Raw genomic sequence first — 112,013 nt, forward strand, 5'->3', positions numbered from 1 at the left:
ATCGCGGCGGCAAGCGCCGGCAGTTTGTCAATGAGCGGACCCGGTTCCTTGGCCGGCAGCGTCAGGCCGAGCAATTCGCTGATCTGGCTGGCAAAGATGATGACGGCGATCCCGGCGGTGAAGCCCACGGTCACGGGATAGGGTATGAACTTGACATAGTTGCCGAGCCTGAGGGTGCCTGCCAGAATGAGAAACGCCCCCGACATCATCGTCGCCAGCATCAGGCCATCGATTCCATGCGTTGCGACCGTTGTGGCCACAAGCACGATGAAGGCCCCGGCCGGTCCGCCGATCTGGTGCCGGCTGCCGCCCAGCAGCGACACCAGAAAGCCCCCGACGATGGCCGTGTAAAGCCCGCGGTCCGGCGTGACGCCGGAGGCGATGGCGATGGCCATCGACAGCGGCAGGGCGACGATCGCCACGGTCAAACCGGCAAGGGAGTCTGCCCGAAGTCTCTCCAGGCCGTAGCCTTCACGGAAAACGGCGATGGACTTCGGTATGAAAGCGTCGGTCATGCAATCCCCCCGATGGCACAGGTCCGCCAGTGCAATCATCTAAGCAGACTTGGCTGGCCCATCGCTAGAGGCCCTGACGGACAGACGCGCATTTTCAAGGCAACGACTAGCCGGCAGTTTCCATTTCTCGCATCTCGGCGTCATCCTTTTCCTGGGCGCGGCGGAAGGCGGGTCGGTCGGTCACGCGGGCGAGGTAAGCCTCGAAGGCCGGTCGTTTCTCGATCGAGCCGAATTGCAGGCCCCAGCTGACATGGGAGCCGACATAGACGTCGGCGGCGGTAAAGGCGTGGCCGGCGACGAAGGGATTGGTCGAAACGGCGATCTCGAGCGTGTCCATGACATCCTCGAAACTGCCATAGCCGATCATGCGTCGTCGTTCGTCGGGAACTTCGAAGCCGAGGCTGCGATTGCTGACGGCCGCCTCCAGCGGGCCGGCGGCGAAAAACAGCCAGCGGTAATAGTTGCCGCGCTGGGTGTTGGGTGGCGCAAGCTTTGCCTCTGGGAAGGTGTCGGCCAGATAGGCGCAGATTGCCGCGCATTCGGTGACGACGATCTCGCGGTGGCGCACCGCCGGCACCTTGCCCATGGGGTTTACTGCCCGGTAGTCAGGCGACTTCATCGCCGGGCCGAAGGGAACGATCACCGTTTCATAGGGCTGACCGGTCTCCTCCACCATCCAGCGCGCGATTCGCCCGCGCGACATGGGATTTGTGTAAAGCGTCAGATCGGCCAAGGTTTCCCCCCTCGTGCGTTCCTGTTATGTTCTATTTATTAACAGTCTTCGAACGGCTTCACAAGATGGCGCAAAACAAAAAAAGAAAACCCGGCGCGAGGCCGGGTTTCCATCATTCTCAAAGGTGTGCTGCCGGATGGCTCAGGCGGCCATGGCCTTCTGCAGGTTCTCGTCGACCTTGTCGAGGAAGGCGGTGGTCGACAGCCAGGGCTGGTCGGGACCGATCAGCAGCGCCAGGTCCTTGGTCATGAAGCCACTCTCGACGGTGTCGATGCAGACCTTTTCCAGCGTCGTGGCGAAGCGGGCGAGCTCGGCATTGTCGTCGAGCTTGGCGCGGTGGGCGAGGCCACGGGTCCAGGCGAAGATCGAGGCGATCGAGTTCGTCGAGGTTTCCTGGCCCTTCTGGTGCTGGCGGTAGTGGCGGGTCACCGTGCCGTGGGCCGCTTCGGCTTCGACAGTCTTGCCGTCCGGGGTGAGCAGGACCGAGGTCATCAGGCCGAGCGAGCCGAAGCCTTGAGCGACGGTATCCGACTGAACGTCACCGTCGTAGTTCTTGCAGGCCCAGACATAGCCGCCGGACCACTTCAGCGCCGATGCGACCATGTCGTCGATCAGGCGGTGTTCGTAGATGATGCCGGCTTCGTCGAACTGAGCCTTGAACTCGTTCTGGTAGACTTCCTCGAAGATGTCCTTGAAGCGGCCGTCATAGGCCTTGAGAATGGTGTTCTTGGTCGACAGGTAGACCGGCCACTTGCGCATCAGGCCGTACATCATCGAGGCGCGGGCGAAATCGCGGATCGACTCGTCGAGGTTGTACATGGCCATGGCCACGCCGGCGCCCGGGGCCTTGTAGACTTCCTTCTCGATCACTTCGCCGTCTTCGCCGACGAACTTGATGGTCAGCGTGCCCTTGCCGGGGAACTTGAAGTCGGTGGCCTTGTACTGGTCGCCGAAGGCGTGGCGGCCGACGACGATCGGCTTGGTCCAGCCGGGAACCAGGCGCGGCACGTTCTTGCAGATGATCGGCTCGCGGAAGATGACACCGCCGAGGATGTTGCGGATCGTGCCGTTCGGGCTCTTCCACATTTCCTTGAGGTTGAATTCCTTGACGCGGGCTTCGTCCGGCGTGATCGTCGCGCACTTGATGCCGACGCCGTGCTTCTTGATGGCGTTGGCAGAGTCGATCGTCACCTGGTCGTTGGTGGCGTCGCGGTTCTCTACCGAGAGGTCGTAATATTCGATCTGCAGATCAAGATAGGGCAGGATCAGCTTTTCCTTGATGAACTGCCAGATGATGCGGGTCATCTCGTCGCCGTCGATATCGACGACGGGGTTGGCAACCTTGATCTTTTCCATGAATATCCTCGCAGCTTGGGGGAGGGACGAGGGTCCCTGTTTTCTGTCTGGCAGCGCCTATAGCATTCCGGATCGGGAACGCAAAGCGCAGAGCCGACGCCGTAGCGCCTTTTCGTTCACAAAATCATACCAACTTTGGCCGTATTTCGGGCCTTTGGCCGCTCTTGTGGTTCGCCCTGCGTCGGATAGATTGCCGCGGAGCATTCCGCTCCTTTCAGGACATCGCCATGAAATCTCTCGCCGCCGCAACCGCCTTGCTGTTCCTTGCCGCCGGCGCCTGTCACGCGGCCGATCCGACCGCGCCGGTCAAGGAGGTCATCGACGTGGCAGCAGGCAATTGGACCGCGGTGGATCCGGCCAGCGAGGACGTGTTCGGCGAGAGCCGTCTCGACCGCCTGTTCAGCGCCGATTTCGCCTCGGCCTACCGCGAGGCCTCCAAGCATCCGGCCTATGATTTGCCGGAAGGGGAAACCACGGGCTCGCCCTTCGACTATGATCCGATTGCCGGTGGCCAGGATGGCTGCCCGTTCGAGAACATCCGTATCGAGGACGATGGAGACGGACAGGTGACGGCGCTGTTCAACAACCGCAAATGCTTCGGTGATGGACCTGAATACCAGGAGGACACCGTGCTGATCTTCCACGTCGAAGAGGAGGGCGGGCGCCCGGTGATCGATGACATCTATCCGGTGGTGAACGGCAATTCCGGGGCGTCGATCAAGGACGAACTGAAAACCATCGCAGCCGATAGATAAGCGGTCGTTCCACCCTTGAGCCCGACGCATCGCAGCGTCGAGCACCTCAAGGGACCGGTGGATAATGGCAAGGATCTTCGCCTGGGGCCCGGTGTCCGGGCGAGAAAAAGGGACGGATGGGCTCGCAAGTCGGAGCGGGGTTTTGATTTTTGCGGCGCTTTGTGCGAGTTAGGCCGCGAAATTCCACGCGAGGCGGTCATGTCAGGCACCAATAGCGAACGCGAACTTCTGGCCGAGGGGCCGGCGATCATTCTTGTCGAGCCGCAACTCGGAGAGAATATCGGCATGGTGGCGCGCGCCATGGCCAATTTCGGCCTGTCGGAACTGCGGCTCGTCAATCCGCGCGACGGTTGGCCGAGCGACAAGGCCCGGGCCGCCGCCTCCAAGGCCGACCATGTGATCGACGCAACCCGCGTCTTCGATACGCTGGAGGAGGCTCTGGCCGATCTCAACTTCGTCTATGCCACGACCGCGCGCGAGCGCTACGGCTTCAAGCCCGTGCGCTCGCCGGTGGTGGCGGCTGCGACACTGCGGGCGAAGTTCAAGGCGGGCGAGGCGACCGGCATTATGTTCGGGCGCGAGCGGTGGGGGCTCACCAACGAGGAGGTGGCGCTCGCCGACGAGATCGTCACCTTCCCGGTCAATCCGGCCTTTGCCTCGCTCAACATCGCCCAGGCCGTGCTGCTGATGTCCTATGAATGGATGAAGGGCGGCCTTGAGGATCTGGCCGAAACCTCCTTCCAGCCGCTCGAGCAGAAGCCGGCCACCAAGGAACAATTGTTCGGCATGATCGAATCCGTCGAGGAGGCGCTTGATGCGCGGGGCTATTTCAGGCCGGCCGCGAAGAAGCCGAAGATGATCGACAATCTTCGCGCGGTCTTGACCCGTCGCGCCTATTCGGAGCAGGAGATCAGCATCATGCGCGGCGTTTTCGCCACATTCGACCGATACAGCCGCAAGAGCCCGCGCGGCAAGGCGGGACCTTGGCAGGACCTGGACGGGGTGGACGATGACACAGACGGGGCATGAGCCGAAGCCGGTGCTGGTGTTCGACAGCGGCATCGGCGGGCTGACCGTGCTGCGCGAGGCGCGCGTGCTGATGCCGGAGCGCGGTTTCATCTATGTCGCCGACGATGCCGGCTTTCCCTATGGCGGATGGGAGGAGGCCCCACTTCGCAAACGCATCCTCGATCTGTTCGCCGAACTGCTCGCGACCTATGAGCCGGAAGCGGTGATCGTTGCCTGCAATACCGCCTTTACCCTGGCCGGCACCGATCTGCGCCATGCCTTTCCGGACATGCGTTTTATCGGCACGGTGCCGGCGATCAAGCCGGCGGCCGAGCGCACGCGGTCTGGGCTCGTCTCAGTGCTCGCCACACCCGGAACGGTGAAGCGCGCCTATACCCGCGACCTCATCCAGTCCTTTGCCGCCAAGTGCCATGTTCGGCTGGTGGGGTCGGAAAACCTGGCAAGGATGGCGGAGGCCTATATCCGCGGCGAGCCGGTGTCGGACGAGGCGGTGCTGGCGGAGATTGCCCCCTGTTTCGTGGAGAAGGACGGCGCGCGCACCGACATCGTCGTGCTGGCCTGCACCCATTATCCCTTCCTCGCGAATGTGTTTCGGCGTCTTGCACCCTGGCCGGTCGACTGGCTCGACCCGGCCGAGGCGATCGCCCGCCAGGCCCGCCGCTTGGTGCCGTTGATCGAGGGGGCGGAACACCCGCAAGGCTTCGACTTTGCCGTCTTCACCTCCGGTAAACCCGATTTCTCCACCCGTCGCCTGATGCAGGGTTTTGGCCTCGACATCGCAGACACCTCGGTCAAAGCCGTGTAGTGCCTCGAAAGCGCCGTGCGGATATTGGAGAACCAGCGGCAAACATGGTAGTGGTCTCATTGCGGCCGGGCAGGCCGTCTTTCAAAGGAGCCTCGAGCTTATTTTGTATACGGAAATTTTGATCGTTGCCTTGCTGACCCTTCTCAATGGCGTTCTGGCCATGTCCGAGATGGCGGTCGTTTCCTCGCGCACGGCGCGCCTCAAGGTGCTCTCGGAGCAGGGCAATCGTGGCGCAACGATCGCCCTGCGACTTGCCGAAGAGCCGGGCCGGTTCCTGTCGACGGTGCAGATCGGCATCACTCTGGTCGGCGTCCTGTCGGGTGCCTTTTCCGGGGCGACGCTCGGCGCACGTCTGGCCGGATGGCTGCTACAGCAGGGGCTGTCCGAAAGTCTGGCCAGCGCTCTCGGCGTTGGCTCGGTGGTCGTGATCATCACCTATCTGTCGCTGATCGTCGGTGAACTCGTACCCAAGCAGATCGCGCTTCGCAATCCGGAGGCGGTCGCGGCCAAGGTTGGCGGGCCGATGCTGCTCCTATCGAAGGTTGCGGCACCCCTCGTCTGGCTGCTCGACAATTCGGGACGCACGCTGCTTGCGCTTCTTGGTCAGGGCGGCGCTTCCGCGGGGACGATGACGGATGAGGAAATCAAGTCCGTGCTGGCGGAAGCACAGAGCGCCGGCGTCATCGAGAACGAAGAATCGGCGATGATTTCCGGTGTCATGCGTCTGGCCGACCGCACGGCGCGGGGCCTGATGACACCGCGCCGTGACGTCGAGGTTCTCGATGTCGACGATACGCTCGAGGAAATCCGCGACAAGCTGCGCAGTGCCGCGCATTCGCGCCTGCCGGTGCGGTCGGGCGATTCGGACGAGATCATCGGCGTGCTGTTCTCCAAGCGCATTTATGACGCGATCGCGCTCGGTACCGACTTCGACATTCGCGAGCATCTGAGCGAGGTGCCGATCGTCTCGGACCTGGCCAGCGCCGTCGACATCATCCAGGCGATCCGCAGGACGCCGTTGCACATGGTGCTTGTCTATGACGAGTACGGCCATTTCGAAGGCATCATCACCTCCGGCGACATCCTGGAGGCCATCACCGGCGTGTTCCAGGAAGATGAGAATGACGAGCCCTCCGTCGTGCGCCGCGAGGACGGTTCCTACCTGGTCGCCGGCTGGACGCCGATCGACGAGTTCGTCGATCGCATCCGCATCCCGGTGGAATCCGATCCGGACTATACGACGGTCGCTGGCTATGTGATCGCCGAGCTGAAGCGCATTCCCGATCTCGGCGAGAGCTTCGAGGCAAACGGCTGGCGCTTCGAGGTGATCGACCTTGACGGCCGGCGTATCGACAAGTTGCTGGTCTCGCCGGTCGGGGAACCGTCGATCTGAGTGGCTCACACCCTGGCGAATACCCAATCCCCTGTGGGTTAACGATTTCGGGGCGCGAAAAACCGCCGCGCCTTTGCTAGGAAAGCCTTTGGTCCGCTACGGCGGTCTTTTTCATTCTCCACGCGAGAGAGGTTCGCAATTGCAGGTCGGAATCGATATGGGAACGGTGTCGGGCGGGGAGCCGGCCAAGCTCGATATCGAGGAGCTTCTGGCCACGCGTCTGCTCGTGCAGGGCAATTCCGGCTCCGGCAAATCGCATCTTCTTCGGCGCCTGCTCGAGCAGTCGGCGCAATGGGTTCAGCAGGTCATCATCGACCCTGAGGGCGACTTCGTCACGCTTTCGGACCGGTTCGGCCATCTGGTGGTCGACGGCGAGCGCACGGAAGCCGAACTGGCCGGGATCGCCAACCGTATCCGCCAGCATCGTGTCTCCTGCGTGCTGACGCTGGAAGGGCTCGACATCGAGCAACAGATGCGCGCCGCCGCCGCCTTCCTCAACGGCATGTTCGATGCCGAGCGGGAATACTGGTTCCCTGTACTGGTGGTGGTCGACGAGGCACAGATGTTCGCGCCCTCGGTCGGTGGCGACGTCTCGGAAGACGCCCGCAAGATGTCGCTCGGCGCGATGACCAACCTGATGTGCCGCGGCCGAAAGCGCGGGCTTGCCGGCGTCATCGCCACGCAGCGCCTTGCCAAGCTCGCCAAGAACGTCGCGGCCGAAGCCTCGAACTTCCTGATGGGCCGCACCTTCCTCGACATCGACATGGCCCGCGCCGCCGACCTGCTCGGCATGGACCGGCGCCAGGCGGAAATGTTCCGTGACCTGAAGCGCGGCAATTTCGTCGCCCTCGGGCCGGCCCTGTCGCGCCGACCGCTGCCGATCGTCATCGGAACGGTCGAAACCTCGGCGCGCTCGTCGAGCCCGAAGCTGATGCCGCTGCCGGATGCGCCACAGGACGTGGAAGACCTGATCTTCACGCCCGACCCGGAAGAGTTTACCCGGCCGATCGTGCGGCGCGCGCCGCCGGCACCGCGTCCGACGACGGACATCCTCGCCGAACTGTCGAAGGCAGCCCCGGCCGCAAGTGGCGTCGGAGGATCGGGTGAGGGGCGTCCATCGACGCCGGAAATGTCTGGAGAGGAGCGCGAGGAGCGGCTCGCCCAGGTGCTGGCGGAAATCCTTGCCGATCCGCAGGCCGCCTATCGCACCGATTCCGTGCTTTACCAGGAGTTTCTGGTGCGTGCCCGCATGCGGCGCGTCTCAGGCCCGCCGATGGCCATGGGCGAATTTCGCCGCCGCGTGGCGATCGCCCGATCCGGCGTCGACGAGGAGACGGCTGCGAGCGAAGGCTGGGTCATGGCGCTTGATCTCTCGCAGCGGGTCTCGGATGACCTGCAGGGTGTCTTCCTGCTGATGGCGCGGGCGGCCATCCGGGGCGAGGCCTGCCCGTCCGACCAGCGAATCGCCAAGGCCTACGGCACCCATTCGGCCCGCCGTGCCCGGCGTCTGCTCGGCTATTTCGAAGAGCACAACCTGATCGTCGTCCACACCGACTTTGCCGGCAAGCGCATCGTCGCCTTCCCGGACCTGCAGGCGGAGACCGCACCCGGCGATCCGAACGCCACCGACGACTGCGAGGTCCCCTCGGCGGCGGAATAGCGGCAGGGCTATTCGATCAGCGCCAGCGTCTGCGGGTCCGGCTTTCCGTCGTAGTATTTTGCCAGCAGGGTATCGAACACGCTGTCGCCGAGCCTTGAGGCTCGGGCAAAGAGCGTCAGGGACGAGCGCAGCTTGAGCACATCCGGGTAGCAGAAGATCTCCTCGGCGGTCCTGCCGTCGAGGCCGAGCAGGATCTCGCAACACTCTCTCAGCCGCGTGCCAAGAACCGGATGGTCGAGATAGGCGCGGGCCTCGGCGAGTGACGCAATGGCGTAGCGGATCGCCATCGGACTGCCGCCAAGGCCGGTGATCTGCGGAAAGACGAACCACATCCAGTGGCTGGACTTGCGCCCGCGGTGCAACTCGGCAAGCACGTCTGCGTAGACGGGAGCCTGGGCTTCAACGAAGCGTTCGAGCGCATACGGATCGCCCCTGCGGGCGTCATGGGCGTCAGTCTCGGTCATGGCGATCCGACCCTCAGTGTGTGTGGTGATCGACACCATATCCGCCCAGACGGCGACTGTGAATGCCGTGTCGCGGGATCGCCGGGACTGGTCGTTGATAACGAAGAGGGCACGGGGCGGCCGAAGGCCGCCCCGTGCTCCTTAGTCCTGCGCGACTTGCTTGGTGACGTTCTTCTCCGCCTTGCGGGTCGCCCAGAGAGAGCCGACAATCCCACTCGCCAGAATGGCGAGGGTGACGCCGAGCGATACGGCCGGCGGGATCTTGGCGAGCCCCAGCATATCGGCGACGAAGATCTTCGAACCGATGAAGATCAGCACCAGCGCCAGCGCATATTTGAGGTATGCGAAGCGATGGATCAGCGCCGACAGGGCGAAGTAGAGGGCACGAAGGCCGAGGATGGCAAAAATATTCGACGTGTAGACGATGAACGGATCGGTGGTGATGGCGAAGATCGCCGGGATCGAATCGACGGCGAAGATCACGTCCGCCAGTTCCACCATGACCAGCGCCAGGAACAGCGGGGTGACGAAGGTGCGAAGCTTGCCGCTCTTGTCGGCCTCGCGGACGAAGAAATGCTCCTCGCGCAAGGTCTCGGTCACGGGCAAGTGCCGGCGCAGATATTTCAGCACCGGATTGGCGGCGACGTCGTAGTCGTGATCGGCGGTCAAAAGCATCTTCACGCCTGTGAAGACCAGGAAGGCGGCGAAGAAATAGAGCACCCAGTGATAGTTCTCGACGATCGAGGCACCTGCGGCGATCATCACGCCGCGCAGCACGATCACGCCGAGAATACCCCACAGCAGGACACGATGCTGGTATTGGCGGGGAATGGAGAAATAGCCGAAGATCATGGCGATGACGAAAATGTTGTCCATCGCCAGGCTTTTCTCGACGACGAAGCCGGTCAGGTATTCCAGACCTGCCTGCTGGCCGCTCTGGAACCAGATCCAGCCGCCGAAGGCGAGGCCGAGGGACATGTAGAAGGCCGAGAGCATGAAACTCTCGCGAATGCCGATCTCGCGGCTTTCCTTGTGTAGGAGACCGAGATCGAGAGCGAGCAGGGTAATGACAATTGCGATAAAGGTGAGCCACATCCAGGCGGGGGTGCCCAGAAAATCAAACCAAAGAAAATCCATCGCGGGTTTCCTTTGCCGGAACGGTTGGGGATCGCAGCTCCGACATCACGGGAATCCGGCACTCGCGTCAGAGGGGCCCGGTGCTGCGTTTCCCCCAAATGGTCTCTGGATGAATAAGTTCAAGCGCAAGCCGTTGACTTTCGCGTGATCCACCGCTAATGACCCCCCAACGCCGGGCCAGAAAGCCCGGTGTTTCTTTGACATGTCCCGTGGTGTTCTCCATACGCTTTTTGTGAGAAACCTGTCAGAGCTTCCAAAACGAAGTTCAGAGGAGGGCGTGTTTCCTTCATCCGGTTTGGAAACAAACCGGTGTAACCTATTGTAAAGGAAATGCGATGAGCAAGCGCGCTGCATCCAAGTACAAAATCGATCGCCGCATGGGCGAAAATATCTGGGGCCGTCCGAAGTCCCCGGTCAACCGTCGCGAATACGGCCCCGGCCAGCACGGCCAGCGCCGCAAGGGTAAGCTTTCGGACTTCGGCGTGCAGCTGCGCGCCAAGCAGAAGCTGAAGGGCTACTACGGCGATCTGCGCGAGAAGCAGTTCCGCGCCACCTACGACGAAGCCAACCGCCGCAAGGGTGACACCTCGGAGAACCTGATCGGTCTGCTCGAATCGCGTCTTGACGCGATCGTCTACCGCGCCAAGTTCGTCCCGACGGTCTTTGCTGCCCGTCAGTTCGTCAACCACGGCCACGTCACCGTCAACGGCGTCAAGGTCAACATCGGCTCGTACCGCTGCAAGGCCGGCGACGTGATCGAAGTTCGCCAGAAGTCGAAGCAGCTGGTCACCGTTCTCGAATCGGTCCAGCTCGCAGAGCGTGACGTTCCGGACTACATCGAAGTCGACCACAACAAGATGGTTGCCACCTTCGTTCGCGTTCCGGGCCTGTCCGACGTTCCCTACGCTGTCGTCATGGAACCGCAGCTGGTCGTCGAATTCTACTCGCGCTGATCGTTGCGCGACCGGATTGTTGAAAGCCGCCTCTCGGGGCGGCTTTTTCTATTTGCCCTGCAATATTTTGCGGCGAGTATGCATGAGCGGCGCAGGGCTGTGAAAGGATGCAGATGGACCTTCAGGCGATCATCGACGACATCGCATTGTCGCTCGCCGAGCGGCGCGGCGAGGGCAAGGTTGCCGATTACATTCCCGAACTTGCCAAGGTCGATCCCAACCAGTTCGGCATCGCCTTGACCACGGTCGACGGACAGGTCTTCACCGCCGGCGATGCGGCAACGCCTTTTTCCATCCAGAGCGTCTCCAAGGTCTTCATGCTGACGCTGGCGCTCGGCAAGGCCGGCGAGGGTATCTGGAAACGCGTCGGCCGCGAGCCCTCCGGCTCCGCCTTCAATTCCATCGTGCAGCTCGAGCAGGAGCACGGCATTCCGCGCAACCCCTTCATCAATGCCGGCGCCATCGTCGTGTGCGACATGGTGCTGGCGGGCCACAAGCCGAAGGAGGCGATCGGCGAAGTGCTGCGCTTCGTGCGCTATCTTGCCGACGACGAGACGATCAGCATCGACAGAGCGGTGGCAAAGTCGGAAACGCAAACAGGCTTCCGCAATCATGCGCTTGCCAATTTCATGCGCTCCTTCGGCAATCTGCACCATGAGGTCGACCATGTGCTCGGCGTCTATTTCCACCAGTGCGCCATCGCCATGACCTGCCGGCAGCTGTCGCGCGCCGGGTTGTTTCTCGCCGCCCACGGCCATGATCCGATCAGCGGCTATTCGGTCGTCTCGCCGAAGCGGGCGCGGCGCATCAATGCGCTGATGCTGACCTGCGGTCACTACGACGGATCGGGCGACTTCGCCTTTCATGTCGGCCTGCCGGGCAAGAGCGGCGTCGGCGGCGGCATTCTCGCCATCGCGCCGGGCAAGGCCTCGATCGCCGTCTGGTCGCCGGGTCTCAACAAGGTCGGCAATTCGGCGCTCGGGTCCGTCGCGCTCGAAATGCTGGCGGCGCGCACCGGCTGGTCGGTATTCGGGACTTGATCTTGCCGCATCAACCGGGCATTGGCAGGGCGCGCGCTCGAAGCGCCCGTGGAGCCTGAAGCCATGACCATCCCAGCCGCCGAACTGACCGTCGATCTGCCTGCCGAGGACGAGGATTTCGCCGCCGACGCGGCCGGCGTTCATCCGGTCTTCGCCCGCGCGACGCGCTCGGTCGGCTTCAACAAGCTGCGCAAGCGGCTGATCCGCCAGGTGCGCCAGGCGATCACTGATTTCGACATGATGAAGGGCCAGAAACGCTGGCTGGTCGGCCTGTCGGGAGGCAAGGACTCCTACGGCCTGCTCGCCATCCTGCTCGACCTGCAATGGCGCGGCCTGCTGCCGGTGGAACTCGTCGCCTGCAATCTCGACCAGGGCCAGCCGAATTTTCCCAAGCACGTGCTGCCGGACTATCTGGCCTCGATCGGCGTGAAACACCGCATCGAATATCGCGACACCTATTCGGTGGTGAAGGAAAAGATGCCGACGGGGGCGACCTACTGTTCGCTCTGCTCGCGCCTGCGCCGTGGCAATCTCTACCGGGTGGCGCGGGAGGAGGGCTGTGACGCCCTGGTCCTCGGCCACCACCGCGAGGATATTCTGGAAACCTTCTTCATGAACTTCTTCCATGGCGGCCGGCTCTCGGCCATGCCGGCCAAGTTGATGAACGACGACGGCGACCTGATGCTGCTGCGCCCGCTCGCCTATGCGGCCGAGGACGATCTGGCCCGCTTTGCCGCCGCCATGGAGTTTCCCATCATCCCCTGCGATCTTTGCGGCTCCCAGGATGGCCTGCAGCGCAATGCGATGAAGGAGATGCTGGCCGGGATCGAGGCGAAGATGCCGGGCCGCAAGGATGCCATGCTGCGGGCGCTCGGCCATGTCGACGCCTCGCACCTGCTCGATCCAAAACTCTTCGACTTTTCCTCCCTTATGACAAAGGACGTCTGACCATGGCCGAACTCGACATTGCGGCGCTCGCCAATGCGCTCCAGGAGGCGGCGGCGACGGAGATCCTGCCGCGCTTTCGCAAGCTCGGCGACGGTGACGTGCGGATGAAGAGCGAGGCGATCGACCTCGTCACCGAGGCCGACGAGGCCGCGGAGGAACTGATCCGCCAGCGGGTCGCCGAAGCCATGCCCGACGCCGTGTTCATCGGCGAGGAGGCGGTCGCCGCCGATCCGGCACTGCTCGACAAGATCGCCGACGCCGATCTCGCCGTCATCGTCGATCCGATCGACGGCACGTTCAACTATGCCGCCGGCCTGCCGCTGTTCGGCGTGATGCTGAGCGTGGTTTCCAGGGGCGAGACGGTCGCCGGCATCATCTACGATCCTATGGGCAATGACTGGCTGATTGCCGAGAAAGGCTCGGGCGCCTGGATGTGCGGCGCAGACGGTTCCCAGGCGCAGGTCGCGGTCGCACCGCCCGTGCCGCTCGACCAGATGGTCGGCATCGCGGCGCTGACCTATATGGAGACTGCGGCCAAGCGGCAGATCCTTGCCAATCTCGCCGAAGTCAGGCTGTTCACCAGCTATCGCTGCTCGGCGCATGAATACCGTACCTTCGCCGCCGGCCACCTGCACTTCCTGATGTACAAGAAGCTGATGCCCTGGGATCACCTGGCCGGCACGCTGATTTCGCAGGAAGCCGGCGCCCATGTCGCCCGCCTCGACGGCTCGCCCTACCTGCCACACAATTTCGAAGGCGGCCTCCTGCTCGCGCCGGATCGCGAAAGCTGGCAGGAATTGCGCGCCAAGGTCTTCACGCTCTAGCAGTGAAATCTCGACGTTAAAAAACCCGCACAGCCTGAGCCGTGCGGGTTTTTTCTTTTCCGAACGCGATTGTCAGGCCGCTCTTGAAGCGATCCGGCCGGAGCCGGACGGGCAGTCGAGCCGGAAGCGGGACAAAGCGTCGTTCAGCGTCTCGGTTTCGCCGAAGACCGAATGGACGGCCGCCGTCGTTTCCTCGACCATTGCGGCGTTCTGCTGGGTCACCTGGTCCATCTGGTTGACGGCGGTGTTGATCTCCTGCAAGCCGACCGACTGTTCCTGCGACGACGTGACCATGGCACGCACATTCTCATTGATCGTCAGGACATGATCACCGATCTGCTTCAGAGCTTCGCCGGTGCGGGTGACGAGTGTCACGCCGGACTGGACATGCGCTTCCGAGCGTTCCAGCAGGGTCTTGATTTCCTTCGCCGCGGCGGCCGAGCGCTGGGCGAGTTCGCGCACTTCCTGAGCAACGACCGCAAATCCCTTGCCGGCTTCGCCGGCGCGGGCGGCTTCGACGCCGGCGTTGAGCGCCAGCAGGTTGGTCTGGAAGGCGATGTCGTTGATCACGCCGATGATCTGGCCCACCTGGTTGGACGAGGATTCGATCTCGCCCATGGCGGAGACGGTGTCTTCGACGATCACTGCCGACCGGCCCGCGACAGCGGTCGCCTCGCCGACCATGCGGCTGATTTCTTCGGCGCGCCGGTGGGCTGCCTTGACCGTCGTGGTGATCTGATCGAGGGCGGCGGCGGTTTCCTCGAGCGAGGCCGCCTGTTGCTCGGTGCGGCGCGACAGGTCGTCGGTCGAGCTGCGGATTTCCGACGTGCCCTGCCGGATGTTGTCGGAGCTTTCGGCAATCGTACCCAGTGCTCCCGCGAGCGTTTCCATCGATCGGTTGAAATCCTGCCGCAGCGTTTCGAGCGCGCCGGAGAACGGCACCTCGATGCGGAAGGAGAGGTCACCCTTCGCCAGGCTTTCCAGCCCGCGGGCCAGGGCGTCCACGGCGATCTGCAGCCGGTGGGCCTGTTCGGCCTTTTCCGCTTCGGTGCGCTCGCGTTCCTGCTCGCTGGCCGACCGGTTGTCGGCGGCTTCGTGCTCGAGTTCGATATTGCGCAGGGCCGACTTGCGGAAAACGTCCACGGCATCCGCCATGGAGCCCAGTTCGTCGGCACGACCGGAATAGGGCACTTCGGTCTTGAGGTCGCCGCGGGCCAGAAGACCCATATAGTCGGTCATCCGCGCCAGCGGGCGATAGACCATCGGCTTGCTGATCAGGGCGATGGCACCGGCAATCAACAGCATGAGAGCAAAGACGCCCGCCGCCGCCCAGAGCCCGGTGGAGGCAATTTCATTGTAACGGGCCCGATTGACCGCGACCACGGCGAGGCCGATCGTGTTGTTGGAGAAGTCGCGGACCGGGAAGACGACGCCGGCAAGCGCGCCTTCGGTTTCCGGCATGGTCTCGAAGGTCGTGCGCTTGCCGAGCAGATCGTCGAGTTTGAAGACCTTCGCCGCATCCATGCCGTTCGGCAGGGTGGAGCCGATCTGCTCCAGCCCCTTCGTGCCGACCGCGAAGATGGCGGCGGGGTGACCGGTGCTCTGGGTGAATTTTTCGACGAAACCGCTGTGCAGGCTGAGGCCAAACTCGACGGAACCGAGATGGTTGCCGTCAAGGGCGATCGGTGCCAGACCGCGAATGCCGATGCCGGCCTCGCCGCCTTCCAGGCCGCTGAGCAGCTTCTTCTCGGAATTGACCTGAACGACAGTAGCGCGGAAGCTCGACAGGTCGTCGCCGAACTGCTCCGGCTTGTGGACGCGCAGGAAGGCGATGGCCGGGGGCAGATGAAACTGGAACTGGCGAACGTCGTAGGTGCCCTTCAGGGCCTTGAAGGCGCCGGCGAATTCACTGGCGAGGGCGTCGCGGTCGCCGGCTGCCATGGCCTGCTTGACGCCCTTCTGCTCGGCGGTGAGCAGGGCCAGCATGGTCGCCGCGCGCTGCGATGCGGTTAGTTCGGACTGAAACTGCATTTCGACGCTAGCGAGCTTGTCCTCCATCGCCTGAGAGACGAAGCGGGTGCTGAGCGTCGCAACCGTCCCGGCGACGGCGATCGCTGAAATGAGCGCGCCGCCAAACAGGAGCGAGTTGAACTTGGTGCTAATCTTGAGTTTCAGCATGGTTTCTCCGGCAGTTCATGGATGGGCCATCCGCGGAGGAGCGAATGTCGGATTACTGGGCCTCGCTGCCGTTCGATACGCGTGCATCACAAGCCGGCGCGATCTTTGATCGTGTCGGGGGTAACTGGAGACTATCAAGGGATGCTTGGGCATCATGCCCTGCGCGCTGCATGTTTCTGTAGGAAATGGGAACATGGCAACTCGTGCAGCGCTTATGCCACGAGTCTCCTTGCATATTAGTAAATGTCGGTAAGCAGTTGCGTATCAACGCATGAGCGTAGGAGATTGCGACCGAAGGCGTGGCGGGAGACATGGCGCCGATGGTGCTGGAGCGTGAACGCTCGAAGCTCATGCCGGCCGCCGCCCGGGGCGCAATCCGGGCGGGGCGAAGCGCCTTTTGTCAGACCCGCGGATTCTGCTGGCGGAACAGCACACCACGCTCGCCGATCAGGACGAAGACGAGGCCGATCACCGAAACGGTGAAATATCCGGCGACCATCGGAAGGGCCGTGCCGTCATAGGCCTGGCCTATCGCAGCCCCGATCAGCGAGCCGCCGACGGTTCCCATGAAGCCCAGAACGGACGAGGCCGTGCCGGCGACATGGCCGAGCGGCTCCATGGCGAGCGAGTTGAAGTTCGAGCCGATCCAGCCGAACTGGAACATGGCGAGCGAGAAGAACACCATGAACAGCGGGAAGGGCATGGGCTGCGGTCCGAGCACCTGCGCCACCAGCCAGACGAAGTTGATGGCGATGAAGCCGATTAGCGAGGCATGCGACAGGCGCCGCATGCCGATCCGGCCGACCAGCCTGGCATTGACGAAGGACGACAGCGCCATGAACAGCGCCACGCCGGCAAAGGCCGCGGCAAACCATGCGCCGAGATCGTAGATCCCGACATAGACCTGCTGGGCGGAGTTGATGAAGCCGAATAGCGCACCGAAGATGAAGGTGCTGGCGATCGTGTAGCAGAGCGCGATCCGGTTGGTGAGCACGATGCGAAAACCCTGGTAGATCGACGAGACCGTGAACGGCCGGACGTCCTTGGCCGTCAGCGTTTCCGGCAGGCGGACATACATCCACAAGCCGACGACCATGGCCGCCACCGCCATGAAGACGAAGATCCAGTGCCAGTGGCCCATGAACATGATGACCTGACCGGTTCCCGGCGCGATCACCGGGATGACCATGAAGACCATCATGATGAGCGACATGACCTCTGCCATCTGCCGCCCGCCATAGACGTCGCGGACGATCGAGATGGTGATGACGCGGGTGGCGGCCGAGCCGATGCCCTGGATGAAGCGCAACAGGAGCAGGGCGCCGAAGGACGGGACGAGGACCACGGCGAGTGATGAAACGATGTAGATGGCAAGACCGAACAGCATGGGACGACGCCGGCCGAAGCGGTCTGCGATCGGGCCATAGAAGAGCTGCGCGACGCCGAATCCGATCAGGTAGGCGGAGACGACATATTGGCGGTGGTTTTCGTTGACCACATTGAGTGCACTGCCTATCTGCTGAAGCCCCGGCAGCATGATGTCGATGGCGAGCGCGTTGAGCGACATCAGGAAGGCCATCATGGCGATGAATTCGACCCGGCCCATGCCCCGCAAATTGGCGGGCGCCGGCTGTAACGATGTAGTCATGGCTCAATATCCAAAACAGAGATAAGGCGTTGCTTGGGGCAACGCCTTGAAAAAGTTGATTGAATGACGAAATCCGCTAAACGCGGATGACGGATCGGGTCAGGCAGCGCCGCGAACGGCGACGCCCTGGTCCTGGAAATGCTTCTGCAGCTCGCCCGCCTGGAACATCTCGCGGATGATGTCGCAGCCGCCGACGAACTCGCCCTTGACGTAAAGCTGCGGAATGGTCGGCCAGTTGGAAAAGTCCTTGATGCCCTGGCGGATCTCGTCGTCGGCGAGCACGTTGATGCCCTTGTAGTCGACGCCAACGTAATCGAGGATCTGGACGACCTGGCCGGAGAAGCCACACTGCGGGAACTGCGGCGTGCCCTTCATGAACAGGACCACGTCGTTGCTCTTCACTTCATTGGCGATAAATTCCTGGGCGCTCATGGGATATCCTTTCACATGCGGTTTCAAGGGCCGCTGTCTCAATTCTGCATTCTAGATAGCAAGCACTCGCCGTCTTTGCCAGAGCGCAAATACGCATGACTGGCCTGCGCGGCTCAGCGCGTCCGCTGGCGGCTGCGACTGGCCGCCGTGCGCCGGCGACTGACCTGCTTCTTCGCCGGCTTGCGCGGACGGGTCGTCCCCCTGACGAAACGTCCGGTGGTGGCCGAGCGCGTCTGCCGCTTGCGTCGGCGCGTCGTTCCGCGGCCCGTGGTCTTCTTCAGGATTTCCTTGAGAACACCCTTTACGACGTTGTCGATCACTTCCTTGACGAGATCAGCCATCTGCCGCTTCCCTGTCGTTCCCTTGGCGCTTCAGTCCGGAATGGAGGTCTGGAGGGCGAGCGCATGCAGCACGCCGCCCATATTGCCCTTCAGTGCGTCATAGACCATCTGGTGCTGCTGCACGCGCGACTTGCCGCGAAATGCCTCCGCCACGACTTCCGCCGCATAGTGATCGCCGTCGCCGGCGAGGTCGCGGATGACCACCTTGGCGCCGGGAATACCCGCCTTGATCAGGTCTTCGATGTCACCGGGTTTCATAGCCATGTCTGCTTCTCCTGCGTATGCGAAGCACCGCCTCAGGCGATGCTGCCTTCCATGAAGCGAGGGAACCACGATTCATGCGCCGAGCGCAATTCCTCAATTGCGATGGGACGGGCGTCGCCCAGCACGACATTGTTACCGCCGGTGCGGCCGATCCACGGGCAGAAGACGCCTGCGGCTTCGGCGCGCATCTGGACCGCATCGACATTGTCCTGGGTGACGGTCAGCACGTAACGACCCTGGTCCTCGCCATAGAAGACGGCGATCGGATCGGCGTCGTTGAGCGCGTTGATGGTGGCGCCGATGCCCGAGGCCATGGCCATTTCGGCAACGGCCAGCGCCAGGCCACCCGACGAGCAGTCGTGGACCGCGGTCGCGAGACCGTCCTCGATCAGGCCGCGGACGAAGTCGCCCACCTTCTTTTCATGGACGAGATCGACATGCGGAGCCGGGCCGTCGGTGCGGCCGTGGATGTCGCGCAGATAGACCGACTGGCCGAGATGGCTGCCCCAACCAGACGGAGCGCCGGCGAGAAGCACGGCTTCACCCTGGGCGGCAAAGCGGATGCGGGCCATCTTGGCCCAATCCTTCAGGAGGCCGACGCCGGCAATGGTCGGGGTCGGCAGGATGGCCTGACCGTTGGTCTCGTTGTAGAGTGAGACATTGCCCGAGACGATCGGGAAGTCGAGCGCCTTGCAGGCCTCGCCGATGCCCTTGATGGCGAAGACCAGTTGGCCCATGATTTCCGGGCGTTCCGGATTGCCGAAATTGAGGTTGTCGGTGGCGGCGAGCGGCAGGGCGCCGGTCGCGGTGATGTTGCGCCAGCATTCGGCTACAGCCTGCTTACCGCCCTCGAACGGGTCGGCCTCGACATAGCGCGGCGTGACGTCCGACGAGAAGGCGAGCGCCTTTGTCGGATGGGTGTCGACGCGTACCACGCCGGCATCACCGCCGGGAAGCTGCAGCGAATTGCCCTGGATCAGCGTGTCGTACTGTTCATAGACCCAGCGACGCGAGGAATTGTTCGGCGAACCGACCAGCTGAATGAGCGCGTCTGCCACATCGGCCTGCGGAACGTCGCTTTCGGCCAGCGGCGCCGGGGTCTTCGGCTCGACCCAGGGGCGGTCGTATTCCGGCGCCTGGTCGCCCAGATCCTTGATCGGCAGGTTGGCGACTTCCTCGCCCTCATGGATGATGCGGAAGCGCAGGTCGTCGGTGGTGTGGCCGACGATGGCGAAGTCGAGGCCCCACTTGACGAAGATCGCCTTGGCGACTTCTTCCTTCGAGGGTTCGAGCACCATGAGCATGCGCTCCTGGCTTTCCGACAGCATCATTTCATAGGCCGACATGCGTTCTTCGCGCACTGGCACCTTGTCGAGGTCGAGCTCGATGCCGAGGTCGCCCTTGGCGCCCATTTCCACCGCCGAGCAGGTGAGGCCGGCGGCCCCCATGTCCTGGATGGCGATGACGGCGCCGGTCTGCATCAGTTCGAGGCAGGCTTCCAGCAGGCACTTTTCGGTGAAGGGGTCGCCGACCTGCACGGTCGGGCGCTTTTCCTCGATTGATTCGTCGAATTCGGCAGACGCCATGGTCGCGCCGCCGACGCCGTCGCGGCCGGTCTTGGCACCGAGATAGACGACCGGCAGGCCGACGCCCTTGGCTTCCGACAGGAAGATGGCGTTCGACTTGGCGAGACCCGCGGCAAAGGCGTTGACCAGGATGTTGCCGTTGTAGCGCGGGTCGAACTCGACCTCGCCACCGACCGTCGGCACGCCGAAGGAATTGCCATAGCCGCCGACGCCGGCAACGACCCCGGTGACGAGGTGGCGGGTCTTGGGATGATCCGGCGCGCCGAAGCGGAGCGCGTTCATCGCCGCGATCGGACGGGCGCCCATGGTGAAGACATCGCGCAGGATGCCGCCGACGCCGGTCGCAGCGCCCTGGTAGGGCTCGATGTAGGACGGATGGTTGTGGCTCTCCATCTTGAAGACGACGCAGTCGCCGTCGTCGATGTCGACCACGCCGGCGTTTTCGCCGGGACCCTGGATGACGCGCGGCCCCTTGGTCGGCAGCGTCTTCAGCCACTTCTTCGACGACTTGTAGGAGCAGTGCTCGTTCCACATGGCGGAAAAGATGCCAAGCTCGGTAAAGGTCGGCTCGCGGCCGATCAGGTCGAGGATCCGCTCGTACTCGTCAGGCTTCAGCCCGTGGGAAGCTACGAGTTCGGGGGTGATCTGGATCGTGTTGGGGATCGTCATCGCTGGTCCTGGATAGCCTGCCGGAAATCGGGGTTTGGGCGCTTCTTAGCGCATGTGGGGCAATGGCGCGACAGGAAAAATGCGGGCGGCACCCGAGCAGCGCCAATCCCTTGCAGTGAGGCCGCGCCGCCCGACCGCCGGCTCGCTCAGGCGACGCTGTCGTAGCCGGCGCTGCCGTTTTCCAGAAGGCGTCGCAGAATGGCGAAACCGGTGCGGACCTCGTCGCGCTGCTGCGGCGACGAGAAGCTGATGCGGGCACGATGCAGCACCTTTTCCGAGCGTCCGGCCTTGAACTCGTCCTCATCATCGATCAGCACGCCTTCGGTGAGAGCCGCATTCTTGAAGGTGCCCGACAGCCAGGGCTCGGGAAGCGCCAGCCACAGGAACGGGACGGCGGGGTGGGAAACGAAGTCGAAACCGGAAAGATAGTCCCGCGCCAGCGTCTCGCGTGACGCGATTTCTTCGGCGCAGAGGGCTCGAATGCGAAGGGCGTCGCCCGACAGCACGAGGCGCGCGCATAACTCGGCGAGAAGGAAGGGCATCCCGCCGGTCATCATCTTGTGGGCGATGCGCACCCGCTGGGCAAAATGCGGCGGGCAAGCGACCCATCCGCCGCGCACGCCGGCCGCGACCGATTTGGACAGGCCGCCGACCATGAAGGTGCGCTCGGGCCCGAGTTCCGCGAGAGGCGGCAGCGGTTGCGGCGACATGGCGCCGTAAAGGTCGTCCTCGATCAGCCAGACGCTGTAGCGGCGGGCGATATCGACGATCGCCATGCGCCGATCGAGGGGCAGGGTGGCCAAGGTCGGATTCTGCGCCGACGACATGAGGAAGGCGACCTTGGGATGTTGCTGGGCGCAGACGCGTTCGAAATCCTCGGGGATCACCCCGTCACCGTCGCTGTCGACGAGGATGGTGCGACGTCCGGCAAGGCCTGCGGCGCGGCTCACCTGTGAATAGGTATGGTGCTCGAACACGACCTTGTCGCCAGGTGACGTCACGGCGGCGATGACCGCCATGATTCCGGCATGGGCGCCGAGCGTGGGAACGATGTCGCGCGGTGACGGCGCCCAGTCGCCCTTGCTCAGCCAGCGCGCGCCGGCGGCGAACCAGTGATCGGGGAAGCTGCGCGTGTAGCTGGCGATGTCAGCTGGATGGTCGCGAAGGATCGCCGCGATATGCGTCTGCAGATAGGCCCCTTGGCCGACGTCGGGTGCGGCCGTGCTGTCGAAGCGGATCTTGCCCGGTGGTGGCGTGATCAGCCGGGTACCGACGAGGGCGGCCGTTACCGGATCGAGATTGGCCTCAGGCGCGGCGTGATGGATGTCGCGCACGAAGGTGCCGCGTCCCACCTCGCCGCTGACCAGACCCCTTTCGTGGACCAGGGCATAGGCGCGGCTCACCGTGCCGATGGTGATGCCGAGATCATAGGCCAAGTTGCGCTGCGGCGGCAGCTTGGCGCCCGCCGGCAGCGCGCCACCGGTGATTGCCGTCTCGATCTGGTCGGCGAGCCGCACATAGATCGGGCCTTTGCCTTGCTGGAGGTCGGGGAGCCAATTTGTCATCATGACAATGCAATACATTGTCTCGAAAGAACGGTCAATATAAGTCGATTGTATCGAATAAAACTGCAAATAGGGGTCCAATGTGACGGATTCAGCGCGCTATATTAGCTCAATTGATACAATATATCCAGATGGATTCGTTCGCGAGAGCTTGTTTCGCTCCTCCGGCGACCTGTTGGCCCCGGCGGAGCGGCCCGCGACATTTCTTGCGCGCCTATGGCTGAGCCTGCGCCATTGGCGAATGAAGCGGGCAGGTCGGATGGCCCTCCATGAACTGACCGACGATCAGTTGCGCGACATCGGCGTCACCCGCGTGGAGGCCGAGCGGGAGGTGCAGAGGTCGCGGCTATTGATGCTGTGAACGGGCACTCGATCCATGGCGGAGACCGGCAGTATCGGTCAAAGGGCCAATCGGGAGTGTCTTCAACTGCGGTCAGTGGGAAGGGCCGTCAGAACTTGTAGGCGAGCGAAAGACCGGCATGGCTGATGCCGTCATTCGGGTCGCAAAGGTCGGCATTGGAGGAGTGGTCGATGGATGCGACGATGTCGAGCTTTTCGTTCAGGCGAAAGCCGGCCGCCGCATATTCACGGAACATCAGGCTGCAGCCAAGCTTCGGGCCGCTGGATCCGTCATCTTCATTGTCGCCATTGTGGACCGTACCACCGAAGCCGAGGTCGATATAGAAGCGATCGGTGACGTCGACGGTCCAGTTGAAGCCGGCGAAAACCTGGCTGGCCTCGCCCGCAGTGCTGATTGTCGCGCCGGCATGGATCCGCGGACGCAGGATGGTGTCCTGCCAGGTGGCGGCATTTGCCGAATCCAGCGGATCGAAGTAAAGGGCGACGGTCGGGAAGAATCCCGGCTCAAACGTGCTGCGGGCCTGAATGGAGCCCAAGACGCCGGCGCGGACTTCCTTGATCGACCAGTCGGCCGCGACTGCGCTTTGGGGGAGCAAGGTGCCAGCGGCCAGCAGAATCAGAAGCACGGTTCGGCTCAGGCAGGCGATTTTGCTCGGCATCATGTCCACGCACTCGGATTCGGGTGAAATCGTGGCAAACGCTATCACACGATTTTGTGAACCGCGATGGCCAATATGTCACGCATGGCCGGTATTTTCGCCGTAGAAGCCCGTTCAGCAGCCCTTTGCCCCGCCCGACCATCGGCGGACATCGGCGGCGATGCGCGCCGCGACCGGCTCGCTCATCATCGGGCCGAATGCCGCGAGCCGCGCGGGCCTACCTTCGGCCTGGACGACGAGTAGGGGGCGGATGTCGCTCGAGCCCTTGCGCACAAGAAGAATGCGCGGCTTGCCGGAAAAGGAGTTGAGCTCGGGCGCCATGGAATAGGCCTTGAAGGCCGGATCACCCGATTTGATCCAGCAGTTGTTCGCGCCGACGGCCACGCGCTCCATCACGTCGAGCGCCGACTGGCCCTGGGCCGGCGGCGCCTTCGGCTCGGACTGACAGGAAGCGAGGGCCAGCAAGGGGAGGAGAAGAAGGCTCAGGGCAGGGCGCATGCGGGGTGCTTTCCGGTTAAGAACCCGGCCTTCTATCACTTGTCTGGTTAAGCGGCGATTACGTCGAGGGCGGAGGCGAAGATGCCCCGCCCGTCATTGCCGCCATGGGCCGATTCGATCAGGTTTTCCGGATGGGGCATCATGCCGAGCACGTTGCCCTTCTCGTTGATCACGCCGGCGATGTCGTTGATCGAGCCGTTCGGATTGGTTCCCTCCGCATAGCGGAAGACCACCTGACCATTGCCTTCGATCGCGCTCAGCGTCTCGGCGTCGGCGAAATAGTTGCCGTCGTGATGGGCGACCGGGCAGCGGATGATCTGGCCCTTGGCATAGGCGCGGGTGAAGTCGGTCTCGGCGTTGACCACCTCGAGCTTGATTTCCTTGCAGACGAACTTCAGCGAGGCATTGCGCATCAGGGCTCCGGGCAAGAGACCCGCCTCGAGCAGGATCTGGAAGCCGTTGCACACGCCGAGCACCTTGACGCCGCGTTCGGCGGCGGCCTTGACGGCCTGCATGACCGGCATCCGCGCGGCAATCGCCCCGCAACGCAGGTAGTCGCCGTAGGAGAAGCCGCCCGGAATGACGATCAGGTCGACATCCGGAAGCGTCGTCTCGGTCTGCCAGATGGTGACCGGTGCATGGCCCGAGATCTTCGTCAGCGCAGCGATCATGTCGCGGTCGCGGTTGAGGCCAGGAAGTTGCAGAACGGCGGATTTCATGGGTGGGGCTCAAACCTTGCTTGTGCTTCCTGGAGCTCCCGCAGCTCCAGGCGATTTTCGATGCGATCGAGCCGTGCGTCCATCTGAAGGAGCATGGCGTAGAGATTGTTTATGTCGCTCTGATGCGCGTGCAAAACCAAACGCATGGAATTCAGTTCGTTACGAAGATCGCGGACGGTGTTTTCCGATCTGTCCGCTCTCTGGTGGAGGCGACGCAAGAGTTCCTGAACAAGGTCTTGCGATATCTCAGCCAATCAGCGCTCCTTGAGCGTCAAACCGGCCCTTGAACAGCTCTCGCTTCAGAACTTCCGTCTGAGCGCGGCCTTCGGCAAGTTCTCTGTTCATGTCCCTCATGAACTGAACAAGATCGTCCAGCGCGGCTTCTGTCTCGGCCGCGCGCGCGTCCAGCTTGAGCAGTTCCTCGTAGATGAGTTCCTTGGTCACCTCGACCATCGCACCAGTCCTCAACCTTCAGGCGATGGCGATAGTATAGTTCTCGATGACGGTGTTGGCGAGGAGCTTTTCGCACATCGCTTTCAGGTCGGCCTCGGCTTTGGTCTTGTCCGAACCTTCGAGTTCGAGATCGAATACCTTGCCCTGGCGGACATGGCCGACGCCTTCGAAACCGAGTGCGCCGAGTGCGCCCTCGATCGCCTTGCCCTGGGGATCGAGAACGCCGTTCTTGAGGGTTACGGTCACGCGTGCCTTGATCACTCTTAAAGTCTCCCTGGGCTTGTTACTTTACCAGCACGGGGCCGGTGCCGCGCAGCGGCTCGTTTTCATTGATGATTCCGAGGCGCTTGGCCACTTCCTGATAGGCTTCGAGCAGGCCGCCGAGATCCTGGCGGAACCGGTCCTTGTCGAGCTTTTCATGCGTCTCGATGTCCCACAGCCGGCAGCTGTCCGGCGAGATCTCGTCGGCTAGGATGATGCGCATCATGTCGCCTTCATAGAGGCGGCCGCATTCGATCTTGAAGTCGACGAGCTGGATGCCGATGCCGAGGAAGAGGCCCGACAGGAAGTCGTTGACGCGGATGGCGAGCGCCATGATGTCGTCGAGCTCGGCCGGATTGGCCCAGCCGAAGGCGGTGATGTGCTCTTCGGAGACCATGGGGTCGGCCAGAGCATCGGACTTATAGTAGAATTCGATGATCGAGCGCGGCAGGACGATGCCTTCGTCGATGCCGAGGCGCTTGGCAAGCGAGCCGGCGGCGACGTTGCGCACGACGATCTCGAGCGGGATCATCTCGACTTCCTTGATCAACTGCTCGCGCATGTTCATGCGGCGGATGAAGTGGGTCGGGATGCCGATCTTGTTCAGGTGCGTGAAGAGATATTCGGAAATGCGGTTGTTGAGAACGCCCTTTCCGTCGATGACTTCGTGCTTCTTCTTGTTGAATGCGGTTGCATCGTCCTTGAAGAACTGGATCAGCGTGCCGGGCTCCGGACCCTCGTACAGGATCTTGGCCTTGCCTTCGTATACACGGCGGCGACGGTTCATGACTGGTTTTTCTCTGTTGTTGGCGCCACACATCGGGGCGCAAGTGGATCGTTGAAGCGGTCCCTTAACGGAAAAGCCGGGTTTTCACAATGCAACAGTTGTCGCCCCGACCGAATTCGTCGAAAGCAAAGCTTCGCTTGGAGATTCGACCAAGTTTGCATTGCACTTTGTACCGCCTTTTGATTAATGGGTGAACGGAAACCGCACGGTGGCGGAATAATTTGGGAGACGCAGATGAGCGGCATGAGTGATCGCGAAAAGGCATTTGAAAACAAGTTCGCGCACGATCAGGAACTCCGTTTCAAGGCTGAGGCGCGGCGCAACAAGCTGCTCGGCCTCTGGGCCGGCGGTCTGCTGGGCAAGGCCGATGTCGATTCCTACGCCAAGGAAGTGGTCGCGTCGGATTTCGAGGAAGCCGGCGACGCCGATGTGCTTCGCAAGGTGAGCGGCGACCTCAAGGATGGCGGCGTTGCGATCACTGATGAAGAAATCCGGGCCAAGATGCAGGAATTCCTCGCCCAGGCGGTGGCGCAGATCCAGGGCGAGTAATCGCCTACGAACTTCTTTTGCCCTATGCCGGGCGCCTTTTGCGCCCGGCCGATCCGGTTGGTGCCTGCCGCGCCCTTTCCCGGCGTTGATTGAAATCGGGCACCGTGCCAAGCCCGATGGGCGTTGGCCGGCCGTAGCCTCGCAGGACATCGCAGGCGTAGCCCGCGCTGTGGCTGATATGGTCCCCCTTTTTGACATATGGTTGATGCCTACCGTTCTCGATGCGCGATCACCGAAAACGTCGCGCGAGAATCTGTGCGCCGGCGGGATCAGAGGCGGTTGAGGAACTGGGCAAAGACCATCGTGCCTTCCGGCCAGGGGCCGTGTCCGGATTCGGCATTGATGTGGCCGGATTCCCCGGCATCGACCAGCAGCGAGCCCCAGGCATTGGCAATATCGTCGGCGTGTTCGAAGCTGCCGAAGGGATCGTTGCGGCTGGCGATGGTGAGCGACGGGAAGGGCAGCGGTTCGCGCGGGTAGGGACCGAAGGTCATCAGGTGCTTCGGCCGGATCGCCGGATTGGCGACATCCGGTGGGGCGACCAGAAAGGCGCCTGCTACCTTGTCGGCGATGTGCGGCACCGCATGGATCAGGGTCGGCACGCCGAGCGAATGGGCGACGAGCACCACGGGCCGGGTCGACGCGTTTACCTCTTCGATCAGGCGGGCGACCCAGTCCTGGCGCACCGGTTTCGACCATTCCGCCTGTTCTACGCGGCGCGCGGTCGACAGTCGCGACTGCCAGCGCGTCTGCCAGTGATCGGGGCCGGAATTGGTGTATCCCGGAATCATGAGAATGTCGGCGTCGGATGCTTTCATGTCGCCTTATCTGCTGTCGACAGCGCTTTGCGTCAAGGGCGCGGTTGCCTCCATCATGCGAATTTGTCCCTAGGTCGCCGCGATCAGTGCGACGGTCAGGACGCTGGCGAAGACGGTGGCCATCAGGGCGATGAAGCGATGGCGGACGCTGGCGCAGACGGCGTCGTGGCCGGCGTCGAAATCGAAACGCTCCATGACGATCCGCTCGATGGGGATCCCGGCTTGAAGCAGGATCGCCACGGCACTTTCCATCATCGGCGGCGGACCGCAGACGAAGGCCGTGGTCTCGGCGGGCGCAAGCCCTTGCAGCAGTCGCGATACATGCTCGCGGCGACAGGTGCCGGATTCACAGTCGTCACCGCCATCGGTGTCGGCCAGGAAGATCGCTTCGAATTCCAGCCCGTCCATCAGGGCCACGATCTCGCCGCGTGCGATGTGATCCGCTCGGCTCCGCGCGGCGGCGATCAGACGGATCGGCCTCCGGTCGCGCGCATGGGAAAGCTCTCCAAGCAGGCTCATCACCGGCGCGATGCCGATGCCGCCGGCGAGCAGCAGCAGAGGTCCGGGTCCGGTCTCGTCGAGCGTGAAGCTGCCATGCGGCCCGTCGACGCCGACCGGCGTTCCCGGGGCCAAGTGAGGCACCGCTGCCGTCATGTCGCCGGCATTGCGGATGAGGAACCGCAGGCGCGGCAGGTCGGACGGGGCCGAGGCGATGGAGAAGGGATTGTCGGTGACGGTATGGCGCCGGCCGATGGTCAGCCAGACGAACTGGCCGGCCGCGAAGGTGAAACGCTCCGGTCGGTCCGTATTCAGCACCAGTTCGGCCACCGTCGGGCTGAGCGCGCGGGCGGATTCGACCTTGAAGCCTGGGCGGAACGCATGGATTGGTCGCAGGACATAGACTACGAGGAGCGATGTAAGCGCCAGCAGAGCGACCACGAGGATGGCGGTTGCGCCGAACGGATCGGCCATGAACCGCGCATGGGCGAAGGCGTGTTGCAGTGAGAGTGCGACGAGAGCCACGGCCAGCAGACCGTGGCCGATACGCCAGGCCTGGTAGGGAATGATCCGCCCGCGCAGGTGCTTGCCGGTGAGGACGAGAAGGACGGCCAGCCCGGCGGCGACAATGCCGGTTCTCAGATCTGGCGTCGTCATGTAAGCGACAAACCTCTGCCACAGGACGTCAAGGCTGCCGTCCCGGCCGCGAAAGAGGAAGAAGGCGACGTGCAGGAGGATCATCCACAGCGCCCCGTTTGCCGCCAAGCGGTGAAAGCCCATGGTGCGGTCGAGGCCGATCCGACCGGAGATCAGCTCGAAACGGCCGGACGTGGCAAACTGCATCATGAACATCGCCAGCGCAGCGACGCCGGTGGCGCGCGCAAGAACGGGGTAGACCGTCGGCGAATTGAGGCCGCCGCTGAGAGATGCCAGCAGGACAGGGCCGGCCGTCAGGATCAGGTAAAGGACTGCGAGCGATCGGGCCGAGAAGGCCCATTGTCGCTGCTTGGCCGTTTGTGCCATGATTTCCCCTGTTCCACCCGGTGCCGCGCATCGATCGTGCATATAGGATCTTCGATATGTCGCTGATAGTTGCCGGTGAAGCCGCGCCAAGTCAACGTGACAGATGATCCCGCCGGTTGCCCGGAACCATAGCAGCCGATGGGCGTTCCTCTGCACCTTTCGCAGGGAGTGAGCGATGGCCGACCGCGTGAATGTCTTTGCCCGTTTCGCCTCGGCGGTGTCCGAATGGTCCGGCCGTCCGGCCATATTTTTCGCTGCGCTCGGCGCGCTGATCCTCTGGGGTCTGACAGGGCCCTACTTCGGCTATTCCAGCACGTGGCAGACGCTCGCGAGCACCGGCGCCACACTCATTACCTTCCTGATGGTGTTCATCCTGCAAAATGCGCAGATGCGCGACACCCGCGCCATCCAGACCAAGCTCGACGAACTGATCCTGACCAGCCAGGGCGCCGAGAACCATTTCATCGGCATCGAGAGCCTCGACGAGAACGAGCTGAAGAAGCTCAACCGCCTCCTGGCGAAAGCGGCCGCGGCGGACGGCGAAGCGCGCGGCGAGCGGCTCGAAGAGGTCGAGCGCCATGTCGAGGAGGCGATGGAGCAAGAGGGCGGAGAGGCGAAGAGGGAAAAGGCTGCCGAATCGGCCGAAGCCTAGGAGAATTCACTTCGGTACCAGAAGAAGTCGACCGGCCTGCATCTGCACGCCGGTCGCAGTCCGAAAGGATCAGCCGAAGACGCGCTTGAAGATCGTGTCGACGTGCTTGGTGTGGTAGCCGAGATCGAACTTCTCGCGGATCTCTTCCTCGGAGAGGGCAGCCCGCACTTCCGGATCGGCGAGCAGTTCCTCGAGGAAGTCGGCGCCCCGTTCCCAGACCTTCATGGCGTTGCGCTGCACGAGGCGGTAGCTGTCCTCGCGGGACACGCCGGCCTGGGTGAGCGCCAGAAGAACCCGCTGGCTCATCACCAGGCCCTTGAACTTGTTCATGTTCTTCAACATGTTTTCCGGGTAGATCACCAGCTTCTCGATGACGCCGGCAAGGCGGTTCAGCGCGAAATCGAGCGTGATCGTGGTGTCCGGGCCGATGGCGCGCTCGACGCTCGAATGGCTGATGTCGCGCTCGTGCCACAGCGCCACGTTTTCGAGCGCCGGGACAACCGACATGCGCACCAGACGGGCAAGGCCGGTCAGGTTTTCGGTCAGCACCGGATTGCGCTTGTGCGGCATGGCCGACGAGCCCTTCTGGCCGGGCGAGAAGAACTCTTCCGCTTCCAGCACTTCCGTACGCTGCATGTGACGGATCTCGATCGCGACGTTTTCGATCGACGAGGCGATGACGCCGAGCGTCGCGAAGAACATGGCATGGCGGTCGCGCGGGATGACCTGGGTCGAGACAGGCTCGGGCACGAGGCCGAGCTTTTCGCAGACATGCTCCTCGACGCTGGGGTCGATATTGGCAAAGGTGCCGACTGCGCCGGAAATGGCGCCGGTGGCGATCTCGGCGCGGGCGGCAACGAGGCGGGCGCGGTTGCGGCTCATTTCGGCATAGAAGCGGGCAAAGGTCAGGCCCATCGTCGTCGGCTCGGCATGGATGCCGTGGCTGCGGCCGATGCGGACCGTGTCCTTGTGTTCGAAGGCGCGGGTCTTGAGCGCCGTCAGCACCCGGTCCATGTCGGCCAGCAGCAGGTCGGCGGCCCGCACCAGCTGGATGTTGAGCGTCGTGTCGAGCACGTCGGACGAGGTCATGCCCTGGTGGACGAAGCGACTATCCGGGCCGATGAATTCGGCGAGGTGGGTGAGGAAGGCGATCACGTCATGCTTGGTGACGGCCTCGATCTCGTCGATGCGGTCGACGTCGAACTTCGCCGCTCCACCCTTTTCCCAGATGGTCCGGGCAGATTCCTTCGGGATGACGCCGAGTTCGGCCAGGGCATCGCAGGCATGGGCCTCGATCTCGAACCAGATGCGGAACTTGGTTTCGGGAGACCAGATGGCGACCATTTCGGGCCGGGAATAACGCGGGATCATCGGACGTTCTCACTTTACGGCTGGAGTTGGCGTCGCTTTAGCAAAGACGGGCGGCAATCTCAACGGCTGCGGCGCGCATGGAGGATGCTGGCCGCGATCAACAGGATCAGGCCAAAGGGGAGATAGTGGCGGATGCCGAGCACGGCGAACTGATAGACGGCGGAGGCGGAAGTAAAGGCGAACTGGAACAGCCAGATCCGGGTGCCGAACGGTTCGTGCCATTGGGCATAGAAGTGCCGGTATTGCAAAGCGAACAGCAGCGCGGTGAAGGCGGCGGTGCTGCCGGCGAGGAAGAGAAAGGCGGCGGCGAAGCGCGTCTCTTGCGTCCGTGAATGGCTGGCGAAGCGTATCAGCGGCAGGGCGGCGATCCAACCCAGTGCGGCGCCGGTGAAATAGAGGCCGAGCACGATCGTCTTGTGGTTAGCCGGTAGCCGGTGCAACCCGTAGGCGGAGAAGGTGACCGACAGGGCGATGAGGAAGCCCCACAGCAGTGCGCCGATCAGCCATTCGGCAATAGGCGGCCGGCTTGCGGCGAGGCGGGCGCGAAAACCGGAGGCGGCTCGGGGGCCGGGAGGAAACGGCGTCACGGGCGAACCGGCACGGCGATCCAGCGGCCGTCATTGCCCTCGAAGCCGAGGCTCAGCACGTTGACCAGCGCCATGTGCACGATCGCTTCCCCGAGCGGCGAATAGGTCACGGCACCGCCGAGGCGATAGCCGACAGTGCAGCCGCGACTGGCCGGCACGCTTTTGTCCTCGTAGACCAGTTCGTCCACCGGCGTGCCGTCCTTCTCGGTCATCTTCAGACGGAAGGCGATCAGCGCATCCACCATGTCGATGCAATGGCCGGTCGGCGTGGCGAAGAAGGTTTCGAGCTTGAGCGCATAGGGTTTGCCGAAGGCCGGGTCGGCCGGGTATTCCAGATAGCGCAGTTCGTTTTTCTCCACACCCACCTCGCTCACCGGATTGAAGGCGACGAGACTGCCGGGATTATCGCCGAGCGCGTATTTGGCGATCAGCGGCTGCGCCTTGTCCATCGCCGCCCGGCGCGCATCGGAGAGGCCGGCATTGTCGTCGTCGAGACGAATGCGGATCGGCGTGCCCGGGAGATAGGCGTCCTTGACGGTGTCGATCACATAGATGTTGGAATAGGGAAAGCCGGAACCGTCCTGGATCCCGTATTCCTCGAAGGCGTAGACACTGCCGTCGTCAGAAAAACCGATGGACTGAAGCGCTGCGATATCTCCGGCAACGGCCGGGGCGGCGGCCAATATGATTGCCGCTTTTGCCCCCAGCCATGTCCGGAATATTGTCACCGACGACCCTCAAGCGCTGCATTTTTCAAAGTGTCGACGGTTTTGCGGTAGTCGTCAACGCCTTCGCCCTTGTAGACGGCGGACCCGGCGACCAGCACGTTGGCTCCGGCGGCGGTGACGAGCGGAGCCGTCTCGGCGGTCACGCCGCCATCGACTTCCAGGTCGATCGGGCGGTTGCCGATCAGCATGTTGGCCTGCGCGAGCTTGGCGGTCGCCTGGGGGATGAACTTCTGGCCACCGAAGCCGGGATTGACGCTCATGATGAGGATCAGGTCGAGGTCGTCGAGGACGTGTTCCAGAACCGAGACGGGCGTTGCCGGATTGAGCGAGACGCCGGCCTTCTTGCCGAGCGAGCGGATCTTCTGCAGCGAGCGGTGGAGGTGGGGACCGGCTTCCGCATGCACGGTGATCACGTCGCAGCCGGCATCGGCGAAGGCCTCGAGGAAGGGATCGGCCGGCGAAATCATCAGGTGGCAGTCGAACACCGCCTTGGTATAGGGGCGCAGCGCCTTGATGACGGCCGGGCCATAGGAAATGTTCGGCACGAAATGCCCGTCCATGACGTCGAGATGGATCCAGTCGGCGCCGGCTTCGACGACGTCAGCCACTTCCTGTCCGAGCCTGGCGAAATTGGCGGCAAGGATCGAAGGGGCGATCAGCAGGGGGCGGGTCATCGGGCGTAAACTCCAGATCGTGAGCGGTTCAGGCGGGTTTGGCCTGCCCATAGCACCGGGACGGAGGCCCGGCAACACTGCGAAGGTCTGGCCTTTGGACGCGGTGGCTTGACGCGACGCGTCCATCCGGTCACTTCTGTCCGACTTTCCAGCGAGGGGGGCCAGATGGGACGGCATGCGATCATCACCGGCGGCAGCAGCGGCATTGGCCGCCATCTCGTCTCGGCCTTCGTCGAGGCTGGCTATGATGTCGCCTTCACCCATTTCGGCGACCATGGTGCGGCAGAAGAGGTTGTGGCGGAGACCGGCAGGGCGGGGCGTGTCCGGGGCTTCTCCTCCGATGTCGGCGATGGGGAGGCCGTATCCCTTTTTATGGACGAGGCTTCCGACTGGTTCGGTGATGCGCCCGATGTTCTCGTCAACAATGCCGGCATCCAGACCTGGTCGCCGTTGCTCGATCTGTCCGAGGAAAGCTGGGATGCCGTCATTCGCACCAACCTCAAGGGCTGTTTTCTCAATACCCGCGAGGCCGGCAAACGCATGGTCAAGGCCGGAAAGGGCGGGGCGATCATCAATATCGGTTCGGGCTGCAACAAGCTGGCCTTCCCGGGACTGGTCGACTACACCGCCTCCAAGGGCGGCATCGAGCAGTTCACCAAGGTGTCGGCCGTGGAACTCGGGCCGCATGGCATCCGCGTGAACTGCGTGGCGCCCGGTGCGATCGAGACGGAGCGGACACGGGCGGAGGCCCCGGACTATGCCGGGACCTGGGGGCGCGTCACGCCCCTTCGCCGGGTCGGGACGCCGGCCGATATTGCGGGGCCCGTCCTCTTTCTCGCAAGTTCCCAGGCGGCTTTTGTCACCGGCCAGACGCTGTGGGTCGATGGCGGGGTCTTCAGCCAGGCCTTCTGGCCCTATCAATCCTAGGTCCGAAGAACCGCGATCGCGTCTATTGCGCAGGGGCGGAAGGTTCGACAAACCGTCCGCCTCGCCATTCCATCAGGCGATAGGGGTTTTCGCTGAGTTCGTGGTCTTCGTCGAAGGCGATCGGACCGATCACGGTGTCGACATGCGTTTCGCCGATCGCCTGCGCCAGCGGCATGCCAAGGGCCGCGGCCGCGCCGGCCGCCTGCGCCACCACCGTGACGGCTGCATAAGCCGGCAAAACATAGCCCTCGGGCTCCACGCCGGCCGCCTTTAATTCGGCAGCCACCTCTTTGGCGGCAGGCTGATCCTGCTGATCGGGCAGGATCACCGCACGCACGCCGTCGGCCAGCGGAACCGGCCGGTCCGCGGCATTCAGGCTTTCGCCACCCAGCAGCGTCAGCGGGATGCTCTCGGCCGCCGCGTCCCGGGCGATGATGGCCACGTCATTGCGATCACCGCCGACGAAGACATGTGTCGCACCTGCTTTTTTCAACCGTCGAACCAGCGCCACCTGTTGCTCCTGGCCGGGACGGAAGGTGTCGGTAAAGACGGGTTTCAGGCCACGCTCCTCCAGGCTGTTTCGCAGCGTCTCGGCGAGCTCCCGGCCGTGGATCGTGCCGTCCTCGATCAGCGCGAAGGCGTCGCCGGACCAGTCTCGCAGGATGACTTCGGCGAGTTTTTGCGCCTCGTCCTCGGTCGCGGGCGCCATGCGGTAGAACGGCCAGCCATTCTTTATCGCATCCTCCCGCACGCCTTTCCACCGAACGGAAAGGCTGAGCGCCGGTATGCCGGCCTCGGCCAGGACCACAAGTCCGCCATCCAGGGATTCGGAGCAGAGGAAACCGACGGCCGCCTTGGCACCCGATTCGCGGATCTGGTGGGCAATGGCGGGGCCGCTGCCGGCCTCGCAGGTTTCGTCGATGACCGCAAGCTCCAGCCCCTGCCGTCGCGCCGCGAAGGTCGCGCCCTCGCGCATCTGCGTGCCCAGAATGGCGAAAGGGCCGGTCTGCGGCGCAACAAGCGCGATCTTCGGCCCCTCGGCCAGGGCCGGAGAGGCCGGGGACAGGCCGACGAGGACGGACAGCAGAATTCGGCGGAGCATTCGGACGGGTTTTCCTGTTCTTTGGACCGTTGCGCGGCATCCTATCCGCACGATAGCGGCCACCGCAACGCCAATCGGCGGCAAGGCGCAGGACGAAAAAACCGCTTCGTTGTGGAAAACGTAAACCTTGGCGGCCATATAGTCATGCATCATGCCACCAAGGCCCGAAGTGTCCCGGAGAAGAGATTGTTGAACTCGCAGCAGATGGACCCCGTCGTCTACCGGGAAGCGATGAGCCGCTATGCCGGCCATGTGCAGATCGTCACGACCGAGTACGAAGGCGTCAGACGCGGGGTCACCATCACGGCGGCCTGCTCGGTGTCCGATCGTCCGCCGAGCCTGCTCGTATGCCTCAACAACGGTAACCCGAACAACGCGGTCTTCTTTGAAAGCGGCTATTTTGCCCTCAATACGCTGGCCGCACATCATCAGCCACTCGCCAATGCCTTTGCCGGCTTCGGTGGACTGGCGCCCGACGACCGGTTCGCGCTGGCCGAATGGCAGACGCTGGTGACCGGCGCGCCGGTGCTGACCGATTCGATCGTTTCCTTCGACTGCCGGGTCACCGACAGCAAGGTGACGGCGACCCACACCGTGCTGTTCGGCGAGGTCAAGGCTGTGCATTTCGGCCCGATCGACGCCTCGCTCATCTATCTGGACCGCGGCTATCGCAGCCTGTAAGCTCTCCCTCAATCAAGGGGAGGAAGCATGGCGGAAACGTCAAGAACTGGTCTGCCGGCATCGATCGACGCCGTCATAGAACTCCTGTCCGCACACGATTATCTGGCGGGGCGGCCGCTGGCGACCGTTCTCTTCCTCGCGCTTCGCATGCAGCGTCCGCTCTTCCTCGAAGGGGAGGCGGGCGTCGGCAAGACCGAGGTCGCCAAGGTGCTCGCCAAGGCGCTCGACCGCCCGCTGATCCGCCTGCAATGCTATGAAGGTCTCGACGTCGCGTCCGCCGTCTACGAATGGAACTATCCGGCTCAGATGCTGGAGATCCGCCTTGCCGAAGCCACCGGCATTTCCGACCGTGACCGGCTGGAACACGATCTGTTTTCCGAGCGCCACCTGATCCGCCGCCCGGTTTTGCAGGCGCTGCAATGCGAGCCTGGCCGTGCGCCGGTCTTCCTGATCGACGAGCTCGACCGCACGGACGAGGCCTTCGAGGCCTTCCTGCTCGAAGTGCTGTCCGACTTCCAGGTGAGCATTCCCGAATTCGGCACGGTCAAGGCGACGGAGCCGCCGATCGTCATCGTCACCAGCAACCGCACCCGCGAGGTACATGACGCGCTGAAGCGCCGCTGTCTCTACCACTGGGTCGACTATCCCAAGGCGGCCGAGGAACTGGCGATCATCCGGCGCAAGGTGCCGGGCTGCAACGAGCAGCTGTCGCGCCAGATCGTCGCCTATGTGCAGAAGATCCGCACCATCGACCTGTTCAAGAATCCCGGCATTGCCGAGACCATCGACTGGGCGACCGCGCTCACCGAACTCGACCGGCTGGCGCTCGATCCGGAAACCATTGCCGATACGCTCGGCACGCTCCTGAAATACCAGGAGGACATTGCCAGGATCCAGGGCGGCGAGGGCCACAAGGTGCTCTCCGAGGTCAAGGCCGAACTGCTGGCGGCGGGCTAGGCCATGCAGACGCCGGGAACCGGGGAAGGCATTGTCGTCGTGACGCCGCCGATCGGCGACGGGCGGCTCGCCGACAACATCGTCCAGTTTGCCCGCGTGCTGCGCCGCGCCGGGCTGAAGCCCGGCCCGGGGGCGGTGGCCGATGCGATCGCCGCCATCGATGCGATCGGCATCGGTTCGCGCGAGGAATTCCATGCCGCGCTCTCGGCCGTACTCGTCAAGCGGCACGAGGACCAGCCGGTGTTCGACGAGGCGTTTCGCCTGTTCTGGCGCTCGCGCGACCTGGTCAACAAGATGATCGCCATGATGTCGCCGGTGGCGCTGGACAGCAGCGAGCGGGAGAAGGCAAAGCCGGGATCGTCCCGCGTCAGCGATGCGCTCTTTGCCGAGCGCGAGCGCCAGAGCCGCGAGCGCGACGAGCCGGACATCGAGATCGACGCCCGCTTAACCGTCTCCGGCAGTGAAGTCCTGCGCCGCACCGACTTTGCCCAGATGTCGGCCGAGGAGCTGTCGCAGGCGAGGCGCGAAATCGAGCGCATGACAATGCCCTTCGATGAGGTGCCGATGCGGCGCTACCAGCCGACCTCGCGGTCGCGCCATGTCGATCCGCGGGCGATGATGCGGGCGGCGATGCGCACCGGCGGTGACCTGATCCTGCCGAAATATCGCGAGCGCCGCCGCCAGCCGCCGCCGCTCGTCATCCTCGCCGACATTTCCGGCTCGATGAGCCAGTACACCCGCATCTTCCTGCATTTCCTCCATGTGCTGACCGAGCGCCGCCGCCGCGTGCACACCTTTGTCTTTGGCACGCGGCTCACCAACGTCACGCGGCAGATGCGCAATCGCGATCCCGACGAGGCGATCGACCAGTGCACGAATGCGGTGCGCGACTGGTCGGGCGGCACACGGATCGGTGAGACGCTGAAGGAGTTCAACCATCAATGGGCGCGCCGCGTGCTGGGGCAGGGGGCCATCGTGCTGTTGATCACCGACGGGCTGGAGCGTGACGGGGCCGAGCTGCTGGCCATGGAGACCGATCGCCTGCACCGGTCGTGCCGGCGGCTGATCTGGCTCAATCCGCTGCTGCGCTTCGAGGGCTTCGAGGCGCGGGCGCGCGGCGTGCGGGCCATGCTGCCGCATGTCGACGAATTGCGGCCGGTCCACAATCTCAATTCGCTGACCGACCTGGTCGGCGCGCTTTCGGCAACGTCCGCGGACAAGGGCGATCCGCGCCGGCTTCTCCGCACCTTGAGGGGGCTCCAATGACCACCGACATGCAGACAAGGGATCCGCTTTTCATCGCCGAGGACTGGGTCGGGCAGGGACGCGCGGTGGCGGTCGCCACCGTCGTCGAGACCTGGGGCTCGGCGCCGCGTCCGGTCGGAAGCCATCTGGTGATCGATGAGGACGGTAATTTCGAGGGTTCGGTCTCGGGCGGCTGTGTCGAGGGCGCTGTCATCACCGAGGCGCTCGACGTGCTGCAATCGGGCCGGGCGAAGATGCTCCAATTCGGCGTAGCCGACGAAACCGCCTGGCGGGTGGGGCTCTCCTGCGGCGGCAAGATCCGCGTCTTCGTCGAGAGGCTTTCCTGATGCAGCTTTCCAGTCTCCAGGCGCTCAACGCGGCACGGGCTAAGCGGCAGGCGGCGATCCTGATCACCGATCTTGCCGACGCTCACGACCGGGTGGTGGTCGAGGGCGATGCCGTCGAAGGCGCGCTCGGCGCGGAGATCGAGCAGCGCTTCCGCTCAGGCAAGTCCGGCGCCGTCGAGATCGACGGGCGTCCGCTCTTCCTCAACGTGCACCTGCCGCCGCCGCGCATCGTGGTGATCGGCGCGGTGCATATCAGCCAGGCGCTCTATCCGATGGCGGCGATCGCCGGCTATGACATGACCATCATCGATCCGCGCACCGCCTTTGCCACGCCGGAACGGTTTTCGGGCGTCGAGTTGATCGCCGACTGGCCGGAGGATGTGCTGTCGTCCGGTCCGCTTGACCGCTACAGCGCCCTGGTCGCCGTCACCCATGATCCGAAGATCGACGACTTTCCGATCGCCGCGGCGCTCAGGGCCGGCTGCTTCTATGTCGGCGCGCTCGGCAGCCGCAAGACCCATGCGAAGCGGGTCGAGCGGCTGATGGCGCAGGGCTTTTCCGAAGCGGAGATCGCCCGTATTTCGGCGCCGGTCGGCATCGACATTGGGGCCGCGACCCCGGCCGAGATCGCCGTAGCGACGCTCGCCGACGTCATCCAGGCCTTCCGCCGGCGCTCGCTCTCCGTGGCCGGAGGCGAGTCCGCATGATCTTCGGGGAGTTCGCCGCGAGCGATGCCGAGGGCCTGATCCTCGCCCATGCGGTGAAGTTGCCCGCCGGGCGCTTGCCCAAGGGGCATGTGCTGAATGACGGTGACATAGAGTCGCTCGGCGCGGCCGGCATCGCCAGTGTCATCGCCTGTCGCATGGAGGCGGGCGATCTCGGCGAGGACGAGGCGGCGCAGCGTTGCGCCTCGGCAATCGATCCGGCCAATCTCCGTCTCACTCCGGCCTCCACCGGCCGCGTCAATTTTTACGCCACCTGTAATGGGTTGTTCGTCGCCGACAAGGTCCTTGTCGATCGGTTCAACCGCGTCGATCCGGCGATCACGCTCGCCTGTCTCGCGGACCATAGTGATGTGCGCGATGGCGATCTGGTGGCGACCGTGAAGATCATTCCGCTTGCCGTGTCTGGCGATAGCGTCGAGCGGGCGCGGATCATCCTGACCGAGGGTGCCGCCTTCCGCCTAAAACCCTACCGGCCGCACGCCGTCCGGCTGATCGCCACCGAACTGCCGTCGCTGAAGCTCACGGTGATGGACAAGACCGCGCGGGTGCTGGAACAGCGCCTGGCCCCCTCGTCGAGCGAACTGGTGGAGGAGCAGCGGGTCGCGCATCGGGCCGAGGCGGTTGCCGCGGCGATCGAGAACGCCTTGCGGCGGGTGGACGCCCGGCCGCCGATGATCGTCGTCTTCGGCGCCTCGGCCATGTGCGATGCCGTCGACGTCATCCCCGAATCGATCCGCATGGCCGGCGGCGTCGTCGATCAGGTGGGGCTTCCCGTCGATCCCGGCAATCTTCTGGTGCTCGGCCATGTCGATGGCGTCCCGGTGATCGGTGCGCCCGGCTGCGCCCGCTCGCCGAAGGAAAACGGCTTCGACTGGGTGCTGAACCGGCTCCTGGCCGGCGAAATGCCGACGTCTCACGAACTGACGGGCCTGGGGGTTGGAGGATTGCTGATGGAAATTCCAAGCCGGCCGCTGCCGCGCGAACTGGCGACCGAGGTCGAACACCAGCCTCTCAAAGTGGCGACCGTGCTTCTCGCCGCCGGCAGGTCGAGCCGCATGGGCGAGGGCGGGCGGCACAAGCTGCTGGCCGAGTTCGAGGGCGAACCGCTCGTGCGCCGCTCGGCGCGGATCGCGCTCGAGGCGGGGGCGGGCGAGGTCATTGTCGTCACCGGCCATCGCGCCTTGGAGATCGCCGACAGCCTGACGGGCCTCGCCGTCGCCTGCATCGACAATCCCGACTATGCGAGTGGTATGGCGAGTTCGCTGAAGGCCGGCTTTGCCGCGGCCAATGCCGGCGGGGCCGATGGCGTACTTGTCATGCTGGCCGACATGCCGGGCGTGTCGGTCGGCGATCTTCACGCACTGGTCTCGGCCTTTCGCGCATCGGCAGGCCGCTCGATCGTGCGCGCCGTCGCCGACGGCAAGCGCGGCAATCCGGTCATCCTGCCGCGCTCCACCTTCGAGGCGGTAAAATCGCTCGAAGGCGACATCGGCGCCCGACCGATCATCGAGACCGCCGGCCTGCCGATCGTCGACGTTGAGATCGGACTTGCGGCGCGGCTCGACGTCGACACACCCGAGGCGGTGATTGCGGCAGGTGGAATTCTGAAGGGGTAGCCCATGGACAATGTCGAGATCGAGGAGGTGTTCTCGTCGCTGGGGCCGGTCGGCATCAAGCGCATGTTCAGCGGCAAGGGCATCTACCACCAGGGCGTGATCATCGCCCTCTACCTGTTCGACGAGCTGATGCTGAAGGCCGATGCGCAGTCCGCCCCGGCGTTCTCGGCGGCCGGCGCACGCCAATGGGTCTACCAGCGCGAGGGAAAGAACCCGGTCGCCATGCCCTACTGGTCGGTGCCCGAGGACGCCTATGACGATCCGGATGAGATGGCGAAATGGGTTCGGCTCGCCTTCGAGGCGGGGCTCAGGGCCGAGACTGGGAAGGCAAGGCCGAAGGGCAAAACTGCCCGCGCATCAGCGAAGATGAGGCAAAAGGGCCCGGGTGAAGGCTGAGAGCGGTTCCGGCAGGGCGTCGAGATCGAACCATTCGAGGGCGGAGAGCTTATCCGGCTCGGTCACCCGCGGTTCGCCGTGAAAGTCCGAGGTCTTGTAGAGCAGCGAGATCCAGTGCTGGCGATCGGCGTCGATGATCTGTTCGCTGGTGGTGACGAATTCGATTGCGCCGATGGAAAGTCCGGTCTCTTCCTCGGCCTCGCGGCGGGCTGCCGTCTCCGCCGGCTCCAGATGATCCACCTTGCCGCCGACGATGTTCCAGTGGCCTGCTTCAGGCGCCTTCAGCCGACGGCAGAGCAGTAGCTTGCCGTCGCGCAGGATCGCCAGGCCGACGCCGACACCGGGGAAATCGATGCCGGGCTTGGCCATTTAAGACTTCGCAGCAGCGACGATCAGCATGAAGGCGGGGATTTCGTCGCCGAAGCCGACCGGGGTCGGGCCGTCGTCATGGTCGCGATAATGGCTGCGGCGGCGTTCGCGCTGGTCGTCATTGGCCGGGTTCGGCCGTGCATTGCGGTTTCCGGGGTTCGGCCGCCTGTCAGCCTTGCGCTCGCTGTTCAATGGTTCGGTCCTTACCGGTTCGATGACTTCTTCGATTTCACGGGCCTTGGCAGGCTCTGCCTCGCGTGCCTTGACGGGCTCGGCCGGTGCCTCGGAACGGCGACCGCCGCGGCGCTCACGTCCCCGGTCCTTATCCTTGTCCTTATCGCGCGATCCGCGCCGGCCACGACCCTCGTCCTGGCTTTCCGCCATGGCGGGCAGCGAGGAGAGATCGCCGTCGAGCCATTCGATCTTCTGGCCGATCAGCTTTTCGATGGCGTCGAGATACTTGGTATCCGACTTGGAGACCAGCGTGAAGGCTGCGCCCGAGCGCCCGGCGCGGCCGGTACGGCCGATGCGGTGGACATAGTCCTCGGCATGGATCGGGATGTCGAAGTTGAAGACGTGGCTGACGTCAGGAATGTCGAGACCGCGCGCGGCGACGTCGGAGGCGACGAGCAGGGTGATCTGGTTGTCCTTGAAGCCCGCCAGCATGTTGGTGCGCGAGCGCTGGTCCATGTCGCCATGCAGGGCGCCGACGGAGAAGCCGTGCCGTTCCAGCGAACGGAACAGGTCGGCGACATCCTTCTTGCGATTGCAGAAGATGATGCCGTTCTTCAGGTCTTCCTGGGCGCGGATCAGATCGCGCAGGCGCGAACGCTTCTCGTAGTCCTTGTTGTGCACGGCGACGAGGCGCTGCGTCACGGTCTTGGCGGTCGATGCGGGAAGAGAAACTTCCACCCGTTCCGGGTTCTGCAGGAAACGGTCGGCCAGCTTCTGGATCTCCGGCGGCATGGTGGCCGAGAAGAACAGCGTCTGGCGGGTGAACGGGATCATCTTGGCGATGCGCTCGATATCCGGGATGAAACCCATGTCGAGCATTCGGTCTGCTTCGTCGATGACGAGAATTTCGACGCCGGTCATCAAGAGCTTGCCGCGTTCGCAATGGTCGAGCAGGCGGCCGGGGGTGCAGATCAGCACGTCGGCGCCGCGTTCGAGCTTCCGGTTCTGCTCTTCGAAGGACACGCCACCGATCAGAAGCGCGACGTTCAGCTTGTGGTTCTTGCCGTATTTTTCGAAGTTCTCGGCGACCTGGGCGGCCAGCTCGCGAGTCGGTTCGAGAATCAGCGTGCGCGGCATGCGGGCGCGGGCGCGGCCGTTTTCGAGCAGGGTCAGCATGGGCAGTACGAAGGAAGCGGTCTTGCCCGTGCCGGTCTGCGCGATGCCGCAGATGTCGCGGCGCTGCAGGGCAAACGGGATGGCGCCAGCCTGGATCGGCGTCGGCACGGTGTAGCCGGCGTCGGTGACGGCTGAAAGTACTTTTTGGCTCAGGCCAAGGTCAGAAAATGTGGTCAAAGGGGAATCTATTCCGTTCCGGTTCTTGCGAACGCAATTGAGACGCCCGTGACGCGGGCGCTAACGTCAGCGCGGGATAGTGCCAAATTGCTCGAAAGTCAAGGAAACTGCGGGATTTGCAGTAACAAAGGGTGAATAGTCGGATCAACTATCGAGATTGAGGACGCTCATCACCATCCTGTTCACGATTTGCTGGTTGCCGGCGACCACCGGGGCGTCTGAAGGCCGGCCCGGTGGCACGGCTGCCATCGGGCGGTGGCCTTCATGGAGGCTTCGCTCCGGTGGCGGGGCTCAATTGATGAGTGTCGTGAGTTTCATGCCGGCATTGAGGAAGTGCATGGGGTCGACCGCCTCGCCGTTGCGACGGACTTCGTAGTGGAGATGCGGACCGGTCGAACGTCCGGTATTGCCCGACAGGCCGATCGTGTCGCCGCTTGCCACCTCGTCGCCGACCTTGACCAGCACGCGCGACATATGGCCGTAGCGCGTCGTCAGGCCCAGTCCGTGATCGATCTCGACCATGTTGCCATAGCCGCCGGCAGGACCGGCAGCGATGACCTTGCCGGCGCCGCTGCTCCTGATTTCGCCGCCTACCGGGGAGCGAAAGTCGATCCCGGCATGCATGGCCAGGCCGCCGAGGAAGGGATCGGGTCGGTTGCCGAAGCGGCTGGTGATGTCCTTTCCGGGGGCCGGATTGGCGAAGGGGAGCCGTTTCGCCGTATCGCGCATCGTCTCCAGCCGTGTCAGCGCCGCGTCGAGGTCGTTGAGCGAGGCGTTGAACGGTTCGGAGGACTGCGGCGCCACATAGGGGCCGCCGATCGCGCCTGGGGAAGGGGAGAGCTTTTCATTGTCCAGCGGTATGCCATTGCGTAGCAATATGCCGGAGATTTGCTCGGCGGTCTCGGTCGCGCCGCTCGTCAGGCGCTGAATGCGATCGATCTGGTCCTGCTCTATGTCCTTGAGCGAAAGCGTCATATGCGAAAACAGACGGTCGGCGCGATCGGCGACCGTGTCGGTCAGCGGGACAAAGCCGAGCGCGGTCGTCTTCTGTGGGGCGGCTGGGGCATTTTGCCCAAGCAATGTGCCGATCGCTTCGATCCCGCCCGTGGCGCGGGCCTGCTTGTTCTGCGCGCCCGGCCGCACCGTTGGCATAGGGCCGGCCTCCGGCAGTTCTCCGACAGCCTCGGCCCGATCCAGGAGCGCATCCAGTCGACCGTGCCGGGAGGCCAGCGCCACCTGTTGTTCGAGCAGTTTTTCCACCTTCTCCTCGACCACCTGCTGGTCGAGCAACTGGCGCGACGTGACGCGGTCGACCTGGGCGCGCAGTGCCGCGATCCGGTCTTCGTATTCGTGCTGCATCCGAGCCTGGCGGGCCATCGAACCGCCGATCAGATTGTCGCGAAAGACGAGGTAGGTGGTGGCGCCGAGATAGCCGATCGCCATGACCCCGGCAAAACAGAAGGCAAGCGCGGCCATCCAAGGGCGGATCGTCATGTGGCGGATCTTGTCGCCGCTCGCCAGGATGACGATATGCTCTTGCCGCCGCTTCCCGAAGACCTGATTTGCTGTCTTGCCCGCCACCGCTGTCTCCCATTCCGCCTCGGCCGTATCCGGCCTGAGGCTTGGGATGATTACACATGATTAAGGTTAACAACGGCTGAATTCCGGGTGGCGGCGCCGGGACGTCAACTGTTCTTCGAGGTCAGGGATCGGTAGAAGGAGGGTGTCAAGCCGGCTTCGGCGCGGGCAACATCGTTGAACGGGGCCTTGAGCGCACCGCGGAAATTGGCCCTCACGAGCGCCTTGAACGTCGCGGCCGGGTCCTTCTTCTCGCGGGCGCAGAGAAAGCGGAACCATTTGGCGCCGACGGCGACATGGCCTTTCTCGTCCTCGTAGATCACCTTCAGCACGTCGGCGCTCTCAATGTCTCCGGTCTCGCGCATCTTGTCCTGCAGCGAGGGGGTCACGTCGAGACCGCGGGCTTCGAGAATCAGGGGAACCACGGCCAACCGCGCCGTCAGGTCGTTGCGCGTCGAATGCGCTGCCTGCCACAAGCCGTCATGGGCCGGCATATCCCCATAGTCGGCACCGAGGGCCCTTAAGCGATCGCGCACCATGCGAAAATGCTTGGCCTCCTCGAAGGCGACACGCATCCAGCCGTCGAAGAAGGAATGGGGCACCGGCTCCGAGGCGAACCGCGCGACGATGTCGAGTGCCAGGTCCACGGCATTGAGCTCGATATGGGCCAGCGCGTGCAGCATGGCTATGCGTCCGGCAAGTGTGTGCAGCGACCGCTTTTCCGTGGCCTTCGGCGGAACGAGCACCGGTTTTGCCGGCCGGCCGGGTCTCTCCGCCAGATCCGGATCGAGAGGCGAGCGCAGCGACAGCCGGCGTTCGTGCCAGCGCCGCGCAGTCTGCTGCGCCAGTTCGGTCTTTTCGTCGAGATCGGCGCTCAAGATCGCCATCGTTGCGCCGCCGCGCAAGGTTGCGATTCGCAGCGGGTCGGATGCGGCCATCAGAGGGACTGAGCCGCTTTCAGGACCGCTTCCGCGTGGCCCGCGACCTTGACCTTGCGCCACACCGCTGCCACCCGCCCATCGCGGTCGATCAGAAAGGTGGAACGCTCGACGCCCATGTAGGTCCGGCCGTACATGCTCTTTTCCTTCCAGACCCCATAGGCGGAGAGGACCGCTTTTTCCTCATCGGACGCCAGGATCACTGACAGGTCGTGCTTGGCGACGAACTTGTCGTGGCTCTTGACCGGATCCGGCGACAGTCCGATCACCTTGGCGCCCGCCTCGGCGAATTCGTCTGCCAAGGCGCTGAATGCCAGCGCCTCGGTCGTGCAGCCGCTGGTATCGTCCTTCGGGTAGAAATAGAGCACGACGGGCGATCCGCGCATCTCGGCGAGCGAAACCGTGCCGCCGCCGTCGCGGGGAAGGGTGAAATCCGGAGCCATGTCGCCCGCTGTCAAATCTGCCATGGGATAACCTTTCTTTTGCCAGCTTTGTGGATGATTGTCGTCGCACTCGATATATAGTCCGCGACGCAGTCGTCCACGCGCGACTGTGATAACGGCATCGATCGACGGAGACAATCGCCGGCACATGGGAGAAATCCGGGGCGAAAAGGTGCGGTTTCGCAGGCAAGACTTCGTGGCCTTGCACGAACTTCCGTCGTCGCTCGTCGATGACCCTTTGATCGTTCATTGCCCGCCGCGGTCGAATCTCGCCCGCCGCCTGCTGCGCTACATCGTCGGCATTGTCGGGATCGTCCTCCTCATTGGTGGCGGCGTCTTTGCCGTGATCGAGAGCGGAACGCTCGACACGGCGCTTTCCAACGGCGCACGCACGGTTCTCAATGCTGCTGTCGCTCCGGGCTTTCGGGCCGAAATCGGCGAGACGGCGATCCGCTTTTCCAGCAGCTTCCAGCTGGCGGTGGAGGCCCGCAATGTCGCGATCGTGCCCGAGGGCGGCAAGAGTCCGCTGGCGCTGACGCAGTCGGTCAACATGGTGCTCGATCCGATCGCGCTTCTCGGCGGCGATTTCAAGGTCAAGGAGATCGTGACCGAAGGGGTGGCGCTCGACGCCCGCCTGCTGCCGGCCGGTCCGCCGATCGACCTGGCGAATCTTCGCATCGACAGCATTCCAGCCTTTCTCGACCGCGCCTTCGTGCAGCTCGACCAGATTCAGGCCTTTATCGCCAAGGGCGGCCTGGATCGCATGCGGATCGGCGGGCTCGAAGTCTCGACGACCGGGGTGAGCGGCCGTCCCCTGGTGATCGCGGTCGATGACCTCGCCATGGAGCGCGGCGCCGATGATTCGCTTTCCTTTTTCGGCGCTGTCTCGGTGAATGGACAGCAAACCGAAATCTCTGCCCTGACCGCCAATACCGGCGGAAAGGCGCAGTCGCTTACGCTGAGGCTTGCGGATGTGCGCCTGACGCCGTTCCTGCTGAAGCGCGGTGCAGCGGGCAATCCGCGCCAGGGCCTCGACGGTTCGGCCGAGGTTTCGATATCGGCGAAACGGGCAGGCGAGGGGCAGAAGCCGTCGGTCAACATGATTGCCGAGATTGCCGGCGCAACGATCTATTCGGATGGTATCGGCCAGGAGTTGACGCGGGCGCGTCTCAACCTCGGCTATGATTTCGCCAAGGACACGCTTGAGCTTTCGTCCTCGCAGGCCGAATTCGGGCCCATGGCCCTGCCGCTTTCCGGTGGATTGATCGATCTCGACCGGCTGCCCGGCAACACCAAGGCCGGAAAGGGCTTCGGGATCGATTTGCTGGTGAGCGAGGGAAGGGCCGATGTGCCGTCTGCCGGCGAGGCGCCATTCCCGTTTTCGCTCAAGGCGTTCGGCCACTATCTCCTGGAGGAGAAGGAACTCAAATTCGAGACCTTCACCGTGCAGACGCCGTCCGGCACGATGGACGCCTCGCTTGGCGTCCGGTTCGTCGGCACCGGTCCTGAAGTTCGGTTTGATGCGCTGATCCGCGACATGAAGACGTCGGTGGTCAAGCAGCTCTGGCCCTACTGGATCGCGGAAAAGCCGCGTCGCTGGGTGCTGGCCAACATCTTCGGCGGCACGATCACCAACGGACAGATCTCGGTCTTCATCCCGCAGGACCGCCTGACGGTCGAGCCCAAGCCGCTGCATCTCGACGAGAACGAACTGCGCGTCAGCTTCGACATCGTCGATGCCCGGATGAACGTCACCGGCGAAATCCCCCCGCTGCGCGATACCTCGGCGCATTTCGACCTGTCGGGTCGCAAGGTGGTCACCAGCATCCGCTCGGCCGCATCCTATTTTCCGTCGGGCCGGATGGTGACGGTGGAGAAGGGCCAACTCGCGCTCGAGGACATCTATCACAAGCCGTTGATGGCGGACATCGAGATCGCCGTATCCGGCGCCGCCGATGCCGTGGCGGAGCTGGTTTCGTTCAAGCCGATCCGGGCGCTCGAGCGCGCCGGTTTTGCGGTCGAGGATTTCTCGGGCAAGGTGAGCGGCGTGGCGAAGGTGCGCCTGGGCCTTATCTCGGACCAGCATCCACCCGATCCGGTCTGGGAGGCGCATCTCGACCTTGCGGATGTCGACGTGACCAAACCCTATTCGGGGCGCACCATCAGCGATCTCGAAGGCAAGCTCGATGTTGATCCGCGGGCCGCACGGCTGAACGCCAAGGCGAAGATCGATGGCGTGCCGATGGACCTGGAGGTGACCGAACCGGTCGAGAAGACCGACCCGGTGGCGCGCGAGCGCGTCGTCAGGCTGCGACTCGACAATGAGGAACGGCGGAAGTTCGTACCCGGACTCGACGACCTGGTCGACGGCCCGATCACGGTCGAGCTTACGCGCATCGACGACGAGCGCCAGGCGGCGGTGATAGACCTGACATCGGCAAGCCTCACAGTGCCCTGGATCGGCTGGTCGAAGGGGCAGGGAATAGCCGCCAAGGCGAGTTTCGAGGCGCTGGAAGGCGCCACACAGACGGCCATCGAGAAGTTCGTTCTCGACGGGGAGGGGTTCGGCGCGGCCGGCAAGCTTACGGTCGGCAAGCAAGGGCTGGTCTCGGCTGATCTCAGCCGGATGCGCCTTGCGCCCGGCGACGATTATGCGCTTGCCGTTCGGCAGAACAAGGGTGGCTATGACGTCTCGGTGTCGGGGAAGTCGGCGGATGTCCGCTCGCTGATTGTCGCGCTCAAGTCGCCGGGAGACGGGCCGGGCAGCGGCGGAGATGAAAAGCCGCTCTCGGTACAGGTCAAGGGTCGACTGGATCGCGTGGTCGGATTTGGCGACGAGGTCCTTTCCGGCGTATCGATCCTATACGGTTCACGCGGCGGCAAGACGACGGCGCTTGACGTATCGGGTGTCACCGACAGCCGCCAGGCGGTGGTGGCCAAGATGCGCCGCCCCGGGGAACTCAGCGAGTTGTCGGTGACCAGCAGCGATGCCGGCGCGCTGGCGCGTTTCATCAACCTCTACAACCGGATGATCGGCGGACTGATGAACCTCAAGCTCTCCCAGGCCGCCAATGGCAGCTGGAGCGGCTCGCTCGACATTCGCGATTTCCGGGTCGAGAACGAAGAACGGCTGCAGTCGATCGTCTCGACGCCGACCGGTGCTGACGGCCGCAGCCTCAACACCGCGGTGAAGAAAAACATCGACGTCAGCTCCGCACGCTTCCAGCGGGCCTTCGCACGGCTCGTCTATAGCGACGGATCGCTTCGGGTGGACAATGGCGTGGTGCGTGGCGAGCAGATCGGCGCGACGTTCCAGGGCGGGGTGCGCGACACGCGCGGCCAGATCGATTTGACCGGCACCTTCATGCCTGCCTACGGCCTCAACCGGCTTTTTGGCGAGCTGCCGTTGATCGGCATCCTGCTCGGCAACGGCCGTGACAGAGGTCTGCTCGGGATCACCTTCAAGCTGACAGGCGCGACCGAGCAGCCGAAACTGGTCGTCAATCCGCTGTCGATCATCGCGCCCGGCGTGTTCCGCCAGATCTTCGAATTCCGCTGATTTGAGGGTCGCCGGTCAGGCCAAAGTGTCGCTCAGAGGAACTCGGTGAGGGCTTCGCGCGACTGCAGGGTGAGGAACTCGATCGCCACGCCTTCGAGGAAGTGGCGCACCACGCGACCACGCATGTTGCCGAGCTGCACGGCCGTGCCGATCGGTGGTCGGATGTCGATGTCGACGGCCGCCCCCGACAGCGACAGGTCCATCAGGCGACAGGGATAACGGCGGCCGTCCTCGAGCTTGAGTTCGGTGCGGGTGACGCGCGGCGTCAGGCGGTCGTGGCGGCGGTCTTCGGGAAGGCCAAGTTCGTGCTTGTTGGCGATCCACGTCAACTGCGCGGCCAGCTTTTCGCGCTTGCGTCCCGTCGCGTTGATCGACATGACGAAACCGCCCTCGACCAGCTTGATGACGGTTCCTTCGACGCGCCCGAGATGATCGATATAGGCGATGACCCGTTCATTGGGCTGCGGGCAACCGGCACAGGCGAAGCGCACGTCGCCCGGCGACATGTCTACGACCTTGCAGACATACTCTTCGTAATTGGCCAGCATCAGCCGGCCTTGCAGGTTCACGGCTACGCGTTGGAACGCCCGCCGTTGAGCAGGAGAGACAAGACCGCCATTCTGTGCCGCCTGAGAAGAATACATGGTGCGGTTTCTGAAATATTTCTCTACCGTTAAACAATTACCGGCAAGCCGTTAACATATCGTTTTGCGCGGCGCGCCGATCCTTGGTATCCGCGGGATCATACTGTGGAATTAAGGTTAATTCTTTCTGAGTGTTGCGAGCTTCGCGCCGCTATGGCAAATGACGGTCATCAACTTCCCGAAGGATGGCCTTCGGCACCAATTTTCGGGTACAGGTTCGCTCCTGATTTACCCAACGAAGCCGTCCGCAAGCCCGGACGGCTTTTTTTTATGGCGGCCGTCGTTTATGCAGCTTCGAGAAACTTGTGAAGGTGCGCGCCGCATGGATGAACTGCCGCCGAGATCGCCTCGTGGCGAAGAGCCCCCCGAAGGGCAAGATGGACCGCCGGCGCAACGCGTTCCGGTGTTTAATCTTCCCTCCGGCATTCTTATCGTCTTGGTCGGCCTCGGCATCATCTATGCCGTGCAGTCGCTGCTGCTGTCGGGTGCCGCTGCCGAATGGCTCGCCGTCACCTTCGGCTTTTCTCCACTGCGCTATGTTCATCCGCTGTCGGAGCAGGGCTATGAGTGGTTCTGGACGCCGGTGACCTATTCCCTGCTACACGGGAGCATCGAGCATCTCGCCTTCAACGGATTGTGGCTTGCCGCCTTCGGCACCCCCGTTCTTCGGCGAATCGGCAATCTGCGCTTCGTGATCTTCTGGATCGCTTCGGCGGCCGCCGGCGCCCTGGTGCATGCGGGCTTCAACTGGGGCCAGCCGACGATCATGATCGGGGCGTCCGGCGTGGTGTCCGGCTTGATGGGAGCTGCCTGCCGGTTTGCCTTCGGCACGTCCGGTCGCACGCTGCAGCATCATGTCGGCTTTCAACCGCCGTTGCTGTCGATCGGCGCGGCGCTGTCCCTGCGCACTGTGCGGGTGTTCATCCTTGCATGGTTCGCCGGCAATCTGGCGATCGCGCTCGGACTGCCGCTCTTTGGCGAGCTGGCCGGCACGATTGCCTGGGATGCGCATATCGGCGGTTTCCTGTTCGGCTTCCTGCTCTTTGCCCCGTTCGATCCGACGCCGGCGCGCAACCGATCCTTTTAGCTGCATTGCAGGTATATTGCATTCCGCTGAGATAACGGGCACCATTTTCTCCGTTGCGGCCGCGCAGGGGAATGCGGCTGCAGCCATTGCGCAATGAATGCCAGGGAAATGAATGCCAGGGAGGAGTGAATGTCTGTGTCAGTCAGGAGCATACTGGACGTCAAGGGCCGGGACGTCGTGACCATCGGTCCGAATGTCACTCTCACCGAAGCTGCCCGGATACTCGACGAACACAAGATCGGTGCCGTCGTCGTCGTCGGGATGGAAAACCGGATCGTCGGCATCTTCACCGAACGCGATCTTGTGCGCTCGATCGGCCGTGCCGGCGCAAGCGCGCTGGACCAGCCGGTCTCCGCCATGATGACCGCGGACGTCTATCGCTGCCGGGACGACAGCACGGTCAACGAACTGATGGAAATCATGTCCAGCCGCAGGTTCCGCCACGTGCCCGTCGAGGAGAATGGCAAGCTCTGCGGCATCATCTCGATCGGCGACGTGGTGAAGTCGCGCATTCGCGAAGTGGAGATCGAGGCCGAGCAGATCAAGGCCTATATCGCCAGCTGAGGGCGCGCGACCGGTCGGTTCCCACCTCAAACTCGTTCCGCTGGCGCCGCACGGGCCGGGTGCTAGCGGGCGAAGGCTTCCTGCATCCGCTTCAGCTCACCGATGCGGGCCTGTGCCTCCTCATAGCCGCGGTCGATCGCCTCACCGGCCTTGTGGAACTCGGAAAGACCGATCTCGTTGACGCGCGGGTGAAGCGCAAGGTCCGGCGGATCGCCGGCGAGGCGGGCGCGTGAAATGCGATCCTGGATGATGTTGAAGGCCTGGACCATGACACTGGTCAGGCCGAGCTTGTGATGGTCCTTCGGCGGCTCTGCCAGGCTGTCGGGCAGTTCGCTGGCTCGGTGCTTGACGACAGCGGAGCGGCCGAACACATCATATTGCAGGTTGACCGCCATGACCAGCGGCTGCTCATAGGCGCGGCACACCGAGACCGGCACCGGATTGACCAGCGCGCCGTCGATCAGCGTTCGATTGTTGCATTTGACCGGCTCGAAAATGCCGGGAAGCGCATAAGACGCGCGCAGCGCAGTGATCAGGTTGCCGCCGTCGATCCACACTTCGTGGCCGCTGTTGAGTTCGGAGGCCACGGCGACGAAGGGCTTGGGCAGGTCCTCGACCATCAATCCTTCGAGGTGCTCCTGCATGCGCTTGGTCAGCCGCATGCCGCCGAGCAATCCGCCGCCGCCGATGGTCAGGTCGAGCAGCGACGCAATCCGCCGCATGGTGAGCGAACGGGCGAAGGCTTCGAGTTCGTCGAGTTTGCCCGCAAGATAGCAGCCACCGACCAGAGCACCGATCGAAGTGCCGGCGATCATGCCGACCTCGATCTCGGCCTCGTCGAGCGCGCGCAGCACGCCGATATGCGCCCAGCCGCGAGCGGCGCCGCCGCCGAGCGCCAGGGCGATCTTTGTCTTCCTGGGCTTTTCGGGTTCTTTGACCGGCGGGATGGCGCCGGTTGGTCCATCACCGGCCGGCTGCAGTGAACGCGTCGCCGTACCGTTCCTCAAACTCCAGTTCAGCATCTGCGCACACCCTCATGGCTGAACAACTCCAGTACACTATTAGCGCACCGGATACTTACCATTTCGTTTCGTGCACGGGCTGCTGTGTCCGATTCCGGTCCATCAGGCCTTGTCAGGCCCGCCGTAGACCGCGCCAGGATCGAAATGACGATGATTGTCGGTCATTTCAAGGCGCGCAGCGCCGTCTGCGAGCGTGACGCTACGATAGAAGCAGGAGCGCCGGCCGGTATGGCAGGTGGCATCATGGCCGGCGACCTCGACTTTCAGCCAGACGGCGTCCTGATCGCAGTCGGTGCGCATTTCCCGGACCGTCTGCAGATTGCCTGAGCTTTCGCCCTTCTTCCATATCCTGTCGCGCGAGCGGCTGTAATAGTGGGCTATGCCGGTTTCGAGCGTCAAGGAGAGCGCCTCGGCGTTCATGTGCGCGACCATCAGCAGTTCGCCATCGCGCGCATCGGTTACGACGGCGGTCAGCAGGCCGTTGGCATCGAATTTCGGCGTAAAGCGACCATCTTCCTCAAGCGCATGCTTGTCGGCGGGCGGAGGATCGAAGGAGACAGCCATTGATGGGACCTCAAGAGGAAAAGCGGTCAGCGGCCCCGCACCATCGACATGAACCGTGCCTGTTCGGCGGCATTGTCCTTGAAGACGCCGGTAAAGGTGGTGGTGAGTGTGGTGGAGCCGGATTTCTGCACGCCGCGCATGGCCATGCACATGTGCTCGGCCTCGATGAAGACGGCGACGCCCCGCGGCTTCAGCGTTTCGTCGATCGCTGCGGAAATCTGGGCGGTCATGGCTTCCTGGGTCTGCAGGCGCCGACCGAACACTTCCACGACGCGGGCGATCTTGGATAGCCCGAGAACGCGGCCGTCCGGAAGGTAAGCCACGTGCGCCTTGCCGATTACCGGCAGCATGTGATGCTCGCAATGCGAAAAAAACGGTATGTCGCGCACGACGACGATGTCGTCATAACCGGCAACCTCCTCGAAGGTCGTGCCGAGCACATCCTCGATATCGGCATCATAGCCGGCGAAAAGCTCGCGATAGGCATTGGCGACGCGCTTCGGCGTGTCGAGCAGGCCTTCGCGTGCCGGATCGTCGCCGGCCCAGCGCAGCAGAACACGCACGGCGTTTTCCGCCTCTTCGCGGCTCGGGCGCTTTGCGTTCGGGGCGAGTTTGTTGACGATGGCATCCATGCCCATGGTCTCCCGGTCCTTGAGGTTCCGGACCGCCTGTTTCGACTTTTCCGCTTGTAAATGCGTAACTCGGCTCATCTTGGCAAGTCCGTTCTTCCAATTCTCGCTCCGGCGCGGTCAATTGCGCTTGATTTGTTTGGACCGAGTTCTGACCTTACATATAATAGCGACTTGGGACGTGTGAAGGAACACGGGCGCAACAGAGTGTCGCGCATGTGACGACAATCCACCGCGCACGCAACGACGTATAGACGTTTCAGGAAAGTGCCAGGCCGACCATGGACGACATCTACAATTCCAGGATCCTCGAATTTGCCGGCAACATCGAGCGGGGCGGCAAGCTCGCCGACGCCGATGCCAGTGCGGAGAAGCACTCGAAACTGTGCGGATCGCGGGTCAAGGTCTATGTGAAGATGGCTGATGGCGTGGTCAGCGATTTTTCCCACGAGGTGAAGGCCTGCGCGCTCGGGCAGGCATCGTCATCGATCATGGCGCGCCATGTCGTCGGCGCGACGCCCGCCGAGATCCGTCAGGCGCGGCAGGACATGCTGGCCATGCTGAAGGAGGGCGGCGAGGGGCCTTCCGGCCGTTTCGAGGACATGCGCTTTCTCAAACCCGTCAAGGACTACAAGGCCCGCCACGCCTCCACCATGCTGACCTTCGAGGCGGTGGTCGACTGTCTCGACCAGATCGATGCGAAGGACGCGGCCGTCGCCGTGGCCGGCTGAGATGTGCAATTCTCCCGATTGCGGGCATTCCGGCCAGGAACCGGGCGGTCCTGGCCGTTCCCGCAATTGGTCGGGACCGTTTCGAAAGACGCCCGACCGGCTGCTTGGCATGGGCCTGATCCGCCTCTACCAATTGACCCTGTCCAGCATCGTCGGAAGTTCGTGCCGTCACATGCCGACCTGTTCCGAATACGGCTACGAGGCGATCGCCCGTCATGGGCTGTGGTCGGGTGGCTGGCTCACTCTGTTTCGAGTCGGACGTTGCGGCCCGGGCGGCACCTGGGGTGTCGATCCGGTGCCGGAGACGCTGCCTGGCAATGTGCGCTGGTGGGCGCCCTGGTCCTTTTGGCGCGTGGGGCGCAAACAGGGCGAGAAGGAGCGCTGATCTCATGCCCATGCCGATGGAATACAGGCAGGCGTCGCGGGATTTCGACAGGTTCATGGAAGACTTGCGCGACACCTCGATGCTCGCGACCACGCACCAGGCCTATACGATGCTTCAGGGCGTGCTGCAGGTCTTCCGCAGACGCCTGACCGTGCAGCAGGCGCTTCGCTTCGCCGATGTCCTGCCGCCCGTGCTCCGGGCGATCTTCGTCAGCGACTGGAACGTGGAGGAGCCCCCGAGGGCGTTTGCATCGGCTGCGGAGTTGAACAGGGAGGCACGGGAACTGCGCCCGGACCACAATTTCTCCACCGAAACCGCCATCGCCGATGTGGCATCCGCCCTTCGGCGCCATGTCGATGCCGCGGCGTTCGAGCGCTTGCTTGGCCAATTGCCGCCGGCGGCACGGGCCTTCTGGACGCCGTGATCGCCCAACATAATCTTTACTCACGCCCGGTTTGGCATTATCAACCGGCCCGTTGATGGTCGGCGAAGCCGGCCTTTTTTTACCACCCGCATTCGTTGGCGGGACTGGATAAGGAGCAAACCATGTCAGAATCCGTTTCCCTTACTTTCCCCGATGGCTCCGTCCGCGCTTATCCTGCGGGCACGACCGGTCGCGAGGTCGCCGAGGCGATTTCCAAGTCGCTGGGCAAGAAGGCGCTCGCGATCACGCTCGACGGAACGCTGCGCGACCTGTCCGACCCGGTCGAGACCGGTGCGATCGAGATCGTGACCCGCCAGGATCCCCGTGCGCTGGAACTGATCCGCCACGACACGGCCCACGTCATGGCCGAGGCGGTCCAGGAATTGTGGCCCGGTACCCAGGTGACCATCGGTCCGGTGATCGAAAACGGCTTCTATTACGATTTCAAGCGCGTCCACCCGGACACCCGCGAGGACTGGCCCTTCACGCCCGAAGATCTGCCGAGGATCGAGAAGCGGATGAAGGAGATCATCCAGCGCAACAAGCCGTTCACCAAGGAAATCTGGTCGCGCGACAAGGCCCGTGACGTCTTCGCCGACAAGGGCGAGGCCTACAAGGTCGAGCTGGTCGATGCGATCCCGGCCGACCAGGACCTGAAGATCTATTTCCAGGGCGACTGGTTCGACCTTTGCCGTGGGCCGCACATGGCCTCGACCGGCCAGATCGGCACGGCCTTCAAGCTTATGAAGGTGGCCGGTGCCTATTGGCGCGGCGATTCGACCAAGCCGATGCTGACCCGCATCTACGGCACGGCATGGGCCGAGCAGGAACAGCTTGACAACTACCTCCACATCCTCGCGGAAGCCGAAAAGCGCGACCACCGCAAGCTCGGCCGCGAAATGGACCTGTTCCACTTCCAGGAAGAGGGACCCGGCGTCGTGTTCTGGCACGGCAAGGGCTGGAGCATGTTCCAGTCGCTGGTCGCCTATATGCGCCGCCGTCTCGCCGGGACCTATCAGGAGGTCAATGCACCGCAGGTTCTGGACAAGTCGCTGTGGGAGACTTCGGGCCACTGGGGCTGGTACCGCGACAACATGTTCAAGGTGACGGTCGCCGGTGAAGAAACCGATGACGAGCGGGTCTTCGCGCTGAAGCCAATGAACTGCCCCGGCCACGTACAGATCTTTAAGCACGGCTTGAAGTCTTACCGAGAACTACCTGTTCGCCTTGCGGAATTTGGCAATGTCCATCGCTATGAGCCGTCCGGTGCCCTGCACGGCCTGATGCGTGTGCGCGGATTTACCCAGGACGATGCGCATGTGTTCTGCACCGACGAGCAACTGGCCGCCGAATGCCTGCGCATCAACGACCTCATCCTCTCGGTCTATGAGGATTTCGGCTTTAGCGAGATCGTCGTGAAGCTCTCCACCCGCCCGGACAAGCGCGTCGGCTCCGATGCGCTCTGGGATCGCGCGGAAAGCGTCATGATGGAGGTGTTGAAGCAGATCGAGGCGCAGTCCGGCGGACGCATCAAGACCGGCATTCTGCCGGGCGAGGGCGCCTTCTACGGTCCGAAGTTCGAATATACCCTGAAGGACGCCATCGGCCGTGAATGGCAGTGCGGCACGACCCAGGTCGACTTCAACCTGCCGGAACGTTTCGGTGCCTTCTACATCGACCAGAACTCGGAAAAGACTCAGCCGGTGATGATCCACCGTGCAGTCTGTGGCTCGATGGAGCGTTTTCTCGGTATCCTGATCGAGAACTATGCCGGGCATATGCCGCTGTGGTTCGCACCGGTTCAGGCGGTGGTAGCGACGATTACCTCGGAAGCCGACGAGTACGGCAAGGAAGTCGCCGAGGCCTTGCGCGAGGCGGGTCTCTCGGTCGAGACCGACTTCCGCAACGAGAAGATCAACTACAAGGTCCGCGAGCACTCGGTGACCAAGGTTCCGGTCATCATCGTCTGCGGCAAGCGCGAGGCGGAGGAGCGCACCGTCAACATCCGCCGTCTCGGTTCGCAGGACCAGGTGCCGATGACGCTGGACGAGGCGATTGCATCGCTCAGCTTCGAGGCAACGCCTCCGGACTTGAAGGGCAAGCTGGCGGCCAAGGCTGCCAGAGGCTGAGAACCCGCCAGAGGGTGCGGTCGCCGCGCGACCGAACCAGAAGACGAGAAAAGGGCCGCCCGGATCTTTCGGGCGGCCCTTTCCATGAGGGCGGGCACTCTATCCGGTGAGATTCGTTGGGCACCGGCCTCGCCGATTACTGGGTCAGCAGGATTTCGACGTCCTCGTTGCGGCCGGCGTCCACTGCAAAATCCTTCTGGTAGATCTTGTCCTTGTTGCGCGCAACGGCGGTATATTCGCCTTCCGCCAGCACCATGACCGGGAAGGCGCTGACGCTTTCGGCGACGATGTCGCCCGAACCCGCCAGCACCGACCAGGCGGTGTCGGCAATCGCCTCGCCGCCGGGTTCCGACACCAGCTTGAGATTGATCTGCGAAGCATGGTGCTGCATCACCGCCTCGGTCAGCTTGCCTGCCTCGACCTTGATGTCGGCCCGGACCACCGCATTGACCGAACCATATTCCGAAACGATGTGATAGGTGCCGGCGTTGAGACGGACGATCGCGTTCGGCGGCACGTCGGCCAAGACCAGACCGCGTTCACCGTCGGCCAGAGCCTCGGAAGAATAGACGTCGAACTTGAGTTCCTTGGCCGGTATCCGCGTATCGGGCCCCGAGACGGCGTTGAGGATGATGCCGCCGGCATCGAGGACCATGACTTGCTTTTCCATCTCGCCATCGCGTGGGACGGTCAGCTTCTTGGTCGCACCGGCGCGTCCAAACGAGACATTGACGAAATAGTCGCCGGGTGCGAGCTGGAAGTCGGCGGAGCCGCCCTCGGCGCTGGCCAGCAGCGGCAGCTTGCCGTCGGGGCCTGGGATCGGGCTGAACACCCGCCACGACAGACCCTGTTGCATGGCCTCGCCGTCATTGGTCAATCGTGCCTCGAGGCTGACATTGCGCGAGGTCGATGGCGGGATGGTCCCGCCCATATTGGCCGAGAAGGCGTTGAGCTTCGGCATCTTGACCGAGCCGTCCAACTGCTTGAAGGCCTTGAAAGCGTCTTCGCCATGGGCCGGCGTCAGGGCAAGGAATACCGTCGCCACGACGGAGACGGAGCGGGCAGCATGCATTAGGCAACTCATGGGTGACACGGCAGGTTGACTTCCTCTCCAATGGAAGCAAGTTCAATCCCAATGCGGTGGCAATTTCAAGACGTCGCAGGTGCCAGAAAAGCCGTGAAAGTGTCTGAATATGAAAAATGATATCAAGCTGATCGATTATCTCGCAACACGCCGCTCGGTCCCGGCCTTCCAGATGTGCGAACCGGGTCCTTCGACCGCCGAACTCGAACAGATCCTGACGCTGGCCGTGCGCGTTCCCGACCACGGAAAAATCGCGCCATGGCGATTCGTCGTTTATCGCGGCGCCGATCGCGCCCGTATCGGCGAGGCGCTTCTGGCCATGGCGCTTGAGAAGAATCCCGAACTGTCCGAAGAGATGATCGGCGTCGAGCGCGCCCGCTTCACCCGGGCGCCTGTGGTGATCGGCGTCATCAGCACCGCCGGTCCGCATGTGAAGATTCCCGAATGGGAACAGCTGATGTCGGCGGGCGCGGTCTGCCTCAACCTGCTGATGGCCGCCAATGCCCATGGCTATGTGGCGAACTGGCTGACCGAATGGTTCGCCTATGACGAGAAGGCTTATCCGCTGCTCGGCATCAAGCCCGGCGAGAAGGTCGCCGGCTTCATCCATATCGGCTCGACGACCTTCCCGGTCACCGAGCGGCCGCGCCCGGCGCTGTCCGACGTCGTCACCTGGGTGGGCGGCGAAGGCTGATGTTCTACGATACCGTAAGCAACGCGCACGGTCTGGCGCACGATCCCTTCAAGGCGATCGTCGCGCCGCGGCAGATCGGCTGGATCGGCACGAAGGGGCGGGACGGATCGTTGAACCTTTCGCCCTATTCCTTCTTCAACGCGGTGAGCGACCGGCCGAAGATCGTCATGTTCTCGTCGAGCGGGCGAAAGGACACGCTGCGCAATGCGACCGAGACCGGTGTTTTCTCGGTCAATTATGTCAGCGCCGATCTGGTTGCCGCGATGAACGCTTCGTCTATTGCCGTGCCTTACGGCACGGACGAATTCGCCCTTGCTGGCCTGACGCCAGTCATGGGGCGTCTGGTCGAGGCGCCTTTTGTCGGCGAGGCCTATGCCGTGCTCGAATGCCGGGTGACCGAAATCCATACGCTGAAGACGATCGACGGCACCGATAGCGACAGCCATGCCGTGTTCGGCCAGGTGGTCGCCATCCATCTAGACGAAAGGGTCATCCGCGACGGCCGGTTCGACGTGGCGCTCGCCCGGCCGGTCACCCGACTGGGCTACATGGATTATGCCGAGGTGCAGCCGGTCTTCGAACTCCTAAGGCCGAAGCCGCCCATTGGCGGCGATCAGCCATAGGCGGCGGCGATCGCCGGCAGATGGTCCGAGGTCTCGGTGATCAGTGCGGTAAACCCGTCGCGGCGGGCCGCGGCGCAGGCGCGTTCCAGGTCTTCGCCCGCAAGGGAAGGGTCAAGCCAATCGAGCGCCGCCACTCGAGCCTTGGCCGCGCCGAGCAGGGTTAGCCCTCGGCTGAGCGCAACGGGCGCCGACTCGTCGCCCTGCTGATCCGGCGAGCCCGGAACCTGCAGCTCTGCAGCAAGGGCCGTGGCAGCGCGGCCGACGGCCCTCAGGCGCGGCGTCCGGCCGGCAAAACTTGCGAACGAAAGCAGGCCCGAGGCATTGTCGCCGATCATGGCGATCAGCGGGGTCTCGCCGGGTTCGCGCCCTGCCATCGCTTCGGCGACCGCGAGCGCGACATCGAGCCTCTGCAGCTCCGTTCCATCGGCGACGCCCGAAAGGACGATGCCGTCGGGGCGAGCCGGGATCAGGATTTCCAGTCGCTCGTCGAGCGCGTCGTTGTCGAGTGACGAATCGACGAGGGCGAGCAGAGGCGTTTCGCCGTCGACGTCCCTGCGGTGGGTCATGAAGAGTGCCGCCGCCTGCCAGTCCGCAATCGAACCTCCGGGGATAGTGACCAGCGCATCGGCTGAAGGCGCCAATTGGCCGGCATCATCCGTCGCCCGCACCACCAGGAGAGAAGACAAAGGCTTGCCGCCGATGCTGAGGCTTGAAGGGATGGGCAAAGGGACCTCGCGGTTAACGGACATGGTGAACCAAATCTTAAACACTTTCCCGCTAGCGTGAAGCATGGCTGATCGGCCAGGCGTTTTTCTCTTCGGGGATTGGGTTTTTCAGTGATCGTGGCGGCTTTTCTTCGGTGGGTGGAAACGGCAAAGGCAGGGGACAGGGCGCGCGCGGCCAATGCACTGGCTAGGGCCTTTCTGCGCTCGGCCATGGCTCCTCAGGAGCGCCGCGCCGCGCATGTGGCGCTGATCTATCTGCTCGATGATCCGTCTCCGCGCGTCCGGTTAGCGCTCGCCGAGGTTCTGGCAGGTTCGTCCGAGGCACCGCGCGGCCTGGTGGTGTCGCTTGCCGAGGACCAGCCGGAAATCGCCGCTCTGCCTATCCTGAACTCGCCGGTCCTGACCGATGCGGATCTGGTCGATCTGGCCGGACGTGGCAGCGCCGCGACACGCGCACTGATCGCTGCGAGGGCGGGCTTGTCCCGCGGCGTCGCGGCAGCACTTGCTGAAATTGGCGACGCCGAGGAAGTTGTCGTCCTGCTGGAAAACCCGACGGCACAAATTGCGCGGCTGACCTTGAAGCGCATCGCCGAGCGACATGGCGCAAACGACGGCGTACGGTCGCTGCTGCTCGAGCGTGCCGACCTGCCGGCTGCGGTGCGCCAATTGCTGGTGCAATGCGTCGCCGAGGCTCTTTCCGGTTCCGCCTTCGTCCGGGCGGCGATCGGCGTGCGCCGGATCGAGCGGGTGACGCGGGAGGCAGGACATGCTGCGACGATCGCCATCCTGGGCAATGTCACGGCCGATGAATTGCCGGTGCTGGTCGAGCATCTGCGCGCCGAGCGCCGACTGACGCCCGCCTTACTGATGCAGGCCCTGTGCCTGGGCCGGACGGATTTCTTTGCCGCGGCCATTACCCTTCTCTCGGGTGTTGAGGAGCGGCGGGTGCGCTCCATCCTGGCGACGGCACGCCACCATGCAGTGCGCGCCCTCATCGAATCGGCTGGTCTCGCGCGCGAGGTCAGCGCCGTCTTCGTCGAGGCCATCCTGCTTTGGCGCAATGCGGTCCACAGCGCCAGCGACGAAACCGACAATATCGCCCCGCTGCTGGCCGAGCGGCTTCAAGGTTCCGTCCCGCATTCCCCGTCCGCTTGTGAACTGATCGAGATGGTGGCCAAGCTGGCCGTCGCCGAAGAACGACGGCGCGCCCGCGACTACGCGACGAGCCTGGCTCTTGTCGCCTGACATCGATGTCGGTTCTCGTTCCGGTTCACGGCGAGATCTTCTTGGCGACCCAGGAATAACCGTCTGCAACGACATGCAGCGGGGTTTCGAACACCATGCGGATGTCCTGCGTATCGGGTAGAACCTTGCGGATCTTACCGACGGCGCGTGCGGCCAGCGACTGGCGTTCACTTTCCGGCAGGCTTGCTGCCGGTCCTGGAAGCGGGGTCGGGTCGGCGATTGCCGGCTTTGCCGCGCCTGCTGGGGGCGCGGCGACCTCCGCCTGCGTGTCGGGCGGCTGGCAGACCGCAACGAGCATCGGATAGCTGACACCCGAATAGCCCGCCAATATCTTCTCCGAGGCGGCGTCGCAGAGCGCGACCGAGACGAAGTGTTCCTGCGCGGTGGCGACGTAGTGGCACTGGGTCACGCTGTCGTCGCAGCCGAGGATGGTCATGACGATGAGGGCGGTCTGCATGGGCTGGTCCGGTGTTGATGGTGCGCGGAGGCGGGGTCGATAAAGCGAGTTCAAACAGAGGATTGCAGCCAAACCAAGACCGGGTGATCCGGCCTGTGACTTGCGGCAGCTTTAACTCCGCGCGTGGACGGAGGGTGTTTCCGCGGGGACGGGATCGCCGGCATAGGGGCCCGTTAGATCTTCGCTCGCAAGGCCTGCCGCGCCGGTTCTTGCCGGATCCGCCAGCGCCACTTCTCGGATCCACTCCCGCCAGATCGAGACAATCAGCGCCATCAGCACCGGGCCGATGAACAAACCGAGAAAGCCCATGGTCTTTACTCCGCCGACCAGACCGAAGAAGGTGGGCAGAAAGGGCAGCTTGATCGGTCCGCCGACGAGCCGTGGACGGATTGTCTTGTCGACGATGAAGAGTTCCACGGTGCCCCAGACGAAAAGGGCGATACCCTGGATATAGGCGCCGCTGGCGACGAGATAGATTGACACCAGCGTGAAGGATAGAGGCGCACCGCCCGGTATCAACGCCATGACGCCGGTGAGCACGCCAAGCGTGACGGGCGAGGGGACGCCGGCCAACCAGTAGGCGATGCCGAGCACGATGCCCTCTCCGATGGCGATCAGGGTCATGCCGGTCACCGTCGAGCTGATGGTGGCCGGGACGACGCGGGAGATGCGTTCCCATCGCGTCGGAAGGATGCGTTCGCCCAGAAGGTCCAGCTGGCGCGAGAAGTTGGAGCCGTCACGATAGACGAAGAACAGGGCGATCAGCATGAAGAGCAGGGTCAGAGCCAGATGGAAGACGCCATCGCCGGCGGCGACCAGGGCCCGATAGATATTGCCGATATTGGCGCCGCTGACGATCTGGATGAGCTCACCGATCGCTCCGGGAGAGCCGATATGTTCCCGCCACTTCTCCGAGAGCCACTCGCCGACGCCGGGAAGCCGGGTGATCCACTCCGGCGGGGGTGAACCGATCCGGTTGACCTCGAGCGTCCAGCCGATCCACTGACGCAGTTCCTCGACCGTATAGGCGATCGCGATTCCGATCGGGACGATCAGGAAGGCAAGAATGGCGAGCAGCGCCAGCGTTGCCCCGACAGTCGTATTGCCCCCGACCACTTCAAGAAGCCGGCGGTAGAGGGGCCAACTGGCAAAGGCGATGACCAGTGCGGCGAGGACGGGCACGGCGAAACCATGGAAGAAGTAGATCGCGGCAATCACGATCAGCACCAGCAGCCAGCGGGCGGCTGAAATCGGCGTGATGAGGGCTGATCTGCTCGGGGTGGTCGGGCCCAGCCAGCGGGGGCCGGGTTGCGGCTTGGGTTCTTCGGCCTTGCTCACGTCTCTACCGGTCCATTTTCTGTGTCGCCCAGCATATGGGGCATTCTCCGCGGGCACGCAAGGACGCTTAAGGCAAAGCCGGCGGCGCCGGTGAAGTCCGGCATATGAACGGCAGGAAGGAACTGGCCGCACCGCCGTTCATCGCCATCAGCGTGAGCGCGTTGGCGAATTCCATATCGCCTGGCGATGTCGGGCATATGTCGGCGCCGTTCGAACAGCCGGCAGCGATGAAATCGCGATTGCCGCGGATGAAGCCGTCGGTGATGTCGCGCCCCTCAAAGACCTTCAGCAGATCGGTGAAAGCCCGGTGGTAGCGATCGCATTTCTCGATCGTCCAGGCATCGGGCGCTGCAACCTCCTCCTGGCTTCCGGCGCTTGCGCTGGATGGGGCGAGGACCAGTCCCGAAAGGAGGATCGCGGTGGCGGGCCGGAGTTTCATCTCAACTTTCCCACCCGGGCCTTCGTCCGTCAGATATCGAGATTGTCGGCGAAGGCCGCACGCTCCTGGATGAAGCGGAAGCGGGCCTCGGGCTTCGTACCCATCAGTGCGTCCACGGCATCACGGGTGCCCTCGAAGTCCACGTCGTCGATATCGACGCGCAGCAGGGTGCGCTTTGCCGGGTCCATGGTGGTTTCCTTGAGCTGCGCCGGCATCATTTCGCCCAGGCCCTTGAACCGCCCGACCTCGACCTTCTTGCCCTTGAACACCGTCTCCATCAGTTCGGCGCGGTGCGCGTCGTCGCGGGCATAGACGCTCTTGGCGCCCTGACGGATGACATAGAGCGGCGGCACCGCGAGATAGAGATGGTTGCCGCGGATCAGCTCGGGCATTTCCTGGTAGAAGAAAGTGATCAGCAGCGAAGCGATGTGCGCGCCGTCGACGTCGGCATCGGTCATGACGATGATGCGCTCGTAGCGCAGGTCTTCCTCGCGGTACTTCGTCCGCGTGCCGCAGCCGAGCGCCTGGATGAGATCGGCAATCTGCTGGCTGGCGGTCATCTTGTCGCGGCCCGCGCTGGCGACGTTGAGGATCTTGCCCCTGAGCGGCAGGATCGCCTGATTGGCGCGGTTACGCGCCTGCTTGGCCGAGCCGCCGGCCGAATCGCCTTCGACGATGAACAATTCCGCGCCTTCCGCCGTGTTCTGCGAGCAGTCGGCGAGCTTGCCGGGCAGGCGTAGCTTGCGCACCGCCGTCTTGCGGTTGACTTCCTTTTCCTTGCGCCGGCGAAGCCGCTCCTCGGCGCGCTCGATCACCCAGTCGAGGAGCTTCGCCGCCTCGTTCGGATTGTCGGCGAGATAGTGGTCGAAGGGGTCGCGCAGTGCATTTTCGACCAGGCGCTGGGCCTCGACGGTCGCCAGCTTGTCCTTGGTCTGGCCGACGAATTCCGGCTCGCGGATGAAGACCGACAGCATGCCGACGGCGGAAATCATCACGTCGTCCGTGGTGATCTCCTTGGCGCGCTTGTTCTGGGTTAGCTCCGCATAGTTCTTCAGGCCCTTGGTCAGCGCGATTCGCAGGCCGGCCTCGTGCGTGCCGCCTTCGGCCGTCGGGATCGTGTTGCAATAGGAATGCACCATCGGGTCGCCGCCATACCAGGTGATCGCCCATTCCATCGCGCCGTGGCCGCCGGACTTTTCGGTCTTGCCGGCAAAGATCTCGCGGGTAACGGTGAATTCCTTACCGAGCGTCGCCGCCAGATAGTCTTTCAGGCCGCCGGGGAAGTGGAAGACCGCCTTTTCCGGAATGTCGCCGCCTTCCGGCACCATGCCCGGATCGCAGGACCAGCGGATCTCGACGCCGCCGAACAGATAGGCCTTGGAGCGGGCCATGCGGAAGATCCGGCCCGGATCGAATTTCGCGTGGTCGCCGAAGATCTGCGGGTCGGGATGGAATCGAACCCGCGTGCCGCGGCGGTTGTGCACGTCGCCCAATTCTTCCAGCCCGCCGAGCGGCACGCCGCGCGAAAAGCGCTGGCGGTAGAGCTTGCGATTGCGCGCCACTTCCACTTCGAGAAGGTCGGACAGCGCATTGACGACCGACACGCCGACGCCGTGCAGGCCGCCGGAGGTCTCGTAGGCCTTGCCGTCGAACTTGCCGCCGGCATGCAGCTTGGTCATGATCACTTCGAGCGTCGACTTGCCGGGCACCTGCGGATGCAGTTCGACCGGAATGCCGCGGCCGTTGTCGGTGACGGTGAGGAAACCTTCGGCATCGAGATGCACGTCGATGAAATCGGCATGGCCGGCCACCGCCTCGTCCATCGAGTTGTCGATGACTTCGGCAAACAGGTGATGCAGCGCCTTCTCATCCGTGCCGCCGATATACATGCCGGGACGCATGCGCACCGGCTCCAGTCCTTCGAGTACGCGGATCGACGAGGCGCCGTAATCACTCTCGCTCGATGTGGCGCCGGCCTTGGGTGCGGTGGCAGCCGGACGCGGCGTTTCGGCCCTGGCCGCAGGCGAGGGGGCGTCCACCGGCTTGGGGGCAAGCGGCAGGGCGGCGAAAAGATCGTTGTCGTCCATGGCGTCGTTCAATAATCTGTCCGTTGCGTCAGCGTCGTCGGCAGGGAGCCGGGCGTCGCAAGCTGCCTTTCGCCTGCGTCGCTCTTGCGAATCAGCGGGATCATGCCAGAAAGGCGGGGCAGGCGCGACGTTGCCGGCAGGCTGCCGCGTGATATTCCTCCAAGCTTTGCGGGTCCCCGTGGGCGAAGGCAAGGCCTGAGGCAAAAAGGAGTGCCAGCTTCCATGCAGATGTCCACAGTTCATTTCCGCCGTTGGGTCGTTTTGCTCTTTCTTGCGGGGCTGTTTGCGGGCAATCCGGTGCAATCGGAAACGCTTCAGCCGTTCAAGGATGCGCTGTTTTCCCAGCCGAACGTGCTGGAAAGTCGCGACGGCGGCGATTTTGAGGTGGTGGACTATCAGGAACTTCGCGACATCAACGGGCGTGACCAGATCCCCGAGCGGCGGGTCAAATCGAATTATGTCGATCTCGGCGTCAGGCGCCAGCAGGTGAACGAGACGCTGCAACTGCCATCCGGCAAGCTGGACGTTGCCCGCGTCGGTCCGGCGGACGGCGCCGCCTTCACCGTGATCTTCATCCACGGCCGCGGCGGCGACCGGCGGCTCGGCATCAACGATTTTTCCTTCGGCGGCAATTTCAACCGGCTGAAGAACCTCGCGCTCAAAAATGGCGGCGTCTACTACGCGCCGTCCGTGCCGTCCTTCGACGCCGCCGGCGTCACCGCGATTTCCGGCCTGATCGCCCATGCCGCCGCCCGCTCTCCCGCCCGGCCGGTGGTGCTCGCCTGCGCCTCGATGGGCAGTTTCATTTGCTGGGGCGCCGCGCGCGATCCTGCAACGGTCGCCCATCTCGCCGGCCTTGCCATTCTCGGCGGCGCAACCGACCCGTCCTTCATCGGCAGCGCGGGCCACAAGGCGAAGCTCCCGGTCTTCTTCACCCATGGCAGCCGCGACAGCGTCTATGCCTCGGCCGACCAGATCGGGCTTTACGACCGGCTGCACAAGGCCGGCTATCCGACGCGCTTCACCCTGTTCGAGACCGGCTCGCACGGTACGCCGGTCCGCATGAGCGACTGGCGCGCGATCCTCAACTGGCTGCTGGCTGCGCGGTGAACTGGCGGCCTGCACGCGGGCATTGCTAATTCATGCCTTAAAATCGCGCCGGATTTTCACCATATCGCCCGATTAGCAGGCGAATCGCAGCCGTCGCGCTTTTCATCTTCCCCCCGATTTGCTAGGTCCGGCCCAACGTAGCTGGGGTGGGTTTTGACCATGACGACACCGAATGTCCGTCCGCTTGTCGCGGGCAACTGGAAGATGAACGGCACGCGGGCCTCGCTTGACCAGATCAAGGCCATGGCCGAGGGCGTGAAAGGTCCGCTGTCGGAAAAGGTCGAGACGCTGATCTGCCCGCCGGCAACGCTGCTGTATGTGGCGACCGCGCTCTGCGACGACAGCCCGCTCGCCATCGGCGCCCAGGATTGCCACCAGAATGCCTCGGGCGCCCATACCGGCGACATCTCGGCCGAGATGATCGCCGACTGCTTCGGTACCTATGTGATCGTCGGCCATTCCGAGCGCCGCACCGACCATGCCGAGACCGACCATCTGGTGCGGGCGAAGGCCGAGGCCGCCTACGCCAGCGAACTGACCGCGATCGTCTGCATCGGAGAGACGGCCGACGAGCGCAAGGCCGGCCAGACGCTGGACATCCTCAAGCGCCAGCTCTCCGCTTCGTTGCCCGACGTCGCCACCGCCGAAAACACCGTGATCGCCTATGAGCCGGTATGGGCGATCGGCACCGGCTTGACCCCGACCACCACCGATGTCGAGGAGGCGCATGCCTTCATGCGCGCCGAACTGGTCAAGCGCTTCGGAGCGGAGGGCCAGAAGATGCGCATCCTCTATGGCGGTTCGGTCAAGCCCTCCAACGCCAAGGAACTGATGGGCGTCGCCAATGTCGACGGCGCGCTGATCGGCGGGGCCAGCTTGAAAGCCTCCGATTTCCTCGCCATATACCGTGTCTATGAGGAACTTACCGCCTGAAAAGGCGGTGGTTGCTGCCCGTAAGGGCTTTCATTGCCGTGGCCTCTCATGTAAAGAGCGGCCAACCGATTGATTATGCCCCTTTCGGGCAGGTGGAAAATTCATGCAGACCGTATTGATTGTCGTTCATCTCATGATCGTGCTGGCGCTTGTCGGCGTTGTTCTGATCCAGCGTTCCGAAGGCGGCGGCCTTGGCGTCGGCGGCGGCTCCGGCTTCATGTCGGCGCGCGGCACAGCCAATGCGCTGACCCGCACCACGGCGATCCTCGCGACGCTGTTCTTCATCACGTCGCTGGGCCTTGGCCTTCTCGCCCGCTACGAATCGAAGCCTACCGACATTCTCGACCGCATCCCGGCCGGCACGGCCGCTCCGGGCGGCAACGTGCTCGACCAGCTTCCGGGTGCCGCTCCGGCGACCACGCCGGCGCCTGCCGCCAACGGTGCAGCCGCGCCTGCTGGCAACGGTGCAGCCGCACCGGCACCGGCCGCACCCAAGGCCGATCCGAACGCCGTTCCCACCGGCAACTGATCGCCTGACTTCTCATCGCTCCGGCGGGCTCTCGGGTCCGCCGGTTTTCTTTTGTGCATATTCCGCCCCGCTTAACAAAAAAGTGGGCAAAGGCCGATTTTGGGCTGGCGGAATCGAATCTGAAACGGTATCCGGTGAAGCCCATGGCGCGATATGTATTCATCACTGGCGGCGTGGTTTCCTCTCTTGGCAAAGGAATTGCGGCCGCGGCACTCGGAGCTTTGCTGCAGGCGCGGGGTTACCGCGTTCGACTGCGCAAACTGGACCCCTATCTCAACGTCGATCCCGGCACGATGAGCCCGACCCAGCATGGGGAAGTGTTTGTTACCGACGATGGCGCCGAGACGGACCTCGACCTCGGTCACTACGAACGCTTCACGGGGCGTTCGGCCACCAAAACCGACAACATCACCACCGGTCGGATCTACAAGAACATCATCGACAAGGAACGCCGCGGCGACTATCTCGGCGCAACCGTCCAGGTCATCCCGCACGTCACCAATGAGATCAAGGATTTCGTGGTCGAAGGCAACGAAGACTATGATTTCGTCATCTGCGAGATCGGCGGGACGGTGGGCGACATCGAGGCCATGCCGTTCATGGAGGCGATCCGCCAGCTCGGCAACGACCTGCCACGCGGCACCGCCGTTTACGTCCACCTGACCCTGATGCCCTATATCCCGGCGGCCGGCGAGCTGAAGACGAAGCCGACGCAGCACTCGGTCAAGGAACTGCAGGCGCTCGGCATCCATCCCGACATCCTGCTGGTGCGCGCCGACCGTGAGATCCCGGAAGCCGAACGCCGCAAGCTGTCGCTGTTCTGCAATGTGCGGGCGTCCGCCGTCATCCAGGCGCTCGACGTCGCCAATATCTACGACGTTCCTATGGCCTATCACAAGGAAGGCCTCGATTCGGAAGTCCTCGCCGCCTTCGGCATCGAGCCGGCGCCAAAGCCCCGTCTCGACCAGTGGGAAGAGGTCTGCAACCGCATCCGCACGCCGGAAGGCGAGGTGACCATTGCCATCGTCGGCAAGTACACGGGCCTCAAGGACGCCTACAAGTCGCTGATCGAGGCGCTCTATCACGGCGGCATCGCCAATCGGGTGAAGGTCAAGCTCGAATGGATCGAGTCGGAAGTCTTCGAAAAGGAAGACCCGGCGCCCTATCTCGAAAAGGTCAACGGCATCCTGGTTCCCGGCGGTTTCGGCGAGCGCGGCTCGGAAGGCAAGATCCACGCCGCCCAGTTCGCCCGCGAACACAAGGTGCCTTATTTCGGCATCTGCTTCGGAATGCAGATGGCTGTCGTCGAGGCGGCCCGCCATCTCGCCGGCATCGAAAAGGCCTCGTCGACCGAATTCGGCAAGACCGAGGAACCGGTCGTCGGCCTGATGACCGAGTGGATGAAGGGCAATCAGCTGGAAAAGCGCGCCGCTTCCGGCGACCTCGGCGGCACGATGCGTCTCGGCGCCTACAAGGCGGCGTTGAAGAAGGGCACCAAGATCGCCGAGATCTACGGCTCGACGGAAATCTCCGAGCGCCACCGCCACCGCTATGAGGTCAATGTCGACTATAAGGACCGCCTCGAAGCCTGCGGCCTGGTCTTCTCCGGCATGTCCCCGGACGGATTGCTGCCGGAAACCGTCGAATATCCGGACCATCCTTGGTTCATCGGCGTCCAATACCATCCGGAACTGAAGTCACGTCCGCTCGAGCCGCATCCCCTGTTCGCCAGCTTCATCGAAGCTGCCGTGGAGCAGAGCCGGCTGGTCTGAGGCCAAGAGCGTTCTTCTACTATGCGAGCCCGGCGGAAACGCCGGGTTTCGTCGTTATGGGATGGGAGCGCCCGTTACATTCGAGACAAGGAACGGTCCGCCGCTGTGCCGCCGTCATTGGATCATTCTTTCGCCACGCGCGTTGACCAAGCTCCGCTCCTGCGTCGGCCAAGCGGCCCGGGCGGACAAAGTGAATGCGAAAAGGAATTCAGCGATGAAGAAGACAATCACCATGGCGATCGCCGCTCTGCCCGTGCTGGCCTCTGCCGGCATGGCCGTATCCGCCGACACGGTCACGGCGCGCGACCCCGTTCCGACCTATCAGGAGACCGACCGGGTGGGCGGCGTCAAGATCGGTTATCTGACGTGCGATGTCGCCGGCGGCGTCGGTTACGTTCTGGGTTCGGCCAAGCAGGCGGAATGCGTCTTTTCCTCGGCCATGGGCGGTGAAGCGCTCGACCGCTATTCCGGCACGATCCGCAAGATGGGCGTCGACGTCGGCTTCACCACGCGCTCGAAGCTGGTCTGGGCGGTGTTTGCCCCGACCGCCGGCTATCATCATGGCTCGCTCGGCGGCCTCTATCAGGGTGCGAGCGCGGAAGCGACGCTCGGCGCCGGCATCGGCGCCAATATCCTCGTCGGCGGCACCGCCGGCTCTATCCACCTGCAGACGGTGAGCGTCACCGGCCAGCTCGGTCTCAACCTTGCCGCCACCGGCACTTCCGTCACGTTGACACCGGAGGGGTGAGCCGCGATCCGCCAAGCGGAGCAATCGATCCAGTGAATCGATTGCAGCGGCGAACGCCCTGAGCTGAAGCGAAGGGCCGGCTTTTCCAGACGGGAAAAGAGCCGCGATCCGCCAAGCAGAGCAATCGATCCAGTGAATCGATTGCAGCGGCGAACGCCCTGAGCTGAAGCGAAGGGCTGGCTTTTCCAGACTGGAATAGAGCCGCGATCCGCCAAGCGGAGCAATCGATCCAGTGAATCGATTGCAGCGGCGAACGCCCTGAGCTGAAGCGAAGGGCCGGCTTTTCCAGACGGGAAAAGAGCCGCGATCCGCCAAGCGGAGCAATCGATCCAGTGAATCGATTGCAGCGGCGAACGCCCTGAGCTGAAGCGAAGGGCTGGCTTTTCCAGACTGGAATAGAGCCGCGATCCGCCAAGCGGAGCAATCGATCCAGTGAATCGATTGTAGCGGCGAAGCCGTGGAACGGCTCAGAAATCAGGATGGCTGGCCTTCGCCGGCCCTTCTGCTGCGAGACCGGAGCGTTCCGATCAGTCCACCATGGGCCGCAGCAACAGCACCGCCGTCTCGGCACCTACCGGCAGTTCCGGTGCATGCGGCGGGCGTACGATCAGGCAGTCGGACCGGGCGAAGATTTTCATCATCGACGAATCCTGCTTGCCGTAGCTCTCCGCGATAAGGGTTCCGTCCGCATCGCGGATCAACCGGGCGCGCAGATAGTCCTGGCGCTTGTCGTTGGGGCTAAGCACAGTCGCGGTCCGCGCCGTCGACAGGCGGGAGAGCGGCGGGCGGCCGGTCAGCTTCGCCAGCAGCGGTTCCATGAACAGCAGGCCGCAAACCATCGACGAAACCGGATTGCCGGGCAGACCGAGCACGCGCATGCCGCCGAGTTCGCCGACCATCAGCGGCTTGCCGGGGCGCATGGCGATCTTCCAGAAGTCGAGACGCATGCCGGCCGCGACCAGTGTCGACTGGACGAGATCGTGATCGCCGACCGAGGCGCCGCCGAGGGTGACGAGGATGTCGGCGCCGCAGGCGCGGGCCTTGTCGACGGCGGCGGTGATCGCTACGCGGTCGTCGCCGACGATGCCGAGATCGATGACCTCGGCGCCGGCCTGGCGGGCCAGCGCCGCGATGCCGAAGGTGTTGGAGCCGATGATCTGGTGCGGGCCGGGCTGCTCGCCGGGCGATACCAGTTCGTCGCCGGTGGCAAGGATCGCCACGCGCGGCCTGGCAAAGACCTCGACGGTCGCATGATTCATCGCCGCGACCAGCATCAGGCGGGAGAAGTCGAGCTGTTCGCCGGCCTTCAGCACGGTCTCGCCCTCGGCGAAATCCTGGCCGCGCGGGCGGATATGCCGGCCGAGCGTCACGGCAAAAGTCGTGCGGATCGCCTGGCCTTCAAGCTTCTCGGCATCCTCCTGGATGAGGATGGCGTCGGCGCCGGCCGGAACCGGCGCGCCGGTGAAGATGCGCACCGTCTCGCCCGGTCCGAGCGTGCCGCCGAAGCCATGGCCCGCGGCCGATGTGCCGATCACCTTGAGGATCGCGCCTGGTGCCGGCGCGTCAGCGGCGCGCAGCGCATAGCCGTCCATCGCCGAGGCGTCGAACGGCGGCTGGGTCAGCCGGGCCTTGATGTCGGCGCTCAAGATGCGGCCGTCGGCTTCGCCAAGGGGCAATATCTCGCTGCGGGCGAGGGGGGCGGTAGCTTTAAGCAGGCGCCGCTGGGCGTCTTCGACGGAAAGCAGCGACATCAAAGGGCCTCCGGATGGCGGAACGTGCCAGACTTGCCGCCGGTCTTCTCGATCAGCCGCACGCCGCCGATCTCCATCGCCTTGTCGACCGCCTTGGCCATGTCGTAGATCGTCAGGCAGGCGACCGAAACGGCGGTCAGCGCCTCCATCTCAACGCCGGTCTTGCCGGTGAGCTTGGCGGTCGCCGTGACGCGCAGGCCGGGCAGGGCCGCGTCTTCCACGATGTCAACTGTGACCTTTGTCAGCATCAGCGGGTGGCAGAGCGGAATGAGGCTCGACGTCTGCTTGGCCGCCATGATGCCGGCGATGCGGGCGGTGGCGATCACGTCGCCCTTCTTGGCGTTGCCCGAGCGGATCACCTCGAGGGTCGCTGGTGCCATCCGCACATGGCCTTCGGCGGTGGCGCTGCGGACCGTCTCCGCCTTGTCGCCGACATCCACCATATGCGCCTCGCCCGAGGCGGTGATGTGGGTAAGGCCTGCCATCAGGCGACCTGTGCAGGGGGCTGGCCGGTGAGCAGCAGGCGGGTCGCGGCGGCAACGTCGGTCTGGCGCATCAGGCTTTCACCGACGAGGAAGGTGGTGATCCCGCAGGCTTCAAGGCGCTTGCAGTCGTCGAAGGTGAAGATGCCGCTCTCGCCGACCAGCAGACGGTCGGCCGGCACCATGGGGGCCAATCGCTCGCTGACGGAGAGGCTGACCTCGAAGGTGCGAAGATTGCGGTTGTTGATGCCGACCATCGGCGAAGCGAGTTTCAGCGCCCTCTCCAGTTCGGCCTCGTCATGCACCTCGATCAGCACGTCCATGCCGAGGCCGAAGGCCTCGTCTTCGAGGCGCCTTGCCTCGTCGTCCGAAAGCGAGGCCATGATCAGCAGGATGCAGTCGGCGCCGTAGGCGCGCGCCTCGTGCACCTGGTAGGGCTCGAACATGAAATCCTTGCGCAACGCCGGAAGGTCGCAAGCGGCGCGGGCCTGGACCAGATAATCGAGCGAACCCTGAAAGCTCGGCCCATCGGTCAGCACGGACAGGCAGGCGGCACCGCCCGCCTCATAGGCGGCCGCCAGCGCCGGCGGGTCGAAGTCCGGACGAATCAGCCCCTTGGAGGGGCTTGCCTTCTTGATCTCGGCGATCAGGCCGAATTCGCCGGCCTTGCGTCGATCCGACAGCGCCCGCAGGAAGCCGCGTGGAGCAGGCTGCTCGGCGGTGCGTGCTTTCAGATCGGCCAGCGAGCGGGCGGCCTTGGCAGCGGCGATCTCCTCGCGCTTGTAGGTTTCGATACGCTTGAGGATGTCCGCCATGGCTCTGTCTCAGTCCCGTGGTGCCTGGTTGGAAACGGCGATCAGTGTTTCGAGCGCCCGAGCGGCCGCGCCGCTGTCGATGGAATGGCTGGCCAGTTCCATGCCTTCGCGAACGGTGTCCGCCTTGCCGGCAACGATCAAGGCGGCGGCGGCGTTGCACAGCGAAACATCGCGATAGGGATTGCGGGCGCCGGACAGGACTTCGCGCAGCGCCGCAGCATTCACCTCGCCATCGCCGCCCCTGATGGCGTCGAGCGGTACGGTCGGAACGCCGAAATCCTCCGGCGTCAGCTCGAAGGTGGTGATGTCCCCATCCTTCAGTGCCGCGACCTGCGTCGGGCCGGTGGTGGTCACCTCGTCGAGACCGCTGCCATGGACGACCCAGGCGCTCTCCATTCCGAGGTCGCGCAAGGCCTCCGCGCCCGGCAGCAACCATTCCGGCGAGTAGACGCCGAACAGCTGGCGCGTGACGCTTGCTGGGCTCGTCAGCGGACCGACGATATTGAAGATGGTGCGGGTGCCGAGCTCGACCCTCGCCGGGCCGACATGGCGCATGGCGGGATGATGGAGCTGCGCGAACATGAAGCCGATGCCGGCTTCGCGAATGCAGCGCGCGATGGTATCCGGATCGATGTCGAGGCGGACGCCGAGGGCAGACAGGCTGTCGGCGGCGCCAGACTTCGAGCTCAAGGCGCGGTTGCCGTGCTTGGCGACCGGCACGCCGGCGCCAGCGACGATCAGCGCGGCGAGCGTCGAGATATTATAGGTATTGGTGCCGTCACCGCCGGTGCCGACGATGTCGATGGCGCCGGCCGGCGCCTCCACCTTGACCATCTTGGAGCGCATGACGGAAACCGCGCCGGCGATCTCGTCGACGGTCTCACCGCGCACCCTGAGCGCCATCAGGAAGCCGCCGATCTGGGCCATGCTGGCTTCGCCCGACATCAGCACCTCAAATGCGCCACTCGCCTCCTCACGGGTGAGGGCCTGACGCGTGGCGACCTTGGCGATGTAGGGCTTCAGACCGGACATGTTTCTTGGCTCCCCCGTGCTTAGCGTACCATGGCCTGTTCGGCGAGCTGCTGGTTGATCGTCACGCCATAGTCGTCCTGCAGGCGATTGACCATCTGGTCGAGAATGTCGTCACCGGCGGCATTGGCGATTTCCGCGATCTGGGCGTCCTCGTTGCCGAGCGCATCGGTCGAAGGCTGGTCCTTCACGTCCGTCACCTTGAGCAGGATCTGGGTCGCCGGGTCTGCACCCGGTGCGCTTGCGACCATGCCGACCGCTCCGCCGAAGGCAGCCGTCACCGCGGCCGGGCCGAGCACAGCGTCTTCCGTCTGGCGACGGATGCCGACCTTGGTCTCGACTGCGATTCCGAGTTCGCCGGCGATCGCGTCCAGCGTCTCGCCCTTGGCCGCACGCTCCTTGAGGCCCTCAGCCTTTGCGCCCAGCGCGATCTTCTGTTGCTCTGACGTCCAGTCGGCCGTCGCCTTTTCCCGGACCTCTTCGATGGTGCGGTCACGCTCGGCGACGATGTCCTTCACCTCGAGCCAGATGAAGCCGTCATTGCCGATGTTGACCGGCAACGCCTCGACGCCGACGTCAGTCTGGAAGACCTCGGCCAGCAGGGCATCACGCTCCGGCAGGTTTGGCACGTCCGCTTCGTTTTCGTCCTTGCCGTTGCGATCCGACGCCTTGACGATGACCGGCTTCAGGTTGAGTTGGGTTGCCGCTTCTTCGAGCGTCGAACCGCCAGCCCGCAGATCCTCGAACTGGTCATGGACGGTGGCAATATCCGCCACCGCTGCCGCTTCCGCCAGCGCCTCGCGGATTTCCTCCCTGACCTCGTCAAGGCTGCGGGTGCGGCCTTCCTTGATGTTGGTCACGCGCAGGATGACCGGGCCGAGCGCGCCATCGACGACATCGGTCGTCGCGCCTTCGGCCGTCACGGCGAAGGCGGCATCCGCGAGCACGGGATCGGGAAGCTTGTCGCGCGAAAACTCGCCGAGCAGCACATCGCTTGCTGTCTTGCCCTGATCTGCGACCAGCTGGTCGAAGCTCATGCCGGACTTCAATTCGGCCAATGCCGCCTCGGCCATTTCGCGTGTTTCGAAGCTCAACTGCTCGATCGTCCGGGTGCCGGCGATTTCGTAAGTCTTCTTGCGGGCCTCATAGTCCTGACGGATCGCCTCGTCGGAAATCGCCGCCTTGTCGGCGATGTCGGAGGGTTCGAGCTTCACATAGGCAAAGCTTCGGTATTCGGGCGCACGGTAGCGGGCCTTGACCGTCTCGAACCAGGCGGCAAGCGTCGCCTCGTCGGGCGCCTTGATCGGATCGATATTGGCGTTTGTCAGCAGCAGATAGCTCACGTCGCGGGTCTGGTTGCGATAGGCTTTCAGCGCATCGACGAGGGTCTTGGGCGCGAGAAAGCCATCCGACGTCGCCTCGACGATCTGGCTGCGCATCGCCACCTTGGAGCGTTCGAGAATGTAGTCGTCTTCCCGCAGGCCGGCATTGCGAAGTCGGGTGGTGAAGAGATTGCGGTCGAACTGACCGGTTTCGCTCTTGAAGGCCGGGTCTTCGGCAATGAGTTGGGCGAGGCGATCCTTGGACAGGCCCAGATTCATGTCCTGCGACAGCTGGTCCAATGCCGCGCCGGCGGCCAGTTGGGCATAGACCTGGCTCGGCACGCCGAGGGCTTTCGCCTGTTCCGTGGTCAATTGCTGGCCGAACCGGCGGCCGAGTTCGGCAAGCTGGCGCTGGTAGGCCAGGCTGAACTCGCTGGCGGAGACCTTCTGGTCGCCGACGCTGATGACGGTGTCCGTTGCCGTGTTGAAGAGCGACGCAGAAATGCCCCAGATCCCGAAGGACGCGACAAGCAAGAGCATCAGCATTTTCGCGACCAGAGTACGGGCGCCTTTTCTCAGAACTTCCAGCATCGGAACTCAATCACCTTATTTCAGCTCTTCGCAGACGGCGAAGCGGTTGATGTTCCTTAGAACAAACCGTGGCGGAAATGAAGGCGTGTTCGGCGAAAAGGCGCCGGCCGACGCACCGGTGGTTCTCAGGGGCCGATCGAGCCCGGTTTACCGCTGGCGGCGGGCGCGCACGAACCGGGCGCGTTCCGATTTTCATATTGTCGCAATAGCATCGGCATCAATATCGGGTACAACAAAATACGAACGACGTTCAGATGGTCGACAAGGCGGGATAGGAATGGCAGCGATGGATAGTGCCACGGGCGAGGTGGGGCTGGGCGTGACCGGACTGACCAGTGTTGAAGCCGGGCGAGCGCTGGAGAGATTTGGCGAAAACCGTCTGCCCGTGCCGGCCAGCCCGTCCTTCCTCAAGGTTCTTGCGCTGCAATTCCTCAGTCCGCTGATCTACATCCTGATGGCCTCGGCAGCCCTGTCGATGCTGATCAGCGAGATCACCGACGCAATCTTCATCGCCGTCGTGCTGATGGTCAATGGCATCGTCGGGGCGATCCAGGAATACTCGGCCGGCAAGTCGGCCGAGGCGCTGCGCGCCCTGGAACAGCCGCATGCGACGGTCATTCGCGACGGCCAGCGCCGGGTCATCGATGCGGCGGGGCTGGTGCCGGATGATCTCGTCATGCTCGAATCCGGCGAACGCGTTCCGGCCGATATCCGCCTGGTCGAGGCCAACGGACTGCAATGCGACGAGGCCGCCCATACCGGCGAATCGCGGGCGGTAGCGAAGGAGGAGGGAGACACGGTCTATGCCGGCACGATCGTGACGCGTGGCCGGGCCCGTGGCCTGGTGTTCGCCACCGGTCGCCAGACGGAGCTCGGCCGGATCGCCGGCGCAATTCAGGAGCGTTCCACCGCCAAGCCGCCGCTGATGATCCGCATGGAGGATTTCACCCGGCTGATCGCCGTTGCGGTCGGTGTGGCCATCGTCTTCCTCATTGCCGTGGGCCTTTGGCGCCAGATGGCGCTTGGCGAATTGCTCACCATGTCGATCGGGCTGGCGGTCAGCGCCATTCCGGAGGGTCTGCCGATCGCGATCACCGTGGCGCTCGCCATCAGCATGCGCCGCATGTCCAAGGTCAATGTGGTGGTTCGCAATCTGCCGGCAGTCGAATCGCTCGGCTCCTGCACGATGATCGCCACCGATAAGACCGGCACGCTGACGCTCAACGAACTGACCGTGACCGATATCCGGCTGCCGGACGGGAGCCATTGGCTGTTCGACACCGGTGTCGATCCGACGGCGGGCGGCATAAGAAACCATGAGGGCGAACGCGACCATCCGAGCCTGGCGGTAAAGCGTCTCTTGCGAGCGGCGACCCTGCCGAACGAGGGCGAACTCGGCCGCACGGATGGCGGCGTGTTCGATCCGATGGGGGATACGGTGGATGTCGCGCTCTTGGCCGCGGCGCACAAGGGTGGGCTCAGCAAGGGCGAGCTCATGGAGAAATACCGCCTGGCGAAGCTCATTCCGTACGAGCCGGAGCTGAAATATGCCGCCTCCTTCCATCTGGACGAGGAGCATCTGCACATCTTCGTCAAGGGTGCGCCGGAAATGCTCGCGACCATGTGCGGCACGATGCAGGTCGGCGACCATGCCGCGCCGCTCGATCACGCGCTGCTGCAGGGCCAAATGGACGAAATGGCGCGGAAGGGGCTGAGGGTACTGGCCTTTGCCGAGGGGCGCATGGCGCATTCGGGAAACGGCGATTACGGCGATCACATGCTCATCGACCTCAGTTTTCTCGGTTTTGCCGGCATGCAGGACCCGATCCGGCCCGAAGTGCCGGCGGCGCTCGCCGCCTGCCGCACGGCCGGCATCGAAGTGGTGGTGATCACCGGCGACGACCCCCGTACCGCAACCGCGATCGCCCGCGAAGCCGGGCTGACCTTCGCGCCCGGCGATGTCGCGACCGGCGAGGAGGTCGCAGCCGCGATCGTTGCAGGCGAACCGGCGCTCGACGACCTCACCCGGCATGTGCGGGTGTTTGCCCGTGTCAAACCCGACCACAAGCTTGCCATCGTTCGCTCGCTGGCCCGCAACGGTCACTACGTGGCGGTGACCGGCGACGGGGTGAACGACGCGCCGGCGCTCAAGCACGCCCATGTTGGCGTCGCCATGGGCCGGGCCGGAACGGATGTGGCCAAGGAGAGCGCCGACATCATCCTCACCGACGACAACTTCGCTTCCATCGTCGCCGGCATCCGCGAGGGCCGGGTCGCCTACAGCAATATCCGCAAGGTGGTCTTCATGCTGGTGTCGACGGGGGCGGCCGAAGTGCTGATCTTCCTGCTGGCGATGATCCTCGGCACGCCGATGCCGCTCACCGCGGTGCAGCTGCTGTGGCTGAACCTGGTGACCAATGGCGTGCAGGACATCGCCCTGGTGACCGAGCCGGCGGAGGGTGACGAGTTGACGCGGCCGGTGCGCAAGCCGGAGGAATCGCTGTTCGACCCCTTGATGATCCGTCGCATCGTGGTCGCGACCCTTTTGATGGGTGTCGGCGGCTTTGCAGTGTTCTACTGGCTGATCTCGACCGGGGTCAGCGAATTTACCGCGCGCAACCTGCTGCTGGTGCTGTTCGTGCTGTTCGAGAACTTCCAGTGCATCAACAGTCGCTCCGAGCGGCGTTCGGTGTTCCGTCAATCGCTCGCCTCCAATCCGTTCCTCCTGGTGGGCATCGTCGGGTCGCAGGCCTTGCATCTCGGGGCGATGTATGTGCCAGGCCTGAACAGCCTCCTCGGGATCACCCCGATTGCACTCGAGGAGTGGCTGCTGCTGGCGGCGCTGGCCTCGGTCCTGCTGCTTGTGAGCGAGGTCGAGAAGATCATCTACCGGCGGCAACTTCTGGCGCGCCCCTGAGCCGGGGTTGTTCGCTCTCGTCGAACGAGGCATGAAAAAAGAAAGGCCGGCGGATCGCGTCCGCCGGCCTTTCCTGTCTTGCGGGGCTTACGGCGCTTAGCGCTGCGAGACCGGTACGTATTCGCGCTGCGGGGCGCCGGTGTAGAGCTGGCGCGGGCGGCCGATGCGCTGCTGAGGGTCCTCGATCATTTCGTTCCACTGGGCGATCCAGCCCACGGTGCGGGCGAGCGCGAAAAGAACGGTGAACATGGTCGTGGGGAAGCCGAGCGCACGCAACGTGATGCCCGAATAGAAGTCGACGTTCGGGTAGAGCTTCTTTTCCTTGAAGTAGGGGTCGTTGAGCGCGATCTTCTCGAGCTCGAGTGCCACCTGCATCAGCGGATCGTCCGAATGGCCGGTCGCTTCCAGCACTTCGTACATGGTCTTCTGCATGATCTTGGCGCGCGGGTCGTAGTTCTTGTAGACGCGGTGGCCAAAGCCCATCAGGCGGAAGGGGTCGTTCTTGTCCTTGGCGCGGGCGATGTATTCCGGAATACGATCGACCGTGCCGATTTCCTGCAGCATGTTGAGGGCCGCCTCGTTGGCGCCGCCATGGGCCGGGCCCCAGAGGCAGGCGATACCGGCCGCGATGCAGGCGAACGGGTTGGCGCCCGACGAGCCGGCGAGACGCACGGTCGAGGTCGAGGCGTTCTGCTCATGGTCGGCATGCAGGATGAAGATGCGGTCCATGGCGCGGGCGAGAACCGGGTTCACCTTGTATTCGTCGCAGGGAACAGCGAAGCACATGCGCAGGAAGTTCGCGGCGTAGTCGAGATCGTTCTTCGGGTAAACGAAGGGCTGGCCGATATGGTACTTGTAGGCCATGGCGGCGATCGTCGGCATCTTGGCGATCATCCGCAGCGAGGCGACCATGCGCTGGTGCGGATCGGTGATGTCGGTCGAGTCGTGATAGAAGGCCGAGAGCGCGCCGACCGTGCCGACCATGACGGCCATCGGATGGGCGTCGCGGCGGAAGCCGGTGAAGAACTTGCTCATCTGCTCATGCACCATGGTGTGGTGCGTGACGCGATAGTCGAAGTCCTTCTTCTGGGCAGCCGTCGGCAGTTCGCCGTAGAGCAGCAGGTAGCAGACTTCGAGGAAGTCGCCCTTTTCGGCGAGTTGTTCGATCGGATAGCCGCGGTGCAGCAGAACGCCTTCGTCGCCGTCGATATAGGTGATCTTGGATTCGCAGGACGCCGTGGAGGTGAAGCCCGGGTCATAGGTAAATGCGCCGGTGTGTTTGTAGAGGGTGCCGATGTCGATGACCTCCGGGCCGATCGTGCCGGCCTTGACGGGCAATTCGACCGTCTTTTCCCCGAGATTCAAAGAAGCGCTTTTGTCCGTCATGCTAATCCTCCGGAATTGGCGGTTAGGCGTCCGAAAGGGCGCCTGGGGTTAAGCGTAGGGATGTAGCTATATGATACGGACGTTAATGCCAAGCTAGCCAAAGGGCAAATTGTGCATTGCAAAAGCGATTATACTGTAAAATCAATTAACCTAAATCGATTGATGAATTCTGGCGGGAAAAAGCTTCCCCTTGCACGCATTGCTTGCTAGCCTGTCGTTCAGGGTGTCGTCCCTTCACTTCGGCGGATGTGTCGCCGGAAGGGGCGGGCAGGGAGCGGGACGTGGCGGTTGTCACCGATCGGGGAGCCGGCTTTAGCGAGGTTGGCGGCGCAGCGTCTCCGGCCCCGGTCGCGCGCGCGCCGCCGGCACCGACGGATCAGGGCCGACACGGCACCGCATCACCTATTCAGCGGATCCGTGAGAAGGTCGCTGACGGCGGAAGACGGTTCCTCACCGCACTGTCGCTCGAGCGGGATCACGGCCACTTCTTTCACTTCGTTCCCGTCCTCCTGGGGGCGGGCGCGGCCTTGTGGTTCGCCTTTGGGCGGCCTCCATCGGCGATGGCCCTGGTTACCCTGTCGGCCATCTTCGCTGGCGCCGGTCGGATTGCAGCTATCCGCGATCGCCCCGGTGCTCATCTGCTCGCCGCCGCCGCGCTGGTTTTTGTCGGCATGCTGCTGGCCGACCTCGAGACGCGGCGGGCGGCGACGACCATCCTCGACAGCGGCGTAACGACGGTCGTGACCGGGGTGGTCGAGCGACGTGAGGCGGGCCCGCGGGGGGAATGGCGCTATCTGGTGCGCGTGACATCTACCGCAGAACCACGGCTGAAGCGTCCGCCCGAGCGGGTCTCGCTCCTGGCGCGAGGCAGCCAAAAGGCGGCTGGTCTCGGAGAGATGCTGACCGGGCGGGCTCGCCTCTCTCCGCCCTCCGGACCGGCGCTGCCCGGGCTCAACGATTTTGCCTTCTCGAGCTATTTCAGCAATATCGGCGCGGTCGGGTTCTTTCTCGGCGCGCCACGCCTTCAGGGCGGGGAGAAGGCGGGCGACAGCGAGACCGGCTGGGCGGCCGGTGAACACGTGCTTTTTTCGCTGCGCGACGGAATATCGACACGCATCCGTGATGTGATCGGCGGCGACCCCGGCGCCTTTGCCGCCTCGATCGTAACCGGGGAGCGGCGCGCCATGTCGCGGGAGGCCACCGAGGCGCTTCGTCTGTCGGGGCTCGCCCATATCACCGCCATTTCGGGTCTCAACATGGCGCTGGCCTCGGGGATATTCTTCGTCGGCCTGCGCATGGCGCTCAGCCTGCTGCCGGGTCTCGCCCAGGCCATTGCGATCAAGAAGATCGCGGCGGGCGGGGCGCTTGTCGCGGCCTTCGCCTACCTCCTCATTTCCGGCTATCAGGTGTCCGCCGTGCGCGCCTTCCTGATGACCGCGATCATGCTGATCGCGGTCTTGTTCGACCGGCCGGCGATCAGCCTGCGCAACCTGTCGCTCGCGGCGATCGTTATCATCGCGCTGACACCCTCGGCGGTGATGGGGCCGAGCTTTCAAATGTCGTTTGCCGCGACCGCGGCCCTGATCGCCGGATATGCGGCATGGCGCCGCCGGCCGCGCGGGAGCGGGCTCAGGCTCTCTTTCCCTGGAGCCAGGCTGCTGGGCGAGGGCGGCAAGCTGATCGGCGGCACATTCCTCACCTCCTTCATCGGCGGCTTGTCGACAGCCATTTTCGCCGTCGCCCATTTCCACCGCATGGCGCCGCACGGTCTTGAGGCCAATCTCGCGGCGATGCCGATCATCTCGATGATGGTCATGCCGGCCGGCCTCATCGCCATGCTGCTGATGCCTTTCGGCCTCGATCCGCCGTTCCTGGCGATTATGGGCCTGGGCCTGGAATGGGTGCTGGTGATCGCGCATGCGGTGGCCGGCTGGGACGAGCCGATCGGCTTTGCCCGGATGCCCCTCTGGTTCCTGCCGACGGCATCGCTTGGCCTGCTGCTCCTGACGCTGCTGCGAACCAGACTGAGACATGCCGGCAGCGCCCTGCTGGCAGTCGTTGTAGCGGTTCTCGTCCTGCGTCCCGTAACGCCGGCTCCCGACATCCTGATTTCGGAAGACGGCCGGCTGGTCGGTTTGCCGGGACCGCAGGAAAGCGTCGCAACCAATCGCGCTCGACCGCCGCGTTTCATCTTCGACCAGTGGCAGGCGGCCCTCAGGCTCAAGACCCATGTCGCACCACAGGAGGTGCAGGCGGCGGCGACCGGGCCGCCCCGAAAGACGCCGCCGCCATCGACTGCCTTGGTGCCCGCTGGTGCGGCGTTGCCCGGCCAGCCTCGCCAGGCTCCCAGCATCGCGCAGAGGCGACAATGGTCGGAGCAGGAGATCCAGGCGACCGGCGCGCTCATGCGCGAGGCCGTCAAGGCGAGTGGGCAGGGACGCTTTCAATGCGCGTCAAAACTGTGGTGCGTGGCGCAGGTCCGCGACGGGTGGACCATCGCCACGGTGGACGAGCCTGCCTTGGTCGGCGGTGCCTGCGACGTGGCCGACATCGTCATATCGGCGCGGCGGGTGGGTTTTTCGTCCTGCCGCTCGGGCGCCCGCCTTTTCACCGCCGAAACACTGCGTCGCAGCGGCGCCGTCGAAATCCATCTCGGCCGACGCGATGCCGGAGAAATGGCGCTGGCCACATCCTTCGAGGGACCGGCGCGGGCCTGGTCGATCCACCGCCGCTACGACTGGCGCAGCGGCAGTTTCCTCAGCGAAACCGCTGAGGAAACTGCGGGTCCGGCAATCTTTGAGCCGACGGCTCCCGAAAGGGCGGATATCGAGGCTATCAGTGGTAGCGGCGGATGAGGCCGACCAGTTTGCCCTGAATCTTCACTCGGTCGGGGCCAAAGATGCGCGTCTCGTAGGCCGGGTTCGCGGCTTCCAGCGCGATCGATGCGCCGCGCCGGCGGAAACGCTTCAGCGTTGCCTCCTCGTCGTCGACCAGGGCGACGATGATATCGCCGGGATTGGCGTTGGAGGCGTTGCGGATGATGACCGTGTCGCCGTCCAGGATACCGGCCTCGATCATCGAATCGCCCTTGACTTCGAGCGCGTAATGCTCGCCGGACCCCAGCATTTCGGCCGGAACGGTGATGTCGTGGGTGTTGTTCTGGATCGCCGAAATCGGCACGCCCGCCGCGATGCGCCCCATGACGGGAACACTAACCGAATTCGAGGCCTCCTCGACGGCTTTTGGTGCAACGGCGGGCGACTTGCCGAGGCTGCCTTCGATGACACTCGGCGAAAAGCCGCGGCGCGGCTGCAAGCTGGACGTATAGGCTTCCGGAAGCTTGATCACTTCGAGCGCCCGGGCCCGGTTCGGCAGGCGCCGGATGAAGCCCCGCTCTTCGAGCGCAGTGATCAGCCGGTGGATGCCCGACTTGGAGGCGAGGTCGAGCGCATCCTTCATTTCGTCGAAGGAGGGCGGGACGCCCGATTCCTTCATCCGCTCGTGGATGAACAGAAGCAGTTCCTGTTGCTTGCGCGTCAGCATGTTGCGGTGCCTCAATTGGTGAAACAAATACGGAACATACACTATATGTTCCAGTTGTGTTCCGCAAGTGCCTAAGATTCCGTGAGGTGTGCGGTGCGAAATGTTGAATTGGGCGGCTCCGGTCTTCCGTTGGGTGGCGGAAAAGGGGGGAGATCGGGAAGGGTGGCCGCAGGCTCATCGTCCATCCGTGCTGCGCCCCCGTTGGATGCCCCTTGCCATTTGCTCGCCGTGAGGCAGAATGCCTGCGGCGCGTGACACGGTGATATTCTCGCGGCCGTAGGACCGCTTTCGGGCGGGATCGCTATGCGGGGTTCCTGCGAGGCCCCGCCGCGCCACCCCTTTTCGAGAGGGATCGGATCGCTGCCCGACTTGCCAAGGTCGCGCAAATGCCTCAAACCTCGGCGCGTACAGGCGCGGCCGAGAAGAGGTACAAGAATGTCCGAATTGACCATCCCGCGGGGTCTCGACCACCTCGTCCTTCCCGTCCAGTCGCTCGAGGCGGCGCGAGAGCGCCTGACGACAATGGGCTTCACCGTCGCGCCCGATGCCCTCCATCCGTTCGGGACGGAGAATGCCTGTGTGTTCTTCGTCGACGACACCTATCTGGAGCCGCTGGCAATCGCCAGTCGCGAGGATTGCGAGGCGGCAGCCAAAACCGGCAATGTTTTCGTCGCGCGCGACCAGGCGTTCCGGTTCCGCAATGGCGCGGAAGGGCTGTCAGCGATCGTCGTCAAGACCGACGATGCCGAGGCCGACCACCGGCGCTTCGTCGCCGAGGGTTTTTCCGGCGGTCCGATGCTGCCCTTCGGGCGCATGTTCAAGATGGCGGACGGGTCCGAGGTTATAGGTGGCTTCAATCTCGCCTTTGCCGCCGACCTGCGGGCGCCGGACTTCTTCCTGTTTGCCTGCGAGCGGGTTAATCCGCTGCCGGCCGATCGTGGTGCCCTGGCGCGGCACGAGAACGGCGCGCTCGGGCTTTCGACCGTGGTGCTCGGCGAGGAAAATCCGAGCGATTTCCAGTACCTGCTGGAAGAGGTGTTCGAACAACGCGCGGTCGAGGCCCATTCCTTCGGCCTTTCGCTGCAATCAGCCAATGTCACTGTCGAGGTGCTGACACCGGCCGGGCTGTCCGGCTATTTCGGACTTGATACCGAAGATTGCGGACGTGGGCTCAAGGGCCGGCTGATCATCGTCAAGGTTGCCGATATCGGCGTGACAGAGCGGCTTCTCGCTGCTAAGGGCATCGCATTCAGCCGCCGCGGCGCGCGCCTGGTTGTTCCGCATGAGGTCGGGCAGGGCGTGCCCTTTGTATTCGAGGAAGTTCGATGAGCAATCCGACAAATTCCGAAGTCGTCGTCGGCGAAGGAGCCGCCAAGGTCGTCTTCTCCAACTCCAAGCGCTTTTCGCTGATCGCCGGTCCCTGCCAGATGGAAAGCCGCGACCATGCCTTCATGATCGCCGGCAAGCTTTCGGAGATCTGCCGCGAATTGGGGATCGGCCTCGTCTATAAGTCGTCCTACGACAAGGCAAACCGCACCTCGCTTTCCGCCGAGCGCGGCATCGGCCTGGAAAAGGCGATGGAGGTCTTCGCCGATCTGAAGAAGGAATACGGCTTCCCGGTGCTGACCGACGTGCACACTGAAGAGCACTGCCGCCTGGTCGCGCCGACCGTCGACGTCCTGCAGATCCCGGCCTTCCTGTGCCGCCAGACCGATCTTCTGGTGGCCGCGGCCCAGACCGGCCGCGTGATCAACGTCAAGAAGGGCCAGTTTCTCGCCCCCTGGGACATGAAGAACGTGCTGAACAAGATCAATGGCAGCGGCAATCCGAACGTGCTTCTGTGCGAGCGTGGCGCGTCTTTCGGCTACAACACGCTGGTGTCCGACATGCGTTCTCTGCCGATCATGGCGGCCATGGGGGCGCCGGTGGTGTTCGACGCCACCCATTCGGTGCAGCAGCCGGGCGGCCAGGGTGTCTCGTCGGGCGGCCAGCGCGAGTTCGTCGAGACGCTGGCGCGCGCCGCCGTCGCCGTCGGGGTCGCCGGCCTGTTCATCGAGACTCACCAGGATCCGGACAATGCCCCGTCGGACGGCCCGAACATGGTGCCGATCGGCCAGATGAAGCGCCTGCTGGAAAAGCTGCTGGCCTTCGACGCGATCGCCAAGGCTGCCTGACCTCGATTGAGCGACTATCATTGATGCGGACGCCGGCCTTTGGGCCGGCGTTTTGCGTCGGTGCGGCTCTCGAACTTGCCTTTCGGCTTCTGTCATGTCGCTGCCATTGTATTTTCCGCATCATCGATTAAGACAGGCCATCCTCAATCCGACCCATTAGCAGGGAGGCTCCCATGACTGCCATCACCGACATCATCGGCCGCGAAATTCTCGACAGCCGCGGCAATCCGACCATCGAGGTCGATGTCTATCTCGAAGACGGCAGCATGGGCCGTGCAGCCGTTCCGTCGGGCGCCTCGACCGGCGCGCATGAAGCCGTCGAACTGCGTGACGGCGGCAGCCGCTATCTCGGCAAGGGCGTTGAAAAGGCCGTCGAGGCCGTCAACACCGAGATCTTCGACGCGATCGGCGGGCTCGAAGCCGAGAACCAGATCCAGATCGACAATCTGATGATCGAGCTGGACGGCACCGCGAACAAGTCGCGTCTCGGTGCCAATGCCATTCTGGGCGTGTCGCTCGCCATCGCCAAGGCGGCTGCCGAAGCCACCGGCCTGCCGCTCTATCGCTATGTCGGCGGTCCCAACGCCCATCTCCTGCCCGTGCCGATGATGAACATCATCAATGGCGGCGCGCATGCCGACAATCCGATCGACTTCCAGGAATTCATGATCATGCCGGTCGGCACCGACAACATGCGCGACGCCGTGCGCATGGGCTCGGAAGTCTTCCACACGCTGAAGAAGGAACTGGCGGCCCAGGGCCACAACACCAATGTCGGCGACGAAGGCGGTTTCGCACCGGGCCTGAAGAGCGCGCCGGAGGCCCTCGATTTCATCATGAAGTCGATCGAGAAGGCTGGTTACCGTCCGGGTGAGGACATCTACCTCGCGCTCGACTGCGCCTCGACCGAGTTCTTCAAGGACGGCAAGTACGTGATGGAAGGCGAGGGCCGCACGCTCGAGCCGGAAGCCATGGCCGACTATCTCGCCGAACTGGCCGCCAAGTATCCGATCATCTCGATCGAGGACGGCATGGCCGAGGACGACTGGGACGGCTGGAAGGCGCTGACCGACAAGATCGGCAATTCCTGCCAGCTGGTCGGAGACGACCTGTTCGTCACCAACTCGTCCCGCCTGCGCGACGGAATCAAGATGGGTGTGGCCAATTCCATCCTCGTCAAGGTCAACCAGATCGGCTCGTTGACGGAAACGCTCGACGCCGTCGAAACGGCGCACAAGGCTGGCTATACGGCCGTCATGTCGCATCGTTCGGGTGAAACCGAGGATTCGACGATCGCCGACCTTTCGGTCGCCACCAATTGCGGACAGATCAAGACCGGCTCCCTGTCGCGCTCGGATCGTCTGGCAAAATACAACCAGCTGATCCGCATCGAGGAAATGCTCGGTCCTCAGGCCCGCTACGCAGGCACGTCAATCCTGCGCGCCTGATCGCATAAAGTCAGCTTCAGCCAGGCCGCGTCCTCACAAGGGCGCGGCTTTTTCTTTGCTCCAGCCGTTACGGTCAACGATCGGTTAAGCTCTGGCCGATATTTTGAAATCATAGTTTTGCGTTTCAGGGCACGAGCGGCATGTGGACCAGGCACCATAAGAAGAAAAAGATCGGTCGTCTCATCCTGCCCGCCGTCACCATCGCCTTTCTGTCCTATTTCGGCTATCATTCCATCCATGGCGTTTACGGCTTGCGTGCCAGCCAGGAATTTGAACGGCAGCGGACAGTCCGCAGTGCCGAACTGGCCGAACTGGTTGCCCATCGCCAGCAGTTGGAGCGGCAGGTGGAATTGCTCAGCGATGGCTCGCTCGAGAGAGACATGATGGATGAGAAGGCGCGATATCAACTTAACATGTCGCGGCCGGACGAGATTGTCATTTTTGACGACTACCTTGATTAACTGAAATCCAGTTAATTTAAAATTCAATCGTTAAATCATGAGCTTAGGCGGAATGTGTGCCATGCATTTATGGCATTGCCGAGCAGGCTGTTCTTGCCTATTCTACTGTCCAACAAAGATCCGAGATAAGCCCAGGGAGGGATGAATGGCGCCGCGAAAAGCCGCGACTGCTGCCGGTCGCAAGACCACTGCCAAGCCAGCCAAGAAGGATTTCACCGAGGGGGCGATCGCCGAGTTCGATCGCGAAGCCGAGCTCAAGTCCTATCGGGAAATGCTGCTGATCCGGCGTTTCGAGGAAAAGGCCGGGCAGCTCTACGGCATGGGCTTCATCGGCGGCTTCTGTCACCTCTACATCGGCCAGGAAGCTGTCGTCGTCGGCATGCAGATGGCGCTGAAGGATGGCGACCAGGTCATCACCGGCTATCGTGACCACGGCCACATGCTGGCCTGCGGCATGAGTGCGCGCGGCGTCATGGCCGAGCTTACCGGGCGTCGCGGCGGCTTGTCGAAGGGCAAGGGCGGCTCGATGCACATGTTCTCCAAGGAGAAGAACTTCTACGGCGGCCACGGTATCGTCGGCGCCCAGGTTTCGCTCGGCACGGGTTTGGCGTTTGCCAACCGTTACCGTGACAATGGTCAGATCTCGGTTGCCTATTTCGGTGATGGTGCTGCCAACCAGGGCCAGGTCTACGAGAGCTTCAACATGGCCGAACTGTGGAAGCTGCCGGTCATCTACGTGATCGAGAACAACCGCTACGCCATGGGCACCGCGGTGTCGCGCGCCTCGGCGCAGACGAACTTCGCCCAGCGCGGCGTGGCCTTCAATATTCCGGGCCTGCAGGTCGACGGCATGGATGTGCGCGCGGTCAAGGCGGCCGCCGACCAGGCCGCTGAATACTGCCGCTCCGGCAAGGGTCCGGTCATCCTCGAGATGATGACCTACCGCTATCGCGGCCACTCCATGTCCGACCCGGCCAAGTACCGTTCCAAGGATGAAGTGCAGAAGATGCGCTCCGAACATGACCCGATCGAACAGGTGCGCGCGCGCCTGCTCGAAAAGGGCTGGGCGAGCGAGGAGGAGCTGAAGGCGATCGACAAGGATGTGCGCGACATCGTCGCCGACAGTGCCGATTTCGCCCAGGCCGATCCGGAGCCGGATGTATCCGAGCTCTACACCGACATCCTGCTGTAATCGGGGAGGGAACCCATGCCGATCGAAATTCTCATGCCCGCCCTCTCTCCGACGATGGAGGAAGGCACGCTCTCCAAATGGATCAAGAAGGAAGGCGACGCCGTCAAGTCCGGCGACGTGATCGCCGAGATCGAGACCGACAAGGCGACCATGGAGGTGGAAGCCGTCGATGAAGGTGTGCTCGGCAAGCTGCTGATCGCCGCCGGCACCGAAGGCGTCAAGGTCAATACGCCGATCGCCATCCTGTTGCAGGACGGCGAAAGCGCCTCGGATGTCGCCGCCCCCAAGGCGGCGCCTGCGGAAGCTGCTCCGGCTCCGGCCGCAGTTGCCCCGGCTCCTGCTGCGTCGGCCCCGGTTCCGGCCGCACCGGTTGCCGCCATCGCCGCCGATCCGGACGTTCCGGCCGGCACGGAAATGGTGACGATGACGGTGCGTGAAGCGCTGCGCGAGGCCATGGCCGAGGAAATGCGCGCCAATCCGGACGTCTTCATCATGGGTGAGGAAGTCGCCGAATATCAGGGCGCCTACAAGATCACCCAAGGCCTGCTGCAGGAATTCGGCGCCAAGCGCGTCGTCGACACGCCGATCACCGAGCACGGCTTTGCCGGCGTCGGCGTCGGTGCGGCCATGGCCGGCCTGCGGCCGATCGTCGAGTTCATGACCTTCAACTTCGCCATGCAGGCGATCGACCAGATCATCAACTCGGCCGCCAAGACGCTTTACATGTCGGGCGGCCAGATGGGCGCGCCGATCGTGTTCCGCGGCCCGAACGGGGCAGCCGCCCGCGTCGGCGCCCAGCACAGCCAGGATTATGCCGCCTGGTACAGCCATATCCCCGGTCTCAAGGTCATCCAGCCCTATACGGCGGCCGACGCCAAGGGCCTGTTGAAGGCGGCGATCCGCGATCCGAACCCGGTCATCTTCCTGGAGAACGAGATCCTCTACGGTCATTCGTTCGAGGTGCCGAAACTGGATGACTTCGTCCTGCCGATCGGCAAGGCCCGGGTCCACAAGGTGGGTAAGGACGCCACCATCGTCTCCTTCGGTATCGGCATGACCTATGCGGTCAAGGCGGCCGAGGAACTGGCCAAGGACGGCATCGACGTCGAAATCATCGACCTTCGCACCATTCGCCCGATGGACCTGCCGACCGTCATCGAATCGGTGAAGAAGACCGGCCGCCTGGTGACCGTCGAGGAAGGCTATCCGCAGTCGTCCGTCGGCACCGAAATCGCCACCCGCGTCATGCAGCAGGCCTTCGACTATCTCGATGCGCCGATCCTGACGATCGCCGGCAAGGACGTGCCCATGCCTTACGCCGCCAATCTCGAAAAGCTCGCTCTGCCGAATGTCGGCGAAGTGGTCGAGGCGGTCAAAACCGTCTGCTACAAGTAACGGGAGGGTCAGCAAATGCCGATCAACATTACGATGCCGGCACTCTCCCCGACCATGGAAGAGGGCAATCTGTCCAAGTGGCTGGTCAAGGAAGGCGACAAGGTCAAGTCCGGCGACGTGATCGCCGAGATCGAGACCGACAAGGCGACGATGGAAGTCGAAGCCGTCGATGAAGGCACGGTCGCCAAGCTCGTCGTCCCGGCCGGCACGGAAGGGGTCAAGGTCAATGCCCTGATCGCCATTCTCGCGGCTGACGGCGAAGACGTCGCGGCCGCCGCGGCCGGCGGCGGTTCTGCCGCACCGGCCAAGGCCGAGGCTGCGCCGGCCAAGACGGAAGCGGCACCTGCCGTCTCTGCACCGATCACCGACAAGACACCGGCGCCTTCGACGCCGGCACCCGTCGCCAAGTCCGGCGAACGCGTGTTCGCCTCGCCGCTCGCCCGTCGGCTCGCCAAGGAAGCCGGCGTCGAATTGTCCGCCGTGTCGGGTTCCGGTCCGCATGGCCGCGTCGTCAAGAGCGATGTCGAGAAGGCGGTTGCCGGCGGTGGCGCCAAGGCTGCGCCTGCCGCATCGACCGCCGCAGCGCCGGCTGCTGCCGCACCGGTCCTGGCCAAGGGGGCTTCGGAAGAGGCCGTGCTCAAGCTGTTCGAGCCGGGTTCCTACGAACTCGTGCCGCATGACGGCATGCGCAAGACCATCGCCAAGCGGCTGGTCGAGTCGAAGCAGACGATCCCGCATTTCTACGTCACCGTCGATTGCGAGCTCGATGCGTTGCTGGCGCTGCGCGCCCAGCTCAACGACGCTGCCCCCCGCAAGGAAGGCGCGCCGGCCTACAAGCTTTCGGTCAACGACATGATCATCAAGGCGATGGCCATGGCGCTCATGGAAGTGCCGGATGCCAACGTCTCCTGGACCGAGACCAACATGGTCAAGCACAAACACGCCGATGTCGGCGTCGCCGTGTCGATCCCGGGCGGCCTGATCACGCCGATCATTCGGCATGCGGAGCTGAAGACGCTTTCGGCGATCTCCAACGAGATGAAGGACCTGGGCAAGCGCGCCAAGGACCGCAAGCTGAAGCCGGAAGAATACCAGGGCGGCACCACCTCGGTGTCCAACATGGGCATGATGGGCGTCAAGCAGTTCGCCGCCGTCATCAACCCGCCGCATGCGACGATCCTCGCGGTCGGCGCCGGCGAACAGCGCGTGGTGGTGAGACAAGGCGAGATGAAGATTGCCAATGTCATGTCGGTGACGCTCTCGACCGACCATCGCTGCGTCGACGGCGCGCTCGGGGCCGAGCTGCTCGGCGCCTTCAAGCGCTACATCGAGAACCCGATGGGCATGCTCGTCTAAGGGCGGAGGCGGACGGCGATGAAATCCGTGCTCTGCTACGGCGATAGCCTGACCTGGGGATATGATCCGCGAACGGTCGGCCGGCACGCGTTGGCCGACCGCTGGCCGAGCGTGCTCGGTGCGGCGCTCGGGCCTCAGGTTAACGTGATCGCCGAAGGCCTGAACGGACGCACGACCGCCTATGACGACCATCTCGCCGATGCCGAGCGCAACGGCGTGAAGCTCTTGCCGAGCGTCCTGGAGAGCCACAAGCCGCTGGACCTGGTCATCCTGCTGCTCGGCACCAACGACATGAAGCGCGGCATTGCCGGCACGGCGATCGGCGCCACCAAGGGCATCGACCGGCTGGTCAAGCTGATCCGGCACCACGACTGGGGTTTTGGCTTCGAGGTGCCGGAGATCCTGATCGTCGCGCCGCCGGCGATCTGCGAAACGGCGAATGCGCCGTTCGCGGCGATGTTCCGCGGGGCGATCGACGAATCGGCAATGCTGGCGAGCTTCTACCGGGACCTCGCGGACGAGACGGGTTGCGGCTTCTTCGATGCCGGTTCGGTTGCGCAGACCAGCCCGCTCGACGGAATCCATCTCGACGCCGACAACACGAGGGCGATCGGGCGAGGGCTCGAGCCGGTGGTGCGCATGCTGCTGGGGATTTGACCGAATACCCGGCGAAAGTTGATCAAGATCAAGGGAGTGGCGTTTTCGGGTGAATAGGCTACAGGTATCGACCGACACAAGAGGAGATACCGAATGTCGAATACCCCGCACGAAATCCACGACGAGTTTCCGGAATATGCGGACAAGATGCATGCGCTCAAGGTGAGCGACGAGCATTTTGCCAAGTTGCTCGAGGATTACCGCGACGTGAACCGCGCCATCCACCGCTCGGAAACCCAAGTGGAGCCCGTCGGTGACGTCGAGGAAGAAACGATGCGCAAGAAGCGCATGGTTCTGAAGGATGAAATCTACGGGATGCTGACCAAGGCCTGATCCGGTCCGTCTTCATCCCCCGGAAGGGCTCCGCCTCAAAGGTGGAGCCCACCCGCCAAAGAGGAGATGAAGACCAGTGTCGAATGCCTATGACGTTCTCATTATCGGCTCCGGCCCCGGCGGCTACATTGCCGCGATCCGTGCAGCCCAGCTGGGCTTCAAGACTGCTATCGTCGAGCGCGAACATCTCGCCGGCATCTGCTCCAACTGGGGTTGCATCCCGACCAAGGCGCTGCTCCGGTCGGCCGAAGTCCTGCATCTCGCCGAACACGCCAAGAATTACGGCCTGACGCTCGAAGGCAAGATCACGCCGGATTTGAAGGCTATCATCGCCCGTTCGCGCGGCATTGCCGAGCGTATGAACGGCGGCGTCGGCTTCCTGATGAAGAAGAACAAGGTCGATATCATCTGGGGTGAGGCAAAGCTCACCAAGCCCGGCGAAGTCGTTGTCTCCAAGATCACCAAGACGATCGTCCAGCCGCAGGCGCCGCTGCCGAAGAACACGCTGGGCGAGGGAACCTACACCGCCAAGCACATCATCGTTGCCACCGGAGCCCGCCCGCGGGCGCTTCCCGGCATCGAGCCGGACGGCAAGCTGATCTGGACCTATTTCGAGGCGATGAATCCGGACGCCATGCCGAAGTCGCTGCTGGTCATGGGATCGGGCGCCATCGGCATCGAGTTCGCCTCCTTCTACCGCACCATGGGCGTCGACGTGACCGTCGTCGAGGTGATGAGCCAGGTGATGCCTGTCGAGGATGCCGAGATTTCGGCCTTCGCCAAGAAGCAGTTCGACAAGCAAGGCATGAAGATCCTGCTGGAGGCCAAGGTCGCCAAGGTCGAAAAGGGTGCCAATTCGATCACCGCCCATGTCGAGAAGAAGGACGGAACGGTCGAGAAGATCACCGCCGACCGGATGATCTCGGCCGTTGGCGTGCAGGCCAATATCGAGAATATCGGGCTTGAAGCGCTCGGCGTGAAGACCGATCGCGGCTTCATCGCCATCGATGGCTACGGCAAGACCAACGTCGCGGGCATTTATGCGATCGGCGACGTGGCGGGCCCGCCGATGCTGGCCCACAAGGCCGAGCACGAAGCCGTCATCTGCGTCGAGAAGATCGCCGGTCTGCCGAATGTCCATCCGATGGACAAGGCCAAGATCCCCGGCTGCACCTATTGCAATCCGCAGGTGGCCTCGGTCGGCCTGACCGAAGCCAAGGCCAAGGCGGAAGGCCGCGACATCCGCGTCGGCCGCTTCCCCTTCGTCGCCAACGGCAAGGCGATCGCGCTCGGCGAGGACCAGGGCATGGTCAAGACGATCTTCGACAAGAAGACTGGTGAACTCCTGGGCGCACATCTGGTCGGAGCGGAAGTGACGGAACTGATTCAGGGGTTTGTCGTGGCGATGAACCTCGAAACCACCGAGGAAGAGCTCATGCACACGATCTTCCCGCATCCGACCATTTCCGAGACGCTGAAGGAAAGCGTGCTCGACGCCTATGGCAGGGCGCTCAACGCCTAAAGGCGAGTTGTGGGGCCGGGTCCCGCCGCCTATATAGGGGTGGAATCTCTCTGAAGCGAAGGATTAGGCAATGGCTGGGTTTGAAATCGGCTGGTTCCTGACCATCATCGTCGGCGGCTTTGCCGGTTGGATGGCGGGCAAGTTCCTGGACATGCGCTACGGCATCTTCATGAACATCATCATCGGCGTTGTCGGCGCGGTGGTGGCCGCCGCCATCTTCCGGCGCTTCGGCATCGTGATCCAGGGCGACTGGCTCGGCTTCCTGCTGACCAGCTTCGTCGGCGCCAGTCTGCTTCTCTACGCCGTGAAACTGCTTCGCCGCTAGCACAGCTTATCAACCACAAAGGGGTGGCATTGCATGTTCGCAGGGCGCATTGGTCGGGTTTCGTTGCTTGCCGCAGGCTTGTTGGGGTTCGTGCCTGTCGCTGCCCTGGCAGACAGTTGCTGGGTGCACAATGGTTCCCTGATGCGCCTGACGGCCGCGGGCAACCAGCGCGCCTTTTACTATGAACATCCGAAGCAGGTCATGCGCGGCGCGGGCGTCATCCACGGCACGCTGCTGTTCAACGGTTCAAACGTCAACGGTCGCTATTCGGGCACGGCGCGGGTCTTCTCAAAATACTGCCCCGGCACGCCGCTCGAATACCATGTTGAAGGCCCGGTAGATCGCGATCAGACCCGTGTGACGCTGCGCGGCAACCGTGAGGTGATGGAGCGATGCCAGCCGACGGGACGCTCGATCACCGACACGTTGGTTTTCACCTACAGCCATCAATGCTAAGAGCGCCTGACAGACGCGGCGCGGAGTAACGACACGTGGTTACCATTCTCGACAAGATCAACGATCCGCAGGCGCGCGTCCGGCATCCGGAAAAGGCGCACAAGCCCGACACCGAGGTAATGCGCAAGCCGGAATGGATCCGCGTCAAGGCGCCGACCTCGAAGGGCTATGCCGAGACGCGTTCGATCGTCAAGGACAACAAGCTCGTCACGGTGTGCGAGGAAGCCGGCTGCCCGAACATCGGCGAGTGCTGGGACAAGAAGCACGCCACCTTCATGATCATGGGCGAGATCTGTACTCGCGCCTGCGCCTTCTGCAATGTCGCGACCGGCAAGCCTAATGCGCTGGACATGGCCGAGCCGGAGAATGTCGCCAAGGCGGTCAAGCAGATGGGGCTTTCCCATGTCGTCATCACCTCGGTCGATCGCGACGATCTGGAAGACGGCGGGGCCGAACATTTCGAGAAGGTGATCTTCGCCATCCGCGCCGCTTCGCCGGAAACGACGATCGAGATTTTGACGCCCGACTTTCTGAAGAAGCCCGGAGCGATCGAGCGCGTGGTCGCCGCCAAGCCCGACGTTTTCAACCACAATCTGGAAACGGTCCCCGGCAACTATCTGACTGTGCGTCCAGGCGCACGCTACTTCCACTCGATCCGCCTGTTGCAGCGGGTCAAGGAACTCGATCCGACCATGTTCACCAAGTCCGGCATCATGGTCGGGCTGGGTGAGGAACGCAACGAAGTGCTGCAGCTGATGGACGACCTGCGCGTCGCCGATGTGGACTTCCTGACGATCGGCCAGTACCTGCAGCCGACCCGCAAGCACCACAAGGTGATGAGCTTCGTCACGCCGGACGAATTCAAGTCCTACGAGACGGTCGCCTATGCCAAGGGCTTCCTGATGGTCTCGGCCAGCCCGTTGACGCGCTCGTCGCATCATGCCGGCGACGATTTCGCTCGTCTCAGGGCCAATCGCGAGAAACTCTGGGCCGTTCGATAGTCGACAGCCCGGGCAAACGACGCTAGTTTGCGCGCCTCAGTTGGACTGATGGAGAATACGTGCATGGCGCTGAAGTTGAAGGACATTCTGCTCTCCCCCTGGTATGCGATCGAGATCCTGACCGGGGAGAAGTCCTTTTCCAACAATCCCATCATTGGCAGTGAGGCGCTCAATCGGCGCGGTCTGCACGTGTGGCGCGTCAAGGCTGCGGCCCGTATGGTCGACTATCGCCGGCGAAAGCTCGAGCATCTCGTGGCGCCGGCCGACCGGCAGGCCTATGCGGAAAATGGTTATATCGAGAAGCGTAACCTGGTGCCGGCGGATCAATTCCGTCGACTGGTGGCCGAAATCGAAGGCCTTCAGGTCCCCGCGCGGGAAATGTATGAGGGCAATGCCGTAACCCGGCGTACGCCACTCACGCCGGAAGTGGTCGCAAAGCTGCCGGCGGTCAAGGCCTTCCTCGAAAGCCCGGAATGGACCAACCTGATCCGTTATATCGGCGGCTTCGATGTGGAGCCGGTGATCAGCGTGCAGACGATCTTCGCCGATGCCTCGCCAAAGGAAAAAGGCAAGGATCCGCAGACCAATCTGCACATGGACACCTTCCACTCGACCGTGAAAGCCTGGTTCTTCCTGCACGATGTCCCCGTCGAGGAAGGGCCGTTCACCTATGTGAAGGGGTCGCACAAGCTGACCCGGCGCCGGCTCGCCTGGCACAAGCGCAAAAGCATCCTTGCCTCGCGCAACCATGGCGGCGGCGCCTTCCGCCTGAGCCCCGACGAGTTGAAATACCTGCATCTGCCCGAGCCGACCGTGTTTTCCGTGCCGGCCAACACGCTGGTGGTCGGCGATACCTTCGGCTTCCACGCGCGCGGCGCGTCGGCCCATCCGTCGATCCGGGTGGAGATCTATGCGTCGCAGAGACCCAACCCCTTCCTGCCGTTCATTCACCTCGACACGGCGGCTCTTCCCTTCGTCAAGGGTCGCAAGCAGGTCATTCCGTGGATATTCGAGGACCTGGGCGTCAAGCTCGGTCTTGCCAAGCGGAAATGGTTCCCGATCGGCAATCCGCGCCCGGGCGAGCCGGTGCCGTCTGCCAAGAGATGAGCGTTTCCAAAGCGTCTAAAATCCTGCCTCGGTGTGGCGAACCTCTTGCCAATCACGAGCTTGGGCATTAGCTCTCGCGCATGCCGCAGTTCGAAACCCGCCGCCCCGTCAAGCATTCTCCCGAACGGATGTACGCTCTCGTCGCCGATGTGGAGCGCTATCCGGAATTCCTGCCGTTGTGCGAGGCGCTGACCGTCCGCTCGCGGCGCGAGCGTGACGGCAAGGAGCTGCTGGTCGCCGACATGACGGTCGGCTACAAGGCGATCCGCGAGACCTTCACCACTCAGGTTCTCCTCAACCCGGCGGACCTCGCCATCGACGTCAAGTATATCGAGGGGCCGTTCCGCTATCTCGACAATCGCTGGCGTTTCGAGATGGCGCGCGACGGTGGCTGCACGGTGCATTTCTTCATCGACTACGAGTTCAAGAACCGTATCCTCGGCGCGCTGATGGGGTCGATGTTCGAACGGGCCTTCCGCATGTTCGCCGAAGCATTCGAAGCCCGCGCCGACAAGATTTACGCAGCCTGAGAGGGGGGCGCCTTCGGTCTCTGCGTCAGGCGATCACTTCCTCAAGCATTTCGAGCGCTGTGCGGACGGTTGCCAGGCGGATTTGGGAGCGACCACCGTCGCCATAGCGCATTTCGCGATGAAGGACGGCACCTGTGCGCGCCTTGGCCGCCAGATGGACCAGGCCGACGGGCTTTTCCGTGCTACCGCCACCGGGACCGGCAATGCCGGTGACCGCAACGGCCACATCGCAAGCCGAGCGGCTCAAGGCACCCTCGGCCATTTCCAGGGCGGTCTGCCGCGAAACCGCACCACAGCGTTCCAGCGTGTCGCCTCTGACATCCAGGAGATCGATCTTAGCCTGGTTGGAATAGGTGATGAAGCCGCGGTCGACGACGGTGGATGAGCCGGCAATCTCGGTGAGCGCGCCTATGATCAGACCGCCTGTGCAGGATTCGGCGGTGGCGAGCGTAAGGCCCCGCGCACAGAAGGCGGAGATGATCCGGGCCGCCATTGCTTCGATGTCGGCCGGATAGAGGCTCATCGTGCATCTCCCGCAAAGACGACGGTTGCCGTGGCGATCGCGGCGATGCCTTCGCGGCGGCCGACGAAGCCGATGGTTTCGTTGGTGGTCGCCTTGACCGAGCAGCGATCGAGCGAAATGGCCAGTACCTCGGCCAGCTTCTCGCGCATGGCCCGGCGGTGCGGACCGATCTTCGGCGCCTCGGCGATCAGCGAGATGTCGGCATTCATGATGGTGCCACCGGCCTTACGGACGATCTTGGCGGCATGTTCGAGGAAGATGCGCGACGGTGCGCCCTTCCACTGCGGATCGGAGGGCGGGAAATGGTCGCCGATGTCGCCGGCGCCGCAGGTGGCCAGCAGCGCATCGGTCAGCGCATGCAGGGCGACATCCGCATCTGAGTGGCCCTTCAGCGCCTGATCGTGCGGGATGAAGATGCCGCAGAGCGTCACGCCGTCGCCGGGCACGAGCTGGTGCACGTCGTATCCGTTCCCGGTTCGCACGTCGGGCAGGGCGGTGCGGGTAAGCTTGGCGTCGGCCATGGCGATGTCCTTCTGCAATGTCAGCTTGACGTTGTCGGGCGAGCCCTCAACGAGACGGACCGCAAGGCCCGCCCATTCGGCAATCGAGGCGTCGTCGGTAAAATCGTCCCGTCCGGACGCTGCGGCCGCCTCGTGGGCCTTCACAATGGCCGGATAGGAAAAGGTCTGGGGCGTCTGGGCCGCATACAGTCCGGCTCGCGGAACGGTCTCGACGACCAGCCCGGCCGCATCGCCCCGCTTCAACGTGTCGGTGACAGGCATGGCGGGCAGGAGGCAGGTGTCGCCGGCCTCGATTCCCGTGGCAATGCGCTCAAGCAGGTCCTCGTCGATGAACGGGCGCACCGCATCGTGGATCATGACATGGGTCACGCCGGCGTTGGACAGCGCCCGAAGCCCCGCTAGTACCGATTGTTGTCGGGTCGCGCCGCCGAAGCAGACAAGGATGTTTTCGCCACCGACCAGATCACTCCGCGCCATTTCAAAAAGTGTCGCATCGTCGGGATGGATCACCGCGACGACCCGGGCCGTCTTCGGCCAGGCGAGGAATCGTGCAAGCGTATGTGTGATCACCGGCTTTCCGCCGATTCGCCGGTATTGTTTGGGGCCCTCGACAGATGAGCCGGCACGTTCGCCCCGTCCCGCGGCGACGATGATGATGCCGATGGCTGTGTTCGTGCATTGCTGCATTGCAGTGTCCGGCCTTGACATGGAAAACTCGTGGGTGTGTCTACCGGCTACCCGATCGATTTTCCAGCATCCGTTCGAATTTAGTTCCAAGCCAAAGGAAATCCCTTGGCAAGGCGTGATTTAATGGCTAAAAATCGAGCATATACCTCGAATGCCTGAAAGATAATCAATTGAGTTCAAGCGCACTGCAGTCACCGTTCGAGATCGGTCCCATCACGATCCGCAATCGCGTGATCCTGGCGCCGATGTCCGGTGTCAGCGATCTGCCGTTCCGGCAGCTCGCCTGGCGTTTCGGCGCGGGTCTGGTGGTGACCGAAATGGTTGCCAGCAAGGAGCTGGTGCACAATGCGGCCGAATCCTGGGCGCGCCTGAAGGGCGCCGGGCTGACGCCGCATATGGTCCAGCTCGCCGGCCGCGAGGCGCACTGGATGGCGGAGGCCGCGCGGATCGCCGAGGCCAATGGCGCCGACATCATCGACATCAACATGGGGTGCCCGGCAAAGAAGGTGATCGGCGGCTATTCCGGTTCGGCGCTGATGCGTGATCCCGATCACGCCCTGTCGCTCGTCGAGGCGACGGTACGGGCCGTCAAGGTTCCTGTGACGCTGAAAATGCGCCTCGGCTGGGACGAGAACTCATTGAACGCGCCGGAGATCGCTGCCCGTGCAGAGGCGGCCGGCGTGCAGATGATCATCGTGCATGGCCGCACCCGCATGCAGTTCTACGAGGGGCGGGCCGACTGGGATGCGATCGCCGCCGTGCGCGACGTAATCTCCGTGCCGCTCGTCGCCAATGGCGATGTCGAGACCCGCGAGGATGCCGAGGAGATCCGCCGCCGTTCGGGCGCCGATGCCGTGATGGTCGGTCGTGCCTGCCAGGGACGGCCGTGGCATGCCGGCTGGATCGCCGGTCATGCCGGACCGCAACCCGACGAGATCGCAGACCTTGCGGCCGGTCACTATGAGGCGATGCTCGGCCACTACGGGGCCGATGTCGGGGTGAGGCACGCACGAAAGCATGTCGGCTGGTATCTGGAGCGCTTCGCGCCGGATGTACCGGCGGCGCAAAAGGCGGAAATCATGAGGTCGAGGGATCCGGCCTTCGTTTCGAAGGCGCTGGCGCGATGCCTGGCGGATGCGGCAATGGATACGGATCGCCGGCGGGAGGCTGCATGACAGAGGACAACCTGGGCAATAGCGTGGCCATGGCGGTGCTGAACGCCATCCAGCATCCGGTCGTCATGGTCGATGCCGATGGCCATATCGTCTTTGCCAACTGGGAGGCCGAGGCCTTCTTCGGGGCAAGCGCCAGCCATCTGGCGCGCTATCGGATCTCCACCTTCATTCCGTTTGGCAGTCCGCTTTTGGCACTGATCGAACAGGTGCGCGAGCGGCGCGCACCGGTCAACGAATATCGCGTCGATCTGAGCTCGCCGCGGCTCGGCCAGGAAAAGCTGGTCGACCTCTATGTCGCCCCCGTGCTCAGCCAGCCGGGAAGCGTCGTCGTGGTGCTGCAGGAACGCTCGATGGCCGACAAGATCGACCGGCAGCTGACGCACCGCACCGCCGCACGCTCGGTGACGGGCCTTGCCTCGATGCTGGCGCACGAGATCAAGAACCCGCTTTCGGGCATTCGCGGCGCCGCCCAGCTACTTGAGACCACGGTACCGGACGAGGACCGGCCGCTGACGCGGCTGATCTGCGACGAGACGGACCGTATCGTCTCGCTGGTCGATCGCATGGAGGTCTTTTCCGACGAGCGGCCGGTCGATCGCATCGCGCTCAACATCCATTCCGTCCTCGACCATGTGAAGGCCATTGCCAAGGCCGGCTTTGCCCGCAATATCCGCATCACCGAGAATTACGACCCGTCGCTGCCTTCGGTCTATGCCAATCGCGACCAGCTCGTGCAGGTCTTCCTCAACCTCATCAAGAATGCCGCCGAAGCGATCGGCGACAAGCCGGACGGCGAGATCCAGCTGACCACCGCCTACCGTCCCGGCATCCGCCTGTCGGTCGCGGGGTCGCGCGAGAAGATATCGCTGCCGCTCGAATTCTGCGTGCATGACAATGGTCCGGGCGTCCCCGCCGACCTGTTGCCGCACCTGTTCGATCCGTTCATCACCACCAAGACCAACGGTTCGGGCCTCGGCCTGGCGCTGGTCGCCAAGATCATCGATGGCCATGGCGGCATTGTCGAATGCGACAGCCAGGCCAACCGCACCACGTTTCGCGTGCTGATGCCCGTCTCCAAGGACAGCGCGCTCGACGATGCCATTCCGGCGAACTCCACAGGAAGCACGCGATGACTGCCACGATCCTTGTCGCTGACGACGACGCCGCCATCCGCACGGTCCTCAACCAGGCGCTGACGCGGGCCGGCTACGATGTCCGCATCACCTCCAACGCGGCGACGCTGTGGCGTTGGATTTCGGCCGGCGAGGGCGACCTGGTGGTCACCGACGTCATCATGCCGGACGAGAACGCCTTCGATCTCCTGCCCCGCATCAAGAAGGCGCGGCCCGACCTTCCGGTCCTGGTGATGAGTGCGCAGAACACCTTCATGACCGCGATCAAGGCGTCGGAGAAGGGGGCCTATGACTACCTGCCGAAGCCGTTCGACCTGACCGAACTGATCGCCATCATCGGCCGCGCCCTCGCCGAGCCGAAGAAGAAGCCGGCCCGCCTCGATGACGATACGCAAGACGGCATGCCGCTGGTCGGCCGCTCGGCTGCCATGCAGGAAATCTACCGGGTGTTGGCGCGCCTGATGCAGACCGACCTGACGCTGATGATCACCGGTGAGTCGGGCACGGGCAAGGAGCTGGTGGCCCGCGCGCTGCACGACTACGGCAAGCGCCGCAACGGGCCCTTCGTTGCGATCAACATGGCGGCGATCCCGCGCGACTTGATTGAATCCGAGCTGTTCGGCCACGAGAAGGGCGCCTTCACCGGGGCGCAGACCCGCTCGACCGGGCGCTTCGAACAGGCCGAGGGCGGCACCTTGTTCCTCGACGAGATCGGCGACATGCCGATGGATGCCCAGACGCGGCTGCTGCGCGTGCTGCAGCAAGGCGAATACACGACGGTCGGGGGGCGCACGCCGATCCGTACCGACGTGCGCATCGTGGCTGCGACCAACAAGGATCTCAAGCAGTCGATCAACCAGGGCTTGTTCCGCGAAGACCTCTACTATCGCCTCAACGTCGTGCCGCTCCGGCTGCCGCCGCTGCGCGACCGGGCCGAGGATATTCCGGATCTCGTGCGCCATTTTACCCAGCAGGGCGAAAAGGAGGGGCTGGACCCCAAGCGTTTCGACAACGAGGCACTGGACGTGCTCAAGGGCTATTCCTGGCCGGGCAATGTGCGCGAGCTGGAGAACGTGGTGCGCCGGCTGATGGCGCTCTATCCGCAGGATGTCATCTCGCGTGAGATCGTCGAGCAGGAATTGCGCTCCGACATTTCCGACAGTCCGATCGCCAAGGCCGGTACATCTGCCGGACCGATGACGATCGCACAGGCGGTCGAGGAGAATATGCGGAGCTATTTCGCCGGGTTCGGCGATTCCCTGCCGCCGTCCGGCCTCTATGAGCGGGTGCTGACCGAAGTGGAATATCCGCTCATTCTGGCGGCGCTCACGGCAACCCGCGGCAACCAGATCAAGGCGGCCGACCTGCTCGGGCTCAATCGCAATACGCTGCGCAAGAAAATCCGCGAACTGGGCGTGTCGGTTTACCGCAGCTCCCGCTCCGCTTGACAAGCCGGCGAGGCCCGTTGCATTTTCGCCACAATGCGTTGCTCAATGGACACGAAGCCGTGGCTCCACGGTCATCTTCGTCTGCGCGAACCGGGGAATAACTCGTCATGCGCAGAGCGCGGGAGTTCTTGTTAATGATCAGGCAAATGGCCGAATCCGTTGCGGATACCGATCCCGCTTTGGCGCAGGATCGGCGGGCCTCCTTTGCCTTGCCGGGCCTGGCGCTCGCGGGCGGCGCCTTGGCCTGCGCCAGCTTCACGCTGCCCGTCCTGCTCGGCCTGACGCCCATCGAGCCGACGTCGAACGTGCTGATAGCCTCGGCGATCATCAACTCGCTGTTCATCGTCGGCCTGATGTTCCTCATCGGCCGGGAAGTGACCCGGCTCGTCAGGGCGCGCACCAAGGGGCGTGCCGCCGCACGGCTCCATGTGCGCATCGTCGTCTTGTTTTCGATCGTCGCGATCACGCCGGCGATTCTCGTTGCGATCTTTGCCAGTATCACGCTGAATGTCGGGCTCGACCGATGGTTCTCGATCCGCACCCAGTCGATCGTCTCCTCGTCGATGAACATCGCCCAGGCCTACATGATGGAGAATGCCAGCTATCTCCAGGGCCAGACCGTGTCGATGGCGAACGACCTGGAGCGCAACCGGGCGCTCTATTATCTCGACCGTACCGGCTTTGTCGAACTGCTCACCCGCCAGGCCAAGGGCCGCGGACTGCTCGGCGCCTTTCTCGTGCGTCAGGACGGTTCGGCGATAAACCAGGCCGATATCGCCACCGACAAGCCGCTACCGGCAATCCCGAAGGATGCGCTGGAGAGCGCGGCGGCCGGCCAGCCGACCCTCATCCCGCCGGGAGTGACCAATCTCGTCGGCGCCATCATCAAGCTCGATTCGATCTCCGGGACGTTCCTCTACACAATCCGCGCGGTCGATCCGAAGGTCATGGCCGCCATGCGGCTGATGGAAGAGAACACCGCCGAATACAAGGCGATGGAAGCCGGACGGACGACGCTGCAGATCGCCTTTGCCGTGCTTTATCTGGGGTTCGCCCTGATCGTGCTGCTGGCGGCGATCTGGACCGCGATTGCGGTCGCGGACCGGATCGTCAGGCCGATTCGCCTGCTGATCGGGGCGGCCGACAGCATTGCATCCGGCAATTGGAACGTCATCGTTCCGGTGCGCGTCGCCGATGGCGATGTCGGAAGCCTGTCGCGGACCTTCAACAAGATGATCTCGCAGATCCGCACCCAGCGCGACGAGATCCTCGAGGCCAAGGACGAAGTCGATGACCGGCGCCGGTTCATCGAGGCGGTCTTGTCCGGGGTAACGGCCGCCGTCATCGGTGTCGAGGATGACGGGGTGATCACCATCGTCAATCCGTCGGCGGAGTATTTCCTCGCCGTGCCGGCCGAAGAGCTGATCGGCAAGAAGCTCAACCTTGTGGCGCCGGAAGTCGACCGCGTGCTGGCCGAAGCCACCGTGCGCCATCGCGGCGAGTATCGCGAGCAGATCAATCTCGTTCGGGGCGGCAAGGAACGGACCCTGACCGTGCAGGTAACGCGGGAGGAGACGCGCGGATCGGCCGATTCCTACGTTATCACGCTCGACGACATCACCGACCTGGTGATCGCCCAGCGGTCGACGGCCTGGGCCGATGTCGCGCGCCGCATCGCCCACGAGATCAAGAACCCGCTGACACCGATCCAGCTTTCCGCCGAGCGGCTGAAACGCCGCTACGGCAAGCAGATCGCCGAGGACGACAGGGCGGTCTTCGACCAGTGCACGGACACGATCGTGCGGCAGGTCGAGGATATCGGCCGGATGGTCGACGAATTCTCCGCCTTCGCCCGCATGCCCAAGCCGGCAAAGCAGCGTTCCGACCTGCGCGACATTCTGCGTGACGCGGTGTTCCTGCGCGAAATGGGCAATCACGATATCCGCTTCGAGCGGCAGTTCGGAGACGAACCGCTGGAGGGCAGCTTCGATGCGCGCATGCTCGGCCAGGCGGTCGGCAACCTCATCAAGAACGCCGCGGAATCGATCGAAGCCGTGCCGCGGGAGGAATTGGGCGAGGGCGGCAAGGTGCTGGTCCGCTCGTCGTTCGACCACGAACACGACCGCTTCGTGGTCGATGTGATCGACAATGGCCGGGGCTTGCCGGTGGAAAATCGCCACCGCATCCTCGAGCCGTACATGACGATGCGCGACAAGGGCACGGGGCTCGGCCTCGCCATCGTGAAGAAGATTATCGAAGAACATGGCGGCCAGCTCGAGCTGCACGATGCACCGGCGGAGTTCGACCGGGGCAGGGGCGCGATGATTCGCATCATCCTGCCGCGCATCGAAGGCCAGGACAGCATGGAATTCGAAAGCAACAGGGAATTGGTCCATGGCCTCTGACATTCTGGTAGTCGACGACGAGGAGGATATCCGCGAGATCGTCTCGGGGATTCTCAGCGACGAGGGACATGAAACGCGCACCGCGCATGACGCAGACAGTGCGCTCGCCGCCATTTCCGACCGCGCGCCGCGTCTGGTCTTCCTCGACATCTGGATGCAGGGCAGCCGGCTCGACGGTCTGTCCCTGCTCGACGAGATCAAGAGCCGCCACCCGGACCTGCCTGTGGTGATGATCTCCGGCCACGGCAATGTCGAGACCGCGGTCTCGGCCATCAAGCGTGGTGCCTTCGACTTCATCGAAAAGCCGTTCAAGGCCGATCGGCTGATCCTGATCGCCGAACGTGCGCTGGAAAACTCCAAGTTGAAGCGCGAAGTCACGGAGCTGAAAAAGCGCACCGGCGATGCGGCCGAGCTGATCGGCACGTCGGTCGCGGTATCGCAGCTGCGCCAGTCCATCGAGAAGATAGCCCCGACCAATAGCCGCATCATGATCTTCGGACCGTCCGGTTCCGGCAAGGAACTGGTCGCCCGCATGATCCACAAGCGTTCGGCCCGGGCGGGCGGGCCGTTCGTGGCGCTCAATGCCGCGACAATCACGCCCGAGCGCATGGAGGTTGCGCTGTTCGGCACCGAGGGCACGCCCGGCCAGCCGCGCCGCATCGGCGCTCTGGAGGAGGCGCATCGCGGCATACTCTATCTCGATGAGATCGGCGAAATGCCGCGCGAGACGCAGAACAAGATCCTACGCGTGCTGGTCGAGCAGCAATTCGAGCGGGTCGGCGGCTCAAAACGGGTCAAGGTCGATGTCCGGATCATCTCGTCCTCGGCCTACAATCTTGAGAGCCTGATTGCCGAAGGCCGTTTCCGCGAGGATCTGTTCCATCGTCTCGCCGTCGTGCCGGTCAAGGTGCCGGCGCTCGCCGAGCGGCGCGAGGACATCCCCTTCCTGGTCGACACGTTCATACGCCAGATCTCCGAGCAGGCGGGTATCCGCGCCCGCAAGATCGGCGATGACGCGATGGCGGTGCTCCAGGCCAATGACTGGCCGGGAAATATCCGGCAATTGCGCAACAACATTGAGCGGCTGATGATCCTGGCGCAGAGCGACAATGCCGAGACGCACATCACCGCCGAGATGCTGCCGCAGGACCTGTCCGACATGCTGCCGAAGATTTCGGCGCGCAACGACACGCACATCATGACGCTGCCGTTGCGTGAAGCGCGCGAAATGTTCGAGCGGGACTACCTGATCGCGCAGATCAACCGCTTCGGCGGCAACATTTCCCGCACGGCGGAATTTGTCGGCATGGAACGCTCCGCACTCCATCGCAAACTCAAATCGCTTGGCGTATAACGGGCAGCGGGATGCTGGCCGGGCGTCCCCGCATCCGGATCATTCTCTGAAAGAGCACTCATGAAAGTCATCATCTGCGGGGCGGGACAGGTCGGCTACGGTATCGCGGAGCGTCTGTCCCAGGAGGACAACGATGTGTCGGTGATCGACACGTCCGCCTCGCTCGTGACCCACATTACAGAAACGCTGGACGTGCGCGGCTATGTCGGCCATGGCGCCCATCCGGACATGCTCGCCAAGGCAGGTGCCGATCAGGCGGACATGATCATCGCGGTCACGCTCTACGACGAGGTCAATATCGTCGCCTGCGAAGTGGCGCACGCGCTCTTTTCCGTGCCGACCAAGATCGCCCGTATTCGCGCGCAGAACTACCTGCGGCCTGAATATGCCGACCTGTTCAGCCGGCAGAACATGTCGATCGACGTGACGATCTCGCCGGAAATCGAGGTCGGCAAGATGGTGCTGCGGCGCATTTCCTTTCCCGGCGCGACCGACATCGTGCGTTTTGCCGACGATCACATCACCATGGTGGCGATCGAGTGCATGGAGGACTGCCCGGTCGTCAACACGCCGCTGCAACAGCTGAGCCAGCTCTTTCCCGACCTGATGGCGACGGTCACCGCGATCTATCGCAACGGCCGCCTCCAGGTCGCGCGCTCGACCGACCAGTTGCTGGTCGGAGACCTTGCCTATGTCATCTGCCAGCGGGATCATACCCGCCGCACGCTCGGCCTGTTCGGCCACGAGGAGCAGGAGGCCGGCCGGCTGGTGATCGCCGGCGCCGGCAATATCGGCTATTACGTCGCCCGGGCGATCGAGGATGTGCAGCCGAAGACCAAGGTGAAGCTGATCGAGCGGGATGCGGAACGGGCCGTGATGGTATCGGACCAGCTCAGCAATACGATCGTGCTGCATGGATCGGCGCTCGACCAGCACATGCTGCAGCAGGCCGACATCCAGGATGCCGACCTGATGGTGACGCTGACGAACAGTGATCAGACCAACATCCTGAGCGCGGCCATGGCCAAGCGGATGGGTTGCAAGTCGGGCATGGCGCTGATCAACGATCCGAGCTTCCAGGATCTCACCCAGGGGATCGGGATCGACCACCATATCAATCCGCGCGCGGTGACCATCTCGCGCGTTCTCCAGCATGTGCGCAAGGGCCGCATCCGCTCGGTTTATGCCGTGCAGAAGGGCAAGGCCGAGGTGATCGAGGCCGAGGCGCTGGAGACCTCGCCGCTGGTCGGCGTTGCCTTCCGCGACATGCACCTGCCGCCAGGCATCCGGATCGGCGCGATCTATCGCGACGGCGCGGTGCTGCGGCCGAATGGCGATCTGAAGATCAAGGCCAAGGACCGGGTGGTGCTGTTTGCCAAGGCCGATGCGGTGAGGGATGTCGAGCAGATGTTCCGCGTCTCGATCCAGTACTTCTAAGAACCGAACCGCGCGGGGCGAATATGCCGAGAATTGCCTATGTGAATGGCCGTTACCTGCCGCACCGCGATGCGGGCGTGCATATCGAGGATCGCGGCTACCAGTTTGCCGACGGCGTCTACGAGGTCTGCGAGATCCGTCACGGGATGATCGTCGATCTTTCGCGCCATCTCGACCGGCTCGATCGTTCGCTTTCCGAGATCCGCATCTCGTCGCCCATGTCGCGCGCCGCGCTGGTGGGGGTTATCCGCGAAGTGGCGCGGCGCAACAGGGTGAATAACGGCCTGTTCTACCTGCAGGTCACTCGTGGCGAAGCGCGGCGCGACCATGTGTTTCCCGCAGCCGATACGGCACCGTCACTCGTCATTACCGCCAAGAGCACCGATCCGAAGATCATCGCGGCGAAGAACACGAACGGTATCAAGGCGATCACGGTCGCTGACAATCGCTGGGACCGGGTCGACATCAAGACGGTCGGGCTTTTGCCCAATGTTCTGGCCCGGCAGGCGGCGAAGGAGTCCGGCGCGCAAGAGGCGATCTATGTCGATACGCGGGGCATGGTGACGGAAGGGGCGGCGACCAATGTGTGGATCGTCGATCGCGAGGGCAATCTCGTGACCCGTCCGGCCGAGCACGGCATCCTGCGCGGCATCACCCGCACGACGCTGAAGGATGTGGCGCAAAGCCTCTCCATTCCGGTGGTCGAGCGCGAATTCTCCCGCGAGGAGATGCTCGCCTCCCGCGAAGTGTTCATCACGGCGGCCACCAGCATTTGTTTTCCGGTCGTCGAGATCGACGGAATCACCATCGGCAATGGCCATCCCGGCACGTTTGCGGAGAAAATCCGGACCGCTTTTTTCGACATTGCGGAAAAGACGGCGATTTGATACCAACTTCCAGATAAAGGGCTTGCAAGGGATAATCCCTACCTTTCTGATAAGCCTGAACAATAATTAAACCGGCACATATTGCCGGCAAGAAAGAAAGAAGCGGCGCCATGGCGGAACGTTCTCAGAACCTGCAGGATCTATTTCTCAATACCGTTCGCAAGCAGAAGATTTCGCTGACGATCTTCCTGATCAACGGCGTGAAGCTCACGGGCGTGGTCACGTCCTTCGATAACTTCTGCGTCCTGCTGCGCCGCGACGGCCATTCGCAGCTCGTCTACAAGCACGCCATCTCGACCATCATGCCGGGTCAGCCGATGCAGATGTTCGAAAGCGAAGAGACCTCTTCGTCACAGGATTGAAGCCATAACCACCCGAGACACGAAAAACGATTCGATCATCCCGGAGGACGAAAAGCCCCGGGATGACATGTGTGCCGTCGTCATTGTTCCGGTCCTCAAGCAGGGGCGCAATGCGGCGCCCGCTGCCGGTTCCGACATTGTCGTCGCGCCGAGCCGGTCGAATGAAGCCCGGCTGGAAGAGGCGATGGGTCTTGCCCGCGCAATCGACCTGACGATCGGCGAAGGCCTGATCGTGCCGGTCAACCAGCCGCGCCCGGCCACCCTGCTCGGCAGCGGCAAGATCGCCGAGATCGGCGAAAAGCTCGACCAGCACAATGCCGGCCTCGTCATCGTCGACCATCCGCTGACGCCGGTGCAGCAGCGCAATCTCGAGAAGGAATGGAACGCCAAGGTCATCGACCGGACGGGCCTGATTCTCGAAATCTTCGGTCGCCGCGCCTCCACCAAGGAAGGCACGCTGCAGGTCGAGCTCGCCCATCTCAACTACCAGAAGGGCCGTCTGGTGCGCTCCTGGACCCACCTTGAACGCCAGCGCGGTGGTGCAGGCTTCATGGGCGGTCCGGGCGAAACCCAGATCGAGGCCGACCGCCGGATGCTGCAGGACAAGATCATCAAGCTGGAGCGCGAGCTCGAGCAGGTAGTCCGCACCCGCCAGCTGCATCGCGCCAAGCGCCGCAAGGTGCCGCATCCGATCGTGGCGCTGGTCGGCTATACCAATGCCGGCAAGTCGACGCTGTTCAACCGGATCACCGGGGCAGGGGTGCTGGCCGAGGACATGCTGTTTGCCACGCTCGACCCGACGCTGCGGCGGATGAAGCTGCCGCATGGCCGAACCGTCATTCTGTCCGACACCGTCGGCTTCATCTCCGACCTGCCGACGCATCTGGTCGCCGCCTTCCGTGCGACGCTGGAAGAGGTGCTGGAGGCCGACCTCATCCTGCATGTGCGCGACATGTCCGATCCGGACAATGCCGCGCAGGCGG

The 112,013-nt window shown here is 63.7% G+C and carries 111 protein-coding genes (2 of these 111 only partly in view); 61 read left to right on the plus strand and 50 right to left on the minus strand.

Translation table 11 applies throughout. The features are described from left to right. The 3 genes from RHIZ70P_RS05085 to RHIZ70P_RS05095 all read right to left on the minus strand — a co-directional run. Positions 1–515 carry the start of a SulP family inorganic anion transporter gene (locus RHIZ70P_RS05085; RefSeq protein ID WP_115669300.1) on the minus strand. Its footprint begins 1,114 nt before the window's first position, so only the first 515 of its 1,629 coding nucleotides appear in the window; it begins with the start codon at positions 513–515; its stop codon lies off the left edge, out of view. A 106-nt stretch (positions 516–621) separates the two neighbouring features. Continuing rightward, the gene (locus tag RHIZ70P_RS05090; protein WP_115669301.1) at positions 622–1,248 is read right to left on the minus strand and encodes a glutathione S-transferase family protein; all 627 of its coding nucleotides are present in this window, start codon (positions 1,246–1,248) and stop codon (positions 622–624) included. A 141-nt stretch (positions 1,249–1,389) separates the two neighbouring features. Then, positions 1,390–2,604, minus strand: coding sequence for an NADP-dependent isocitrate dehydrogenase (locus RHIZ70P_RS05095; RefSeq protein ID WP_115669302.1), 1,215 nt, complete (start codon positions 2,602–2,604; stop codon positions 1,390–1,392). A 227-nt stretch (positions 2,605–2,831) separates the two neighbouring features. Here RHIZ70P_RS05095 and RHIZ70P_RS05100 point away from each other — a divergent pair, with 227 nt between their 5' ends. From RHIZ70P_RS05100 to RHIZ70P_RS05120, 5 genes are all read left to right on the plus strand, one after another. Further along, a complete protein-coding gene (locus tag RHIZ70P_RS05100) occupies positions 2,832–3,359 on the plus strand; it encodes a hypothetical protein (RefSeq protein WP_115669303.1) in 528 nt (175 codons plus the stop codon). Between the two features lie 198 nt (positions 3,360–3,557). Next, a complete protein-coding gene (locus RHIZ70P_RS05105) occupies positions 3,558–4,388 on the plus strand; it encodes an RNA methyltransferase (protein ID WP_115669304.1) in 831 nt (276 codons plus the stop codon). Then, positions 4,369–5,193 carry a glutamate racemase gene (gene murI, locus RHIZ70P_RS05110; protein ID WP_115669305.1) on the plus strand — a complete coding sequence of 275 codons (825 nt, stop codon included), beginning with the start codon at positions 4,369–4,371 and terminating at the stop codon, positions 5,191–5,193. The genes RHIZ70P_RS05105 and murI overlap by 20 nt, the downstream gene beginning before the upstream one ends. Positions 5,194–5,311: 118 nt before the next feature. After that, a complete protein-coding gene (locus RHIZ70P_RS05115; protein ID WP_181903958.1) occupies positions 5,312–6,586 on the plus strand; it encodes a hemolysin family protein in 1,275 nt (424 codons plus the stop codon). A 139-nt stretch (positions 6,587–6,725) separates the two neighbouring features. Further along, positions 6,726–8,246 carry an ATP-binding protein gene (locus RHIZ70P_RS05120; RefSeq protein ID WP_115669307.1) on the plus strand — a complete coding sequence of 507 codons (1,521 nt, stop codon included), beginning with the start codon at positions 6,726–6,728 and terminating at the stop codon, positions 8,244–8,246. 8 nt (positions 8,247–8,254) lie between these two features. Here RHIZ70P_RS05120 and RHIZ70P_RS05125 read toward each other — a convergent pair whose 3' ends face one another. Next, complete coding sequence (locus RHIZ70P_RS05125) at positions 8,255–8,710, minus strand: DUF1810 domain-containing protein (RefSeq protein ID WP_115669520.1); 456 nt, start codon at positions 8,708–8,710, stop codon at positions 8,255–8,257. Positions 8,711–8,851: 141 nt separating this feature from the next. After that, positions 8,852–9,847 carry a TerC family protein gene (locus RHIZ70P_RS05130; protein WP_115669308.1) on the minus strand — a complete coding sequence of 332 codons (996 nt, stop codon included), beginning with the start codon at positions 9,845–9,847 and terminating at the stop codon, positions 8,852–8,854. Between the two features lie 335 nt (positions 9,848–10,182). Here RHIZ70P_RS05130 and rpsD point away from each other — a divergent pair, with 335 nt between their 5' ends. From rpsD to RHIZ70P_RS05150, 4 genes are all read left to right on the plus strand, one after another. Next, a complete protein-coding gene (rpsD, locus tag RHIZ70P_RS05135; protein WP_115669309.1) occupies positions 10,183–10,800 on the plus strand; it encodes a 30S ribosomal protein S4 in 618 nt (205 codons plus the stop codon). A 113-nt stretch (positions 10,801–10,913) separates the two neighbouring features. After that, entirely contained in the window at positions 10,914–11,840 is a 927-nt protein-coding gene (locus RHIZ70P_RS05140; RefSeq protein WP_115669310.1) for a glutaminase, read from the plus strand. A 63-nt stretch (positions 11,841–11,903) separates the two neighbouring features. Continuing rightward, positions 11,904–12,788 carry a tRNA 2-thiocytidine(32) synthetase TtcA gene (gene ttcA / locus RHIZ70P_RS05145; protein WP_115669311.1) on the plus strand — a complete coding sequence of 295 codons (885 nt, stop codon included), beginning with the start codon at positions 11,904–11,906 and terminating at the stop codon, positions 12,786–12,788. A gap of 2 nt (positions 12,789–12,790) precedes the next feature. After that, positions 12,791–13,612 carry an inositol monophosphatase family protein gene (locus RHIZ70P_RS05150; protein ID WP_115669312.1) on the plus strand — a complete coding sequence of 274 codons (822 nt, stop codon included), beginning with the start codon at positions 12,791–12,793 and terminating at the stop codon, positions 13,610–13,612. 72 nt (positions 13,613–13,684) lie between these two features. Here RHIZ70P_RS05150 and RHIZ70P_RS05155 read toward each other — a convergent pair whose 3' ends face one another. The 7 genes from RHIZ70P_RS05155 to RHIZ70P_RS05185 all read right to left on the minus strand — a co-directional run bounded on the left by RHIZ70P_RS05155 (position 13,685) and on the right by RHIZ70P_RS05185 (position 22,295). Continuing rightward, positions 13,685–15,790 carry a methyl-accepting chemotaxis protein gene (locus RHIZ70P_RS05155; protein WP_235842147.1) on the minus strand — a complete coding sequence of 702 codons (2,106 nt, stop codon included), beginning with the start codon at positions 15,788–15,790 and terminating at the stop codon, positions 13,685–13,687. Positions 15,791–16,190: 400 nt separating this feature from the next. Then, complete coding sequence (locus RHIZ70P_RS05160; protein ID WP_419178271.1) at positions 16,191–17,438, minus strand: multidrug effflux MFS transporter; 1,248 nt, start codon at positions 17,436–17,438, stop codon at positions 16,191–16,193. Positions 17,439–17,537: 99 nt separating this feature from the next. After that, entirely contained in the window at positions 17,538–17,870 is a 333-nt protein-coding gene (grxD, locus tag RHIZ70P_RS05165; RefSeq protein ID WP_115669314.1) for a Grx4 family monothiol glutaredoxin, read from the minus strand. A 113-nt stretch (positions 17,871–17,983) separates the two neighbouring features. Further along, on the minus strand, positions 17,984–18,211 hold the full coding sequence (locus RHIZ70P_RS05170) for a hypothetical protein (RefSeq protein WP_115669315.1): 228 nt from the start codon (positions 18,209–18,211) through the stop codon (positions 17,984–17,986). 30 nt (positions 18,212–18,241) lie between these two features. Further along, a complete protein-coding gene (locus RHIZ70P_RS05175) occupies positions 18,242–18,475 on the minus strand; it encodes a BolA/IbaG family iron-sulfur metabolism protein (RefSeq protein WP_028735353.1) in 234 nt (77 codons plus the stop codon). 32 nt (positions 18,476–18,507) lie between these two features. Next, positions 18,508–20,730, minus strand: a complete 2,223-nt coding sequence (purL, locus tag RHIZ70P_RS05180) for a phosphoribosylformylglycinamidine synthase subunit PurL (RefSeq protein ID WP_115669316.1) — start codon at positions 20,728–20,730, stop codon at positions 18,508–18,510. Between the two features lie 146 nt (positions 20,731–20,876). Next, positions 20,877–22,295 carry a PLP-dependent aminotransferase family protein gene (locus tag RHIZ70P_RS05185; protein WP_115669522.1) on the minus strand — a complete coding sequence of 473 codons (1,419 nt, stop codon included), beginning with the start codon at positions 22,293–22,295 and terminating at the stop codon, positions 20,877–20,879. A gap of 82 nt (positions 22,296–22,377) precedes the next feature. Between RHIZ70P_RS05185 and RHIZ70P_RS23390 the strand changes: the two genes are divergently transcribed. Continuing rightward, positions 22,378–22,656: a DUF1127 domain-containing protein gene (locus tag RHIZ70P_RS23390; RefSeq protein ID WP_115669317.1), complete on the plus strand. Its 279-nt coding sequence runs from the start codon at positions 22,378–22,380 to the stop codon at positions 22,654–22,656. A gap of 88 nt (positions 22,657–22,744) precedes the next feature. Here RHIZ70P_RS23390 and RHIZ70P_RS05195 read toward each other — a convergent pair whose 3' ends face one another. The 7 genes from RHIZ70P_RS05195 to purC all read right to left on the minus strand — a co-directional run bounded on the left by RHIZ70P_RS05195 (position 22,745) and on the right by purC (position 26,032). Further along, positions 22,745–23,317 carry an acyloxyacyl hydrolase gene (locus RHIZ70P_RS05195; protein WP_235842149.1) on the minus strand — a complete coding sequence of 191 codons (573 nt, stop codon included), beginning with the start codon at positions 23,315–23,317 and terminating at the stop codon, positions 22,745–22,747. A 111-nt stretch (positions 23,318–23,428) separates the two neighbouring features. After that, complete coding sequence (locus RHIZ70P_RS05200; RefSeq protein WP_115669318.1) at positions 23,429–23,812, minus strand: hypothetical protein; 384 nt, start codon at positions 23,810–23,812, stop codon at positions 23,429–23,431. A 47-nt stretch (positions 23,813–23,859) separates the two neighbouring features. Continuing rightward, positions 23,860–24,531 carry a phosphoribosylformylglycinamidine synthase subunit PurQ gene (gene purQ, locus RHIZ70P_RS05205; RefSeq protein WP_115669319.1) on the minus strand — a complete coding sequence of 224 codons (672 nt, stop codon included), beginning with the start codon at positions 24,529–24,531 and terminating at the stop codon, positions 23,860–23,862. After that, positions 24,528–24,785, minus strand: a complete 258-nt coding sequence (locus RHIZ70P_RS05210) for a hypothetical protein (protein WP_115669320.1) — start codon at positions 24,783–24,785, stop codon at positions 24,528–24,530. The genes purQ and RHIZ70P_RS05210 overlap by 4 nt, the downstream gene beginning before the upstream one ends. Next, entirely contained in the window at positions 24,778–24,984 is a 207-nt protein-coding gene (locus RHIZ70P_RS05215; RefSeq protein WP_115669321.1) for a hypothetical protein, read from the minus strand. The genes RHIZ70P_RS05210 and RHIZ70P_RS05215 overlap by 8 nt, the downstream gene beginning before the upstream one ends. Positions 24,985–25,002: 18 nt before the next feature. Then, positions 25,003–25,245, minus strand: coding sequence for a phosphoribosylformylglycinamidine synthase subunit PurS (purS, locus tag RHIZ70P_RS05220; protein WP_115669322.1), 243 nt, complete (start codon positions 25,243–25,245; stop codon positions 25,003–25,005). Positions 25,246–25,267: 22 nt separating this feature from the next. Then, positions 25,268–26,032, minus strand: a complete 765-nt coding sequence (gene purC, locus RHIZ70P_RS05225) for a phosphoribosylaminoimidazolesuccinocarboxamide synthase (protein WP_115669323.1) — start codon at positions 26,030–26,032, stop codon at positions 25,268–25,270. Positions 26,033–26,266: 234 nt separating this feature from the next. On the opposite strand from purC, the gene RHIZ70P_RS05230 reads away from it, so the two are divergent. Further along, positions 26,267–26,581: a DUF1476 domain-containing protein gene (locus tag RHIZ70P_RS05230; RefSeq protein WP_115669324.1), complete on the plus strand. Its 315-nt coding sequence runs from the start codon at positions 26,267–26,269 to the stop codon at positions 26,579–26,581. A gap of 269 nt (positions 26,582–26,850) precedes the next feature. Here RHIZ70P_RS05230 and RHIZ70P_RS05235 read toward each other — a convergent pair whose 3' ends face one another. Together RHIZ70P_RS05235 and RHIZ70P_RS05240 are read right to left on the minus strand one after the other, a co-directional pair. Then, positions 26,851–27,399, minus strand: a complete 549-nt coding sequence (locus RHIZ70P_RS05235; protein ID WP_115669325.1) for an RBBP9/YdeN family alpha/beta hydrolase — start codon at positions 27,397–27,399, stop codon at positions 26,851–26,853. A gap of 69 nt (positions 27,400–27,468) precedes the next feature. Further along, positions 27,469–28,920 carry a ferric reductase-like transmembrane domain-containing protein gene (locus RHIZ70P_RS05240; RefSeq protein ID WP_181903944.1) on the minus strand — a complete coding sequence of 484 codons (1,452 nt, stop codon included), beginning with the start codon at positions 28,918–28,920 and terminating at the stop codon, positions 27,469–27,471. Between the two features lie 175 nt (positions 28,921–29,095). Between RHIZ70P_RS05240 and RHIZ70P_RS05245 the strand changes: the two genes are divergently transcribed. Next, positions 29,096–29,572, plus strand: a complete 477-nt coding sequence (locus tag RHIZ70P_RS05245; RefSeq protein ID WP_115669327.1) for a low affinity iron permease family protein — start codon at positions 29,096–29,098, stop codon at positions 29,570–29,572. A gap of 69 nt (positions 29,573–29,641) precedes the next feature. Here RHIZ70P_RS05245 and purB read toward each other — a convergent pair whose 3' ends face one another. Genes purB through rpe form a run of 4 tightly spaced genes read right to left on the minus strand, consistent with a single transcriptional unit; the run spans position 29,642 to position 32,932 of the window. Further along, positions 29,642–30,943, minus strand: a complete 1,302-nt coding sequence (gene purB / locus RHIZ70P_RS05250) for an adenylosuccinate lyase (RefSeq protein WP_115669328.1) — start codon at positions 30,941–30,943, stop codon at positions 29,642–29,644. A 59-nt stretch (positions 30,944–31,002) separates the two neighbouring features. After that, positions 31,003–31,530, minus strand: a complete 528-nt coding sequence (locus RHIZ70P_RS05255) for a hypothetical protein (RefSeq protein ID WP_115669329.1) — start codon at positions 31,528–31,530, stop codon at positions 31,003–31,005. Beyond that, entirely contained in the window at positions 31,527–32,216 is a 690-nt protein-coding gene (locus RHIZ70P_RS05260) for a DUF2259 domain-containing protein (RefSeq protein WP_419178275.1), read from the minus strand. The genes RHIZ70P_RS05255 and RHIZ70P_RS05260 overlap by 4 nt, the downstream gene beginning before the upstream one ends. Before the next feature lie 38 nt (positions 32,217–32,254). Next, complete coding sequence (gene rpe, locus RHIZ70P_RS05265) at positions 32,255–32,932, minus strand: ribulose-phosphate 3-epimerase (protein ID WP_115669330.1); 678 nt, start codon at positions 32,930–32,932, stop codon at positions 32,255–32,257. Positions 32,933–33,097: 165 nt separating this feature from the next. Between rpe and RHIZ70P_RS05270 the strand changes: the two genes are divergently transcribed. After that, positions 33,098–33,859: an SDR family NAD(P)-dependent oxidoreductase gene (locus RHIZ70P_RS05270; protein ID WP_115669331.1), complete on the plus strand. Its 762-nt coding sequence runs from the start codon at positions 33,098–33,100 to the stop codon at positions 33,857–33,859. A 22-nt stretch (positions 33,860–33,881) separates the two neighbouring features. On the opposite strand, the gene RHIZ70P_RS05275 is transcribed toward RHIZ70P_RS05270, so the two are convergent. Further along, positions 33,882–34,961: a branched-chain amino acid ABC transporter substrate-binding protein gene (locus RHIZ70P_RS05275; RefSeq protein ID WP_115669332.1), complete on the minus strand. Its 1,080-nt coding sequence runs from the start codon at positions 34,959–34,961 to the stop codon at positions 33,882–33,884. Between the two features lie 186 nt (positions 34,962–35,147). Here RHIZ70P_RS05275 and RHIZ70P_RS05280 point away from each other — a divergent pair, with 186 nt between their 5' ends. Genes RHIZ70P_RS05280 through RHIZ70P_RS05310 form a run of 7 tightly spaced genes read left to right on the plus strand, consistent with a single transcriptional unit; the run spans position 35,148 to position 40,928 of the window. After that, the gene (locus RHIZ70P_RS05280; protein ID WP_115669525.1) at positions 35,148–35,642 is read left to right on the plus strand and encodes a flavin reductase; all 495 of its coding nucleotides are present in this window, start codon (positions 35,148–35,150) and stop codon (positions 35,640–35,642) included. A 27-nt stretch (positions 35,643–35,669) separates the two neighbouring features. Next, positions 35,670–36,599 carry an AAA family ATPase gene (locus tag RHIZ70P_RS05285; protein ID WP_115669333.1) on the plus strand — a complete coding sequence of 310 codons (930 nt, stop codon included), beginning with the start codon at positions 35,670–35,672 and terminating at the stop codon, positions 36,597–36,599. A gap of 3 nt (positions 36,600–36,602) precedes the next feature. Then, positions 36,603–37,865, plus strand: a complete 1,263-nt coding sequence (locus tag RHIZ70P_RS05290; RefSeq protein ID WP_115669334.1) for a vWA domain-containing protein — start codon at positions 36,603–36,605, stop codon at positions 37,863–37,865. Beyond that, entirely contained in the window at positions 37,862–38,191 is a 330-nt protein-coding gene (locus RHIZ70P_RS05295) for an XdhC family protein (RefSeq protein ID WP_115669335.1), read from the plus strand. Before RHIZ70P_RS05290 ends, RHIZ70P_RS05295 begins: the two co-directional genes overlap by 4 nt. Then, complete coding sequence (locus RHIZ70P_RS05300) at positions 38,191–38,898, plus strand: XdhC family protein (RefSeq protein WP_115669336.1); 708 nt, start codon at positions 38,191–38,193, stop codon at positions 38,896–38,898. The genes RHIZ70P_RS05295 and RHIZ70P_RS05300 overlap by 1 nt, the downstream gene beginning before the upstream one ends. Next, positions 38,895–40,532: an NTP transferase domain-containing protein gene (locus tag RHIZ70P_RS05305; protein ID WP_115669337.1), complete on the plus strand. Its 1,638-nt coding sequence runs from the start codon at positions 38,895–38,897 to the stop codon at positions 40,530–40,532. Before RHIZ70P_RS05300 ends, RHIZ70P_RS05305 begins: the two co-directional genes overlap by 4 nt. Positions 40,533–40,535: 3 nt before the next feature. Continuing rightward, positions 40,536–40,928 (plus strand): TfoX/Sxy family protein, encoded by a 393-nt coding sequence (locus RHIZ70P_RS05310; protein WP_115669338.1) that lies wholly within the window; start codon positions 40,536–40,538, stop codon positions 40,926–40,928. Here the strand turns inward: RHIZ70P_RS05310 and RHIZ70P_RS05315 are convergent. The 5 genes from RHIZ70P_RS05315 to bcp form a co-directional block, all read right to left on the minus strand. Beyond that, complete coding sequence (locus RHIZ70P_RS05315; protein WP_115669339.1) at positions 40,890–41,297, minus strand: NUDIX domain-containing protein; 408 nt, start codon at positions 41,295–41,297, stop codon at positions 40,890–40,892. The genes RHIZ70P_RS05310 and RHIZ70P_RS05315 overlap by 39 nt on opposite strands. After that, entirely contained in the window at positions 41,298–42,824 is a 1,527-nt protein-coding gene (locus tag RHIZ70P_RS05320; protein ID WP_115669340.1) for a DEAD/DEAH box helicase, read from the minus strand. 291 nt (positions 42,825–43,115) lie between these two features. After that, on the minus strand, positions 43,116–44,405 hold the full coding sequence (locus RHIZ70P_RS05325) for a peptidoglycan DD-metalloendopeptidase family protein (protein WP_235842151.1): 1,290 nt from the start codon (positions 44,403–44,405) through the stop codon (positions 43,116–43,118). Positions 44,406–44,509: 104 nt separating this feature from the next. Continuing rightward, positions 44,510–45,289 (minus strand): ferritin-like domain-containing protein, encoded by a 780-nt coding sequence (locus RHIZ70P_RS05330; protein ID WP_181903945.1) that lies wholly within the window; start codon positions 45,287–45,289, stop codon positions 44,510–44,512. 50 nt (positions 45,290–45,339) lie between these two features. Next, positions 45,340–45,807, minus strand: a complete 468-nt coding sequence (gene bcp / locus RHIZ70P_RS05335; RefSeq protein WP_115669342.1) for a thioredoxin-dependent thiol peroxidase — start codon at positions 45,805–45,807, stop codon at positions 45,340–45,342. A 172-nt stretch (positions 45,808–45,979) separates the two neighbouring features. On the opposite strand from bcp, the gene RHIZ70P_RS05340 reads away from it, so the two are divergent. Beyond that, positions 45,980–49,342 carry a DUF3971 domain-containing protein gene (locus RHIZ70P_RS05340; protein ID WP_181903946.1) on the plus strand — a complete coding sequence of 1,121 codons (3,363 nt, stop codon included), beginning with the start codon at positions 45,980–45,982 and terminating at the stop codon, positions 49,340–49,342. A gap of 32 nt (positions 49,343–49,374) precedes the next feature. On the opposite strand, the gene RHIZ70P_RS05345 is transcribed toward RHIZ70P_RS05340, so the two are convergent. Continuing rightward, a complete protein-coding gene (locus RHIZ70P_RS05345) occupies positions 49,375–49,986 on the minus strand; it encodes a PilZ domain-containing protein (protein ID WP_115669344.1) in 612 nt (203 codons plus the stop codon). A gap of 322 nt (positions 49,987–50,308) precedes the next feature. Here RHIZ70P_RS05345 and RHIZ70P_RS05350 point away from each other — a divergent pair, with 322 nt between their 5' ends. Further along, the gene (locus RHIZ70P_RS05350) at positions 50,309–51,073 is read left to right on the plus strand and encodes a rhomboid family intramembrane serine protease (RefSeq protein WP_115669345.1); all 765 of its coding nucleotides are present in this window, start codon (positions 50,309–50,311) and stop codon (positions 51,071–51,073) included. Positions 51,074–51,202: 129 nt separating this feature from the next. Then, complete coding sequence (locus RHIZ70P_RS05355) at positions 51,203–51,637, plus strand: CBS domain-containing protein (protein WP_115669346.1); 435 nt, start codon at positions 51,203–51,205, stop codon at positions 51,635–51,637. A gap of 62 nt (positions 51,638–51,699) precedes the next feature. Here the strand turns inward: RHIZ70P_RS05355 and RHIZ70P_RS05360 are convergent, their stop codons facing one another. The 3 genes from RHIZ70P_RS05360 to folE all read right to left on the minus strand — a co-directional run bounded on the left by RHIZ70P_RS05360 (position 51,700) and on the right by folE (position 53,855). Next, entirely contained in the window at positions 51,700–52,659 is a 960-nt protein-coding gene (locus RHIZ70P_RS05360) for a patatin-like phospholipase family protein (protein ID WP_115669347.1), read from the minus strand. A 102-nt stretch (positions 52,660–52,761) separates the two neighbouring features. Then, positions 52,762–53,223 carry a phosphoribosyl-AMP cyclohydrolase gene (gene hisI / locus RHIZ70P_RS05365; RefSeq protein ID WP_115669348.1) on the minus strand — a complete coding sequence of 154 codons (462 nt, stop codon included), beginning with the start codon at positions 53,221–53,223 and terminating at the stop codon, positions 52,762–52,764. A gap of 26 nt (positions 53,224–53,249) precedes the next feature. Further along, the gene (folE, locus tag RHIZ70P_RS05370; protein WP_115669527.1) at positions 53,250–53,855 is read right to left on the minus strand and encodes a GTP cyclohydrolase I FolE; all 606 of its coding nucleotides are present in this window, start codon (positions 53,853–53,855) and stop codon (positions 53,250–53,252) included. A gap of 278 nt (positions 53,856–54,133) precedes the next feature. On the opposite strand from folE, the gene RHIZ70P_RS05375 reads away from it, so the two are divergent. The 4 genes from RHIZ70P_RS05375 (at position 54,134) to thrS (ending at position 57,521) form a co-directional block, all read left to right on the plus strand. Further along, complete coding sequence (locus RHIZ70P_RS05375; protein WP_115669349.1) at positions 54,134–54,583, plus strand: iron-sulfur cluster assembly scaffold protein; 450 nt, start codon at positions 54,134–54,136, stop codon at positions 54,581–54,583. Position 54,584: 1 nt separating this feature from the next. Continuing rightward, complete coding sequence (yidD, locus tag RHIZ70P_RS05380) at positions 54,585–54,968, plus strand: membrane protein insertion efficiency factor YidD (RefSeq protein WP_115669350.1); 384 nt, start codon at positions 54,585–54,587, stop codon at positions 54,966–54,968. Between the two features lie 4 nt (positions 54,969–54,972). Further along, positions 54,973–55,392 (plus strand): DUF2267 domain-containing protein, encoded by a 420-nt coding sequence (locus RHIZ70P_RS05385; RefSeq protein ID WP_115669351.1) that lies wholly within the window; start codon positions 54,973–54,975, stop codon positions 55,390–55,392. 122 nt (positions 55,393–55,514) lie between these two features. After that, positions 55,515–57,521, plus strand: a complete 2,007-nt coding sequence (thrS, locus tag RHIZ70P_RS05390; RefSeq protein WP_115669352.1) for a threonine--tRNA ligase — start codon at positions 55,515–55,517, stop codon at positions 57,519–57,521. 136 nt (positions 57,522–57,657) lie between these two features. Here thrS and RHIZ70P_RS05395 read toward each other — a convergent pair whose 3' ends face one another. After that, on the minus strand, positions 57,658–58,605 hold the full coding sequence (locus tag RHIZ70P_RS05395) for a hypothetical protein (protein ID WP_419178272.1): 948 nt from the start codon (positions 58,603–58,605) through the stop codon (positions 57,658–57,660). Between the two features lie 109 nt (positions 58,606–58,714). Between RHIZ70P_RS05395 and RHIZ70P_RS05400 the strand changes: the two genes are divergently transcribed. Both RHIZ70P_RS05400 and RHIZ70P_RS05405 read left to right on the plus strand, forming a co-directional pair. Continuing rightward, positions 58,715–59,299, plus strand: a complete 585-nt coding sequence (locus tag RHIZ70P_RS05400) for a nitroreductase family protein (RefSeq protein ID WP_115669354.1) — start codon at positions 58,715–58,717, stop codon at positions 59,297–59,299. Continuing rightward, a complete protein-coding gene (locus tag RHIZ70P_RS05405; RefSeq protein ID WP_115669355.1) occupies positions 59,299–59,922 on the plus strand; it encodes a flavin reductase family protein in 624 nt (207 codons plus the stop codon). The genes RHIZ70P_RS05400 and RHIZ70P_RS05405 overlap by 1 nt, the downstream gene beginning before the upstream one ends. Here the strand turns inward: RHIZ70P_RS05405 and RHIZ70P_RS05410 are convergent. Continuing rightward, positions 59,913–60,608, minus strand: coding sequence for a hypothetical protein (locus RHIZ70P_RS05410; protein WP_181903947.1), 696 nt, complete (start codon positions 60,606–60,608; stop codon positions 59,913–59,915). The genes RHIZ70P_RS05405 and RHIZ70P_RS05410 overlap by 10 nt on opposite strands. Before the next feature lie 150 nt (positions 60,609–60,758). On the opposite strand from RHIZ70P_RS05410, the gene RHIZ70P_RS05415 reads away from it, so the two are divergent. After that, positions 60,759–61,892, plus strand: a complete 1,134-nt coding sequence (locus tag RHIZ70P_RS05415; RefSeq protein WP_115669357.1) for a DUF2336 domain-containing protein — start codon at positions 60,759–60,761, stop codon at positions 61,890–61,892. 25 nt (positions 61,893–61,917) lie between these two features. On the opposite strand, the gene RHIZ70P_RS05420 is transcribed toward RHIZ70P_RS05415, so the two are convergent. The 4 genes from RHIZ70P_RS05420 to parE form a co-directional block, all read right to left on the minus strand. Further along, a complete protein-coding gene (locus tag RHIZ70P_RS05420; RefSeq protein WP_115669358.1) occupies positions 61,918–62,349 on the minus strand; it encodes a hypothetical protein in 432 nt (143 codons plus the stop codon). Between the two features lie 111 nt (positions 62,350–62,460). Continuing rightward, positions 62,461–63,687, minus strand: coding sequence for an AI-2E family transporter (locus tag RHIZ70P_RS05425; RefSeq protein WP_115669359.1), 1,227 nt, complete (start codon positions 63,685–63,687; stop codon positions 62,461–62,463). A gap of 67 nt (positions 63,688–63,754) precedes the next feature. Then, on the minus strand, positions 63,755–64,126 hold the full coding sequence (locus tag RHIZ70P_RS05430) for a hypothetical protein (protein ID WP_115669360.1): 372 nt from the start codon (positions 64,124–64,126) through the stop codon (positions 63,755–63,757). Positions 64,127–64,155: 29 nt separating this feature from the next. Next, positions 64,156–66,213: a DNA topoisomerase IV subunit B gene (parE, locus tag RHIZ70P_RS05435; protein ID WP_115669361.1), complete on the minus strand. Its 2,058-nt coding sequence runs from the start codon at positions 66,211–66,213 to the stop codon at positions 64,156–64,158. A gap of 222 nt (positions 66,214–66,435) precedes the next feature. Here parE and RHIZ70P_RS05440 point away from each other — a divergent pair, with 222 nt between their 5' ends. From RHIZ70P_RS05440 to RHIZ70P_RS05460, 5 genes are all read left to right on the plus strand, one after another. Beyond that, positions 66,436–67,323, plus strand: coding sequence for an alpha/beta hydrolase (locus RHIZ70P_RS05440; protein ID WP_115669362.1), 888 nt, complete (start codon positions 66,436–66,438; stop codon positions 67,321–67,323). A gap of 159 nt (positions 67,324–67,482) precedes the next feature. Further along, positions 67,483–68,256: a triose-phosphate isomerase gene (gene tpiA, locus RHIZ70P_RS05445; RefSeq protein ID WP_115669363.1), complete on the plus strand. Its 774-nt coding sequence runs from the start codon at positions 67,483–67,485 to the stop codon at positions 68,254–68,256. A 103-nt stretch (positions 68,257–68,359) separates the two neighbouring features. Next, a complete protein-coding gene (gene secG / locus RHIZ70P_RS05450; RefSeq protein ID WP_115669364.1) occupies positions 68,360–68,785 on the plus strand; it encodes a preprotein translocase subunit SecG in 426 nt (141 codons plus the stop codon). A 143-nt stretch (positions 68,786–68,928) separates the two neighbouring features. After that, positions 68,929–70,557, plus strand: a complete 1,629-nt coding sequence (locus RHIZ70P_RS05455; RefSeq protein WP_115669365.1) for a CTP synthase — start codon at positions 68,929–68,931, stop codon at positions 70,555–70,557. A gap of 214 nt (positions 70,558–70,771) precedes the next feature. After that, a complete protein-coding gene (locus RHIZ70P_RS05460; protein WP_115669366.1) occupies positions 70,772–71,305 on the plus strand; it encodes a DUF992 domain-containing protein in 534 nt (177 codons plus the stop codon). Positions 71,306–71,832: 527 nt separating this feature from the next. Here RHIZ70P_RS05460 and glp read toward each other — a convergent pair. Genes glp through RHIZ70P_RS05485 form a run of 5 tightly spaced genes read right to left on the minus strand, consistent with a single transcriptional unit; the run spans position 71,833 to position 77,295 of the window. Continuing rightward, positions 71,833–73,056 carry a gephyrin-like molybdotransferase Glp gene (gene glp, locus RHIZ70P_RS05465; RefSeq protein WP_115669367.1) on the minus strand — a complete coding sequence of 408 codons (1,224 nt, stop codon included), beginning with the start codon at positions 73,054–73,056 and terminating at the stop codon, positions 71,833–71,835. Next, a complete protein-coding gene (moaC, locus tag RHIZ70P_RS05470; RefSeq protein WP_115669368.1) occupies positions 73,056–73,541 on the minus strand; it encodes a cyclic pyranopterin monophosphate synthase MoaC in 486 nt (161 codons plus the stop codon). Before moaC ends, glp begins: the two co-directional genes overlap by 1 nt. Next, positions 73,541–74,353, minus strand: a complete 813-nt coding sequence (gene trpC / locus RHIZ70P_RS05475; protein ID WP_115669369.1) for an indole-3-glycerol phosphate synthase TrpC — start codon at positions 74,351–74,353, stop codon at positions 73,541–73,543. Before trpC ends, moaC begins: the two co-directional genes overlap by 1 nt. 9 nt (positions 74,354–74,362) lie before the next feature. Further along, the gene (gene trpD / locus RHIZ70P_RS05480; RefSeq protein WP_115669370.1) at positions 74,363–75,385 is read right to left on the minus strand and encodes an anthranilate phosphoribosyltransferase; all 1,023 of its coding nucleotides are present in this window, start codon (positions 75,383–75,385) and stop codon (positions 74,363–74,365) included. Between the two features lie 20 nt (positions 75,386–75,405). Continuing rightward, positions 75,406–77,295 (minus strand): peptidylprolyl isomerase, encoded by a 1,890-nt coding sequence (locus RHIZ70P_RS05485; RefSeq protein WP_115669371.1) that lies wholly within the window; start codon positions 77,293–77,295, stop codon positions 75,406–75,408. A 286-nt stretch (positions 77,296–77,581) separates the two neighbouring features. Here RHIZ70P_RS05485 and RHIZ70P_RS05490 point away from each other — a divergent pair, with 286 nt between their 5' ends. Beyond that, positions 77,582–80,212: a cation-translocating P-type ATPase gene (locus RHIZ70P_RS05490; RefSeq protein WP_235842152.1), complete on the plus strand. Its 2,631-nt coding sequence runs from the start codon at positions 77,582–77,584 to the stop codon at positions 80,210–80,212. 96 nt (positions 80,213–80,308) lie between these two features. Here the strand turns inward: RHIZ70P_RS05490 and gltA are convergent, their stop codons facing one another. After that, the gene (gene gltA / locus RHIZ70P_RS05495) at positions 80,309–81,598 is read right to left on the minus strand and encodes a citrate synthase (RefSeq protein WP_115669373.1); all 1,290 of its coding nucleotides are present in this window, start codon (positions 81,596–81,598) and stop codon (positions 80,309–80,311) included. A gap of 281 nt (positions 81,599–81,879) precedes the next feature. Between gltA and RHIZ70P_RS05500 the strand changes: the two genes are divergently transcribed. Next, positions 81,880–84,453: a ComEC/Rec2 family competence protein gene (locus tag RHIZ70P_RS05500; protein WP_115669374.1), complete on the plus strand. Its 2,574-nt coding sequence runs from the start codon at positions 81,880–81,882 to the stop codon at positions 84,451–84,453. Here the strand turns inward: RHIZ70P_RS05500 and lexA are convergent. Further along, positions 84,434–85,141: a transcriptional repressor LexA gene (lexA, locus tag RHIZ70P_RS05505; RefSeq protein ID WP_115669375.1), complete on the minus strand. Its 708-nt coding sequence runs from the start codon at positions 85,139–85,141 to the stop codon at positions 84,434–84,436. The genes RHIZ70P_RS05500 and lexA overlap by 20 nt on opposite strands. Before the next feature lie 435 nt (positions 85,142–85,576). On the opposite strand from lexA, the gene RHIZ70P_RS05510 reads away from it, so the two are divergent. From RHIZ70P_RS05510 to RHIZ70P_RS05580, 15 genes are all read left to right on the plus strand, one after another. Continuing rightward, positions 85,577–86,470 carry a VOC family protein gene (locus tag RHIZ70P_RS05510; RefSeq protein WP_115669376.1) on the plus strand — a complete coding sequence of 298 codons (894 nt, stop codon included), beginning with the start codon at positions 85,577–85,579 and terminating at the stop codon, positions 86,468–86,470. After that, the gene (kdsA, locus tag RHIZ70P_RS05515; protein WP_115669377.1) at positions 86,467–87,315 is read left to right on the plus strand and encodes a 3-deoxy-8-phosphooctulonate synthase; all 849 of its coding nucleotides are present in this window, start codon (positions 86,467–86,469) and stop codon (positions 87,313–87,315) included. Before RHIZ70P_RS05510 ends, kdsA begins: the two co-directional genes overlap by 4 nt. A gap of 173 nt (positions 87,316–87,488) precedes the next feature. Beyond that, on the plus strand, positions 87,489–88,763 hold the full coding sequence (gene eno, locus RHIZ70P_RS05520) for a phosphopyruvate hydratase (RefSeq protein ID WP_115669378.1): 1,275 nt from the start codon (positions 87,489–87,491) through the stop codon (positions 88,761–88,763). Between the two features lie 140 nt (positions 88,764–88,903). Beyond that, positions 88,904–89,224, plus strand: coding sequence for an FtsB family cell division protein (locus tag RHIZ70P_RS05525; RefSeq protein WP_115669379.1), 321 nt, complete (start codon positions 88,904–88,906; stop codon positions 89,222–89,224). Positions 89,225–89,369: 145 nt separating this feature from the next. After that, entirely contained in the window at positions 89,370–90,416 is a 1,047-nt protein-coding gene (gene pdhA, locus RHIZ70P_RS05530; protein WP_115669380.1) for a pyruvate dehydrogenase (acetyl-transferring) E1 component subunit alpha, read from the plus strand. Positions 90,417–90,431: 15 nt separating this feature from the next. Then, on the plus strand, positions 90,432–91,811 hold the full coding sequence (locus RHIZ70P_RS05535) for a pyruvate dehydrogenase complex E1 component subunit beta (RefSeq protein WP_115669381.1): 1,380 nt from the start codon (positions 90,432–90,434) through the stop codon (positions 91,809–91,811). A 15-nt stretch (positions 91,812–91,826) separates the two neighbouring features. Beyond that, complete coding sequence (locus RHIZ70P_RS05540) at positions 91,827–93,167, plus strand: pyruvate dehydrogenase complex dihydrolipoamide acetyltransferase (RefSeq protein WP_115669382.1); 1,341 nt, start codon at positions 91,827–91,829, stop codon at positions 93,165–93,167. A gap of 18 nt (positions 93,168–93,185) precedes the next feature. After that, the gene (locus RHIZ70P_RS05545; RefSeq protein ID WP_115669383.1) at positions 93,186–93,824 is read left to right on the plus strand and encodes an SGNH/GDSL hydrolase family protein; all 639 of its coding nucleotides are present in this window, start codon (positions 93,186–93,188) and stop codon (positions 93,822–93,824) included. Positions 93,825–93,917: 93 nt separating this feature from the next. After that, on the plus strand, positions 93,918–94,157 hold the full coding sequence (locus tag RHIZ70P_RS05550; protein WP_115669384.1) for a YdcH family protein: 240 nt from the start codon (positions 93,918–93,920) through the stop codon (positions 94,155–94,157). A gap of 76 nt (positions 94,158–94,233) precedes the next feature. After that, positions 94,234–95,679 (plus strand): dihydrolipoyl dehydrogenase, encoded by a 1,446-nt coding sequence (gene lpdA, locus RHIZ70P_RS05555; RefSeq protein WP_115669385.1) that lies wholly within the window; start codon positions 94,234–94,236, stop codon positions 95,677–95,679. Positions 95,680–95,749: 70 nt separating this feature from the next. Continuing rightward, a complete protein-coding gene (locus RHIZ70P_RS05560) occupies positions 95,750–96,004 on the plus strand; it encodes a GlsB/YeaQ/YmgE family stress response membrane protein (protein ID WP_115669386.1) in 255 nt (84 codons plus the stop codon). Positions 96,005–96,037: 33 nt separating this feature from the next. Continuing rightward, complete coding sequence (locus RHIZ70P_RS05565) at positions 96,038–96,460, plus strand: hypothetical protein (protein WP_210209731.1); 423 nt, start codon at positions 96,038–96,040, stop codon at positions 96,458–96,460. A gap of 35 nt (positions 96,461–96,495) precedes the next feature. Beyond that, a complete protein-coding gene (gene lipA / locus RHIZ70P_RS05570; protein WP_115669387.1) occupies positions 96,496–97,461 on the plus strand; it encodes a lipoyl synthase in 966 nt (321 codons plus the stop codon). Positions 97,462–97,524: 63 nt separating this feature from the next. Beyond that, complete coding sequence (locus RHIZ70P_RS05575; protein WP_115669388.1) at positions 97,525–98,568, plus strand: phytanoyl-CoA dioxygenase family protein; 1,044 nt, start codon at positions 97,525–97,527, stop codon at positions 98,566–98,568. An 80-nt stretch (positions 98,569–98,648) separates the two neighbouring features. Next, entirely contained in the window at positions 98,649–99,098 is a 450-nt protein-coding gene (locus RHIZ70P_RS05580) for a type II toxin-antitoxin system RatA family toxin (protein WP_115669389.1), read from the plus strand. 25 nt (positions 99,099–99,123) lie between these two features. Here RHIZ70P_RS05580 and RHIZ70P_RS05585 read toward each other — a convergent pair whose 3' ends face one another. Continuing rightward, positions 99,124–99,621, minus strand: a complete 498-nt coding sequence (locus RHIZ70P_RS05585) for a CinA family protein (protein WP_115669390.1) — start codon at positions 99,619–99,621, stop codon at positions 99,124–99,126. After that, positions 99,618–100,829, minus strand: coding sequence for a bifunctional 2-C-methyl-D-erythritol 4-phosphate cytidylyltransferase/2-C-methyl-D-erythritol 2,4-cyclodiphosphate synthase (locus RHIZ70P_RS05590; protein ID WP_115669391.1), 1,212 nt, complete (start codon positions 100,827–100,829; stop codon positions 99,618–99,620). Before RHIZ70P_RS05590 ends, RHIZ70P_RS05585 begins: the two co-directional genes overlap by 4 nt. Before the next feature lie 170 nt (positions 100,830–100,999). Between RHIZ70P_RS05590 and dusB the strand changes: the two genes are divergently transcribed. The 9 genes from dusB to hflX form a co-directional block, all read left to right on the plus strand. Continuing rightward, a complete protein-coding gene (dusB, locus tag RHIZ70P_RS05595; RefSeq protein WP_115669392.1) occupies positions 101,000–102,004 on the plus strand; it encodes a tRNA dihydrouridine synthase DusB in 1,005 nt (334 codons plus the stop codon). Then, positions 102,001–103,137 carry a two-component system sensor histidine kinase NtrB gene (locus RHIZ70P_RS05600; RefSeq protein ID WP_115669393.1) on the plus strand — a complete coding sequence of 379 codons (1,137 nt, stop codon included), beginning with the start codon at positions 102,001–102,003 and terminating at the stop codon, positions 103,135–103,137. The genes dusB and RHIZ70P_RS05600 overlap by 4 nt, the downstream gene beginning before the upstream one ends. Then, the gene (ntrC, locus tag RHIZ70P_RS05605; RefSeq protein WP_115669394.1) at positions 103,134–104,585 is read left to right on the plus strand and encodes a nitrogen regulation protein NR(I); all 1,452 of its coding nucleotides are present in this window, start codon (positions 103,134–103,136) and stop codon (positions 104,583–104,585) included. Before RHIZ70P_RS05600 ends, ntrC begins: the two co-directional genes overlap by 4 nt. Before the next feature lie 146 nt (positions 104,586–104,731). Beyond that, positions 104,732–106,990, plus strand: a complete 2,259-nt coding sequence (locus RHIZ70P_RS05610) for a PAS domain-containing sensor histidine kinase (protein WP_328588176.1) — start codon at positions 104,732–104,734, stop codon at positions 106,988–106,990. Continuing rightward, positions 106,980–108,344, plus strand: coding sequence for a sigma-54-dependent transcriptional regulator (locus RHIZ70P_RS05615; RefSeq protein WP_115669396.1), 1,365 nt, complete (start codon positions 106,980–106,982; stop codon positions 108,342–108,344). Before RHIZ70P_RS05610 ends, RHIZ70P_RS05615 begins: the two co-directional genes overlap by 11 nt. A 60-nt stretch (positions 108,345–108,404) precedes the next feature. Then, positions 108,405–109,781 carry a Trk system potassium transporter TrkA gene (trkA, locus tag RHIZ70P_RS05620; RefSeq protein WP_115669397.1) on the plus strand — a complete coding sequence of 459 codons (1,377 nt, stop codon included), beginning with the start codon at positions 108,405–108,407 and terminating at the stop codon, positions 109,779–109,781. Positions 109,782–109,804: 23 nt separating this feature from the next. Beyond that, positions 109,805–110,668 (plus strand): D-amino-acid transaminase, encoded by an 864-nt coding sequence (locus RHIZ70P_RS05625; protein WP_115669398.1) that lies wholly within the window; start codon positions 109,805–109,807, stop codon positions 110,666–110,668. A gap of 110 nt (positions 110,669–110,778) precedes the next feature. Continuing rightward, positions 110,779–111,030, plus strand: a complete 252-nt coding sequence (gene hfq, locus RHIZ70P_RS05630) for an RNA chaperone Hfq (protein ID WP_028735264.1) — start codon at positions 110,779–110,781, stop codon at positions 111,028–111,030. Next, a protein-coding gene (hflX, locus tag RHIZ70P_RS05635) for a GTPase HflX (protein WP_115669399.1) crosses the window boundary here: on the plus strand, positions 111,026–112,013 show its 5' portion. Its footprint extends 425 nt past the window's final position; only the first 988 of its 1,413 coding nucleotides appear in the window; the start codon lies at positions 111,026–111,028; its stop codon lies beyond the right edge, outside the window. Before hfq ends, hflX begins: the two co-directional genes overlap by 5 nt.

Origin of the sequence: Paenirhizobium selenitireducens ATCC BAA-1503 (assembly GCF_900492185.1) — a bacterium.
Taxonomy (GTDB): Bacteria; Pseudomonadota; Alphaproteobacteria; order Rhizobiales; family Rhizobiaceae; genus Allorhizobium; species Allorhizobium selenitireducens_A.

Coding starts and splice junctions, on each gene's coding strand:
- grxD (WP_115669314.1), bottom strand. CDS start 17,870: ATGAGCGCCCAGGAATTTATCGCCAATGAAGTGAAGAGCAACGACGTG.
- glp (WP_115669367.1), bottom strand. CDS start 73,056: ATGTCGCTGCTTTCCGTCGAAGACGCCCAGCGGCGCCTGCTTAAAGCT.
- RHIZ70P_RS05585 (WP_115669390.1), bottom strand. CDS start 99,621: ATGAGCCTCTATCCGGCCGACATCGAAGCAATGGCGGCCCGGATCATC.
- RHIZ70P_RS05235 (WP_115669325.1), bottom strand. CDS start 27,399: ATGAAAGCATCCGACGCCGACATTCTCATGATTCCGGGATACACCAAT.
- RHIZ70P_RS05360 (WP_115669347.1), bottom strand. CDS start 52,659: ATGCTGAACTGGAGTTTGAGGAACGGTACGGCGACGCGTTCACTGCAG.
- RHIZ70P_RS05610 (WP_328588176.1), top strand. CDS start 104,732: ATGGCCGAATCCGTTGCGGATACCGATCCCGCTTTGGCGCAGGATCGG.
- RHIZ70P_RS05400 (WP_115669354.1), top strand. CDS start 58,715: ATGAAAAATGATATCAAGCTGATCGATTATCTCGCAACACGCCGCTCG.
- RHIZ70P_RS05575 (WP_115669388.1), top strand. CDS start 97,525: ATGGCGCTGAAGTTGAAGGACATTCTGCTCTCCCCCTGGTATGCGATC.
- RHIZ70P_RS05540 (WP_115669382.1), top strand. CDS start 91,827: ATGCCGATCAACATTACGATGCCGGCACTCTCCCCGACCATGGAAGAG.
- RHIZ70P_RS05590 (WP_115669391.1), bottom strand. CDS start 100,829: ATGCAGCAATGCACGAACACAGCCATCGGCATCATCATCGTCGCCGCG.
- RHIZ70P_RS05185 (WP_115669522.1), bottom strand. CDS start 22,295: ATGACAAATTGGCTCCCCGACCTCCAGCAAGGCAAAGGCCCGATCTAT.
- RHIZ70P_RS05285 (WP_115669333.1), top strand. CDS start 35,670: ATGGCGGAAACGTCAAGAACTGGTCTGCCGGCATCGATCGACGCCGTC.
- RHIZ70P_RS05175 (WP_028735353.1), bottom strand. CDS start 18,475: ATGGCTATGAAACCCGGTGACATCGAAGACCTGATCAAGGCGGGTATT.
- pdhA (WP_115669380.1), top strand. CDS start 89,370: ATGGCGCCGCGAAAAGCCGCGACTGCTGCCGGTCGCAAGACCACTGCC.
- secG (WP_115669364.1), top strand. CDS start 68,360: ATGCAGACCGTATTGATTGTCGTTCATCTCATGATCGTGCTGGCGCTT.
- RHIZ70P_RS05105 (WP_115669304.1), top strand. CDS start 3,558: ATGTCAGGCACCAATAGCGAACGCGAACTTCTGGCCGAGGGGCCGGCG.
- RHIZ70P_RS05290 (WP_115669334.1), top strand. CDS start 36,603: ATGCAGACGCCGGGAACCGGGGAAGGCATTGTCGTCGTGACGCCGCCG.
- moaC (WP_115669368.1), bottom strand. CDS start 73,541: ATGGCAGGCCTTACCCACATCACCGCCTCGGGCGAGGCGCATATGGTG.
- lexA (WP_115669375.1), bottom strand. CDS start 85,141: ATGCTGACGCGCAAGCAACAGGAACTGCTTCTGTTCATCCACGAGCGG.
- RHIZ70P_RS05160 (WP_419178271.1), bottom strand. CDS start 17,438: ATGACTACATCGTTACAGCCGGCGCCCGCCAATTTGCGGGGCATGGGC.
- RHIZ70P_RS05195 (WP_235842149.1), bottom strand. CDS start 23,317: ATGATGCCGAGCAAAATCGCCTGCCTGAGCCGAACCGTGCTTCTGATT.
- RHIZ70P_RS05315 (WP_115669339.1), bottom strand. CDS start 41,297: ATGGCCAAGCCCGGCATCGATTTCCCCGGTGTCGGCGTCGGCCTGGCG.
- RHIZ70P_RS05170 (WP_115669315.1), bottom strand. CDS start 18,211: ATGGCTGATCTCGTCAAGGAAGTGATCGACAACGTCGTAAAGGGTGTT.
- RHIZ70P_RS05395 (WP_419178272.1), bottom strand. CDS start 58,605: ATGAGTTGCCTAATGCATGCTGCCCGCTCCGTCTCCGTCGTGGCGACG.
- RHIZ70P_RS05490 (WP_235842152.1), top strand. CDS start 77,582: ATGGATAGTGCCACGGGCGAGGTGGGGCTGGGCGTGACCGGACTGACC.
- trkA (WP_115669397.1), top strand. CDS start 108,405: ATGAAAGTCATCATCTGCGGGGCGGGACAGGTCGGCTACGGTATCGCG.
- RHIZ70P_RS05615 (WP_115669396.1), top strand. CDS start 106,980: ATGGCCTCTGACATTCTGGTAGTCGACGACGAGGAGGATATCCGCGAG.
- RHIZ70P_RS05150 (WP_115669312.1), top strand. CDS start 12,791: ATGGCCGAACTCGACATTGCGGCGCTCGCCAATGCGCTCCAGGAGGCG.
- RHIZ70P_RS05440 (WP_115669362.1), top strand. CDS start 66,436: ATGCAGATGTCCACAGTTCATTTCCGCCGTTGGGTCGTTTTGCTCTTT.
- RHIZ70P_RS05305 (WP_115669337.1), top strand. CDS start 38,895: ATGATCTTCGGGGAGTTCGCCGCGAGCGATGCCGAGGGCCTGATCCTC.
- purL (WP_115669316.1), bottom strand. CDS start 20,730: ATGACGATCCCCAACACGATCCAGATCACCCCCGAACTCGTAGCTTCC.
- bcp (WP_115669342.1), bottom strand. CDS start 45,807: ATGGCAGATTTGACAGCGGGCGACATGGCTCCGGATTTCACCCTTCCC.
- RHIZ70P_RS05140 (WP_115669310.1), top strand. CDS start 10,914: ATGGACCTTCAGGCGATCATCGACGACATCGCATTGTCGCTCGCCGAG.
- tpiA (WP_115669363.1), top strand. CDS start 67,483: ATGACGACACCGAATGTCCGTCCGCTTGTCGCGGGCAACTGGAAGATG.
- RHIZ70P_RS05095 (WP_115669302.1), bottom strand. CDS start 2,604: ATGGAAAAGATCAAGGTTGCCAACCCCGTCGTCGATATCGACGGCGAC.
- RHIZ70P_RS05565 (WP_210209731.1), top strand. CDS start 96,038: ATGTTCGCAGGGCGCATTGGTCGGGTTTCGTTGCTTGCCGCAGGCTTG.
- RHIZ70P_RS05550 (WP_115669384.1), top strand. CDS start 93,918: ATGTCGAATACCCCGCACGAAATCCACGACGAGTTTCCGGAATATGCG.
- RHIZ70P_RS05625 (WP_115669398.1), top strand. CDS start 109,805: ATGCCGAGAATTGCCTATGTGAATGGCCGTTACCTGCCGCACCGCGAT.
- RHIZ70P_RS05330 (WP_181903945.1), bottom strand. CDS start 45,289: ATGGCGATCTTGAGCGCCGATCTCGACGAAAAGACCGAACTGGCGCAG.
- RHIZ70P_RS05275 (WP_115669332.1), bottom strand. CDS start 34,961: ATGCTCCGCCGAATTCTGCTGTCCGTCCTCGTCGGCCTGTCCCCGGCC.
- RHIZ70P_RS05375 (WP_115669349.1), top strand. CDS start 54,134: ATGGACGACATCTACAATTCCAGGATCCTCGAATTTGCCGGCAACATC.
- purB (WP_115669328.1), bottom strand. CDS start 30,943: ATGATCCCGCGTTATTCCCGGCCCGAAATGGTCGCCATCTGGTCTCCC.
- RHIZ70P_RS05355 (WP_115669346.1), top strand. CDS start 51,203: ATGTCTGTGTCAGTCAGGAGCATACTGGACGTCAAGGGCCGGGACGTC.
- purQ (WP_115669319.1), bottom strand. CDS start 24,531: ATGAAATCCGCCGTTCTGCAACTTCCTGGCCTCAACCGCGACCGCGAC.
- RHIZ70P_RS05420 (WP_115669358.1), bottom strand. CDS start 62,349: ATGCAGACCGCCCTCATCGTCATGACCATCCTCGGCTGCGACGACAGC.
- RHIZ70P_RS05230 (WP_115669324.1), top strand. CDS start 26,267: ATGAGCGGCATGAGTGATCGCGAAAAGGCATTTGAAAACAAGTTCGCG.
- hfq (WP_028735264.1), top strand. CDS start 110,779: ATGGCGGAACGTTCTCAGAACCTGCAGGATCTATTTCTCAATACCGTT.
- RHIZ70P_RS05245 (WP_115669327.1), top strand. CDS start 29,096: ATGGCCGACCGCGTGAATGTCTTTGCCCGTTTCGCCTCGGCGGTGTCC.
- rpsD (WP_115669309.1), top strand. CDS start 10,183: ATGAGCAAGCGCGCTGCATCCAAGTACAAAATCGATCGCCGCATGGGC.
- RHIZ70P_RS05525 (WP_115669379.1), top strand. CDS start 88,904: ATGTGGACCAGGCACCATAAGAAGAAAAAGATCGGTCGTCTCATCCTG.
- RHIZ70P_RS05510 (WP_115669376.1), top strand. CDS start 85,577: ATGTCCGAATTGACCATCCCGCGGGGTCTCGACCACCTCGTCCTTCCC.
- RHIZ70P_RS05270 (WP_115669331.1), top strand. CDS start 33,098: ATGGGACGGCATGCGATCATCACCGGCGGCAGCAGCGGCATTGGCCGC.
- RHIZ70P_RS05430 (WP_115669360.1), bottom strand. CDS start 64,126: ATGAAACTCCGGCCCGCCACCGCGATCCTCCTTTCGGGACTGGTCCTC.
- RHIZ70P_RS05125 (WP_115669520.1), bottom strand. CDS start 8,710: ATGACCGAGACTGACGCCCATGACGCCCGCAGGGGCGATCCGTATGCG.
- RHIZ70P_RS05200 (WP_115669318.1), bottom strand. CDS start 23,812: ATGCGCCCTGCCCTGAGCCTTCTTCTCCTCCCCTTGCTGGCCCTCGCT.
- RHIZ70P_RS05300 (WP_115669336.1), top strand. CDS start 38,191: ATGCAGCTTTCCAGTCTCCAGGCGCTCAACGCGGCACGGGCTAAGCGG.
- RHIZ70P_RS05405 (WP_115669355.1), top strand. CDS start 59,299: ATGTTCTACGATACCGTAAGCAACGCGCACGGTCTGGCGCACGATCCC.
- RHIZ70P_RS05240 (WP_181903944.1), bottom strand. CDS start 28,920: ATGGCACAAACGGCCAAGCAGCGACAATGGGCCTTCTCGGCCCGATCG.
- rpe (WP_115669330.1), bottom strand. CDS start 32,932: ATGACCCGCCCCCTGCTGATCGCCCCTTCGATCCTTGCCGCCAATTTC.
- RHIZ70P_RS05100 (WP_115669303.1), top strand. CDS start 2,832: ATGAAATCTCTCGCCGCCGCAACCGCCTTGCTGTTCCTTGCCGCCGGC.
- RHIZ70P_RS05535 (WP_115669381.1), top strand. CDS start 90,432: ATGCCGATCGAAATTCTCATGCCCGCCCTCTCTCCGACGATGGAGGAA.
- purC (WP_115669323.1), bottom strand. CDS start 26,032: ATGAACCGTCGCCGCCGTGTATACGAAGGCAAGGCCAAGATCCTGTAC.
- RHIZ70P_RS05350 (WP_115669345.1), top strand. CDS start 50,309: ATGGATGAACTGCCGCCGAGATCGCCTCGTGGCGAAGAGCCCCCCGAA.
- hisI (WP_115669348.1), bottom strand. CDS start 53,223: ATGGCTGTCTCCTTCGATCCTCCGCCCGCCGACAAGCATGCGCTTGAG.
- RHIZ70P_RS05580 (WP_115669389.1), top strand. CDS start 98,649: ATGCCGCAGTTCGAAACCCGCCGCCCCGTCAAGCATTCTCCCGAACGG.
- RHIZ70P_RS05130 (WP_115669308.1), bottom strand. CDS start 9,847: ATGGATTTTCTTTGGTTTGATTTTCTGGGCACCCCCGCCTGGATGTGG.
- folE (WP_115669527.1), bottom strand. CDS start 53,855: ATGGATGCCATCGTCAACAAACTCGCCCCGAACGCAAAGCGCCCGAGC.
- RHIZ70P_RS05460 (WP_115669366.1), top strand. CDS start 70,772: ATGAAGAAGACAATCACCATGGCGATCGCCGCTCTGCCCGTGCTGGCC.
- gltA (WP_115669373.1), bottom strand. CDS start 81,598: ATGACGGACAAAAGCGCTTCTTTGAATCTCGGGGAAAAGACGGTCGAA.
- RHIZ70P_RS05600 (WP_115669393.1), top strand. CDS start 102,001: ATGACAGAGGACAACCTGGGCAATAGCGTGGCCATGGCGGTGCTGAAC.
- murI (WP_115669305.1), top strand. CDS start 4,369: ATGACACAGACGGGGCATGAGCCGAAGCCGGTGCTGGTGTTCGACAGC.
- trpC (WP_115669369.1), bottom strand. CDS start 74,353: ATGGCGGACATCCTCAAGCGTATCGAAACCTACAAGCGCGAGGAGATC.
- RHIZ70P_RS05385 (WP_115669351.1), top strand. CDS start 54,973: ATGCCCATGCCGATGGAATACAGGCAGGCGTCGCGGGATTTCGACAGG.
- thrS (WP_115669352.1), top strand. CDS start 55,515: ATGTCAGAATCCGTTTCCCTTACTTTCCCCGATGGCTCCGTCCGCGCT.
- RHIZ70P_RS05485 (WP_115669371.1), bottom strand. CDS start 77,295: ATGCTGGAAGTTCTGAGAAAAGGCGCCCGTACTCTGGTCGCGAAAATG.
- RHIZ70P_RS05545 (WP_115669383.1), top strand. CDS start 93,186: ATGAAATCCGTGCTCTGCTACGGCGATAGCCTGACCTGGGGATATGAT.
- RHIZ70P_RS05295 (WP_115669335.1), top strand. CDS start 37,862: ATGACCACCGACATGCAGACAAGGGATCCGCTTTTCATCGCCGAGGAC.
- trpD (WP_115669370.1), bottom strand. CDS start 75,385: ATGTCCGGTCTGAAGCCCTACATCGCCAAGGTCGCCACGCGTCAGGCC.
- yidD (WP_115669350.1), top strand. CDS start 54,585: ATGTGCAATTCTCCCGATTGCGGGCATTCCGGCCAGGAACCGGGCGGT.
- RHIZ70P_RS05310 (WP_115669338.1), top strand. CDS start 40,536: ATGGACAATGTCGAGATCGAGGAGGTGTTCTCGTCGCTGGGGCCGGTC.
- ntrC (WP_115669394.1), top strand. CDS start 103,134: ATGACTGCCACGATCCTTGTCGCTGACGACGACGCCGCCATCCGCACG.
- RHIZ70P_RS05455 (WP_115669365.1), top strand. CDS start 68,929: ATGGCGCGATATGTATTCATCACTGGCGGCGTGGTTTCCTCTCTTGGC.
- RHIZ70P_RS05155 (WP_235842147.1), bottom strand. CDS start 15,790: ATGCTGAAACTCAAGATTAGCACCAAGTTCAACTCGCTCCTGTTTGGC.
- eno (WP_115669378.1), top strand. CDS start 87,489: ATGACTGCCATCACCGACATCATCGGCCGCGAAATTCTCGACAGCCGC.
- parE (WP_115669361.1), bottom strand. CDS start 66,213: ATGGACGACAACGATCTTTTCGCCGCCCTGCCGCTTGCCCCCAAGCCG.
- RHIZ70P_RS05560 (WP_115669386.1), top strand. CDS start 95,750: ATGGCTGGGTTTGAAATCGGCTGGTTCCTGACCATCATCGTCGGCGGC.
- ttcA (WP_115669311.1), top strand. CDS start 11,904: ATGACCATCCCAGCCGCCGAACTGACCGTCGATCTGCCTGCCGAGGAC.
- RHIZ70P_RS05215 (WP_115669321.1), bottom strand. CDS start 24,984: ATGGTCGAGGTGACCAAGGAACTCATCTACGAGGAACTGCTCAAGCTG.
- RHIZ70P_RS05345 (WP_115669344.1), bottom strand. CDS start 49,986: ATGTATTCTTCTCAGGCGGCACAGAATGGCGGTCTTGTCTCTCCTGCT.
- kdsA (WP_115669377.1), top strand. CDS start 86,467: ATGAGCAATCCGACAAATTCCGAAGTCGTCGTCGGCGAAGGAGCCGCC.